Source organism: Pseudoalteromonas ruthenica (genome assembly GCF_008808095.1).
In the GTDB taxonomy this organism is placed as follows: domain Bacteria; phylum Pseudomonadota; class Gammaproteobacteria; order Enterobacterales; family Alteromonadaceae; genus Pseudoalteromonas; species Pseudoalteromonas ruthenica.
The window spans coordinates 230,685-346,027 of sequence record NZ_CP023397.1 but is presented as its reverse complement, the minus strand read 5'-3'; the positions used below and the strand labels follow the sequence as shown (position 1 = coordinate 346,027).

Annotated in this window: 80 protein-coding genes and 2 pseudogenes (2 of these 82 cut by a window edge); 47 read left to right on the top strand and 35 right to left on the bottom strand. The window is 46.4% G+C overall.

What is annotated here, in order from left to right:
- The 5 genes in view from PRUTH_RS16740 to PRUTH_RS16720 are tightly spaced (at most 31 nt apart) and all read left to right on the top strand, a layout consistent with a single transcriptional unit that may run on beyond the window.
- Positions 1 to 181, top strand: partial view of a lysine N(6)-hydroxylase/L-ornithine N(5)-oxygenase family protein gene (locus PRUTH_RS16740; protein WP_151173953.1) — the 3' portion only. Its footprint begins 1,112 nt before the window's first position; only the last 181 of its 1,293 coding nucleotides appear in the window; its start codon lies beyond the left edge, outside the window; the stop codon is at positions 179 to 181.
- Entirely contained in the window at positions 178 to 1,383 is a 1,206-nt protein-coding gene (locus PRUTH_RS16735; RefSeq protein WP_151173952.1) for an MFS transporter, read from the top strand. The genes PRUTH_RS16740 and PRUTH_RS16735 overlap by 4 nt, the downstream gene beginning before the upstream one ends.
- Before the next feature lie 13 nt (positions 1,384 to 1,396).
- The gene (locus tag PRUTH_RS16730) at positions 1,397 to 2,485 is read left to right on the top strand and encodes a heparan-alpha-glucosaminide N-acetyltransferase domain-containing protein (protein ID WP_170269005.1); all 1,089 of its coding nucleotides are present in this window, start codon (positions 1,397 to 1,399) and stop codon (positions 2,483 to 2,485) included.
- A 31-nt stretch (positions 2,486 to 2,516) separates the two neighbouring features.
- A complete protein-coding gene (locus tag PRUTH_RS16725) occupies positions 2,517 to 4,913 on the top strand; it encodes a GNAT family N-acetyltransferase (RefSeq protein WP_151173950.1) in 2,397 nt (798 codons plus the stop codon).
- The gene (locus tag PRUTH_RS16720) at positions 4,861 to 5,604 is read left to right on the top strand and encodes a (2Fe-2S)-binding protein (protein ID WP_170269003.1); all 744 of its coding nucleotides are present in this window, start codon (positions 4,861 to 4,863) and stop codon (positions 5,602 to 5,604) included. Before PRUTH_RS16725 ends, PRUTH_RS16720 begins: the two co-directional genes overlap by 53 nt.
- Before the next feature lie 41 nt (positions 5,605 to 5,645).
- Here PRUTH_RS16720 and PRUTH_RS16715 read toward each other — a convergent pair whose 3' ends face one another.
- The 4 genes from PRUTH_RS16715 to PRUTH_RS16700 form a co-directional block, all read right to left on the bottom strand.
- The gene (locus PRUTH_RS16715) at positions 5,646 to 8,552 is read right to left on the bottom strand and encodes a TonB-dependent receptor domain-containing protein (protein WP_045978890.1); all 2,907 of its coding nucleotides are present in this window, start codon (positions 8,550 to 8,552) and stop codon (positions 5,646 to 5,648) included.
- Between the two features lie 753 nt (positions 8,553 to 9,305).
- The gene (locus PRUTH_RS16710) at positions 9,306 to 12,176 is read right to left on the bottom strand and encodes a TonB-dependent receptor domain-containing protein (protein ID WP_151173948.1); all 2,871 of its coding nucleotides are present in this window, start codon (positions 12,174 to 12,176) and stop codon (positions 9,306 to 9,308) included.
- Between the two features lie 467 nt (positions 12,177 to 12,643).
- Positions 12,644 to 15,562, bottom strand: a complete 2,919-nt coding sequence (locus PRUTH_RS16705) for a TonB-dependent receptor domain-containing protein (protein ID WP_045978888.1) — start codon at positions 15,560 to 15,562, stop codon at positions 12,644 to 12,646.
- A 333-nt stretch (positions 15,563 to 15,895) separates the two neighbouring features.
- Positions 15,896 to 18,400: a S8 family serine peptidase gene (locus tag PRUTH_RS16700; protein WP_151173947.1), complete on the bottom strand. Its 2,505-nt coding sequence runs from the start codon at positions 18,398 to 18,400 to the stop codon at positions 15,896 to 15,898.
- A gap of 823 nt (positions 18,401 to 19,223) precedes the next feature.
- Between PRUTH_RS16700 and PRUTH_RS16695 the strand changes: the two genes are divergently transcribed.
- From PRUTH_RS16695 to PRUTH_RS16680, 4 genes are read left to right on the top strand one after another with little or no spacing between them, the layout of a single operon-like run.
- Positions 19,224 to 20,732, top strand: coding sequence for a curlin (locus PRUTH_RS16695; protein ID WP_045979035.1), 1,509 nt, complete (start codon positions 19,224 to 19,226; stop codon positions 20,730 to 20,732).
- 39 nt (positions 20,733 to 20,771) lie between these two features.
- Positions 20,772 to 21,158 carry a CsgE family curli-type amyloid fiber assembly protein gene (locus tag PRUTH_RS16690; RefSeq protein ID WP_151174281.1) on the top strand — a complete coding sequence of 129 codons (387 nt, stop codon included), beginning with the start codon at positions 20,772 to 20,774 and terminating at the stop codon, positions 21,156 to 21,158.
- Positions 21,152 to 21,574 carry a curli assembly protein CsgF gene (locus PRUTH_RS16685; RefSeq protein WP_022945045.1) on the top strand — a complete coding sequence of 141 codons (423 nt, stop codon included), beginning with the start codon at positions 21,152 to 21,154 and terminating at the stop codon, positions 21,572 to 21,574. Before PRUTH_RS16690 ends, PRUTH_RS16685 begins: the two co-directional genes overlap by 7 nt.
- Positions 21,574 to 22,350: a CsgG/HfaB family protein gene (locus PRUTH_RS16680; RefSeq protein ID WP_045978885.1), complete on the top strand. Its 777-nt coding sequence runs from the start codon at positions 21,574 to 21,576 to the stop codon at positions 22,348 to 22,350. Before PRUTH_RS16685 ends, PRUTH_RS16680 begins: the two co-directional genes overlap by 1 nt.
- 91 nt (positions 22,351 to 22,441) lie before the next feature.
- Here PRUTH_RS16680 and PRUTH_RS16675 read toward each other — a convergent pair whose 3' ends face one another.
- The gene (locus PRUTH_RS16675) at positions 22,442 to 23,134 is read right to left on the bottom strand and encodes a helix-turn-helix transcriptional regulator (protein ID WP_022945043.1); all 693 of its coding nucleotides are present in this window, start codon (positions 23,132 to 23,134) and stop codon (positions 22,442 to 22,444) included.
- A 281-nt stretch (positions 23,135 to 23,415) separates the two neighbouring features.
- Positions 23,416 to 23,958 (bottom strand): flavodoxin family protein, encoded by a 543-nt coding sequence (locus PRUTH_RS16670; protein ID WP_151173946.1) that lies wholly within the window; start codon positions 23,956 to 23,958, stop codon positions 23,416 to 23,418.
- Positions 23,959 to 24,028: 70 nt separating this feature from the next.
- Between PRUTH_RS16670 and soxR the strand changes: the two genes are divergently transcribed.
- The 4 genes from soxR (at position 24,029) to PRUTH_RS16650 (ending at position 27,657) form a co-directional block, all read left to right on the top strand.
- Positions 24,029 to 24,484, top strand: a complete 456-nt coding sequence (gene soxR / locus PRUTH_RS16665) for a redox-sensitive transcriptional activator SoxR (RefSeq protein WP_022945041.1) — start codon at positions 24,029 to 24,031, stop codon at positions 24,482 to 24,484.
- A 210-nt stretch (positions 24,485 to 24,694) separates the two neighbouring features.
- Entirely contained in the window at positions 24,695 to 25,891 is a 1,197-nt protein-coding gene (locus tag PRUTH_RS16660; protein ID WP_053909627.1) for an Nramp family divalent metal transporter, read from the top strand.
- Between the two features lie 82 nt (positions 25,892 to 25,973).
- Entirely contained in the window at positions 25,974 to 26,582 is a 609-nt protein-coding gene (locus tag PRUTH_RS16655) for a hypothetical protein (protein WP_022945039.1), read from the top strand.
- The gene (locus tag PRUTH_RS16650) at positions 26,575 to 27,657 is read left to right on the top strand and encodes a rhomboid family intramembrane serine protease (protein WP_138548410.1); all 1,083 of its coding nucleotides are present in this window, start codon (positions 26,575 to 26,577) and stop codon (positions 27,655 to 27,657) included. Before PRUTH_RS16655 ends, PRUTH_RS16650 begins: the two co-directional genes overlap by 8 nt.
- Positions 27,658 to 27,719: 62 nt before the next feature.
- On the opposite strand, the gene PRUTH_RS16645 is transcribed toward PRUTH_RS16650, so the two are convergent.
- On the bottom strand, positions 27,720 to 28,103 hold the full coding sequence (locus tag PRUTH_RS16645) for a hypothetical protein (protein ID WP_022945037.1): 384 nt from the start codon (positions 28,101 to 28,103) through the stop codon (positions 27,720 to 27,722).
- Between the two features lie 126 nt (positions 28,104 to 28,229).
- Between PRUTH_RS16645 and PRUTH_RS16640 the strand changes: the two genes are divergently transcribed.
- The gene (locus PRUTH_RS16640; protein WP_151173945.1) at positions 28,230 to 28,982 is read left to right on the top strand and encodes a substrate-binding periplasmic protein; all 753 of its coding nucleotides are present in this window, start codon (positions 28,230 to 28,232) and stop codon (positions 28,980 to 28,982) included.
- An 18-nt stretch (positions 28,983 to 29,000) separates the two neighbouring features.
- Here the strand turns inward: PRUTH_RS16640 and PRUTH_RS16635 are convergent, their stop codons facing one another.
- Positions 29,001 to 30,803, bottom strand: a complete 1,803-nt coding sequence (locus PRUTH_RS16635) for a pre-peptidase C-terminal domain-containing protein (RefSeq protein ID WP_151173944.1) — start codon at positions 30,801 to 30,803, stop codon at positions 29,001 to 29,003.
- A 268-nt stretch (positions 30,804 to 31,071) separates the two neighbouring features.
- Here PRUTH_RS16635 and PRUTH_RS16630 point away from each other — a divergent pair, with 268 nt between their 5' ends.
- Entirely contained in the window at positions 31,072 to 31,587 is a 516-nt protein-coding gene (locus PRUTH_RS16630) for a hypothetical protein (RefSeq protein WP_151173943.1), read from the top strand.
- Positions 31,588 to 31,607: 20 nt separating this feature from the next.
- The gene (locus tag PRUTH_RS16625) at positions 31,608 to 32,654 is read left to right on the top strand and encodes an HDOD domain-containing protein (RefSeq protein WP_151173942.1); all 1,047 of its coding nucleotides are present in this window, start codon (positions 31,608 to 31,610) and stop codon (positions 32,652 to 32,654) included.
- A 16-nt stretch (positions 32,655 to 32,670) separates the two neighbouring features.
- On the opposite strand, the gene PRUTH_RS16620 is transcribed toward PRUTH_RS16625, so the two are convergent.
- Positions 32,671 to 34,053 (bottom strand): NAD-dependent succinate-semialdehyde dehydrogenase, encoded by a 1,383-nt coding sequence (locus PRUTH_RS16620; protein WP_151173941.1) that lies wholly within the window; start codon positions 34,051 to 34,053, stop codon positions 32,671 to 32,673.
- 239 nt (positions 34,054 to 34,292) lie between these two features.
- Between PRUTH_RS16620 and PRUTH_RS16615 the strand changes: the two genes are divergently transcribed.
- Positions 34,293 to 35,369, top strand: coding sequence for a TonB family protein (locus PRUTH_RS16615; protein WP_151173940.1), 1,077 nt, complete (start codon positions 34,293 to 34,295; stop codon positions 35,367 to 35,369).
- A 192-nt stretch (positions 35,370 to 35,561) separates the two neighbouring features.
- A complete protein-coding gene (locus PRUTH_RS16610) occupies positions 35,562 to 35,924 on the top strand; it encodes a hypothetical protein (protein WP_151173939.1) in 363 nt (120 codons plus the stop codon).
- 156 nt (positions 35,925 to 36,080) lie between these two features.
- On the opposite strand, the gene PRUTH_RS16605 is transcribed toward PRUTH_RS16610, so the two are convergent.
- Positions 36,081 to 36,536: a hypothetical protein gene (locus PRUTH_RS16605; RefSeq protein ID WP_151173938.1), complete on the bottom strand. Its 456-nt coding sequence runs from the start codon at positions 36,534 to 36,536 to the stop codon at positions 36,081 to 36,083.
- Entirely contained in the window at positions 36,536 to 37,396 is an 861-nt protein-coding gene (locus PRUTH_RS16600; RefSeq protein WP_151173937.1) for a hypothetical protein, read from the bottom strand. Before PRUTH_RS16600 ends, PRUTH_RS16605 begins: the two co-directional genes overlap by 1 nt.
- 295 nt (positions 37,397 to 37,691) lie before the next feature.
- On the opposite strand from PRUTH_RS16600, the gene PRUTH_RS16595 reads away from it, so the two are divergent.
- Complete coding sequence (locus PRUTH_RS16595; protein ID WP_151173936.1) at positions 37,692 to 38,189, top strand: hypothetical protein; 498 nt, start codon at positions 37,692 to 37,694, stop codon at positions 38,187 to 38,189.
- Here PRUTH_RS16595 and PRUTH_RS16590 read toward each other — a convergent pair.
- Complete coding sequence (locus PRUTH_RS16590; RefSeq protein ID WP_151173935.1) at positions 38,172 to 39,374, bottom strand: anhydro-N-acetylmuramic acid kinase; 1,203 nt, start codon at positions 39,372 to 39,374, stop codon at positions 38,172 to 38,174. The two genes, PRUTH_RS16595 and PRUTH_RS16590, sit on opposite strands and share 18 nt — an antisense overlap.
- A gap of 213 nt (positions 39,375 to 39,587) precedes the next feature.
- Here PRUTH_RS16590 and PRUTH_RS16585 point away from each other — a divergent pair, with 213 nt between their 5' ends.
- The gene (locus PRUTH_RS16585; protein ID WP_045980615.1) at positions 39,588 to 40,889 is read left to right on the top strand and encodes an NAD(P)/FAD-dependent oxidoreductase; all 1,302 of its coding nucleotides are present in this window, start codon (positions 39,588 to 39,590) and stop codon (positions 40,887 to 40,889) included.
- 10 nt (positions 40,890 to 40,899) lie between these two features.
- Here PRUTH_RS16585 and PRUTH_RS16580 read toward each other — a convergent pair whose 3' ends face one another.
- From PRUTH_RS16580 to PRUTH_RS16560, 5 genes are all read right to left on the bottom strand, one after another.
- Complete coding sequence (locus PRUTH_RS16580; protein WP_170268999.1) at positions 40,900 to 41,658, bottom strand: substrate-binding periplasmic protein; 759 nt, start codon at positions 41,656 to 41,658, stop codon at positions 40,900 to 40,902.
- A 101-nt stretch (positions 41,659 to 41,759) separates the two neighbouring features.
- Positions 41,760 to 44,375 carry a glycosyl hydrolase family 18 protein gene (locus tag PRUTH_RS16575; RefSeq protein ID WP_053909608.1) on the bottom strand — a complete coding sequence of 872 codons (2,616 nt, stop codon included), beginning with the start codon at positions 44,373 to 44,375 and terminating at the stop codon, positions 41,760 to 41,762.
- Positions 44,376 to 44,486: 111 nt separating this feature from the next.
- Entirely contained in the window at positions 44,487 to 46,139 is a 1,653-nt protein-coding gene (locus PRUTH_RS16570; RefSeq protein WP_503473420.1) for a lytic polysaccharide monooxygenase, read from the bottom strand.
- 28 nt (positions 46,140 to 46,167) lie between these two features.
- Positions 46,168 to 49,341, bottom strand: coding sequence for a glycosyl hydrolase family 18 protein (locus PRUTH_RS16565; RefSeq protein ID WP_151173933.1), 3,174 nt, complete (start codon positions 49,339 to 49,341; stop codon positions 46,168 to 46,170).
- Positions 49,342 to 49,995: 654 nt separating this feature from the next.
- Positions 49,996 to 51,471 carry a methyl-accepting chemotaxis protein gene (locus tag PRUTH_RS16560; RefSeq protein ID WP_306669456.1) on the bottom strand — a complete coding sequence of 492 codons (1,476 nt, stop codon included), beginning with the start codon at positions 51,469 to 51,471 and terminating at the stop codon, positions 49,996 to 49,998.
- Between the two features lie 438 nt (positions 51,472 to 51,909).
- Here PRUTH_RS16560 and PRUTH_RS16555 point away from each other — a divergent pair, with 438 nt between their 5' ends.
- From PRUTH_RS16555 to pelG, 7 genes are read left to right on the top strand one after another with little or no spacing between them, the layout of a single operon-like run.
- Positions 51,910 to 54,663 carry a bifunctional glycoside hydrolase/polysaccharide deacetylase family protein gene (locus PRUTH_RS16555; RefSeq protein WP_170268997.1) on the top strand — a complete coding sequence of 918 codons (2,754 nt, stop codon included), beginning with the start codon at positions 51,910 to 51,912 and terminating at the stop codon, positions 54,661 to 54,663.
- 2 nt (positions 54,664 to 54,665) lie between these two features.
- Positions 54,666 to 58,160, top strand: coding sequence for a tetratricopeptide repeat protein (locus tag PRUTH_RS16550; RefSeq protein ID WP_151173931.1), 3,495 nt, complete (start codon positions 54,666 to 54,668; stop codon positions 58,158 to 58,160).
- Between the two features lie 12 nt (positions 58,161 to 58,172).
- Positions 58,173 to 58,685 carry a hypothetical protein gene (locus tag PRUTH_RS16545; protein WP_151173930.1) on the top strand — a complete coding sequence of 171 codons (513 nt, stop codon included), beginning with the start codon at positions 58,173 to 58,175 and terminating at the stop codon, positions 58,683 to 58,685.
- Between the two features lie 7 nt (positions 58,686 to 58,692).
- Complete coding sequence (locus tag PRUTH_RS16540; RefSeq protein ID WP_151173929.1) at positions 58,693 to 60,060, top strand: PelD GGDEF domain-containing protein; 1,368 nt, start codon at positions 58,693 to 58,695, stop codon at positions 60,058 to 60,060.
- On the top strand, positions 60,023 to 61,003 hold the full coding sequence (locus PRUTH_RS16535) for a hypothetical protein (RefSeq protein ID WP_138548389.1): 981 nt from the start codon (positions 60,023 to 60,025) through the stop codon (positions 61,001 to 61,003). The genes PRUTH_RS16540 and PRUTH_RS16535 overlap by 38 nt, the downstream gene beginning before the upstream one ends.
- A complete protein-coding gene (gene pelF / locus PRUTH_RS16530; protein ID WP_151173928.1) occupies positions 60,990 to 62,495 on the top strand; it encodes a GT4 family glycosyltransferase PelF in 1,506 nt (501 codons plus the stop codon). The genes PRUTH_RS16535 and pelF overlap by 14 nt, the downstream gene beginning before the upstream one ends.
- Entirely contained in the window at positions 62,483 to 63,850 is a 1,368-nt protein-coding gene (gene pelG / locus PRUTH_RS16525) for an exopolysaccharide Pel transporter PelG (RefSeq protein ID WP_151173927.1), read from the top strand. Before pelF ends, pelG begins: the two co-directional genes overlap by 13 nt.
- A 12-nt stretch (positions 63,851 to 63,862) precedes the next feature.
- On the opposite strand, the pseudogene PRUTH_RS16520 reads toward pelG, so the two are convergent.
- Positions 63,863 to 64,643 (bottom strand): annotated as a pseudogene (locus PRUTH_RS16520) (endo alpha-1,4 polygalactosaminidase).
- Positions 64,644 to 64,876: 233 nt separating this feature from the next.
- Here PRUTH_RS16520 and glsB point away from each other — a divergent pair.
- Positions 64,877 to 65,797, top strand: a complete 921-nt coding sequence (gene glsB / locus PRUTH_RS16515; protein ID WP_045980603.1) for a glutaminase B — start codon at positions 64,877 to 64,879, stop codon at positions 65,795 to 65,797.
- On the opposite strand, the gene PRUTH_RS16510 is transcribed toward glsB, so the two are convergent.
- The gene (locus tag PRUTH_RS16510) at positions 65,794 to 67,728 is read right to left on the bottom strand and encodes a methyl-accepting chemotaxis protein (RefSeq protein WP_151173926.1); all 1,935 of its coding nucleotides are present in this window, start codon (positions 67,726 to 67,728) and stop codon (positions 65,794 to 65,796) included. The genes glsB and PRUTH_RS16510 overlap by 4 nt on opposite strands.
- A gap of 125 nt (positions 67,729 to 67,853) precedes the next feature.
- Positions 67,854 to 70,016, bottom strand: a complete 2,163-nt coding sequence (locus tag PRUTH_RS16505; RefSeq protein WP_151173925.1) for a putative bifunctional diguanylate cyclase/phosphodiesterase — start codon at positions 70,014 to 70,016, stop codon at positions 67,854 to 67,856.
- Positions 70,017 to 70,312: 296 nt separating this feature from the next.
- Between PRUTH_RS16505 and PRUTH_RS16500 the strand changes: the two genes are divergently transcribed.
- Positions 70,313 to 70,513 carry a hypothetical protein gene (locus PRUTH_RS16500; protein WP_045980600.1) on the top strand — a complete coding sequence of 67 codons (201 nt, stop codon included), beginning with the start codon at positions 70,313 to 70,315 and terminating at the stop codon, positions 70,511 to 70,513.
- Between the two features lie 2 nt (positions 70,514 to 70,515).
- Here the strand turns inward: PRUTH_RS16500 and PRUTH_RS16495 are convergent, their stop codons facing one another.
- Positions 70,516 to 72,060, bottom strand: a complete 1,545-nt coding sequence (locus PRUTH_RS16495) for a sensor domain-containing diguanylate cyclase (RefSeq protein ID WP_151173924.1) — start codon at positions 72,058 to 72,060, stop codon at positions 70,516 to 70,518.
- 198 nt (positions 72,061 to 72,258) lie between these two features.
- Here PRUTH_RS16495 and PRUTH_RS16490 point away from each other — a divergent pair, with 198 nt between their 5' ends.
- The 3 genes from PRUTH_RS16490 (at position 72,259) to PRUTH_RS16480 (ending at position 75,659) form a co-directional block, all read left to right on the top strand.
- The gene (locus PRUTH_RS16490; RefSeq protein WP_026111298.1) at positions 72,259 to 72,654 is read left to right on the top strand and encodes a hypothetical protein; all 396 of its coding nucleotides are present in this window, start codon (positions 72,259 to 72,261) and stop codon (positions 72,652 to 72,654) included.
- Positions 72,655 to 72,782: 128 nt separating this feature from the next.
- A complete protein-coding gene (locus PRUTH_RS19220) occupies positions 72,783 to 74,951 on the top strand; it encodes a nuclease-related domain-containing protein (RefSeq protein ID WP_151173923.1) in 2,169 nt (722 codons plus the stop codon).
- Positions 74,952 to 75,146: 195 nt separating this feature from the next.
- Positions 75,147 to 75,659: a GAF domain-containing protein gene (locus tag PRUTH_RS16480; protein WP_151173922.1), complete on the top strand. Its 513-nt coding sequence runs from the start codon at positions 75,147 to 75,149 to the stop codon at positions 75,657 to 75,659.
- A 47-nt stretch (positions 75,660 to 75,706) separates the two neighbouring features.
- Here PRUTH_RS16480 and PRUTH_RS16475 read toward each other — a convergent pair whose 3' ends face one another.
- Together PRUTH_RS16475 and PRUTH_RS16470 are read right to left on the bottom strand one after the other, a co-directional pair.
- Positions 75,707 to 76,624 (bottom strand): histone deacetylase family protein, encoded by a 918-nt coding sequence (locus tag PRUTH_RS16475; protein WP_151173921.1) that lies wholly within the window; start codon positions 76,622 to 76,624, stop codon positions 75,707 to 75,709.
- Positions 76,625 to 77,089, bottom strand: coding sequence for a hypothetical protein (locus PRUTH_RS16470; protein ID WP_257221105.1), 465 nt, complete (start codon positions 77,087 to 77,089; stop codon positions 76,625 to 76,627).
- A gap of 155 nt (positions 77,090 to 77,244) precedes the next feature.
- On the opposite strand from PRUTH_RS16470, the gene dgt reads away from it, so the two are divergent.
- The 6 genes from dgt to dndE all read left to right on the top strand — a co-directional run bounded on the left by dgt (position 77,245) and on the right by dndE (position 86,102).
- The gene (dgt, locus tag PRUTH_RS16465; protein ID WP_151173920.1) at positions 77,245 to 78,699 is read left to right on the top strand and encodes a dGTPase; all 1,455 of its coding nucleotides are present in this window, start codon (positions 77,245 to 77,247) and stop codon (positions 78,697 to 78,699) included.
- Positions 78,700 to 78,964: 265 nt separating this feature from the next.
- Entirely contained in the window at positions 78,965 to 80,956 is a 1,992-nt protein-coding gene (locus PRUTH_RS16460; RefSeq protein ID WP_257221104.1) for a DNA phosphorothioation-associated putative methyltransferase, read from the top strand.
- A gap of 100 nt (positions 80,957 to 81,056) precedes the next feature.
- Positions 81,057 to 82,142 (top strand): DNA sulfur modification protein DndB, encoded by a 1,086-nt coding sequence (dndB, locus tag PRUTH_RS16455; RefSeq protein ID WP_045980187.1) that lies wholly within the window; start codon positions 81,057 to 81,059, stop codon positions 82,140 to 82,142.
- Positions 82,139 to 83,764: a DNA phosphorothioation system sulfurtransferase DndC gene (locus PRUTH_RS16450; RefSeq protein WP_151173918.1), complete on the top strand. Its 1,626-nt coding sequence runs from the start codon at positions 82,139 to 82,141 to the stop codon at positions 83,762 to 83,764. Before dndB ends, PRUTH_RS16450 begins: the two co-directional genes overlap by 4 nt.
- Positions 83,761 to 85,752 (top strand): DNA sulfur modification protein DndD, encoded by a 1,992-nt coding sequence (gene dndD / locus PRUTH_RS16445; protein WP_151173917.1) that lies wholly within the window; start codon positions 83,761 to 83,763, stop codon positions 85,750 to 85,752. The genes PRUTH_RS16450 and dndD overlap by 4 nt, the downstream gene beginning before the upstream one ends.
- The gene (gene dndE, locus PRUTH_RS16440; protein WP_151173916.1) at positions 85,752 to 86,102 is read left to right on the top strand and encodes a DNA sulfur modification protein DndE; all 351 of its coding nucleotides are present in this window, start codon (positions 85,752 to 85,754) and stop codon (positions 86,100 to 86,102) included. The genes dndD and dndE overlap by 1 nt, the downstream gene beginning before the upstream one ends.
- Positions 86,103 to 86,294: 192 nt before the next feature.
- On the opposite strand, the gene PRUTH_RS16435 is transcribed toward dndE, so the two are convergent.
- From PRUTH_RS16435 to PRUTH_RS16395, 10 genes and pseudogenes are all read right to left on the bottom strand, one after another.
- Positions 86,295 to 88,364, bottom strand: a complete 2,070-nt coding sequence (locus PRUTH_RS16435) for a DEAD/DEAH box helicase family protein (protein ID WP_151173915.1) — start codon at positions 88,362 to 88,364, stop codon at positions 86,295 to 86,297.
- Complete coding sequence (locus PRUTH_RS16430; RefSeq protein ID WP_170268995.1) at positions 88,364 to 91,147, bottom strand: sigma factor-like helix-turn-helix DNA-binding protein; 2,784 nt, start codon at positions 91,145 to 91,147, stop codon at positions 88,364 to 88,366. The genes PRUTH_RS16435 and PRUTH_RS16430 overlap by 1 nt, the downstream gene beginning before the upstream one ends.
- Before the next feature lie 8 nt (positions 91,148 to 91,155).
- The gene (locus tag PRUTH_RS16425; protein ID WP_151173914.1) at positions 91,156 to 91,596 is read right to left on the bottom strand and encodes a DNA phosphorothioation-associated protein 4; all 441 of its coding nucleotides are present in this window, start codon (positions 91,594 to 91,596) and stop codon (positions 91,156 to 91,158) included.
- Positions 91,586 to 93,628, bottom strand: coding sequence for an AAA family ATPase (locus PRUTH_RS16420; protein WP_151173913.1), 2,043 nt, complete (start codon positions 93,626 to 93,628; stop codon positions 91,586 to 91,588). Before PRUTH_RS16420 ends, PRUTH_RS16425 begins: the two co-directional genes overlap by 11 nt.
- Positions 93,625 to 93,792 carry a hypothetical protein gene (locus tag PRUTH_RS19175; protein ID WP_170268994.1) on the bottom strand — a complete coding sequence of 56 codons (168 nt, stop codon included), beginning with the start codon at positions 93,790 to 93,792 and terminating at the stop codon, positions 93,625 to 93,627. The genes PRUTH_RS16420 and PRUTH_RS19175 overlap by 4 nt, the downstream gene beginning before the upstream one ends.
- A gap of 47 nt (positions 93,793 to 93,839) precedes the next feature.
- Positions 93,840 to 94,723 (bottom strand): annotated as a pseudogene (locus PRUTH_RS19400) (phosphorothioated DNA-binding restriction endonuclease).
- Complete coding sequence (gene dptH, locus PRUTH_RS16410; protein WP_151173912.1) at positions 94,713 to 99,776, bottom strand: DNA phosphorothioation-dependent restriction protein DptH; 5,064 nt, start codon at positions 99,774 to 99,776, stop codon at positions 94,713 to 94,715. Before dptH ends, PRUTH_RS19400 begins: the two are co-directional and overlap by 11 nt.
- Positions 99,757 to 101,055 carry a DNA phosphorothioation-dependent restriction protein DptG gene (gene dptG / locus PRUTH_RS16405; RefSeq protein ID WP_138509211.1) on the bottom strand — a complete coding sequence of 433 codons (1,299 nt, stop codon included), beginning with the start codon at positions 101,053 to 101,055 and terminating at the stop codon, positions 99,757 to 99,759. Before dptG ends, dptH begins: the two co-directional genes overlap by 20 nt.
- Before the next feature lie 3 nt (positions 101,056 to 101,058).
- Positions 101,059 to 102,651, bottom strand: coding sequence for a DNA phosphorothioation-dependent restriction protein DptF (gene dptF, locus PRUTH_RS16400; protein WP_151173911.1), 1,593 nt, complete (start codon positions 102,649 to 102,651; stop codon positions 101,059 to 101,061).
- A 266-nt stretch (positions 102,652 to 102,917) separates the two neighbouring features.
- On the bottom strand, positions 102,918 to 103,280 hold the full coding sequence (locus PRUTH_RS16395) for a hypothetical protein (RefSeq protein WP_151173910.1): 363 nt from the start codon (positions 103,278 to 103,280) through the stop codon (positions 102,918 to 102,920).
- Positions 103,281 to 103,529: 249 nt separating this feature from the next.
- Between PRUTH_RS16395 and PRUTH_RS16390 the strand changes: the two genes are divergently transcribed.
- From PRUTH_RS16390 to PRUTH_RS16360, 7 genes are all read left to right on the top strand, one after another.
- Positions 103,530 to 105,479, top strand: a complete 1,950-nt coding sequence (locus PRUTH_RS16390) for a GGDEF domain-containing protein (RefSeq protein ID WP_151173909.1) — start codon at positions 103,530 to 103,532, stop codon at positions 105,477 to 105,479.
- A gap of 81 nt (positions 105,480 to 105,560) precedes the next feature.
- On the top strand, positions 105,561 to 106,019 hold the full coding sequence (nudB, locus tag PRUTH_RS16385; protein WP_151173908.1) for a dihydroneopterin triphosphate diphosphatase: 459 nt from the start codon (positions 105,561 to 105,563) through the stop codon (positions 106,017 to 106,019).
- A 69-nt stretch (positions 106,020 to 106,088) separates the two neighbouring features.
- The gene (locus PRUTH_RS16380; protein WP_022946431.1) at positions 106,089 to 106,646 is read left to right on the top strand and encodes a hypothetical protein; all 558 of its coding nucleotides are present in this window, start codon (positions 106,089 to 106,091) and stop codon (positions 106,644 to 106,646) included.
- 1 nt (position 106,647) lies between these two features.
- Positions 106,648 to 107,748, top strand: coding sequence for a beta-ketoacyl-ACP synthase III (locus tag PRUTH_RS16375; protein WP_151173907.1), 1,101 nt, complete (start codon positions 106,648 to 106,650; stop codon positions 107,746 to 107,748).
- Between the two features lie 2 nt (positions 107,749 to 107,750).
- Positions 107,751 to 108,431: an iron-containing redox enzyme family protein gene (locus PRUTH_RS16370; RefSeq protein WP_151173906.1), complete on the top strand. Its 681-nt coding sequence runs from the start codon at positions 107,751 to 107,753 to the stop codon at positions 108,429 to 108,431.
- A complete protein-coding gene (locus PRUTH_RS16365; RefSeq protein ID WP_151173905.1) occupies positions 108,424 to 109,266 on the top strand; it encodes a DUF6999 family protein in 843 nt (280 codons plus the stop codon). The genes PRUTH_RS16370 and PRUTH_RS16365 overlap by 8 nt, the downstream gene beginning before the upstream one ends.
- Before the next feature lie 26 nt (positions 109,267 to 109,292).
- A complete protein-coding gene (locus tag PRUTH_RS16360; RefSeq protein WP_151173904.1) occupies positions 109,293 to 111,221 on the top strand; it encodes a hypothetical protein in 1,929 nt (642 codons plus the stop codon).
- 40 nt (positions 111,222 to 111,261) lie between these two features.
- Here the strand turns inward: PRUTH_RS16360 and curA are convergent, their stop codons facing one another.
- Entirely contained in the window at positions 111,262 to 112,290 is a 1,029-nt protein-coding gene (gene curA, locus PRUTH_RS16355) for an NADPH-dependent curcumin/dihydrocurcumin reductase (RefSeq protein WP_151173903.1), read from the bottom strand.
- A 150-nt stretch (positions 112,291 to 112,440) separates the two neighbouring features.
- Between curA and PRUTH_RS16350 the strand changes: the two genes are divergently transcribed.
- Complete coding sequence (locus tag PRUTH_RS16350; protein ID WP_022946428.1) at positions 112,441 to 112,800, top strand: MerC domain-containing protein; 360 nt, start codon at positions 112,441 to 112,443, stop codon at positions 112,798 to 112,800.
- Between the two features lie 50 nt (positions 112,801 to 112,850).
- Here PRUTH_RS16350 and PRUTH_RS16345 read toward each other — a convergent pair whose 3' ends face one another.
- Entirely contained in the window at positions 112,851 to 115,112 is a 2,262-nt protein-coding gene (locus PRUTH_RS16345) for a TonB-dependent receptor (RefSeq protein ID WP_151173902.1), read from the bottom strand.
- 131 nt (positions 115,113 to 115,243) lie between these two features.
- Here PRUTH_RS16345 and PRUTH_RS16340 point away from each other — a divergent pair, with 131 nt between their 5' ends.
- On the top strand, positions 115,244 to 115,343 hold the beginning of the coding sequence (locus tag PRUTH_RS16340; protein ID WP_151173901.1) for a histone deacetylase family protein. The gene runs 809 nt beyond the window's last position; 100 of the gene's 909 nt are visible here — the first part of the coding sequence; it begins with the start codon at positions 115,244 to 115,246; its stop codon lies beyond the right edge, outside the window.

The window sequence follows — 115,343 nt, the reverse complement described above, 5'->3', positions numbered from 1 at the left end:
AAATGCTGAGCTCCATACCCATGGTTTTGTCACCCCAGATTTAGGGATGGCCTGTTATCGTAACAGCTGCATCCTTCGTGGCATTCTCAAGCGCGAGCCCTACAAGATTGAACAGCGTATCGCTTTTCAAGAGTTTGGCGTCCCAGCCAGTGTTCAGCAACCACAAAAGAGTCCAGTATGAAGCAACAAGCGCTGAAATCGACGCTTATACTGCTTACGGTGATCTCAGTGGTGTGCGACACCATGATTCTGCCGTTTTATCCGCAGTTTTTTGCCACTGAGTTCAACGTCAGCTCCAGCTTGCACGTAGGCAGCTACCTTGCCACTTGCTGTATCACCGTGATGTGCGCCTTCCCGCTCTGGGCTAAGGTGGCACGTCGCGTTCATGAACTGCACTTGTGGGTGGTGACCCAGATCATTGCCGGAGGATTAGGAGTGGCGTGTTATTTTGCCACCGATCTCCTCGCATTCTGGCTACTTTCGCAAACGATGTTGGTGTTTAAGGCTAGCTATTTACTTATCTACCCCTTTGTTCTCAGCCTTGAAGAGAAGGAAAAGCACCTAGGCATCGTCGGCCTGTTCAGTGTGCTGATGCATTTCGGTGGCATTGGCGGGGCGTTACTGGGTGGTCTGGTCTTACACAGCTTTGACCCTCGGGCGCTGTATCTCATTATGGCGGCTGGCGATGCTGTACAAGTGCTGCTGTGCCTGTACTTAATTCGTGTTTTAGCGGTCACTTGGCATCAACGAGCGCTTGGTGAAAGTACCACTGAGCGGGCACGCATCCCCCGGTTTGTGCTCGTCCTTGGGCTGGTATCCATGGGAGTCTACTTCAGTGCTTTTTTAGCGCGTCCGTTTTTCACTCTCTTTTGGCAGCAACTAAGCGGGTTCAATAACGATATCCTCGCCGGCTTTATTTTCGCCATCCCGGCTTGGGTGGCGCTGGTATGCCTGTACCGTAATCATCGTCGCCCGCGCTCACAAGCGCACCATGGCAAAGACATCGCCTGGGCTATGCTGCTTGCCAGCATCGGGTTACTACTGCATGGCGCACAGGCATGGCCGGTGATGATCTTTGGCCGAGTGCTACTCGGTATCGGCTTATTTGTGGTCACGGTACGCCTTGAGGTGGTGCTTTTTGCCCTGAGCGAGCCTCGCTTTTATGGCAGCGACTTTGCCAAGGTGCACTTTATGCAAAACATAGGGCTGATCAGCGCCTCGTTTCTCGTCGGTTCGCTTGTGAGTGACGGCAATTACACACTGCCCTTTTTCGTTGCCAGTGCCGGCTTTGTGCTCACGTTGATGGTGTTTTATGGGCTTTATATGCGCCCGGAAGCACAGCAATTTAATCGCATTTCGCAAACCAGCACACCCAGTCATTAATAAGGAAACAATCATGAATACTCACCGTCTAACTGCCGTCGACTTTGTTCGCGGGTTTAGTGTACTCATCATGGTCTGCGTACATACGCTGTGGATGTACGGTTCCAGTTATACCCAGGGGCAATCGTTACTAGGGGAGATTATCCATTTACTTGGCAAAGGCACCGCTGCGTTCCTTATTGCTATGGGGATTTCCTTATTGCTTTCTCGGCATCATAGTCCGCGAGCCTTGGCAAAACGGGGCGTAACTATACTCGCGCTGGGCTATGGTATGAATGCACTGAAGTTTGTGCTCCCCATCGCCCTTGGGGTATTACCTGAGAGCTTTATCAATGCGTATGGCTGGCAATCGCCGTTACAACTCCCGCACTACCTGTACTTGCTTGGCACCGGCGACATTCTGCAAATGGCTGGGCTCTCGCTACTGTTGTTAAGTCTTGTGGTGCACCCAAAGCGCAGCCCATGGCTTTATATTGCCTTAGCCTTGCTGGTTGCTTTTGTGACGCCGCTGATACGCGGCTGGCAAATCGGTATGACTGGGCTGGATTACCTGGGTGACCTTTTTGTCGGCGCGCAGTTTAACGTCTACTTCCCGGTATTTCCTTGGCTGGCGTGTGTGCTTTTTGGTCTTGCACTATCAGCGCGGCTACGCCAAGGCCGCCCTCTTGAGCGCAGCGCCCTACATCTTGGTCTGCCGTTGCTAATCGTCGGCGGCGCGCTGTGCCTATGGGATAAAGACACTCATTTTAATGACTTTTTCCATCTTGGCCCCGGTGGTGCCTTGTATTTAAGCGGACTGAATTTAGTCGCACTCGCGGCTATCGACAAGCTGTTGCGCTTGAGCCAAAACTGGCCTGTGCAACAACGGATTATGACGGTGCTGAGCTACTGCTCCCGCCATGTAACCAGCTTGTACATTACGCAATGGGTACTGGTGTGTTGGGGCATGGCGTGGGTTGGCTTTAAAACCCTCTCGCCTTGGCAATGCGCCGCGGTGATGCCGGTGATGTTACTGCTCACTTTCGCGATTCATCGTCTTTTATTTGTACGTCAGAGGCAGCCTGCCACCACGCAGCCCCACACTCATAAAGTTATTGACTGAACTACTTTATCAACCAGATTGAGAACGAATTATGACGAAAAATACTGTATACACGCACTCTCATCCACTGTTAGGCACGCTTACCTTTCGTGCTCTGGATCTTGAACACGACCTACCCCTGTTGGTGCAATGGTTGCATCATCCGCAAGCCCATTTTTGGGGCGCAACGCAGCAATCTGCCGAAGAAATTAATGACTCCTATCAAGCACTCAATAACGACCCAGCGCAGCATGCTTTTATCGTCGAAATCAACGATAAACCCAGCGCGCTTATCGAGGTATATCAACCGCAGTTACTAAACCTTGAGCAGCACTTAAATCTACAAAGCGGTGACTTGGGCATGCATTTGCTTTTGGCACCGGCGCACTTGCCCGTGCACGGCTTTAGTCTGGGGGTGATGACGTCGGTCTTACACTTTATGTTTACTGAGCTTGATTGCGAGCGCGTGGTGGTTGAGCCGGATGCCGGTAACCACAAAATTCATACCCTTAATTTAAAAGCGGGGTTCAGCCATCACAAGGTGATCCAGCTAGGTGATAAAACGGCGCTGCTAGGCACTTTAACGCGCGCGCATTTTAATTATCTCAAGCAGTTGCCTGAACGCTTTGATAGCTCAAGGCAAAGCCCAGAAAAACAGCGCATAACACCGAGCCTGAGTGGCCGACACTTGGATGATGAGTCATGGCAATACGCCAATCGTTTGCTGATCGCGAAAATGCTGAGCGAATTTTACCATGAGCGCATCTTCACCTACGACCAAGATGCAGCGGGTTATGTGCTCAGCACCCTCGGCGGACACAGTTATCACTTCCAAGCCCACGCCATGGCGCTCAACCATTTGCAGGTTGACCCGCAAAGCATTACCAAAGTGCACCTTGGACAACACCGGGCCCTAGACGCCATCGCCTTTGTGCTAGAGTGCAATGATAAATTAGGTATTGCCCAAGCCATGCTGGGTACCTATTTGGAGGAGCTTGCCAGTACCCTCAGTGGCTTCGCATTTAAGTATCGCAATAACAGCCTCAGCAGTGCCCAACTAGCACAGGCTGATTTTCAGGTGATTGAAACACAGATGACTCAAGGCCACCCCAGCTTTATCGCCAATAATGGCCGCATCGGCTTTAATGCTCAGGACTTTCATCAGTACACGCCTGAGGCGGCCAGCGCATTTAATATTGTTTGGCTTGCATGTCATAAACACTACACTACCTTTAAGAGCACCGCCGATTATAGCTATGAAGTCTTAATAGCGCAGGAGCTCGATATCGCCGAGCGACAACGCTTCGATGCCCAGCTAGGCGAGCAAGGGCTAAACCCTGACGACTATTACTTATTCCCCATGCACCCATGGCAGTGGTTCAATAAACTGGTGCATGTTTACAGCTACCACGTAGCGCAAAAACAAATAGTATGCTTGGGCTACAGCCAAGATAAATACTTACCACAACAATCCATTCGCACCCTGTATAACATCACAAAACCGCATAAATGCTATGTGAAAACAGCCTTATCGATTCTCAATATGGGCTTTATGCGCGGTCTTTCCAGCGCGTATATGAAAGTAACCCCTGCCATCAACCAATGGTTATTTGATTTAGTTGCCGGTGATGATTATCTGCGCCAGTGCGGCTTTATACCGCTTCGAGAGGTGGCAACTCTGGGCTTTGACGAGCAGTATTACACCCACCCGGCGCTCGGTGATAACCCCTATAAAAAAATGATGGCGGCACTGTGGCGAGAAAATCCACGCCATTATATGGATGACGACGAAAGCTTAGCGACCATGGCTAGCTTACTGCATATTGACACCCAAGGTCAGAGCTTTATCGGCGCCAAGATTGCAGCGTCTGGGCTCTCGCCACAGCGCTGGTTAGCGCATTACCTGCAGGCCTATATGACGCCTCTGTTGCACTGCTTTTATCAATACGATCTGGTGTTTATGCCCCACGGCGAAAACCTGATTTTACGCTTTAAAGATCATATCCCCGTCGGGGTGTTCATTAAGGATATCGGTGAAGAGATTGCACTATTGAATAGTGACATGGCCATCGCCGACGAAATCAGCCGGATCAAGATTGAGGTACCTGAAGAGGTGGCGGTTCTGTCTATTCTTACCGATGTGTTTGACTGCTTCTTCCGTTATTTGGCGGCGATTATGGTCGATGCCGAGTTGATTAGCGAAACAACATTTTGGCGCTGCGTGGCAAAGAGCATTCATGCTTACCAACAGGCTCACCCCGAGCTGCAAGACAAGTTTGCCAAACATGATTTATTTGCGCCCTCGTTCCCGCTGTCTTGCTTAAACCGCTTACAACTGCGCAATAACCAACAGATGGTGGATATCGCCGACCCCGCCAGCAGCATGCAATATGCCGGTGACTTGCGCAATCCGCTTGCCGATTATGCCGATGTCAGCGAACGTGCATAACAAAGCCATTGAGCAGCAATTACGCCAACAGTGCTCGCTGTTGGCGTTTGCCGAGCCGCGCCCGGGTGACATCTGGTTTGCGAATAACCACCTTGAGCGGCAGCCGTGGCAGGCGTTGTTGAGCCGGCTAAACGCTCGCGCCGAGAAGCTGAGCTCAGCGTATATCAGCGTTAATAGCTTTTTGCAGCTTAGCTGGCAACCGCTTTACCTGAGTGTTGCCTGTGTCGAAGGGTTGCACTGCGTACCTCAATTAGGCGTAATGCAACAGCAGCTGCACGCCAGTGGCAGTATTTATGGTCTCAGCGCAGTGACCTATCAATATGTTGATAAGTGCATAGATAAGCAAGTATTAAGAAAGCAGTGCCATGCTCAGCTGTTAACACTAAGCCAAGGTTGGCAACAGCACATCGCAGGGTATGCGGGGTTAAGTCCAGGGTTAGCCCAACGACTGTTAAGTGACACGTTAACTTCGGCACTGCTACATGCTGGCGGGTACGGCAATGAAGCGTACCTGCACCAAGCGCATCAAGGTTGGCAACAGCTTTTTTATCCGCGCTTTCGGCAAACCATTCACTACTCACAGGGTCAATATCACAGCTCACGTATGACGTGTTGCCTTCACTATCAACTCAAGGCACAAGAGGCTTGTCAGAACTGCCCTATCAAGTGCAAAGCACAGCAAAGCGCATAAAAAAAGCCCCTAGATAGGGGCTTTAGCAGGGTAGAATAATATTAGAAAGTAACGTTCACGTTAGCGAAGAAACGACGACCTACGACATCGTAAATTGCCTCATCACCGCCGCTTGCTTGAATGTAAGCCGGTGGTAACTTATCAGTTAGGTTACGTAGACCCAAATCAACGCGGGTGTTATCTGTTAGCTGATAACGCGCTGATAGATCATGTGTGATCATGCTGCCAACATAAGATGGTGAGATATCTTCCTCAATGTCTCCCTCAGGTGACACATCGAAGCGAGCCGAACGGTCGGTGTAACGAGTTGTCCACGTCAGGTTCAAATCCTGCCAGCTATACTGGACAGTGAAGCGACCTTGCCATTGTGGATCACCTACTTCGCCGTCCTCTACGTCCACGGTATCAGGACGATTTTGGAATTCGAACTCTTCAAGTTCAAGTAAGTGGTTAACAAACAAGTTAAAGGTTAGCTCACCATCTACATCAAAAGCAGCAAGGTCGGTGCGGTAATCGAAGTCTGCCTCGATACCACTGGTTTTAATTGCTGCGGCATTTAAATAGCCCGAACGGATAAGTTCAATGTCGTTGGTTTCAGGGTTACGGTCAACCTGAGCACAGAAGTTACTATCTGGTGCGCCTGCTGCATCAACACAGTTTTCTGCCACCGTCTCTGCTGAGATAAATTGAATTGCATCTTCAATCTCGATGTCGTAGTAGTCGACCGTCATTGAGAAGTTATCAGCAAAGCTTGGTGTCCAAACGATACCTGTGGTTAGAGACGTTGATTGCTCTGGTTTCAAATCAATGTTACCACCACTTAGAATATCAACACTCACTGCGTCCTGCGATACAAAGCCATCAGGAATGCCTAATGCAGCACAGTTCGCGGCACGATTCGGGTTATCGTTAATGTTCGCTGCATCACAAGGGTCTGAGATATTTTGGAAACCAGGAGAAACTGGGTCAAAGGCCTCGGTGATGTTTGGCGCACGTTCTGCTTCGCCATACGTACCGCGAATGCGAAGATCATCAATTGGTTGATACAGTAGACCTACTTTCCAAGAACCGCTTGAACCCGTGTGCGAGTAATCAGCTGAGCGATATGCTGCATCTAATGTCAGCTCTTTCGCGAAAGATAGACCCGAAAGAAGTGGTAAGCTTACTTCAATAAACCCTTCGGTAACATCGTACTCACCGTATGCATCAGGTGTGGCAGCGGTGGTAAGGAAACCAGCCTTAGCAAATTCATCGGTAATTGTCTGCGATGTCTCCTCACGGTATTCGAAGCCAGTTGCGATACCGATTGGCCCACCTTGCAACTCGAAGAACTCTGCAGAGTCAAAAGAGATGTATCCACCAATCACTTCTTGGGTAATCTTATCAGTACGTGTTACATCAGCACTCACCCAGTCTTTTGCAGCTTGCGACGCTTGGTTGAAGCCAAATGGGTTGTAAGGAGCACAAGCACCACCATTTACACTTGCAGGGTCGCTGTAGTCATCACCTTGCGCCGATGCCACTTGGCTGCGACAGGCTGCTTCGCCAGTAGCCGGATCAATGACTGAATCAAGCGCGGCAACGAAGTTATCTGGAATAAGATCGTTTAAGGTATTACGCACATTGTCGGTGCGCCCGAATACATAGTAAGTGTCGTATGAGAAATCAGTTTCACTTAAAGTGAATAGACCTTCGAAGCCACCAACAAAACGGAAAAGCTCTCGCTTATTCGACGCGCTACGGTTACCAAGCTCACCAAAGAATTTTGAAAAGCCAATTGTTTCATACCCTTGAGAAAGAAGGTCTTGACGTAAGGTTTCGTCTAAATAAGGGTTATCTTGAACATTTACAGACACGTTACCGAAGCGGAAAGAGGGCTGGAATTGCTGTTTGATATCAGAGCGAACAAATTTAAAGTCACTGTAGAAGGCATGATTATCAGTGAAATCAAAGCTAAATGATGAAGCTACGGTTGTTTTATCTAAATCAGGATAAACATTCTCATAATCTTGTGTCTTGAAGCAGTATTGACACCCATCAGGGAAGCTACCAAATGCACCGTTTGAAGAGTACACACGTTCAGGCATTTGTACCGGTACGCCATTCTCGTCGAAAGTCCAGTTAACATCTGCAGAAATAACACCATGCTCACTAATAAGCTCTGACATTACGTTAGGCACTGTTAAACGGTCAGGGATGCCGTCTGTCTCTCCGGTATCTTCTGGGTTAGCAACGCTACCATAATGCTGGACTTGGCGAATATCATTTGCCATTACTTCAGCGATACGGTCCTTACCTGCGAAAAAGGTAACGTTACCACGGCCGTCAAACACTTCAGCACCACCAGTAACACTGAAAGAGTGGTTTTTAGTACCCACACCCTCAGTAGAGTTACCTACGGAACCATTAAATTCAAAGCCTTCATAATCGTCACGAAGGATGATGTTTACAACGCCAGAGACGGCGTCTGAACCATAAATCGCAGAAGCACCACCGGTGATCACTTCCACACGCTCGATCAGTGCTGAAGGGATAGTGTTAAGGTCCACCTGTGCACTACCTGGCGCACCTGCCACGTGGCGCTTGCCATTTACTAACACCAACGTCCGTGAAGCGCCCAAACGACGCAAGTCCGCAGACGTAACACCCGCAAATTCGTTACTATCATTGTTACCAATGAGCGTGTCTGTCGAACCAATTGCAGGTAGCTCTGCAAGTACACTACCTAAATCTGGCACACCTGCTTGAGCGATATCTTTAGCGCCAATCGTAACAATAGGTGCTGGTTGAGAAAGCTTAGGCTTAACAATTCGAGACCCCGTAACTTGGATTTTTTCTACTTCTTGTACGCGATCAGAGTCTGCTGCAAATGATGCATTTGTGTGAGCGACTGCGCCAATGACTACGGCCGATTTGACCGCCAGCGCAAGCTTGCTAAATGAAGTCATAATTATTCCCTGTAAACTGAAAGTTGTTTATTTTTCTAAGAATGAAACCCATATAAAGGACTGGGTTCAGGAACAATTAGTATCACAAAAAAAAACAATTGGAAGCCTAAAGAGACAAATTTTTAACTTAAATAACAACGAGTTGTAACAACAAAGATGCAAACTAGTGTAATTTATTTTAAATTTATGTTTAGTTTTTTAACCTTTAATATTGTGCCATTGTCATTTAAGGGACATAAAGAAGGCTCAACTTATCGAAAACACTCCCAATAAATAGGTGCGGCGGAATTTCCACTGCTAAGGACAGCACACACAAACAAGCAACAATTGCAATTAATGAAACAAAAAATCAAAGGGCAACATAAAATGCGCTATTAACAAAAAACTCTAATGCTGATTGTTAAAAGGAGTGATTATAATAGCGAGGCTCCCTAAACATTCTTCAAGGACTCCCAGCACAGCTTGCACCATGATTTTAATCGAGGCTTTCACTGACCTATGAGCTCTTTGTCTTGAATGCTATTTAAACAACATGCTCCAGCTCAATTTGCAGCTGTCCACTTGTGGCTTGGGATCAGGTAACAACAAAACAGGGAAAAACAAAAGAATAAGAATAGAAAGGTGACTTGTAAAAACCGTTTAAATGTAAAAGATAAAAACTGACTCCACCTTTATCAAGCGTTAAATGAAAGGTGATGATAGAAAAAGGCTCCTAGATTGAAATCTAGGAGCCAAGTTTTTTATCAATTTACATTAGAACTTATAGTTAAAGCCCACAGTTAAAGTGCGACCGTCTAGATCGTAGAACTCACCATCATCATACAGTACAGGGTTACGAGGTGGAGTGCGATCGAATACATTTAACACACCACCACGCACTTCTAGATTGTCCAACACTTGATAACGCGCCGTTAGATCCCACTCTGTGTAAGAAGGTACATCGTTATAGTCGTTATCTTCTGATGTCCACTCTCTATCAAGCACCGTGGCGTGACGATAGTTTGCCGCAAGGGCAACGGTTAGATCTTCCCAGTAGTAGTTAGTCATGAAACGAGCTTTCCAGCGAGGACGATGATATTCGCCTTGGTAACTACGCTCATCTTCAGCTTTACCAGTGTTGTTTTGAGTACGCTCGTCCAAGTAGGTAGATACTAATCGGAAGTTAAACTGACCAAAACTTGTATCTAAGCCATAGTTAATTTCAACATCGGTACCAGCGATAAAGCTCGTTGCCGCATTAACTGGCTTTTGATAGAAGTTATCGATTTCTAGGGTTTCTGGGTTACGCTCAATCAAATCGCAGTAAGGATTATCTAAGCTTTCAAACTCATAACAACCATTAACCACAGTAAGCGCTTCTGGTGATACGATCATTTCTTCGATATCGAATTCCCAGTAGTCCACTGTAATAGATAGATCTTCAACAAATTCAGGAGTATATATAAAGCCAATAGTCCAGTCGTTTGCTGTTTCGTTATCTAATTCGGTGTTACCTACGACAAAGCCTGGGTGGTTAGTTGACTTCCATAGGTTAGATGGAGCCCAACCCTCAGGGATCCCCGCTGCACGGCAGTTACGTTCAATGTTCTCGCGATATTCACCGGCGTTGTCAATTTCACCCTGTTCACAAGGGTCGTCAAAAGATGCGAATGTCTGCGCGGCAGGTTGATAAAGCTCAGAAATACTCGGTGCGCGAACAGATTTTGAACGGTTAATACGAAAACGCAGTTCATCGTTCAGTACATAGTTAAAACCAACCTTCCACGCGTTATCAGTCCCTGTTGAAGAGTAATCCATGTAGCGGTAAGCCAATTCAAAATACACTTCATCAGCAAAGAATGTATCAACAACAACAGGAACCGAGAATTCGGCCGCAAGCTCTGTTACGTCAAACTCACCTTTAAGCGCATCTGATTGGTTGTTGAAAATAAGCCCCTCGCGCATTGCAGGATCAGGCAAAGTAGATGATTTTTCTTCGCGATACTCGGCCGAGAAAGCCGCAGCAAGTGGGCCTGCAGGAAGTTCAAACATGTAGCCAGAAACCGTACCCGCAATCACAGTTTGGTCAATTGAGGCTCTGCGTGTAGCATCGGTTCCAACATAATCTAACGCTTCTTGTGACGCTAAGCCTTTACCCCAAATATTCAATGGAGAACAGCCTGCTTTGGCACCGATCACTTCACCGTCTGCATTACGCTCAGCACACACAATATTGCCATCAATTTCTACTGCATCAATAGCGTCTCTAAAGCGTTGTTCGAATAGCTCACCATACCAAGTCGTGTCTGACTGAACATGGCCTTTGGTAATATATGCGTCATAGCTCCAATCGTCATTGATGATGCCTTCAAAGCTTAGCGCACCACGAATAAGGCTACGTTTCTGGTCGTACTGACGGTGACCGAACAAATCAGCTAGGTAGTAAGCATTGAACGTGTCCATACCTTGATCAGCAAAAAACTGCTTTGTTTGGTCATCGAAAAATGCATTATCTGTACTATTGCCACCTAGGTAGAAGAAAGCTGGCGATGACTCACCATATGCTGACGTATTTGAATATGTCATTTCAAACGCCATAGAGTGATCTTCAGCCAAATCGTAATTTACATTGATGGACGCATTTAGACGTTCCAGTGGCGTACGAACATACTTGTGCTCTAGGAAGCTATAGCCATCACCTTCGCCAGTATAATATTGAGTATTACGGCTACCTGGTGTTGAGCTTGCGGGAAGAAAACCTTCCGCTGCGAACGGACGGATTGAGCCATCATCGCCAAAGGCGTAGTGGCCACCATCGTTAGCAAAGAAGTCACCATTCTTACTGTAGATAAATAATGATGTAGAACCTTCACGATCTAAAGTAGTACGCCCTGGAATGCCATCTTCGTTATCGACATTATCTGGGTGATCTAAGCTGATTACACCATTACGAATGAAATCACGCTGGTCACCTCGTAATTGTTCGTTTTTGGTGTAAGTAATGTTAGCAATAAAGCTACTATTCTCACCTTCGTCACCGAAAGTAAGTGATGTGTAATATGATTCGCCGCCGTCTTGCGTAGGTTGAGAAGTAGAGGCGTCGATTTCCAATCCATCGAATGACTTTTTAGTAATAATGTTTACAACACCCGCGACTGCATCGGAACCATATACTGCAGAAGCACCACCTGTTGAAATCTCAACACGGGCTATCATAGAAGTTGCAATGTTGTTCAAATCAACAGCACTGCTGCCAGGCGCACCGGCAACAAAGCGTCGACCATTAACAAGTACCAATGTACGCTCAGTGCCTAAGCCGCGTAAGTCGGTATTGTTTAAGCCATTTGCAAACACACTGTTGTTAGTTGTTTCTGGGGACAGACCTACTGTTGAGTTAGGCATTTCAGATAAAAGGTCAGCGACATTGGTAATACCAGCGTCAACCAAATTATCACCGCTAATAACCGTAACCGGAGTTGGTGATAGCTCGCCAATACGTTTAATTTTTGAGCCTGTTACTTGAATACGTTCTACTTCTTGGTTTTGGCCGCCCTCTTCCGCTGCCCATGAAGCACCCGTGTGCGCTACTGCGCCTAAAACCACAGCCGATTTTACAGCAATGGCTAACTTGCTAAATGAAGTCATAGTTATCCCTGTTAAAAATGAAGTTCGTTATTTTCATGTGACTATAACCCCTATAAAGGGCCTAGCCTGAAAACATTTTGTAACACAAAGGAATAAAAATAAAAGCTTTTCTAGACAAAAAATTTAACTTAATTAACAGTAGGTTACACTACCATTAATTTACTTTTGTTTTATTTTATTTAATTTTTTGTAAAAAAAATAATAATAAGAATCCAGATTTAAAAATGATTGATTGCAAAAAATATGTACAGAAGAGAATAAAAACGAGCAAAAGCTGGGCTAATGACATCAAACCCAAAAGGCTCAAGTTGCAAATTAGAAAACAATATAAAAACGGATACTCATAGAACAAATTAACATCTACAGAGGTTCGCTACAATTACCTTTAATTGCAAAAAAACACCCTATTGCTATTTTGGGCACAAAAAAAGCCCCTACGAAGGGGCTTTGTTAATTTTAACTTTACCTTAAAAGGTTACATTAACATTTGCGAAGAAGCGGCGACCTACTACATCGTAGATGGCTTCGTTACCACCACTTGCCTGGATATAAGCAGGAGGTAGTTTGTCAGTAAGGTTACGAAGACCCAAGTCTACGCGCATGTTATCTGTTAACTGGTATCGAGCAGATAGATCGTGAGTAACAATACTGCCTACGTATGCAGGAGAAATATCCTCTTCAATATCCCCTTCTGGTGATACATCAAAGCGCGCTGAACGGTCAGTGTAACGTGTCGTCCACGTAAGGTTCAGATCCTGCCAAGTGTACTGAACAGTGAAACGACCTTGCCATTCAGGGTCACCCACTTCACCATTTTCGACATTCACTTTATCAGGACGATTCTGGAACTCGAAATCTTCTAGTTCAATCAAGTGGTTAATGAACAGGTTAAAGGTAAGCTCACCGTCAATATCAAAGTCAGCTAAGTCAGTACGATAGTCAAAGTCGGCGTCAATACCACGTGTAGTGATAGCTGCCGCATTTAGATAACCCGAGCGAACTAGCTCAATGTCGAACGTTTCTGGATCTCGGTCTACTTGGCTACAGAACGCCTCATCGATACCGCCAGCCGCATCAACACAGTTGTCTGCGATACTTTGTGTTGCGATGAATGAAATCGCATCTTCAATCTCAATGTCATAGTAGTCTAAGGTCATTGAGAAGTTTTCAGCAAAGCTTGGGGTCCATACTAAACCACCAGTAAATGAAGTTGACTTCTCTGGTTTAAGGTCCGGATTACCACCACTTAGCGTATCCACACTCACGTTATCGTTAGCTTGGAAGTCAGCTGGAATACCCAGCGCAGCACAGTTTGCACGACGGTTCGGGTTATCATCAATGTTATCCGCATCACATGGATCGGATACGCGACCGAAGCCTGGAGATTGTGGATCGAACGCCTCTGCAATGTTCGGAGCACGCTCTGCTTCGCCGATAGTACCGCGAATACGTAAGTCATCGAAAGGTTGATACATTAGACCGACCTTCCACGAGCTGCTTGAGCCAGTGTGTGAGTAGTCTGCAGTACGATATGCCGCGTCTACTGTCAGTTCTTCAGCGAACGACATACCTGCAAGGATCGGGAAGCTCAATTCGATGAAACCTTCACTTACATCGTACTCACCGTATGAATCCGGTGTTGCCGCTGTGGTTAAGAATCCTGCTTTAGAGAACTCATCAGTAATGGTTTCTGACGTTTCTTCGCGGTATTCGAAACCGGTTGCAATGCCGATTGGACCACCTTGTAGCTCGAATAGTTCTGCACTATCAAACGCAACGTAACCACCAACAACTTCTTGAGTAATTTTGTCAGTACGCGTTACATCAGCACTTACCCAATCTTTAGCAGCTTGTGACGCTTGGTTGAAACCAAATGGATTGTATGGCGCACAGTCACCACCATTCACACTTGCTGGATCAGTATAACCTTCACCTTGCGCAGAAGGCACTTGGCTACGACATGCCACTTCACCTGTAGCAGGGTCAATTACCGCGTCCAGAGCAGCAACAAAATTATCAGGAATAAGATCGTTCAAGGTATTACGAACGTTGTCTGTGCGACCAAACACATAATAAGTGTCATAAGTGAAGTCTGTTTCACTTAACGTGAAGTACCCTTCAAAACCACCTACGAAGCGGAATAGCTCACGCTTGTTAGCAGCGCTACGGTTACCAAGCTCGCCAAAGAATTTCGAGAATGTTGCAACTTCAGTACCTTGAGAAAGCAAGTCTTGACGCAACGTTTCATCTAGGTACGGGTTATCTTGAACATTGATAGCCACGTTACCAAAACGGAATGAAGGCTGGAACTGCTGCTTGATATCTGAGCGAACAAATTTAAAGTCACTGTAGAAAGAGTGGTTGTCACTCAAATCAAAGTTGAAAGTTGAGCCAACAGTTGTTTTGTCTAAATCAGGATAAACATTTTCATAATCTTGAGTCTTAAAGCAATATTGGCATCCATCAGGGAAACTACCAAAAGCAAAGCTATTGGTGAATTCGCGCTCAGGCATAAGCTCTGGCACACCATTATTATCAAATGTCCAAATTGAACCAGCGGCTCCAAATGGGTTGATAACACCGTTCTCACTGATACGCTCTGACATTACATTAGGTACGGTTAGCTGATCTGGAATACCATCTTCTTCGCCAGTATTCTCTGGGTTTTGAATCGTACCATAGTGATTAACTTGACGAATATCATTTGCCATTACTTCACGAATACGATCTTTACCTGCGAAGAAAGTAACGTTGCCGCGGCCATCAAACACTTCTGCACCGCCAACGATGCTGTAAGAGTGGTTTTTAGTACCAACACCTTCTGTAGAATTACCTACAGAACCATTAAACTCGAAACCTTCGAAGTCATCACGAAGGATAACGTTTACAACACCAGAAACTGCGTCAGAACCATAGATAGCTGATGCGCCACCGGTGATAACCTCAACGCGTTCGATTAGCGCCGCAGGAATAGTATTTAAGTCCACCTGAGCACTACCAGGTGCACCGGCAACATGGCGTTTGCCATTTACCAAAGTTAGAGTACGAGCAGCACCTAGGCGACGCAAGTCAGCAGAGGTTACACCAGCTAGTGCGTTGCTGTCGTTGTTACCAATCAGAGTGTCTGTCGAACCTATCGCCGGAAGCTCTGCTAGAACACTACCTAGGTCAGGTACACCTGCTTGAGCGATGTCTTTTGCGCCGATCGTCACGATAGGGGCAGGTTGAGATAGTTTAGGTTTTACAATACGAGAACCTGTAACTTGAATTTTTTCGACTTCTTTGACTCGGTCAGACTCTTCCGCAGCAATCGCGGTGCCCGAAGCAACAGTGCCAAGCAACAAAGAATATTGAATAGCTTTGCTAATTGAAGATTTGTTGAACATTGTTAATTCCCTGAATTTATTGTTATAAAGCGAACCATGACAAGCACTATGTTTAAATCATGTAACTCACAACATACTTTTTACATATAATTCTCAACTTTTACAATAAAAAACAGCACTATTTTCGTGCACCATTAATAATTATGTAAATAAATCTTTACCTGGTTTAATTTTTGTTCTGGTTATGTCAATTTGTATGACTTATTACCTCATCTCGGGTAACTGCAACACATGCATTCACCTAGCGACGACATAGTCGTCAATAAAAAAACCCCAAACTAACTGAGTTCGGGGTTTTATCATTGCGTCAGTGCTTTGCACTGCTGTTTATAGTTACTCGAAAGTCACTGTCACTTCATTCGAACAAATATCGCCTTCTTGACAGATTTGATAGGTGTAAGAAGTTTGGTCTGCGCGGCGTTCAAAGTCACGATAGCCACCGGTATTGGCAGTGCTTTCTAAGAACTCGCCATTACGGTACACATCCACTTGCTCAGCGCTGCTGCCTTGCCATGCCAATTCAACGCGCATAAAGCCTAAGCGTGTTTTATTAGCACGTACCACTTCGAGTTGCACATCATCTGCGCTTAAAGTGACTTCTTGAGTTAAAGTATCACTGTTACCTTCACTGTCGGTCACAGTCAGGCTTACACTGTACGTGCCATAATCCGCGTAGGTATACATAGGGCTAGCATCAGAGCTGCTGGCACCGTCACCAAAATCCCACATCCAGCTAACAATATCGCCGTTCACATCAGAACTTGCATCTGTAAACTGCACGCTTAGGTCATTAACGTCATAGCTAAAGCCTGCCTGCGGCGGCTGCGCCGTTACTTCGCCAATGCCTGTAAGGTTAAGGGTCCAAGCGTTTAATGTCCCCGTGTCAGCACCTACATTATCAGATACGGTTAGCGTCCAATCACCGGTGGCCACTTCACCATTAAAGGCCTCTGAGTTGAAGGTTTCGTTAATGTCATCCGCACTACCGCCACTGCGATTATGGAGCGTAGCTACCGTGCCGGATGGCGAAGTAAGCGTGACAATCAAATCGCCAATCCAAGTGTGGCTGATATCTACGAAGGCATTGGTATCAAACACCGTGACGTCATCTGCAACAGTGATCACTGACGTGATACCTGTTGCGTCATTATCAGGAATGTCCACAGCAGTGGTGTTTTCATAGCTAAACTCAGTTAACCCCTGAGGTAATACGTATAGCTCAACTGACTTTTGCTGTGCTAAATCACCCGAGGTTGCATCAATGGTAAAGCTGTACTCACCCCATTGCGTTTGTGCCGTCGTTGGCACGCTCAGCGTTACCACATCACCTGGCTGTGCAGTGTTGCTCGACAAGCTTGCGCCATCAATGCCTGCAACAAGCGCAAGGTCGATTGTTCCTTGCCACTCGGCCACCGAACTAAAGCTCAGCTCATAGGTCGCAGTGTCACCGGCAACAATCTCTTGATTACGGGGCGCAGCCGACATTCTAAAGCCTGGCTCAGGGTCAGCATCAATCACCGCTTGGTTCACATTTAAACGTGTACCCGCAACGGTCATTCCATCTAAGTCAGCATTCGCATCGCCACTGCTCATTAGCAATTGCTTCACTTCTACTGCACTCAAGCTCGGATTCACCGACAGCACTAACGCTGCAGCGCCTGCAACATGAGGCGTGGCCATTGAGGTGCCAGAGTAGGACGCATAACCGCCCCCCGGCACAGTAGATAGGATAGCGCTGCCTGGAGCACCCATATCAACACTTGTTAAGCCCCATTGTGAGAACCCTGACATCGCATCGGTGTGCGTTGTACTGGCAATAGAAAGCACTGATTCATGCTCATAGCTCGATGGGTAGTGAGGGTTAACATCGTTATCAACCGCGTCATTACCTGCGGCGGCAACGAAAAGAATGTCGGCATTCTCGCTCGCCGTAATGGCATCTGCAAGCGCTTGGCTAAAGCCGCCGCCACCCCAACTGTTGTTGGTAACACGAATGTTGTGACCGTCATTTTTCAGGGCCACGAAATAATCGATACACTCAATCGCATCCGATGTTGAACCCGTGCCTGCTGCACTGAGGAACTTACAACCTGCGATGGATACTTCGTGGTTTACACCGACAACGCCCTCAGCATTATTACCGGATGCGCCGATGGTGCCAGAGACGTGCGAGCCATGACCTTGGTCATCCATAGGGTCACCATCACCAGTGATGGCATTAATACCGTGAACATCATCGATATAGCCGTTGCCATCGTTATCCACACCGTCACCAGCAACTTCACCTGGGTTCACCCACATGTTCATGGCAAGATCAGGGTGTGAGTAATCAACACCAGTATCGATAACACCGACAATTACATCTGCGGAGCCGGTGGTAATATCCCATGCTTCAACAGCATCAATATCTGCATCCTCTGTACCACCAGTTTGCCCAAGGTTATGCAGGCCCCATAACTCATCAAAACGGCTGTCATCAGGCACGCCTAATGCTTTTACTTGGTAATCTGGCTCGGCATATTCCACACCAGGGTGCTTATTAAGAGCCGCCAAGGCTTGTTTGGCGCTGACGCCATCGAGTTTAAAATTGGCAAGACGACCACCAAGCACATGCTTGTAGCGATCATCAACTTCATCAGCATTCAAATCGCTGATTTTTGCTTTGACTAAAGACCGTGCTTGAGCACGCACTGCGGCAGAAGTGCCTTGTTTGAATACCACAAGGATGCTGTCGTCATTGTCAGTGGCAGCTGTATCTTTAATGTGAACGCCCGCGTGAGCGCTTAATGAAAGTACCGGAACGAGCGCTAAAGTCAGCGCAGATAGTTTGGTTTTCATAGATCTATTCCATAGAAGTTGTCTGTGTGGCCCGAAGGTACACAGAAGTAAGTATCTCTTCTCCAAAAGAGCACATACGCAGTCAATGTGTGGCAACCTCTTTGTTGTAGCGACTGTTTTAGGAACACGCAAAGCAAAAATGAACAGAAAGTTAAAAACCACTCTTTTTTGTTAAATTTAATCCAAAAAGGTTGAGTCTCTCATGCTTTTTTTTGATCCCACTTCGAGCAATTTCAACTCATTTTTTCTCATGCTTTTTTGGTAGCAGCCGCTAATCTCCACCATAAAGAGCTACAAAAATAAACACAACACACTGATTTTAATAAACAAATAACCAACCATAAAAATTGCTAATTTATCTGCTTTCAAAGTGAACTTAGAGTGAATACCTCGGTAGGAAAATGAGTATTACTAATATTGATACCTTGCAGCACCAATCCATGCATTGTGCATGCAACTATCAATGACCCAGGAGGGAATATGGCTCGTTGCAATTACTCAACAAAGCATTGGAAGCAAGTTTTTCCCATGCATACTCGTAATTGCAACTTAGTGACGAGTTTTATTTCTCTCCCAACGCTTACCGAACTCTTAGGCTTCTCCGTATTCCAGCGCCCGGCTACTTATTTACAGCTAAGGCAAAGGAATGACGCCATACGCACCAGTGACCGTTGGCTTTTACTACTGCCAACACCTTTTAGGACAACAACGCTGCGCTCGTTCACACGCTTTTTTGATTAACCCAGCTCAGGTCGGCAACCCTGAGATGAGCCTTTTCATTTGTAACGTCGTCGCAGTAATAACAAACAACAAGGAGATAAGCGTGAAGCTTTCTAAATCTATTTTAACCTGCGCCATCGCGATGGCCCTATCAACAGGTGCTTACGCACAAAGCGAAGACAAACCTGGGTCAACATCTGCACTTGCTAACGTAGAACGTGCAGCCGCCGTTGGCAATGAGCTCACAATTTCACAAACATCTGTCCAGGGTTTAGGTAACAGCGCCAGCTCTTTGCAGCAAGGCGACGCCAACCTTACTGAGATCACTACGGTAGGTGATGGTAACCAAACAGATGCCATGCAAATAGGTAACGGCAATGTGGTGTTGGTGACCACACAAGGCGACAACAACCAGCAATCTTACAACCAAGATGGCGAAGCGAATGGCGCATTAAGCGAAGTGACTGGCAGTGACAACCAAATCGCGGTTGAGCAAAATGGCACTGGTTTCTTAGGCATCAACAATGAGGCCATCAACGTGATTGGCGGCGATGCAAACCAAATTAATGTTGTTCAGGGCGATGGCGGACACTGGTTCTACAACCTGGATATGCAGGGCAATGCCAACGTGGTTAATGCACAGCAAGCTGGATTATGGAACGAAGCGCAATTTACGTCGGTTCAAGGTGATGCCAACGACCTGAGCGTAGAGCAGGATGGTTTTTGGAACCAACTATCCGTCACTTCTATTAATGGCAGCATGAACGAATTTGCCAGTGAACAGCTAGGCGATACCAACGTCATCAGCATTGGCGATATTTTCGGAGATGAGAACGAACTCGCTGTTGAGCAGGAAGGCGCGAATAACAGCACTGATATCGTCTCTATCGAGGGCAATGAAAATGCTCTGTCAATTGATCAAGAAGGCAGCGCGAATACTTTTGAGTCGGCTCTATTCTCTGGTGATGGAAACGAGCTAAACGTTATGCAAATGGGTGATAATAACGCGGCATCAGCTGAGGTATTAGGCGATGAGAACGATTTCAGCGCAACCCAAAATGGCAGTGGCAACGAAGTATATCTTGGCGTGCTAGGTAACAACAATGAGTTTGATGCCATGCAAATCGGCAACGATAACGCCACGCATGTTGTTAACTTCAACGGTAATGACAACGACGTAGCAGTTGCCCAATCTGGTGACATGAACACCGCTGTTATTGAATCATCTTACCCAGATCCAAGCATTGCCAGCAACGATAATGATATCGCTATTACTCAAAGTGGCATGGGCAATGAAGCTGTATTGACCATGGGCTCAGTGATGGAAAGCTCAAGCAACCAAGTCGACTTGGTACAAAGTGGTGAGCTCAATGCTATCGACCTCATGGTAGAAGGCAGTGGCCACAGCATTGATATCGCCCAAGAAGGCGGCATGAACATGGTTGCCGGCATGGGACAAGGTGCGTTCGCAGTCGCAGGTGAAGGTAATACTGTGTCTATCAGTCAACTTGGTGAGGGTAACTTGGTTGAAGGCTCGGTTATGGGCACTGGTAACACCGTTGCTGTCACTCAAGTCGGTGACTATAACTCTGCAACTGTTGTACAACAGTAAAGCTCTAATGGGAGGGGTAACCCTCCCTTTCAGCCGATGATGAAGTATTTTCTCAGCATCTTGATTGTGCTCCTTGCCCTGACTCACACGTCAAGCAAAGCACAAGAAGTGGAAATTGACGGCCTCGTACTCGATCGCAGTATTAGCCGCTTTGGCCACCAATTTTACTTTAATTTCTCACAGTTATGGCGCGATCTGCCGGATACCAGCGGCACCAACGTGGTGATCAAAGAAACAGTGCTCCCTCGTGCTGGCACCCGCCTTGAAGTACTCATGAATAATGAATTGGTATACGTCACTTTTATGGGCCGACGTGGTGGGCCACTTAAAGAGCGCGTCGAGAGCGCGATGTTCGCGATTATGGACGCCATGGCGCGCGCCAGATTTAAACAACACTCCCCTGATCTAGCAGCAAGTGGATGGTAAAAATGAAAACAATAATTTATGCACTTTTGCTTTGTGCGTCACTGCCACTGATGGCCACTGAGCTTGTATACAAACCTATTAACCCATCATTTGGCGGAAACCCGTTAAATGCCAATATGTTGCTCTCTAAAGCACAAGCCCAAAATAAGCACCGGGCCCCTATCAGTGAAAAAACCTATGGTGAAAAGTTTCAAGAATCGTTGGAGCGTACGTACCTCAACCGCATGGTTCGTGAAATTACCGATATCGCCTTCGGTGACGATGTTGAAGACAGTATTTTTAACCAAGACTCCATCTTTATGAGTGGCGACTATCAAATCCAGATTATCACCAGCACCCCTGATAGTATCACCGTGCAAATAACCAATACCCTGGATGGCACTGTCACCGTAATCGAAGTACCGAGGTTTGGCTAATGAAACGTATATGTGCATTTTTACTATTGGCTTTGCTTAGCGGCTGTTCCGCTATCACCTCGACTGTGCCCCCAGATGAGCAAATTGCTGAGCAATTGGCGCTCACAGAGACCTTTGCCGAACTGAAAGCGCTACCTAATCCCAGAGGCGCGATTCCCGTCTCAGTTTATTCATTTCGCGACCAAACGGGGCAATATAAGCCGCAAGAGAACGTCAGCTCGTTTTCTACCGCCGTAACCCAAGGTGCGAACTCTATTCTTATGCAAGCGCTGCATGAAACCGACTGGTTTGTGCCCGTGGAGCGTGAAGGATTACAAAATTTGCTTACAGAGCGAAAAATCGTGCGAGCGGCGATGAGTGATAAGGGCGACAATGCCCCAGAGCTGCCACCTTTGACCACCGCCAAAATCATTCTTGAGGGCGGGATCATCAGTTACGACAGTAACGTAAAAACCGGAGGCTTAGGTGCAGAATACTTTGGTATCGGCGCCTCAGAGCTGTACCGTGAGGATGTTATCTCTATTTACATGCGTGCGGTCGATGTGCGCACCGGGCAGGTATTGCTGTCGGTTGCCACCAGCAAAAAAGTACTCTCACAAGAGATGCGTGCTGGCTTTTTCCGCTATGTGAGTTACAAGCGCTTGTTGGAAGCCGAAGCAGGCTTCAGTGATAACGAACCCATGCATATTTGTGTCACGCAAGCGATTGAAAAAGCACTGACGTTACTCATAAAAGACGGCATTAACAAAGGGGTATGGTCGGCGCGAGCCAGTTGATCACCTCTGCACTGACACAATAAAGGCGCCTCGTTTGGCGCCTTTATTTTTGCTCAATGGTAACCTTGCGTTCAATAGCATGCTGAGCAGGTTATTGACGCTGTTCCATGACGCGAGATGCCACCGGAATATAGCGCTGTGCCCAATTGGCCAATTCAATACGATTACGCGAGTTGGTCTTACGAAAAGCACTGTATATATGCGTTTTCACTGTGTGGTTACTGATGTTCAAAGCGCAGGCGATATCATCATTTTTAGCCCCCTTAGCCAACAATGAAATCACCGACTTTTCCCGTGCGGTTAACACACTTAAGTCGATATCGCTGTGGCGTTGCGCCGATAGTGCATCAGTGGCGGGGAGCTGTTGAATTAGATCGCCAAAGGCATTGGAGATAGCCTTGCGGCAAAACCATAGCTCGCCGCCGAGGACGCGGCGCACGCCTTTAAACATATGCTCAGGACTGTCATCGTTGTAAAGCGCGCCTTTGAGATTCGCCAGCAGCGCTGTGCGTTCGTTGAGCGCGTGACGCTGAGCGTTAAACACCGCAACACTGTGCTGGCGCGCTAACTGAATGATCTCCTCGCTGAGCATTTCTTGGCAATCACAATACGCAGCATCCACTAAAAATAGTGCAATGTGTTCGCGCTCACCCACCTCAGGCAGGCGGGTATCGACCTTAACGGTTGTTGCGAGCGTTTCCAATACTTTGAGTAACAACAAGAAATCGTCGCTTTGAGTATTTGCATTATCTTTTGTTAAGACAAACAACTGCTTGTTATTCATTACTTCTTCCTCTGAAGCACCCAAACACTGGGGGGAGCATTGAGTGTACCTATTTAAGCTTTACTATCAAGACTAACCCCGCACAAAATAAACATCTTGTTTACATAACAACAATAGAGCTAAGCCTCTAACAACGCCTTTATTGCATCATAAGAGTGCAAAAATGCACTCTGTGAACTAATAAATTTAATGGCATTTAGAGATAGTAACCACTTGCAGACATTCATTTTATATTCAGCTAATTTTGCGCTTGAACGAATAATTGCAAAATAATCACTAATTTATCTAATAAGGCCTGCTTGAGTGTTCAACAAGGCATACAACTTGCGCCACCACATTTGTCTTTTAGGGTATTGCACGGCCACAGATTCAGGGTCTGCAGCGCCAGCATGATAGTGAGTGACAAATTGCATCCCTAGGTAGGTGGCAGTATGGATGAAAGGGTCCACAAACGCTTGCGGCGCCCGCTCGGTATAACTAGTGGAGAGCAAGGATGCTTGCTTAGTGCGCAGTTGTCGTAACTGGCTACGCAATTGGGGCTGATCCATGTATTCCGTGAGTCTATCAAAAAACGCCTTCATCTGCGGTGTGGTGCTATACCAATAGACGGGCGATGCAAATACCCAATGGTCAAACTCCAGTAATCGCGTGATTAACGCGCGGAAATCATCGCTTTGTTCGCGAATATCATACCGATACGGATTAATCTGATAGGCGTCTAAATCAATGAATTGCGCACCTAGGTGTCGCGCGAGAGTGTCGGCAGCTTGGCGGGTGTTACCTTGGCTTCTAGCACTTGAAAAAATAATAACATGTTGGTTCATAATTGCTTTCCTGCATTTGTATGTTTAACCTAAGGCTAAAAGCTCAAGTTAAGTTTAGGTCAACAACAAAATGACATTGGAAGCAAATTTATCTGTCGGCACTGTCGCCAAACGTGCTGGGGTCGCCGTATCGGCGCTGCATTTTTACGAGAAAAAAGGACTTATTCGCAGTTGGCGAAACCAAGGAAATCAACGCCGCTACAAGCGAGATGTACTAAGGCGCATTGCGGTTATCAAGGCCGCACAAAAAATGGGGATCACCCTAGAGGAGGTAAAAGAAACACTCAGTACCCTGCCCGAAAAACGCACCCCAAATAAAGAAGACTGGGCCAACATGTCACGCCAATGGCAGCGCCAACTCGATGAAAAAATTGCCTACATGCAACGAGTACGCGCCTATGTTGATGGCTGTATTGGATGCGGCTGCCTGTCAATGCAACGCTGCCCTATTTATAACCCTGAAGATAAGCTCGCCAATGTCGATGGTGGAGCCGTGTTATTGGATCACCCTGAGCTGGGAGACTAGCGCCAACAAGACACAGGCTGTTTATTATCGAGCGCAGACAATCACTCAGTGAGCTATGAGGGGAGTCACTTTGGGCCGCCGCAGATGTTAAATTTCTGTGGTTAAATGTATAAATTCACTTGTTTATTGCATAGAGTAACGTCTTACTCTTTCAAATTTGGATATGAACTGGTAGCGTACGCGCCTTTTTTTAACCTCGACAGGTGATATATGAAGTTAGGACCTGGACTACTGGTTGCCGCCGCCTTCATTGGCCCAGGCACCATTACCACCGCCAGCGTAGCCGGTGCAAACTTTGGCTTTGCTTTGCTATGGGCCTTGGTGTTTTCAGTGCTGGCAACTATTTTATTGCAATCACTGGCCGCGCGTTTAGGCGTGGTCACCGGCCTAGATTTAGCCCAAGCACTGCGCGCGCATATTGAAACCCCTGTGTTTCGTTGGCTTGCCGCATTTTTGGTGATCAGTGCCATTGGCATTGGCAGTGCCGCCTATGAGGCAGGTAACCTCAGCGGTGCCAGTCTCGGTTTACAAGGGCTATTTCCCTCCGCTTCAGCGCAGCTGTGGACGCCCTTGATTGCTATTATCAGCGCCGCACTGTTATACAGCGGCAAATATAAGTTGATAGAGGGCGCACTGATCTTTTTAGTGTTGCTGATGAGTTTAGTTTTTTTAGCGACTCTGGTCATCGCCAGCCCCGATCTCAGTGCCATGTTTGCAGGTTTTAAGCCTAGCTTCCCTGAAGGATCACTGACCACCGTATTGGCGTTAATTGGCACCACCATCGTACCGTATAACTTATTTCTTCACTCTGGGGTGGTCGCACGGGCCAGCCAAGGTGAGCAAGATAAACAACAGGCCATTCGCAGTAGCAACTGGGATACCGGTTTATCAATTGGTCTTGGGGGATTGATCACCTTAGCTATCGTGTCCACCGCAAGCGTAGCCTTTTTTGGTCAGGGCAATAGTCAGCTCAGTGCCGCCAACCTGGCCTCGCAATTAACGCCTTTACTGGGTGACAGCGCCCATTACTTTTTTGCACTCGGACTGTTCGCCGCTGGGTTAACCAGCGCCATAACGGCGCCTCTGGCGGGTGCCTACGCGGTGTGTGGCATGCTCGGGTTACAAGGAGATACCAACAGCCCTCGCTTCAAGCAAGTGGCGTTGGTGATATTAGTGTTTGGTGCTGTTGTGGCCAGTCTTGGTTTAGACCCAGTGGCGGTGATTATTTTCGCGCAAGCCACCAATGCACTGTTATTACCCATTATCTGCATTTACCTGCTGTGGCTAATGAATCAAAATAAGGTCATGGGCAGATTTAAAAACTCACTGCTGATTAATGTGCTGGCGATGCCGCTGCTGATACTGATCATTACGTTGAGCGGATACAAACTGCTTACGCTCATATAATGCCTATTAAGTGAGCGCAAGGCGCTTGCCTCTGTGCTCACTTTCCCCTACCATCTCGGCTCATTTTACCAAGGAGTCGGTTATGGCAACATCCCCACCACAGGACAAAAAAATCCCCAAAGTGCTGCAACAAGTCGACAACAAAGAGCTACGCAGTACCGGTTTTTGGCTCAACCAAGTATTTTTGGTGCTATCCACCATTTTTGGTGTCTACCTCGCCGCACAAAGCGGTTTAGAGCAGGCAATTAAATTCGATACCTACTCTAAAATGGAAGATAACTACTATCTACGCACGTCTCTGTACGATGAGTTGCTCGACAACCAACGTAAAATTCAAGCGTATGCCGAGCTACTGGCTAAGAGCCCGCCTACATCTGAGCTTGAGTTCAATAAGCCCACTTTAGATAAATATGTGTGGCACACCATGCAATACTCACCCACGACTTTGGAAACCCCAAGTGCCATTCTCTCCGCTGCGCGGCGTTTTTATAGTCAAAGTGAGTTTTATATTGAACGCGCGCTAAAGCGCAAGGTGTCAGCGCGTCACGCCAGTGAGAAGCTAGGCAAACTTGCAACCGACCTAGAGCAAAATACGCTCCCCTATTTAAAGCGCAGTGCCCAGGCACTGAAACAAGAATTAGCTGATAACGACGTGCAAATTGGCAGTCTCAAGGAGTTAGAGCATGAATAAACGCTGTCCCCATTGTGTTGATGAATACCTAGAAGTGACCGAGTATCAAGGTGAAGAAATTGATGTGTGTTTAGAATGTGGTGGCCTTTGGTTTGAAAAAAATGAAGTCAATCGCATGTTGAACGAGGTCAACGACGGTCCTGTGGGTGAGAAATATGAACACAATTTTGGTGAACATTTAGGTATATCTGAGCGCGACTGCCCCGATTGCTCAACATTGATGGAGCGCTACCACTTATTAGAGCACTACCACAGCGAAATCGATGTATGCCGTCATTGCGATGGCAGCTGGATCGAAAAAGAGCAGTTAGAAAGTGTCGAAAATAGCCCACAGCTAAAAGCGGCACTTGGCGAGCTCAACCAGAAGGTGTCATGGAAAACCTACTTATTTCAATTTCTAACGCAAATGCCAGTAGAGTACAACATCAAACCACATCGTACCCCGTGGGTAACTCGCGCTTTGGTGGCGTTGAACGTGTTGATATTTGCCGCTTACTTTTTTGTTCCCAGCCATTTTGAGTTCGTACTTGAATATTTTGCCATGCGCCCAGTGGATGTGCTCGCCGGGGAAGAGCCTTGGACCTTGCTCACCTGTGTGTTTTTACACGGCTCTATTATGCACCTGGTAGGCAATATGTACTTTTTATACATCATTGGCGATAACCTCGAAGATGCACTTGGCCACTGGCGCTTCTTAGGCTACTACCTGCTTTGCGGGGTGCTCGCCTCCGTTGCCAGCCTCATGCTCTCAAGTAATGGTGCAATTCCCAGTGTCGGTGCCAGTGGTGCCATTGCTGGTTTATTTGGCATGTATTTAATGTGGTTCCGCTACGCCAGCTTGACCTTTATGTTCATTATTTACCAGAAGAAGCTCTCTGCTATGTGGTTCTTCATTATTTGGCTGGGCATTAACTTATTCGGTTTATTTAGCCTGCCCGATGGTGTTGATTATGGCGCACATATTGGCGGCTTTATCGTCGGTCTACTCATTGGCTATGCGCTTAAAACCAAAGTAATGAGCGACAGGCCTATGATTGCACTACTAAATAAGCCAGCCGCCCAGCTTAAACGCTAATACCGGGTTTCACCAGGTGAGTAGCGTGCATATATGCCTTGCTGCTCACCATCACCTACCTCTTATTCATGATGGCGGCGCTCGATGGCCTCTAACTCGCTTTGCGGTTCGCTAGGCGCACTGGATTGCATGGGCGCAACTAAATCACACTCAGTAATAGTGTCAGACAGTTTCTTACACTCTTTATTGCTTTTACTCGGCGTTGGTTTTTGCAATGCACCGAGGACCGCCGAGTCAATCGCCAAGCCAAGTTTAGCGAAGCTAAAGCCGTCATTATCTGTTGGCGTGTAACTGGATTTACCCGGGTCGCCTTGGGTGCTGGCGGTATAGTGCTTTTCTGCGCGCTGCTGCATATTTGGCTGCGCATAGCCATCGACTAAAATGCCCACCACCGTACAACCATTTAAAATACTCAGTGCGGTCAGTGCGATAAATAATTTAAGCATGCTACGTACCCTTTCATGCCTTCGTGTGCTCGTTCTATCACTTTAACGGTAAACATTAACGCAAACTGTAAGAAAATGTACCCCTTATTTTTTGCACCTTGGCGGCGGTGGATTAAGCTTAAAGCTATGCACACATTATATGCTGTAAGCGCCATTGTACTGCTCATGATGCAGTTGTGGTCATCATCAAGCTGGGGCTCACCGGCACCACTGCGAATTTGCTTTGAAAGGTGGTGGCCCTACAGCTATGTCGACGAATCGATGCAAGCAAAAGGCATTGAAGTGGATTTAATTCGCTATGCACTGTCACACTCAGGCACTGACGTCATCTTTACTGAGCTGCCCTACAAACGCTGTGTTGAAGCCGTTAGCCAAGGTAAGCTTGATTTCACCTTGCATGTGGATGAAACCGATGGCTTGGCAATGCTCGACCAATCGTTCGTTAACTGGGAGCTGACGTTAGCGGTGGCCATCAATCGCCAAGAGAGCTTTTACCAGCGGGCTGTGCAGCGCTCCCCCATTATTCTCATTGCTGAGGAGTACCCATACCCTGATGAAGTCTATAGTGCACTAAAAGCACTCAATGCTGATATTGTTACTCGCTCCTACTACGAGTCAACAGATGCGCAAGCTAAATCATTTTTCGCAACCCTGAGCGATAGTCGCGTCGATGCCATTGTGGTGGATAGAACCTGGGCTGCGAAAATTATTCACGATTTCGATTTGCCCGTTGCGCTTTTACACAACCTGCATATTGAGCCTCAATACATCGGCTACCATCCTAATAACGAAAAAAAGGCGTTGCGCTTGCAACACCTTTTGTCATCTATTCCTGAGAGCGTCAAAAAAGAAATTGAACGCCGCTATCAGCAACCCTAGGCTGGTTTTGTTAGCCTGTTATTGCACAGAAATATTCAAGGTTACACCGGAGTAATTGCTGTAAGCACGAAGACCTACATGCCAAGTGCCAGCTGCTGCGGCCTCTGAACACGACTCGTTATTGCCTGAACGAAACGGGCGACAATCATAGCTAGAGGTCGTTGGCTGCGCGCCTTGACGAACATACAAATCGACATCACCGCTGCCACCGGAGGTACTTACATCAACCGTGCTCGCGCCCGCAGGCACATCAACAGTAAAATATTGCCACTGACCTTGGCTGCCTGAGAGGTTTGACTCAGTGATCTCAATCGGTAAATCGCTGCCACTTTGCTCATAGCTTGCCACTAAGGTTGCGCCACTATAGGCGTTGTAACCATGCACCATAATTGAGTAAGTGCCTGCGCGCGTATCTGTACAGCTCTCGTTATTCCCGTTTTCATAAGGGCGGCAATCATAGTTATTCTGCGATGCCGTTGCGCCGTATTTTACATACAAGTCTAAGTCACCTGAGCCACCTGAGCTGGTAATGCTGATATTGCTGGCACCGGCTGGTACTTCAAAGGTGTATAGCGTTTCACTGCCATTAGCACCGCTGATGCTAATAGGCTGACCATTTTCAAGCTCATTTGGAGGCGGTGGTGGTGTGCCGCCACTGCGGAAATTAGCAATCGTTGGACTGGTAATATTCAAAACACGCGTGTTGTCGCTGCGCGTGGTTGTGCCCATCGCCGTGCCGTTGTAGCTCTTGTTTGGATTTGACCAATAATTGATACGAGTACAACCACTGTTACAGTTATACGCCATCACCGTACGCCATTGCGAGCTTGGGTCTTGGTAGCCGTGACCGTAGGCATAAGGCGAATTAGTGGGATCGTTTTCAGGGTTGTGACGCGCCGCTTGGAGGTGGCCAATTTCATGACCGAAAGAGTAATAGCCGGTAGCACAATCATAATCAACCATGGCAAAAGCACTGCTGGCGCTGGCACCAATGGCATCAGCTTGACCACAATAGCCATTTACATCGTTCACTAATACCACCACATCGGCACCATACTGGTCACGCAAACCGTGCACCTCATCCATGTAGCCATCGTTGGTCCCGGCCAAACGGTTTAAATCGGTGCCTGAGCTACTCGCTTCGGTGTAGTTGACCTGTGCTTTATGGGCAAGACTGACGGTGGCATTCACACCTGAATTTTGATAACCCTGATTGGTTTCATTGATAGCAAGGTCTATCAAGGCATCAATGTCGCCAGAGAGCTGAGCAGCCTTGGCAGTGTAAACCACCAGTAGGTCGATTTGCGTATCGGCAACGGCCTGCGGTTGCGCGAAAATACTAGGGTTATTATTGACGCTAACCTGCTTTGCAAGTGGGCCTTCAGGCATAACGTGTCCTGGTTGGTGCTCTGGTGGCATTTGCTCAGGCTTGAGTGTACGCAGCTGATGACCATGAGCGCCAACAGGCTTAAGCTTTAGCACGTCACCGTTGGTTTTAACCGTACCAGAGATGCCTTTTGCAGTTTGCACTAATGTGACCGAGTCACCATTGTCATTTTCACCTTGCCAAATAAGGTTACCGCTGGCGCTAAGGCTAGCGTTTTTGCGGGTAAAGTGTACCTGCGCACCATCAACAGGCAAAGACAAGGAGGCAGTATTGCTGGTTAATTGGAACTGCGCGCCACTGAGCTGTGACATATTTGCTTGTGCAGCGTTAACGCTGTTAGCCATTTGCTGCGATGACACTTCAAACAGTGGACCTTGAGCAAATACAGCGGTACTGCTAAGCAGCGCGCTGGCGATAAGGGTGGGTTTAAACATGGGATATCCTAGTTGTTTCTTTTATGGGAAACAGCAAAATAAAACAACACCAATCTGTTTTCAATTATTTTACATTTAAACCACCAAAACTTTGTAAACGCTTGTAAATATGAGATATTAAAGAATCAAAAGCAACAAACAAAAAGAACCAACTATTAACCCAAGGTTAATAATTAGCAAAAATGATCTCTTTGTTCTTTTTTCTTGAGCTTATCGAGGCTGTGTCTCAAGCTTACCTAAAGCCATACTCCACCATTAAGGAATTACTATGAAACCTTTGTTAGCAGCGCTCGTGCTGCTATTACCGACTCTCGCGCTTGCAAAGAGCTCATTGTCACCTCAATTGAGTGTTTTCGAACCCTACTTAGGCACTTGGCAGGCACAGTTTCAACCCGCTCCCACTCAAGAGCAGGTCACAGATGTAAGCCAATGGCAGCGTGCCCTCAATGGCACTGCTATTCGCACTTTACACAGCATCAATGACGGCGATTATGGTGGTGAATCACTGATTTTTTGGGACCAAAGTAGGCAAAAACTGGTGTTTTATTATTTCACTACCGCCTCTTTTTACACTCAAGGCTGGCTTGAAGTGGGCGATGACGGCAGCTTCACCGCTTATGAGGAAGTAACCGGCAGTGCTCAAGGGATCACCCAAGTAAAGTCCACGAGCCAATTCGTGGATGGCAAAATAGTAGTCAGTACACAATACTTACAAAACGAGCAATGGACATCACCGCAAATCCGCACCTACACTCGCTCAGATAAAGCGGTCGTTTTTAAGTAGATTTTCACAAAGAGGTATTCATGTTTCGTAAGCTTCTAAGAGCTTTGTTGCCATCGTTTGTGCCCGCTGAGGTTGACGCTAATTATGCGTTTTTTGATAAAACACCGGAAAATGAGCCCTTACCGTTCGCCGATAAAGCCCCTGTCGACGACCAAGCAATGCCTTACGAAAACGACTTAGAGGGCGCCTATCTCGATTACTTATTTGGTTGTGATGCTCGGCCAATGCAGCAGAGCGACAGCCTCAGTCACTTCATTTACCATCAACTGAGCCTGTTAATGCATGAACCTGAGCAGCTGCTGTCACATCTACCCGTTATGCCGGCCTCCATCAGTCAGGTGCTTAAAGAGCTGGATAACCCTGATTTCGACGTGCAGCGATTACTCGCTGTGGTAGAGCGGGAGCCTGCGATGGCAGCGGATCTTATCAAGCTAGCGAACAGCCCTCGTTACCGCCGCCGCGAACAAGAAATCACCGAGCTTAAAGCCGCTTTTATGAGTATGGGGGCCAATGGCCTGCTTGAGGGCGTGGTGCAATCTTATATTAAGCGCTTTACGCCGCGCCCGAGTATTTATTACCGCCAGTTTGGCGAAAAAATATGGCAGCACGCGTTGCAAACGGCTGACTTTGCCAAGTTAGCAGCTGCCGATAGCGAAACCGACCCTGGCGCCGCATATTTTACCGCACTGCTTTACAACCTCGGCACCATGATTATTTTTGAGCTTATGATAGAGGCCTTTAATGTTGTTGACCCCGACGTCACTCCTAGCAGCGCAGCCTTTAAACGCCTAATTAGAGAATACAGTCACGATTTAACCTTAACCTTGGCAAATTATTGGCAGTTGCCGCAACTGATTGTAAAAGGGTTGCACCACAGTAGGTTGCACCGCATTAGGTTGGAGCACAGTCGGGCTCAACTCTCGCCTTTAGCGCAATTGTGTGAGCAAGCGGACATAGCCAGTAAACTGTGTTGCTTACAAAACCAGCAGCAGGCGAAGCAGCTCAGCGACCACCTCACCCACCCTGTACTTAAACAGCGAGTCGACACCCATTTATCGGGTGTTTGAACTGGGCAACAAACACTTAGTTGGGCTGCGCTATCATAATCGATTTAACATTAACGAATTCACGCATGCCAAAGCCGCCGTGCTCGCGACCATAACCGCTGTCTTTAACGCCGCCAAAAGGCAGGTTAGGCTGTGCTAACGAATAGCCGTTAATGTTGACCATACCGGTATCGAACTCGGTTTTTGCCAATGCCACGGCTTTTTCTGTGTCCTCACTGAAAATACCACCACCTAAGCCATAACGCGAGTCGTTGGCCAGTTGCATGGCATGTTCATCGTCGTTGGCACGAATGAACGACGCCACCGGGCCAAATAACTCATCATCGTAGGCGGGCATGCCCGATTTAACGTCTTCCAATACGGTGATCGGGTAGAAGAACCCCTCACCTTGTGGCACATCACCACCGAGAATACACTTTGCACCGGCTTCAATGGATTGCTGCACTTGCTGGTGCAATTGGTCGCGCAAGTCATCTCGCGCCATCGGCCCAAGATCGGTGCTGGACTCTTTTGGGTCGCCCATTCTCAGCTCTTTGGCCGCTTTAACAAAAGCATCGCGAAATTCATCGTACACCGCGTCAGCGATAATGAAACGTTTGGCGGCAACACAAGTTTCACCGTTGTTGACCACACGGCCTTGAATACAACACGACACCGCATGCGCAATATCAGCATCGCTGAGCACCACAAATGCGTCGTTACTGCCAAGCTCTAGTACTGACTTTTTCGATACCGACGCGGCCTGCTCCGCCACTTTCTTACCGGTTTCATCACTGCCCGTAAAGGTTACACCGCGTACTTTATCGTGCGCAATAAGTTTACTGGCGGTAGCGCCATCGATAAGCAGTGATTGATAACAGCCCTCAGGGAACCCTGCTTCAAGAAACAGCGCTTCAATTTTCTTCGACATACCAAACACATTGCTGGCATGCTTCAACACCGTAGTATTGCCCGCCATAATATTCGAGACGCTATAACGGATCACTTGATACAGTGGGAAGTTCCAGGGCTGGATCCCTAAAATCACACCTATGGGCTGATAAGTCACCAAGGCGTGCCCATCTTCAAAGAAACGGTGTTCATCTTCTAATTCTTTGGCACCATGCTTGGCGGTGTAGCGGCAAATTTGCGCGCACAACGCCACTTCTTGTTTACCTTGGTCGGTGACTTTACCCATTTCCTCGGTCATTAAGGTCACCAACGCGCTCTCATTTTGTTCGATCAGGTCGGCGAGTTTGTTCAGTTTCTCAGCGCGCTCTGAAAAAGACGTTTTGCGCCATTGGCCAAACGCGTCATGGGCAGCATCGACTGCCTGCTCTGCTTGAAACTGTGATAATAAGGTGTACTCAGCTAATGGGTTACCATTACTTGGATTTACGGTTGTTACCGTCTTTGCCATAACCTTCTCCTTTAAATTTAATCGTCGAGCTTATGGGAGCAAAAACAGCACCAACTATTTAAGCCTTTAAAAATCAACAAATTAAGCTGAAGCAGTAAAAATAAATGGCTCTGTACCAGCAAGCACTACACACACTCAGTGAAGATTTTTCAAAAGCGCGCTTAAGCAATGCTGAGCCTATCTTTTGTTGCACTAAAAATAGGGTCAGATAAAATAGCCTCAAAACAAAGGAGTGTAAGATGTTAAAAAAATCTCTCAATATCGGCCTATTGGCTTTACTAGGCTCACCTTGGATGAGTGCCGCCGCACCCACACCTGATTTCGATGCCGCCTATGACGCCTTTGAGCAAGCACTGCACACTGGCGAGAATGTGCAGCAACATGCACAAACCGCCTATGAGGTTGGCCTGAACACCTTTGGTGAAACATCGCCAGCTGTTGCTAAGTTAGCCATTAACTACGCCAACGCGATGGCCCCTTCACACACTAATGCGCAGCAACGCGCGACCCTTTATAAACAGGCGTTGACGATATTAGAGCAGCAGCCTAACTCAGACCCGCTAAGCCTTATCGACCCGTTAATGGGCATCGCCAAAAGCGCGGATAAGGCACACACCGTTGAGAAGGCCATCGAACGTGCGATAGATATTGCAAAGCAGCAACAAAAAGCTAAATTGGTCGCCGATTTAAAAGTAGACGGTGCCGAAATTTACTTTCGCCGCTTGGACTTTGATAAAGGCCGTGCGGCGGTAGTCTACCTCAATGAAGCCGAAGCATACTATCAAGCGCATATCGCCGATGACACGGTCGAAATGATTAATGTCACCATGCTGTTAGGTGCGGTAGACAAAGCCCGAGGGCGTCGACATACGGCCATTGAACGTTTTAACAAAGTGGTCAATATTTTTGATGATAACTTTAGTTTTGACCACCCTGCTGAGCTACAAGCTCACTCGCAGCTCGTCGCGCTGTATGAGCAAGGAGGTGAATCCGAGCAAGCCACTAAGCATTGTGTTGCCATCGCAAAAATGCGTCCGTGGACGAAGAATCAAGAGCAAACCCCATTGTATCGCACTCCTCCGCGCTACCCCGCTATCGCCGTGCGCCAACGCCGCGAAGGCTGGGTACAAATGGAGTTCACCGTGAACGAGAGCGGCTTCGTTGAAGATGTCAGTGTATTGGACTCCGATGGCAGTGCGGCATTTGAAAGAGCGGCTGTTAATGCCGTAAAACAATGGCGATACGCACCAAAGTTTGAAAATAATCAAGCTGTTAAAGCAAAAACCTCGGTCCAGCTTGATTTCAAAATAGGCTAATCACTCGGCCCTTGGAACATCAGGGCCTCCTACTTTTTACTTAATTTAGAAACAAATGTTAATTTGGTGTTTATTTTTTGTTTGTTCTCTTATAGGGTAATTCCACTGCCTTAATCAAAAAAGGCAATATCGATGGCTTACAGGAGTATAAGCAGTTGTAGAGCCCGTGGAATGATTCAAATGGAGAGAACAATGAAAACACTTATTGCATCAGCCGCTCTACTGATTGGTGGACTATTTAGCGCACAAGCAAGCGCCGACAGCATGGAATGTTATGTCGACACTCAGGCATACGATCAATTTACACCTAACCGTTGTTTCGCACTGGTTTATGGTGCGACAACAAGCACCGCAGTTTTTCGCGTGGTAGGGAACGGTTCACAAATCGACAGTGTTATTTGGTCTAATGCGGCCTCATCGTGCGGCACCTCGGGCACGTCGTGCTCTTTTGAAATTCGTGCTTTCCGCCCATATACAGCCGAAGCAACCATTCTTTACAGTAACGGCTCGTGGAGCAAAGTTTCAGCTACGGCGTCATTTGAAGACGGCCGATAGTTAACAGCAACCGTCACACGGTTGCAGGTACCTCGTTCATTGAATGGACACTTCGTGAATGTGCAAAAGCCGACTCGTTCGGCTTTTTTTTATGGTTCACACAGCAAAAAACGCTGTCAGTTGACACCCACTGCGTTTATGATGATGTGCTTGGGGTTAGGTGTTTTTTAGCTGCTGCTCTATTAGGTAAGCAACCACCTCATCCAGGCTTTGTTTTTTTAAGCGCTTAGCAATGTTTTTATCTTGATTATCGGTTGGCTCACCGGCTACAGGCTCGTATGCTCCTGCCTTTAATACCCCGGCACCGACGTCATATTCATCTCGCCAGGTGCACGCAAACGCTTTAGCATTCAGCGCTGTGGCAAGAGCGCCCATGGCTACTAGCTGCTCATTAGGCTCAGGCATGTTTAAAAAATCATACTGAATTTGCAGGCCTTGAGATATTTTCTCGTACGGCATTGATAACTCTTCACACAATGCAAATAATGTCTGCTCGTGTTCTGGCACCTCGTCCTCAAAATCAGGGCGTGTTTCAAAGTCGATATAAAAACAAAACCGTGCTAAGTCCGCTTCATTAGCGAAGCTTGCAACAACCACTACGACATTTTCCATTAGTCAGCCCCCTCCTTGGCGGCTTTAATATAGGGGGCAAGTAAAGCATGCACTGAATCAGGCAAGTCTGCTTCATTGAATAAACGAGTAAACTCTTGCGCTGTTTCCACAACACATTTCGGATATTTGTCCGGACAATCAGTGAACTTATCAAGATAAGTAAACAGGCTCACTAAATTCCTCTTCATCAGTTTTGACTTAAATTCTGAATGCTTTATATATTTTAGCGCACTAATACAATAAGAAAGGCGATACCTATAAATATAGTTCGGGTTTGGAGCAGCCATATATTTATCGAAAAATAACGTCAGCCTATTAATAGCTAGAGCAAATTCTTCACTGCATTCCTCACTAAGCCTCTCCAAATCTTCATGTTTTACACAAGACTTATACCAAGATTCCTCTTCTACCGAATGAGGTAATAATAGCTCGGCTAATAATTGCTCTTTACCTTGAAAAAAACTGGTTTCATTACCATCCATGGCGCTTTTATGAGCTTCAAAATCATTATCGCAAAGTTCTAATACACGGTTAGCCCCAGTGTCATATTGCATAATGGAACCATCTTGATATTGGACGGTTGACCTAAAATTATGCAATTCTCTAATAATAGATTCTTTATCGAATGATGGGTATAGCCATATAGCAACCATACCCATATAGGATATTTTTCGTTGAATATCCCCATCGTTATCCACCGTTCTCAGGGGTTCTTTATCTGGCCCGTAAAGGAAATACTCTTTTATTAACTTAATATCTTGCGGCGAATAAAAACCCATTTCCTTTAGTGACTTTTTCACTTCTTTCCACTGTGCTTTACGCTTTGTAAGCCATTCTTTATCGTCTGGGTACCAACTCATAATCTTCCTTGTTTTTTAATTATATTTTTGCGGAAATAACAATGGATCGAGCGTAAGTCATTGACCTAGCACATATTGCTGGCTGAGAAGGGGTCATTCCATTGAGTGACAGCTCACTTAGCTGTCTTCCCTTTGCATGTTAATACGCGATAAACATATCGCAAAGAGCAATAAAAACAAAGAGCCTGCTCTTATCAAGCGGTGTAGAAAAAATCGCCATCACTTTCCACTAAGTCATAAAACTGTCATTTAACTGCGGCATAATTGTGCGCAAATTATCAATATTAAGCAGGATATGGCGCAGTATCGCTCCCCTCTCGCTGTGTTCGCATTGCGATGCGAAGGGTTATTATCAGATTTCGAAACTTTGGCTGCCCGGCCAACCACTCTGGGCGGTGTGGGTGTGCCTGTGCAATTGCTGTGTCGATTGCCCAGCAGTGCGCAGCAAGGCGATGCGCTGCAGGCCAGTATCACCTTTGCACAGCAACGTGATGCCCAACTTTTGGCGCATCAGTCATTGCATTACAAAGATATCGACAGCGGTATGGTGGCATTAACCCTCTGCGCGCATAGCACGATGCAGGGTGAGTGTGAGTATGAACATGCACAGTTGCAACTTACGCTGCATGGCCTGCACAACACCGTAAAAGAAAGCGCGCAATACACCGTGCATATTCATCCGCAAGCGCAGTTAAGCTCGCCACCAATGGTGAATTGCACCGGCCTGCGCCAACGCCTCGGCCAGTATTGTCAACGCCTATGGCGCAGCACGGCGTCAGTCGGGAAAGCTTAATTTACCCATAGAGATTTGCGGCATCCCCTCTATGGCCGCTGCTTTCGCTGGCTGACCGACAAGGGTTTCATTGGCGAGTAAGGCAAACAACACCGCCTCTTTGGCGTCGGGGTTCATGCCCAGCTGTGTCAGGGAATCTAGCTGCACCTGTTCACCGCTGAAATAGGCAATGCGCGCCATTAGCAAAGGGTTGTGCACACCGCCACCACTGGCATAGACATGCAGTGGGCCGTGGGATTTCGCCAACCGTGCTAACTGCGTTCCTACTTGATAAGCCGCAAACTCACATAAGGTTGCCAGCACATCTTCATGAGCTAGGTGCGTTTCTCCGAGTGCAGCTTGGCACTGTGCTAAATAGGCAAGGTTAAACACTTCCGGCCCTGTGGTTTTGGGCATGGCGACGTGCAAAAAAGGGTGCTTTGAGAGCTTCGCTAAAAGAGGCTCATGCACCTGCCCCTGCCGCGCCAGGGTGCTATTTTCATCGAATTGTCGTGGCGCAAAGTAGCGCTGCACATAGGCATCGAGCATGGTATTGCCAGGGCCAAGATCAGCACATAGCGTGTCGCTCAGCTCCCCGGCCTTGGGCAGCAAAGTAATATTGGCAATGCCTCCTAAATTTAACAACACCCGATGCTCATCGGTGCTAGCAAAGTATAGGTAATCGCCATACGCGGCCAAAGGCGCGCCTTCGCCGCCTGCGGCGATATGCTTTTGGCGAAAATCACTGATAGTCAAAATACCGCTGGTGCAGGCAACATGGCAGCCATCGCCAATTTGTAAGGTGGCATTAGGGTAACCATCCAAACCATGCTGAGCTTTAGGGCAGTGGTACACGGTTTGCCCGTGACTGGCAATGGCATCGACCTCATCCGCATTGACCTGCCACTGTGCTAAACATTGCTTGACCAACTGGCCGTGCAAGCGCCCCACCCACGCATTTAATAAGGTGAGGTGTTGTAAATCGATATCGCGCTTGGCGAACACTTGACGCAGCCGCTGCGAATACTCTTTCGGGTAGGCACAGGTGGTGAAGTGCTCAACCTCAATACGGGTATCACGACCCGCTCCGCTGACCCGGCACAATGCCACATCCAACCCATCCATTGATGTGCCACTCATCAGGCCGACAATCGTACGCTGCGGCTTGGCACTGAGCTCATATAGGGCATGAATGTGTGGATGCATAGGGGCTCCATGGAATAATTTATGAAAACAAAATAGCCTGTTTATTATCATCATTCAATCTTTACGCTGCGGATGACATTGCCGCGCGATAGGCGTAAGCTATGAATCGGAAATCCTCAAAAACAAGCGGTTAGCCCCTGGGTTAATGATACCCAAGTGCATTTAAGCGGTACTGGGCGTGCATTTGGGTATGCAATTTTTGAGGAATAAACCATGAACCAAGACTCTGTGGAGCGTATAATTGTTATTGGCGGTGGTGCTGGCGGACTCGAGCTGGCAACCGGTCTAGGAAAGTCTCTAGGCAAAAAAGGCCGCGCTGAAATTGTACTCATTGATAGAAATCGCACCCATATATGGAAGCCGCTGCTGCACGAAGTCGCGACGGGCTCTCTTGACGCCAGTTTAGATGGCGTGGTGTACTCCGCCCATGCCGCCAAGCACCATTTTCAATTCCAGCTTGGCACCTTCTGCGGCCTAGACCGCGATAGTAAACACATTACCTTAGCCCCGCTTCGCGACGAGCGCGGCAACGCTATTCTCCCCGAGCGTACTCTCAGCTACGACAAGCTGGTAATTGCCATTGGCAGTGTCAGTAACGATTTTAATACCCCTGGGGCGCAAGAGCATTGCTTCTTTTTGGACTCGGTCAAAGGCGCGGAGCACTTTCAACATACCTTATTAGACAGTTTTACCCGTTTACAGCAAGGCGAAAGCGATAAAAGTGCGCTTAATGTGGCGATTATCGGCGCTGGCGCAACCGGTGTAGAACTCTCCGCCGAGCTTTACCATGTTACCAACTTGCTCAAAGCCTATGGTCTTAATAAAGTCTCCAAAGAACGTTTAAAAATTCATTTATTGGAAGCAAGCCCACGCATCTTACCGGCTCTGCCAGATAAAATCGCAATTAAAGCCAGCAAAGAGCTGCAAAAAATTGGCGTACAGTTGCACCTTGGACAAATGGTAAAAGGCATCGACGAACACGGTATTGATGTCGGCGATGAACGTTTGGATTGCGATATAAAGGTATGGGCCGCCGGTGTAAAAGCGCCCGACTTCTTACGCGACTTAAATACTTTTGAGCTTAATAAAAACAACCAAATTTTGGTTAATCAGTACTTACAGGTGCGCGGCGATGACACGCTTTTTGTGATTGGCGATAGTTGCGCCTTTGAGCAGCCAGATGGCAGTTTTGTGCCGCCGCGAGCACAGTCTGCGCACCAAATGGCCAGCAATGTACTTGCTAATATTAAACGTCAATATAAAGGTCAGGCGCTGCGTCCATTTCACTATAAAGACCATGGTTCACTGGTCAATTTAGCGCGCTTTAGCGCGGTCGGGAACCTCATGGGTAATTTAAATAGCAATGTGTTTATCGAAGGTAAACTGGCGAGATGGATGTACATGAGCTTGTATCGCATGCATCAACAAGCAGTGCATGGCACATTAAAAATGATGGCCTTATGGATAAGTGAAAAAATAACGCGAGTGGTACGACCGAAGATGAAGTTGCACTGAGGCATCAAGTTTAGGGGTGCGCGGCACCAAGCTGGTTTTGCAATAACACCGTGATAGCCTGTTGCTGCGCTTCAATGGCTTGGTTGAGCTCGCGCATAAAGCCTGTGTTACTCAGCTGATGGCTAATCAGAAAATGAATGGGTTGTGCCGAGACTACCTTGGGGTGCAGCATCAGTTGCGCGCCGCCATACTCGCTCAATAGATGCTTGGCGACTTGCTCATCCTCTATGGTGACATCAGCACGGCCCGCTTTAAGCATTAAGTAACGCTTCACCGGCTCACTCACGGTTTGAATTTGCTGTTGATAACGGCTTTGTTGCACCAGCGTTTCCACTTCTTCACCATAATAAGCGCCAGGCGTATACACCAGCGTTAGGCCACTTTGCAGCATAGCCTGTAAATCGGCCAAAGCAGATGCTTGCACTCGCTCGCTCACAACCAAACGCACGATTTCTTGCCGATAAGGTGCGCTAAATTGGCCGATATCTTGGCGATAAGCGGCGAAACTCACCCCACTAAGCAAGTCAATTCGCCCAGCGCGCAGCTCGTTCATAGACCGCCCGGCACTGGGCAAACGCACGTAGTCAAAACAACGACCCATACTTTCAAGCAATAAAGTAATGATGGTCATATCTAAGCCGCTGATATGGTCATTCTCAATCGAAATATAAGGTGGCCACTCGCTGTTTACGCCAACTCGAATAGGATTTGTGCACTGGCCAAACGCGGTGCTAGAGAAAAGTAAAATAATAAGCAGAAATTTGCCCACGCACATCTCTGTGGAAACAACCTTAAGTATCCTTGAGTATGGTGGCGAACATGAAAAAGGGCAACTTTCGTTGCCCTTGGTCTCTCAAGTAGGAATCTTATTTATAGCTGGTTCCACACAGCGGCAACGCCAGGCTCTTCACCTTTTGTCCACCACTTAGCTTCAAAACGTGCACCGTTATAAGACACAACATCACCGGTGTTGTAGATAGACGAGGCACTCCAAACTAGGTCGCCGTTACCGTCTGTGGGTGCTGATACTGGCTCCCAAGGACCACCCAAGTCAGGTTGGTCGCCTTGAGTCCACCATTTAGCACGGTACTCAACACCGCCATAGATCACGGTATCACCACCGGTATACACAGCTTGTGCATCCCAGGTGTCACCCGGAGTGGTCGCGCCTGAATCGGTCACCGTAACAACAAAGCTCTGGCTGCTGCTGGCTTGGCCATCACTGACTGTCACCGTGACGGTATAGCTAGTATCCGCATCCACAGGGTCCGCACTCAGTGTCGCACTGGCACCGCTACCAGAAAGCGTCAACCCGGCTGGTACGTCCCAGCTGTAGGTTAAAGCGTCATTGTCAGCATCGCTGGCAACCACGTTAACGGCTAGGCTTGCGCCCTCTTCCATACTGGCATCAGCGATAGCATCAACCACAGGTGCTGTGTTGCTGCCGCTGCCATCCGCTACAACATTAACACTAACCACTTTACTGACCGTGTCTTTGCCATCAGAAACCGAAACAGTCGCACTGTACTGCGTGTCTTGGCTTACTTGCGGCGCATTGATCACTAAGGTCGCTGAGTTTGCACCGCTCACACTGAGCGCGCTATCAGCCTGCCAGCTAAAGCTGAGAGGGTCATTATCACCATCAGTGGCTGAGGCAGTAACTGACACTGAGCCACCACTTTGTACTGTGACACTGCTGTCTACACTGAGCACAGGGCGTTGGTTAGCCGGCGGTACATCACCTAAACCTTCATGCATAGCATTAAGAATATCGCCATTATCGGCATCAATTTCCCATGCGAACAAACCACCGAGGTTATGCTGTTGCACGTATTGACCTTTGGCCATGACTGTTTGCGGGGTGTCTAAAGTGATCAGCTTACCGCTGCTGCGGTTCCACACATAAGCCGCTTGTGCTTGCGCATCATAACCCGCTTCAAAACCATTAATACCTTGGAAGTTAGCACCGAGCATATTGGCTTTTACGCCTTTATAATCAATGACTCCATCTTCCCATACACCTTGTGCTGTGGTGCCTTTAAGCGGCCCATTACCAGATGCGGTCATCGGGTTGCCTGCAGTACTCGCGTTTTCAGGATACACGCCTTCCCAACCACGACCATACATAGCCACACCCGCCACTATTTTTTGCGATGGCACGTTTTGCGCTAGCAACAGCTGAATGGCGTTATCCATGGTGTAAGCCGGGCCTTTATAAGGCTGGCCGTTTTCATCAGTGCCGGAGCCGTCACATTGACCCGGGCGGAAGTGTTCGCCACAATAAACGGCTGTTTGGTGTCCGGTCACATTGCTCCAAGCCCCATAGAAGTCATAGGTCATGGCAAAGATGTAATCCATGTACTGCGCTGCGGTAGCATAGTCAACATCTTCAATCTTGTCGTAACCAGCACCGATGGCTGAAGTCAGCTCATACTGGCGGCCTGTTTCCGCTTCCAGCTCATCGAGCATGACGCGTAACTCACGCATCAACGCAATGTAAGTAGCGCCATCGGTGGTTGGGTCGCCAAGGTTCGGGTTAGCACCATCGCCCCCTGGGAATTCCCAATCAATATCAACCCCGTCATAGAACTTCCATGTTTTAAGGAACTCTTTCATCGACGCTACGAAGGTATCGCGGTTGGCTTTATCGGTAAAATAGTAGAACGGATCAGAGAGTGTCCATCCCCCCACTGAAGGCACGATTTTCAGATCTGGATAACGCTGCTTCAGCGCCATTAACTGTGCATAAGTACCACGAATAGGGTCATCTGCACTGACACCCGGTAGGGCTTTTTGCACTGCCGCCCACGGATCGTGAATAACCACTTCAAAGTCTTGTGAACCCTGACAAGCGGTATCAAGCGCACGCTTTGGCCCGCCAGTCAGTGAGTCATTCGGGCCACAAATCGGAATAAAGCCGTATAAAATGTGGCTAAGGTTTTGTGCTGGCATGTTAGTGACATCATAGTCACGACCATAAATGCCCCACTCTACAAAGTAGGCCCCTGTAACCATGCCTTGCTTTAAGCCATAGTCTTTGTTGTTAGGATCATAATCCATCGGTAACGGTGCTAGATGCGCGCCATCGGTATCGGCAATGACGATGGGCTTGCCATCACTGCGCGCACACACGGTGCCTTCACACAATTCAACATACAAGGTATGACGGCCAGCCTTGTCATACGGGAAAGTGATCACGCCACTTTTAGTGCCCGCAGGCAGAGCGCCAGAGTTTACAACTTGGTCATCAAAATACACTTTATAGTTGTCACCGCCATCACCACTCCAGGCATTCCACTCGATGTTGATGTTGACTTGGTCTTGGCGACGTACCAAGGATTTATAGCCACCTGTGCCTTCTAAATCTACTTCAACAAAGGAGTACTCTTGTGGCTCCCAGTTTAAGCTCGGTGTCGAAGGCGCGGCAACGGCGACACCCGATGCCATGGCCAGCGTAATCGCTGCGGTTAATTGAGTTAATTTCATATCTTTCTCTTCTTGTTGTCTTATTAAAGGCTAAGCACGACGCATAGGTACTTGCCCGACTAGCGGCAATTTAGGCGCCTCCGTGTGTCCATCATCGCCATTGTTTACTGCTTAAAGTGCTTGCCAAACGGAGGCCTGACCCGGGATATCCCCTTGAGTCCACCACTTAGCTTGGTATTGTTGCCCTTGATAGAGCACCGTCGCGCCACTTTCATAAGCGCGCTGACTATCCCATTGTGCGCTGCCAGCATCTTTACTCAGCGTTTGCCATGCCGAGGATTGATCAGGTTGTTCACCTTGATTCCACCACTTCGCCTCATAGTCGCTGGCGTTGTAGCTCACCTTGTCGCCCGCTACATAAGTAGCACTGGCCTGCCACGCAGGGTAACTTGGGTCAGGGTTAGTGCTGGTATCGGTAACGGTGACAACAAAGCTTTGGCTGGTACTGAGTTCACCATCTGAGACAGTGACTGTAATGGTGTACGGGGTATCGGTATCGACATTGGCAGCGGTGATCGTTAGGTTGGCACCCTCACTGCTCATAGTCAGTGGTGCTGGCACATCCCAGCTATAATTCAGAGTACTTTGCTCATCGTCAAAAGCATGCACATGAACGACACTGGATTGTCCTTCAGCCAAGGTAATGTCATCAGGCTTAACCACAGTGGGCGCACTATTACCTGGTGCTTGTTGCACACTTAAGCTATAGCTGTAGTTGGCATTGGTGGTGTATACCTGATTTACCAGCGGGTCGCCGCTTTGATAGACCACTTGACCTTGCTGGTCTTGCAAACCAATTTGCATATATTGGCTGTAGTCGAGATTAAGCATAACCGCGAGGTCTTGCTGCCAGCTTGCTTGGTTATCGGCGCTGACGGCAAACATTTGGTTAACTAGCTCTTGACCGCTCTCGTCAAATAGCCGCACCCAAATAGAATCACCCACCGCCGGTGTTTGACCTTGTTGCAAGTAGTAACCAATGCTTTGCCACTGGCTGGGATCACTAGGCCCGCCATCACGCACTATGGTGATGTCACTACAGTTGTAAAACCCCTCTCCAGCTGCGTCATCACGCTGCCAGCGTGTGTACAAGATGGCATCACCTTGGCGCTCAGCGGGAATAGCGACATTCATTTCATAGTAGCGATGACCCTCAGCGTCCTTGATAAAGTCGATATTGCCCACTTCTTGCACCAGCTCTAGATCGCTCCAGGCAAGTGTTTGCGTGGCGCCATCAAACCCGGGTTTGCTTAGGTAAAACTTCCAAAAGCTGGGGTTATGTGGAGTGGTCGCACGAAAGCGCACCTTAATCTCGCCATTAGCATTGGGGGTCACGTCACTGCGTTGCCAATGCGCTGAAGGTAAATTCATACCGCGCTTGTTGGTGTCTCCAGCGGCGCACAAGGTGCCATCGGGAACGCTGGCCTCAACCGCTGCTTGGTTGTAGTAATCAGCGGTGTTAACGGCAAATTCATGTTCTTGAATAAACTGAAAGTGCCCTGATTCCAAATAGGCTGCGCGACACGCCAAGTTAGGAATGTTGGAACCATCTTCTGGCCACCAATAACCGCCCTGAGCCTGACAAATAGCTTGGCGGGCCTTCGGGCTATCCATATAACCATGGGCATAAGCTTGGCTGGCGCTGAGCGCAGCACCAACGGCTAGCGCTGACACAGCCAGTGATAATAATTTCGCTTGTGGTGTTCTCATATCAATGTCCTCGTTGACAAAAGAGACCCGAGGCAGCCCTTGCAGGGAGGGCATGGGGCCGCCTCAAGTCTAAGATGGCGAGTTACAGGCTACAGACCTGATCCCAATCGGCGCTGCTACCCGGCTCAGCAGATGTCCACCACTTCGCCTTATAGACAGCATTACCGTTGACCATTAAGTCGCCACCCGCAGCATGGCTAGGGTTGCCGGCGTAGTCACTTTGTGGCCAGTTAGGATAAACGGGGATATCGGCAATCGCGGTGCCTTCACACGTACCATCGCCGCTGCCATTGCCACCGCCAGTGTCGCCGCCGCCTGTTCCAGGCTGGGCATCAGGAAGGTGCGGGTATTGCGATTTAAAGGCATAGGTTTTGCCATTTTTCTCGATAGTAAAGTTTGCAGGACCGGTAATAGGCATGTAATACATTACCTGCGCATTCACCGTGTCACCTGGAGCAAAGGCTTTCTCTTGTCCGCCCCATTCGTTTGTCAACGTGATTGAGAAACGGTGGAACTCATTCTCAAAACCACCGATATTGTTACCTGCTGCATTCGAGCCATTGACGTCGACCGCCATGCCCAATTTCTCTTGTGCGTTCCAGTTAGACTTGAAAATGGCAGAGGTCGCCACTGGCACATCGAAAGAAATCTTGGCACCACTTAAATCAATGTTTGAGTTGTTAGTGAAAGCAAAGGTTGGAGCAATCGGGTAGTTGTCATCACCGACTGGGAAGTCCTTGGCTTCAAAGCTCACATCAACCGCTTCTGTTGGCACTACAAAATTAGTATTGCCTTGGTCAATGCTGTACGGCACGCCGCTTTGATTAAACTGATTATAAGCAAGGGTAGTGAGCGTTGAGCCCATGAAGTACTCGCCCTTGGCCTGGTCATAATCATAGTCACCCGCCAATTCCCAGAACATAATGCCACCAATGCCTTGGTCGATAACGTATTGCACTTTAGTGGCCATTGATTCCTCGTCTTCCATAGACAAGAACACATTCTTATCGGCATTCCATAACCATGGCGCAACGGCCACGTTGTCATAATGACGCGTGTAGGTGCCAATCAGCTGATCGTCTGGATCGGTTTGTGGCGTTAGGCCATAGGTTGCGCCATAGCTTGGGTAAATGCCGTTTTCTAAGTTCTTGGCATGCCAAAGAGGGTTAGAGCCTGCTGGCATTTCTTCGCCATTGGCATCTTTATCGTGCCAAAGGTTATCAATGCCAATGGCACCGTTACCGCATTTGTTTTGCTCGCCAACGCCCGTGCCTGCTGGACACTCGCTTTGGTTCGGCAGCGCCGCCTGGCCCCACAATCCATTGGTGCCACCTTGTACGTCTTTAAAACCACGGGTGTAATAAGGAATACCAATATTGATACGCCCTGCCGCTAGCGCGCCACGGAAATAGCGTACCGCCCAATCGGTGTTCAAATAGCCAATGCCTTCGAACTCCTTGGTGCTGTATACATTCCATTGCGCCAACTCCGAGTCTTCACCGGTGTCGTACAATGCCGCATTGTGCCCGACATGAGAGTTCCACGCGCCGTGCAAGTCGTAAGACATAATGTTGACATAATCGAGGTATTTAGTGACCTGGAAGGTCTCCATACCCCGCAGTAGGTAGCCCGATGACGGTGAAGCAATCGTGAGCATATAGTGCTGACCATCTTGTTCACCCGCTTTATCAAGCTCTTCACGTAGCACCTTCATCAATTCTTTGTAAGATGCATTGAGACTAGCGCGCAAAGGGTTGGAGATAGCAAAGTCATCTGGGTGACCAGAGTCCTTCATTGACGATGGGTATTCGTAGTCAATATCCACACCATCGAAATCGTAGGTACGAATAAATTCAACCGCACTTTGTGCGAACGCGGCAATACCTGCGTGATTAATTGAGCCATCAGCATTGGTGGTCATGGTGTAGAAGCCACCGCTATTGACGCGATTGCCATTTTCGTCAAAATAGCCGCCAGTTTCAGCCCAGCCACCAACAGAGATCAGCGTCTTCACGTCTGGGTATTGTTTCTTGTACTTATTAAGTAGGTTGAAGTGACCTTTGTACGGCAGGCTTGGGTCCATTTCAGCGCCCGGTTCACCTGGCCATTCCATGTTGGTTGCTGGGTTGCCTGGGGCACTGGGGTTACCAATGGACAACTTATTGTTGGCATCAACGTGTGCGAAGGCATAGTTAATATGGGTAATTTTATCCCATGGAATATCGTCAACTAAATAACTAGGTTGCTCATTGGCGCCATTACGCCAACTGGTAAAGTAACCAATGATACGACGTGGGTGATCTGGGCCCATTAGCTCACGGCCGTCTTGATCATAAATAGTACAATACGGCGTGTTCACTCCCGGCGTTTGGTATAAACCTGCTGGGCGACAAGCGTCAACGCCAGTTCCTGGCTCAGACACATCTACCACATTGATCACTTGAGTGGCCGTCCCCGTGGCCCCTTGATCGTCAGTCACATTGAGTACGAATTCAAATTGCCCCGTTGCTGGAGCCTGCCAAGTGTAAGCTTCACTGGCGTTTGCTGAACTCAGCACTTGGGTGCCATTCTCACTGAATGTCAGCGCGGTGATTTGGCCATCGCTGTCTGCGCCGCTGAGGGTAAAGTTCAAGCTATCTCCCACCATCACTTGCGTGGGCAGATTAGCAATTTGAATGCTTGCGCTTGGTGCTTCATTCACGGGGGTGCCGCCGCTTACGCTAACAGCATTAGCAAGAGCTGTAGATAGCGCGCCCTGATCGTCTGTAGCCACAGCGCTTATGGTCGCGTCGCCGGCTACAGCTTGCCACGTAGTGCTAAAGGGCGCGGTGGCATCAATCGCGATAGATTGATTATTAACGAAGAATTCTACCTGGCTAACTTGACCATCACTATCACTGGCTGATGCCTCGATGATAACGCTGTCATTTTCAGCAAATTGACTGCCTGCAGCGGGGCTCAACGAGGTGACCTCTGGCGCCTGGTTGACAGCGCTGTCACAAACACCCAAAAGAGTCCAGTCTTGCCATTGTCCAGAATTCTCCACAGGGTTCGTTTGCGTCCACCAGTTCGCCTCATAGGCACTGTTTTGGGCCTGGACTTGGCTTCCGCCAACGTAAGCGTCACCACTTTGCCATTGGGCTAAATTGCTGCAATCAACAGCAAAAGCACTGGCGCTGCTCATACCTAAGCTGGCAAAACACATCGCCAGGGCGCTGCGTTTAAAGCCGCTTTCGCGCATACTTTGTTTACTCATTTTGTTCTCCACGACGTAAGGTTTGTTGCGTTATTTTTATAACAATATATTTACAATGCTTTTAAAACTTATCACACCTATCCGGCTCTTCAAGCAATAGTCGACCACTTTTTAGACGTTTTAGTTCTAGAAGAACCGTTTGTTTATTCGAATAAATTGCTAAAAACTGGGGTAAGCATGCCACTTTATTCATTCAGTTTTTTGTAAGTTTGTACCTCAAAGCCGCGTGGAGTCTAGCAATCACAAAATGAACAAAAGATTAACCTTTGGTAAACAATTAGAGTTATATTGGGTACATATTTATTTCGTCTAGTTTATAACCAAAACAGTTTTTTAATAGCTTTGATGATAGAAAATGCAAAGAGTTATGCTATTTAGAAATATGACATTAACGTCAACGTTAATATCCCTGCACATGTTGGTGGTTTTTACTTGCCGTTCACAAGCACTGGGAAAAGGGTTGACGGGGGAGTTAAGAGTGACACGTGTGCAAGCAGGTTCACCGCCATAAGCGTTACTCAGGCGGTGATAGGCCTAGTCAGCACGCTCAGCGCGCTGACAGTTTAGGTATTAATCATGTGAGCGAGAGAAGCGCACCACCAGCTCACAGAGTTCATCTGATACAGTTGTTAAGCGAGTAATAGCTTGTTGCGCTTAATCCGAGCTTTGCTGACTATCATCAGCCAGGCCGGCAATACTGACCACTTGCTGGTTAATATCCTCAGCCACATGAGCCTGCTCTTCAACAGCCGCAGCCATTTGATTCGCCATGTCGTTAATATTGGCCACCGCCTGAGCAATACCACTGAGTTTTTCGGTGCTTAGTTGCACTTCATCAAGGCCTTGTTGCGACTCTTTACGCCCTTGCTCAGCAATAGTGACCGCCTGCTCACTGCGGCTATTGAGCTCGCTAATGATCCCCTGGATCTCCCCGGTCGATTTCTGTGTGCGTTGTGCAAGTTGCCTTACCTCATCAGCTACCACCGCAAAGCCTCGGCCTTGCTCACCAGCACGCGCCGCTTCAATCGCCGCATTGAGTGCCAATAGGTTGGTTTGCTCAGCAATTTGTTCAATCATTTGCGCCGCTTGCGCAATCAAGGCTGACTGCTCTGAGACCCCTTGTACCGAGTCACCTATTTGCTGCACCGTGTGCCCTAAGGTTTCAATAGATTGACGAGTCTTATCTGCCACTGCGGCTCCTTCTGAGGCCAAATCATTGGCCTCGCTGGCTTGCTCAGAGGTCAGCTGTACATTTTGTGATACTTCGCCAATGGTGGCCGTCATTTCGTTCATTGCCGTGGCGACTTGCTCGGTTTGCTGATGCTGAGCGTCTATTTTCTCTCTCGCATCGACCGACATGGAATAGCTGCTGCTGGCATCTGCAGCAACACGGTTCGCGGCATTATCGATACGCGTTAAGATGGTATTTAAATGCGCCCTGTCTGATTTCACCGCTACGCTTAAACGCCCCAAAGGGCCACCATGATCGCAGTAGCTTTGCACCGCGAGTGGGTCGCAGAAGCGATCGCCTATGAGTGTGTCTAGGCGTTTTTTCAAACGCACCCGAGAAAAGGTATTAAATCCGGCAAACACTAATACACTCACTAAGGCCACCGCCTCGGCGGCGACAGTGTTGCCACTTAGGAAGATAATAAAAGCGACTGCGAGGGCAAGACCCAAGGCATAAAATTCAGTATTGTTAGGCAGCGTGAACGTGCTTTTATTGTCTCTGATGCGCGCGTAAAGTGCCTCAGCGCGGGCAACATCCTCACGTTGTGGGCTGGTGCGTACCGATTCATACCCTACCACTTTACCTTGTTCGGTAATGGGCGAAACATGAGCATCAACCCAGTAGTAGTCACCATTCTTACAGCGGTTTTTTACTAGCCCCATCCACGCTTTACCTTGCTTTAGGTAACCCCACATTGTTTTAAACGCCGCAGGTGGCATATCGGGATGGCGGACAATATTGTGAGGTTGGCCAACCAATTCGTCGCGGCTAAAGCCACTGATATCGACAAACGCTTGGTTACAATCAAGGATAGTGCCGTTTAAATCAGTGACGGAAATGAGCTTTTGCTCGGGAGGAAAACGCTTTTCACTAGCGGTGATGGGTTGGTTATTTCTCATTAATGATTCCCTGTTACGACGCCCGTGCCATGCTGCACGTATAAAACTCTATATTAACAAAAACTTATACTTCATAGATAGCATTTGCTTGGCAAAAAAATAGCAGCTGCGATACTAAACAGTGATGGTGTTGTAAGCTGCTGTAATTTATTACTTAGTTCAGTCTAGTTAAGCTCTGCGCGAAATTGCAAAGAATTCGCTGGGTACAGAGCCGTTGTCGGTCAGTTTTGCATAAACAATACATCTTATCGGTAAGTTGTTTACCTTTGTTCACCCTAGGTAAATTATTGCGTAGACGCATTACCCAGGAATGTGACATAATAGCGACAAACTCACCCTAAAGAATTAGTTTCAACAGCAGCAGTTTGTAGCAACCTATTAAAGGGCTTACCCAGCCGCACATCGTCACTTGGTTTAAGTTAATTGGCAGTATTACTATTGACTAAATGTAAATTTGTTTTCACTGTGGTTGTTGCTCTGGTTGTCTCGGGTTTAATAGCGCAGCCTACAAGAGCAGTTGCATCCACCCACTACGAACAGTCAATCGCTTTTTATTACGGCGAAGTTGACTCCGTGCGCGAGCTTATAAGCTATCAGCGGGTTGTGGTGTCACCGGAGCAGCTGTCAAAACGCCAGTTACAGCAATTAAAAAATGCCAATACGCAAGTGTATGCATATCTCAGTGTGGGGGAATACCTAGGCGCAGATACCCGGCTTTTAGACGCCGCAAGCATGGGCCGTAACAGCGCCTGGCAAGCCGAAATTATGGATGCGGCATCACCTGTGTGGCGTCAACATCTGCAACAGCAAACTGAGCGCTATCAGCGTCAAGGATTCAGCGGTGTTTTTCTCGATACCTTAGATAGTTATCAACTTGCACTGCCTCGCGAACAGCATGCCTCGCAACAACAAGCGCTTGTCTCGCTCGTCGATAATATCGCCACATCACTGCCGGTGATGCTCAATCGCGGCTTTGAATTGGTCGACAAGCTGGCCCAGCCGCCGCAAGCGGTGGTCGCCGAATCACTGATGTACGGCTTTGATATAACCAAGAATGACTATACTCGCCAAAGCGATAGCGATATCCAGTGGCTTCGCGCCAAGCTTGAGCACATTGAGGGCTTGGGCATTGAGGCCATTGTGATTGACTACCTGCCAGCGGGTGTAGAAGCCAGAGTCGCGGCAGCAAAAGAAATCGCTGCTTTAGGCTTCACCCCCTATGTCAGCGACGGCTTATTACAGCAGTTTGGGGTCTCTTTGCACTACCCTGTTCGTCGGCGAGTACTGGGGGTCTATGACTCGAGCGTAGTGCTAAAAAAACAGTCTGCGTGTCATAAATATTTAGCCACCTTAATTGAGTATCAAGGCTATGTTCCCCAATGCGTTGATATTCGTGATGGTCGCCTTTCACAACTTGACTTGAATCGGTTCGCCGGCGTCGCGTTTTGGCTCCCCCAAGCCAGTTATCAGCATTTAGATGCTCAACAGCTGCTACTGCGCAGTATTTCTCAGCGGCCAACAGTCATTATCGGTGAGCTTCCCGATGATGAAGCCTTGCTAGCGCGTTTAGGGATACGTGAAAACGGCAGTTACATCGGCGCGCTTGAAAGTAGCGGAGCCAAGCTCACCTACCCCATGCCCCATGCTGCGCCCAAACAATTTCCTCGATATCAGTTAACTGATTCACGCACACCGGCGTTAGTGAGCATTAATGATAGCCAAGGCAATACGGGCGTGGGCGTAGCGCGTATGCCCTGGGGTGGGCTGTTTCTTGAACCTCTGACGGTCCAAGAGTTAATAGGCGATCGCAACCGTTGGCCACTAGAGCCATTTGCGCACCTAATGCCACTGTTTTCTCTTGCTGCTATTCCGGTGCCCGATGTCACCACAGAATCCGGGCTGCGCATCGTTACCGCGCACATCGATGGCGATGGTTTCCCCTCAGTCGCTTGGCTTCCTGGGCGCCCCTATGCTGGCGCATCAATACTCAATAATGTGCTGAAAAAATCGCCCCTCCCCCATACGGTTTCAGTGGTTGAAGCGGAAGTTGCTCCTCATGGCTTATACCCTGACATTGCCAATGAGCTAGAGGAAATAGCGCGGCAAACCTTCGCGCTTGATAACGTTGAAATTGCTTCGCACACCTTTAGCCACCCTTTCTTTTGGGACGACCGTATTGATGCGAAAGAAAAGCTCTATGGTGATTCCTTACCGGTCCCCAATTACACCCTTGATTATGACCGTGAAGTGTTTGGCAGTGTGCGTTATATCAACGAGCATCTAGCCCCTAAACATAAGCAAGTGGAGGTGTTCTTGTGGTCTGGCATGGCCGACCCAACCGCCGATGTCATTGCTAAAACCAGGCAACTCGATTTATACAACGTCAATGGCGGCAACACCTATGTACTCAACGACAACTACTCTATTGCCCAAGTATACCCACACCTAAACTGGTATAAAGACGGCATTCAAGTCTACGCTGCGGTGATGAACGAAAACCTCTACACAGAGCTGTGGACTGAAAACTACCGAGGCTTTGCCCGTGCTAGTGAAACCTTTGAATTACTCGGTGCGCCACGACGCTTAAAGCCTGTGAGCATTTACTACCATATGTATTCCGGGGTTTATCCTGCTTCTTTAGGCGCATTAGATCACCTCTATGATTGGGTAGAGAAGCACGAATTAACACCACTGTACTTAAGCGAATACGCCCACCGTGCGCGCACGCTTTATGAAACTGGGGTGGCTCGCGCCATTGATGATGATAACTGGCATATTACCAGTACCGGCGTAAAATCGTTGCGTATCGCTAGCAATCAACTGCCAGATGGTGACAGTGAAGGCATCGCGGGGGTCACCCCAGGCCCGGATGGCAACTACATCACCTTAGTACAGCCACGCTCAACTTTATCGCTTAGCCAAGGCGATACGGCGGCGTTTTCTAACCGTGCCTATTTAGCTAAAGCCAACGCGGTGATTGAGCACTGGCAATGGCAAGGAGAGAGGTTACGCTTTACGGTGCTGGCTCATCGTGATTTGCAACTAACGTTAGATAATGTCGTTTCATGCCAAGTAAACAAGCTCAGCGACCCCGCGCTTACACTTGATAAAGCAGCTAATCAATGGACAATTCGCAGCTCTAAGCGTGGACGCTACCATGTTGAGCTCCATTGCCCGGGGCAGGGTCAATAACGATGAACCCGCCAGCGCGTATTCACACCAAGGGCGACCCTCGCGGCGACAAGCGTATCGTGTTGATGAGTCGTCGTGCGCTGATCACCCTTGCAACGGTAACGTTGGCGCTGTTGTGGATACTGCAACCCAATCGCGCTCTGCTGATTGACATGCTTGAAGACGCGCAAGACCCCACTGTGGCCATCGCCTTCTTGAACGTGCTTAAAAGCAACCAAGTACCGAGTTTAAAACTGGATTTAACCCTCGCAAAGCAGCATTTCAAGCTCGATCAATATCATCAAAGCTTGGCCCAGCTAACACCGCTAACTAAATTTGCCGACTCCGCTTTACTTGCGCAAGCGCAAACGCTCTACGCCGACAGCCTACTGCGACTGATACAGCGCCAAGACCCAACGGCGCGCAGACAATTAATCGATTATTTAAACGCCCTAGTGCCAGAGCTCAACTCATCACAACGCCAACACTTTGCCAGCTATGCCTTGCAAATAGGCGAGCCTCGCCTTGCTTATCAGTTGCTAAGTCAACAACAAGGTGAACATCAGGCTTTATTGTCTTTAGCGTTGCAGGCGGGGCTTAAAGAGCGGGCTATTTTTCACAGCCAAGCCTTGTACGAGCAACAACCCTCAGATGCGCACTTTGAGCAGTTACTTGGGTTATATAGCGCCCAACAACACTGGCAACAAGGTGAGGCGCTTATTCGCCGCCATCAGCATCAGTGTGACAACACCTGTTTGCAGTTGAGTATTAATTTTTTACGGGCCGCCAACAAGCCAACGTTAGCAGCCCAAATAAGTGCGAGTAAGGCCAAACAAAGTACTGATCCCGCTGATTGGCGCCAGGCCAGTGAACGCTTTGCTGAGGTGGGTGATATTGAACAAGCCGCAGTGTGGCTTGCTAAAGTTTTGAGTGTTGCACCTACTTTAGCCGATAAGCGCCAACTTCATGATTACTATCTTTGGCTGGGCGATACCGCCAGTGCGCTGGTACTTGCAAAGCAAATTATTGCCACGCAACCTGACAAAGCCCTTCTGTGGCAAGGTGTCAGTGAAGCTTTAGCAGAGAGTGACCTATTTGCTTTGAGCGACTTTTACTATCAGCTAGCACTCAAAGACGAGCTCGATGATAGCACCCTTAAACAATGGGTCGACTTCAGTGACAAAGCCCTAGGCGCACAAACGACCCTCACGCATTTGCAAACGCTGCATCAGCGCTTTCCAGCTCGAGAGTTTTATTGGTTCCAACTCGCGCGTTTTTATAATTTTGTCGGCGCACCAAAGCAAGCCACGGCCTTGTGGGCAACTTTGCCGCTTGAGCCGACATACGACTACATCAACTTGAATTACTTTGCGCAAAGCTTTGTCGCGATTGGCGAGGTAGATAAGGCACTGATGCTACTTTATCGATACAGCGATGAAGAAGCCTTAGATGTAGAGCAGCTTACCAACTTACAAGAGCTGGCGACCTATATCGCAAACAGGCCATTACAACAGCGTTTTCAGCGTGCTCGTGTGCATCGAGGCGATACCAGTTTGGACCCCTACTTACTGATTGCCACCCACAATAAGCTAGACCAACAAAGCCTAGATACCTTGTGGCTTTATTATGCGCAAACAAAAAGCATTGTGGTGCTCAATCATCTCCTAGAATATGGCCTCAGCGAGCAAAATGCAGCACTGATAAAACGTGCCAGCGACGCCTTAACAGCCGATCACAGTGGCGATAAACGCTTATCCGTGCAGCTATTGCGCGTGCGTTTAGCCATGTATAAAAAACACCATACTCGCGCCAAAGAGCTGCTAAGTACATTACTCACCCAGTACCCGCATAACCCGAACGTGCAACAAAGTGCATTGTGGCTGGCGATAGACAGTCAAGACACCCCATGGCTGCGTGAGTTGTACTGGTATTTAGCACCACACAACCAGCAAACTGCGTCCATGTATCAAGCGTTAGCTTATGCGGCGCAGCAACTGGGCGAATATACTCATGCTGATAGCTGGTATCGCAAGTTAGATAACGCCAAGTTAAGCACCGCCGCTGATAAATTAGCCTGGGCTTCGCTGTTGCAAAACCAAGGTGCTTTAGCGCAGGCTCAACGCTTGCGCGTGCAAGTGCTCACACAATTAAGTGCTGAGCTTCGCGCCCTCCAGGACGGCGAAATTAGCTACGTATCATTGCTGCGCACCTTAGTATCGCCCGCCTATGCCAGCGCACAGCTCAATTGGCATCTGCACCAAGGCAACGGTGGCGCTGATATCAATGCCTTGTTTAGCGACCCAACGCTTGGAGCCTTACAAAAGATAGCCTTGTTACAAGCCCATCAAGTCATCGCTTCCGAGCAGTTCAATGACAGCATTTTATTGTCTTTAGCGCTGGCACAGCGCAACCACTCGCAAGCGCGTACTTTGGCTTACCAATCAACAACACTGACCGCCACTGAGCGGGCCACAGCACTCTCGCTATTAGGTGATAATTTTGCCGCATGGCAACTGGGCCAACAAGCCCTTAATGGTGGTGTCGCCAAACAAGATTTAGCACCATTGCAACGCTTTTTAGCAGCCCAACACGACCGCCATGCTCATGGTGTGCGTTTTGAACATAGTCTGCTTGATACGTGGCAGCTAAGCACAGAGCAGCTTAGCTATTATCGTCCTTTAGGCGATGGTCATATGGCGCTCTCTTATCAACATGATAGCGGCGACCCCGCCTCAACCCTAATCGATCATTACCAAGACCAGAGTGTGAATCTAGATTGGCGGATACGCGCTCGACCGAGTTGGCAAGACCTGCACTTTGGTATTGCCATTAGCGAGCGCGATACCAACACGGTATTTGGTCAGCATGCAAGCGCAACGTGGCAATCAGATAGACGTCTAAGCCACACCTTGAGTGTGCGTCACAGCATGCCCTCGCAGCAAAGTGAAAATCTCTACATGTTCGGCAATGAGGATAGGCTCGCCTATCAACTGAGCTGGCAGCCAACGCGCTACGAGCAAGTAAATATAAATATTTCGCGGGCGCTATTTCATTCCGATTTTGGTGAGCCTATCGGTCAACAATGGCAAAGCAGCGTGCGTCTGAGTGAGCAATTCAACTTTACTCCAAGTTGGCAGGTGTTTGCGCAATATGACCACCAGGAGAATACCTTGGACGAGCGGCCATTACAGCGATTAACAGCACACTTGCAGCGCCCAGAGCCAGTTAGAGCTGTGGATTTTCTAACCCCTAAATACCGACGTTTAGCGTTGGGCCAATCGTTGCTGCGTGGTGAAGTCTCACAGCCTGGACGAAACACCCCAGGTATGCGCTATTGGCTTGATACTGCCGTGGGTTATAACTTTATTGAGCAACGCGTCGATTATTCGGCTAACGTAGGGCTGGGTGTGCAAGCATTTGGCAATGATGAATTTTTCATAAAGGGTGTGTGGCAAAGTGCCGACCAAAATGGCCGTGAGAGCTTAACACTCAACGTGGGATACTTTATCGACTTTTGATGTGAGGATAAAATGATGAAAACAATAATGGCATTGGCTTTGGCCTTCATACTCAGTGGTTGCGCAACGCACTATGCCGGTGAAAGCCCGACGCTCAGCGCCAATCAACAGGTTTATATTATGCCCTTGGCAAATCAGTCAAATATGCCCATGGCGCAGGCTCAGGCCGAGCAACTGCTGGCATCTGCACTTGCTGAGCAAGGGTTGAAGGTAACACTCTACCCCAAGCAACAAGTGGGTGATTTACAGGCGAGCCTTGAGCCTGCCCAGCGTAATCAAGAGGCACAGCGGTGGCTGAGTGAACAACAGCCGGGCTATGTGATGTCTGGTTCAGTACAAGAATGGCAATATAAGTATGGCTTGGATGGTGAGCCAGCTGTGGGGCTGACACTGACCCTTGCAGATAGCAGTGGCAATGAACTTTGGCGTGGTTCCACATCAAAAACAGGATGGGGCCGTGAGTCGCTCTCGCAGGTCGCACTTGAGGCCATCGATACCCTGATTGATGAATTAGACTGGGATTAGTCGCGCTATGCCTCACAGTAAACGTCGTGGCCTCAATGCCGTTATCAGGCGCCTGCTTTTTGGCAGTGACCACCAGCCTATCGCCTGGTTTGAACTGGTCTTTATCACCTTTATTGCCCTGAGCATCTGGGTGTATCAAGCCAGCCTCGCTCATGAACACGCCACTGATTACTTTTATTGGCCGATGTTGGGGCCCCTTGTCATCGCCCTGCGCTACGGGTTTGGTCGCGGAATGATGAGCTTCGTGCTGTTACTTGTGAGTGTCGGTGTGGTCGATAATTTTATCGCCACCGAAGTATCAATTAGCCTATCTGTGTCTGTGGGCACAGCAGTGGTGACCATGTTGGTGGGCGAATTTCGCGATCACTGGCATGATATCAACCAGCGCTTTGAGCTAAACCACCGCTATATGGAACAAAAGCTAAAAAGCTTTACGCAAAATTACCATTTATTGAAGATATCCCACGACCAGCTTGAGCAGCGCGCCGCCGGTAAACAAATGAGCCTACGTACTGGCATTCAACTACTCCAACAAGCGGCCTCCGGCCATGCGGAAAATCGCCTTGCCAACTTGGCCCAAAAGAGCCTCCAAGTATTTGCTGATGTGATTACCATGTATCAAGCAGGCTTATACGAAATACGTGACGGCAAGCTGGTGCCCGGCGCCCTGGCCACCATTGGCAGTGAACACGCCCTTATCGCAGATGATTTAATGCTGCAAGATGTGTACACCTCCAAGGCTGTACTTTCTCCGGCGAACTTTATCGACAGCGATGAGTATAATCTCAATTATCAGTTGGTGATCCCCCTGGTTGATGTCAGCGGCGAGCTACAAGGGGTGGTGCTTGCAGAGAAGGTCAAGTTTGTGTCCCTCACGCAAAGTAATATTGCCCTGATTGCATTACTGGCCGGTTATATTGCCAACTTTATGTCACACCAGTTGTTCGCACCCATTCTCAAACCCGAACAACGCCAACTGTTCCGCCAGTATTTGGAAAACCAACTGTGGTATAAGCGCCATTACGGTGCAGATAGCGCCATGGTGGTGTTTTACGACAACAGTGAAGGGCAACATCTCGATTTAGAACATGTTACCGATTTTCGCCGTGGTGCCGATATTTACTGGTCTTGCGAGCGAGAAGATGGCCGCCAAGCATTGTGCGTGCTGTTACCGATGACCACAGTGATGGAAGCAGAGCAATTTGTGCAGCGGATCCGCAGTATCCTTGCCAATAATGCTCCCATTGCCGAAGGCGATTTAGACGTATTTGGTCCGCTGTTGGTATTTGAGCAATACCAGCAGGTAAATACCTTGCTCGAAGACTTAGGAGCGTTCGATGAAGATTTGGCTGATTCTTCAAACGATTCTCTTTGAGTCGGCAAGCCTTTACCTACTCGGCGAGCAAGACCTTAGCCTGCTCGGCTGGTTAAGTTATGCTGCCAGCCACGGCGCCGCTGCGGGAACCTTCACCTTAGTGTGTTGGCTGGCGCTGCCGCGACGTTATAAACAACCCGTTATCGGTGCTATTACCTTTATTTTTGTCATTGCGTTTAGTATGCCCATGGTCGGTATGCTGGGGTTGGCGACGATTTTTATCGTCGCCTTGTATTTTCCGAAGAAAAAGCAGCCAGCACTATGGGAGCGCTCCGAAAGCTTGGAATTACCTCTGCACCCAGAGCAATTAGAACAAAGCCAATTTGGTGCCGCCGCACTGAAAGATATTTTGTTGTTTAATCCCTCCGATGAGCGTCGCCTGATTGCGGTCAATGCCTGTCGCTTTTTACCAGAGCGCGTGGCGGTGCCACTGCTTAAGTTAGCGCTGACTGATAAGGTCGATGACGTGCGTTTACTTGCCTACGCCGCCATCGAAAAAATAGAATTTGGTATCAACCGCAACATTGACGCATTGAAAAACAAACTAAGCGAAGGCGCACAAGCCTCATTGCACTTTCAAATTGCTGAGCTGTATTGGGAGCTATGCTACCTTGGCATCGCTGAAGGGCCGCTGCGCAATCACTACTTAGAGCAAGCGAAAAGTTACCTACTGCAAGCCGAAGCCCTCACCCCTTCACCGCGCAGTGAGTTACAACTCGGCCGGGTGCTGCTGGAATTACAAGAATATGATTTAGCCACGCAGTATCTAGAAAAAGCGCGTCATCGCGGCCTGTTATTAAAACAAGTGGCGCCCTATTTAGCCGAGGCCGCTTTTGCTCAGGGCGATTACGATCATGCCGCTTTATTAGTCAGTCACCTGCCCACCGAACCCGGTGACGCGCTAAATGAATTAAGGGAGTTTTGGCGTCGTGAAGCGTATTGATGTGTGTTTATTGTTAGAGGGCACGTACCCTTACGTGCGCGGCGGTGTATCAAGCTGGGTGCATCAGCTGATCAGTGGCCTTAGCCACCTTAACTTTTACCTTGTATTTATAGGCGGGAGCCGCTCTTTTTATCAACAGCAACATTACACCTTGCCCGACAATGTGGTCGGCATGGAGACCCATTACTTGATGGATAAAGACGGCTTGCTGGCACCGCGCGCTCGACGCGGGAAAAAATCCGCCTTCAGCCTTTGGCAAAATGTCATCTCACGTTTTAAAAACCCAGAGCAAACCTTAGATGGTGAGCATTTACAAGGCTTGTTGGCTAACTTGGGTAAAAAGCATGGCCTAAGTTATGATGACTTTTTATACAGCGAGCGCTCTTGGGATGTGATTGTTGATTTGTATTTCCAACACGCGCAAAACCAATCGTTTGTGGATTACTTTTGGACCTTTCGCAACATTTACAGCCCCCTATTCACCTTAGTCAAAGTGGCTGAAAACCTGCCCCCTGCGCGGCTATTTCACAGTATTTCGACCGGTTATGCGGGGTTTCTCGGCGCCTTGGCAAAACAAAAACAGCAGGTGCCTTATTTATTAACCGAGCACGGCATTTATACCAAAGAGCGCAAAATCGATCTCACTCAAGCAAGCTGGATCAAAGACCGCCACAGTGCACTGGACACCAGTATCCATAAAAAAATGGAGCAAACACGGCAAACCTGGATAGATTTTTTTGAGCAATTAGGGCGTACCGCCTACGACCAAGCAGATAGCATTGTCGCTTTGTATGAAGGCAATAGACAGCGGCAAATAAAAGACGGCGCACCGGCCGATAAAACCGGGGTAATTGTCAACGGTATCAGTATGGAGCGCTTCAGTGAGGCTTACGCCAAGCGACCGCAACAGGCGCCTAAAGTCGCGGGGTTAATTGGTCGCGTGGTGCCCATTAAGGATATTAAAACGTTTATTCGTGCTATTCGTGTGGCCCTTAATAGCGAACCAGAACTACAAGGGTGGATCATTGGTCCCACCGAGGAAGATCCAAGCTATGTTCGCGAGTGCGAACTGCTGGTTAATAGCTTGGGGCTGCAAGACAACGTGCTGTTCTTGGGCATGCAAAATGTTGCCGAAATTCTTCCCAAACTTGGCGTGTGTATGCTCACCTCCATCAGTGAGGCGCAACCCCTGGTGCTACTTGAAGCCATGGCCGCAGGTATCCCTTGTGTGGCCTCAGAAGTTGGCTCATGCCGCGAAATTCTTGAAGGTATGAACGAACACGACCAACAACTTGGACGCTGTGGCTATGTAACAAATATAGCCGACCCCAACCAAGCCAGTGAGGCCTTGCTGGCGCTATTGGAAGATGACCAGCGCTGGCGACAAATGGGTGATAACGGTTATCGCCGAGTGCAAGCATATTATCAAGAACATACGATGTATGAGCGCTACCAAGCACTGTATGAGGAGCATTTGACATGGCAGGAATAGGCTTTGAGCTACGCCGAATATTAAAGAAAAACACCCTGCTCTCTTACCTCGAAGCATACGGCTTGGCGGCAGTTGTGGGCTCAGGGCCCTGGGTGCTATCCATTTTAGCGCTGATGATCATCGGTATGATAAGCATCGGTCGAGTGTTCCCTAACATTCTGATCATACAGTACCTAGTGCTAGTCACTTACATGATGGCTGGCTCCCTGATCCTCAGTGGTATGTTCCAACTGCTACTCACACGGTTTATCTCCGACCGGCTATTTGAAGGCAAAGATCACAAGGTAACGCCAAATTTATTAGGCTGCATGTTAATTGTTTCGGCGCTTGGCACAGCCATTGGTATTGCGGTACTGGCCAATACATCGTTAGATGCAGCAGTGAAAATGGCGTTGTTATGCGGCTTTGTGGTGCTGTGCAACCTGTGGTTAATCATCGTATTCCTAAGCGGTATGAAGCAGTATTATCGGATTGTCGCCACCTTAGCGATTGGCTACACCCTGATGGTGCTGGCTTCATGGTTACTGCCACCTTACGGTATTTTGGGGCTATTGATGATCTTTGCCGCGTGTCAGGGGCTGATCACCTTTGTTTTACTCTTTTTTATTTTACGCAATTACAGCGCCGGTTCGCTTATCGCCTTTCAGTTTTTAAATCGCAAGCAAGCTTTTTACTCGCTCGCCTTATGTGGGTTGCTTTATAACTTGGGGGTGTGGGTAGATAAGTTTGTATTTTGGCTACACCCCGAGGTGTCTTTTGCCGTTATCGATATGTTCCGCGCCTCATATATTTATGATTTGCCAATTTTTATCGCATACCTCGCCATTATTCCTGGCATGGCGGTGTTTATGCTGCACATGGAGACCGACTTTGCCGCCTCGAACGAGCGGTTTTACCAAACGGTGCGCGAAGGCGGCACCTTGGAGTCGGTGTACTTACTTAAAGACCAAATGGTATTGCACTGCAAAGACAGCTTATATCAAATTTTTAAAGTGCAAGGGATCACCCTCGCATTGCTGCTGTTGTGGAGTGAAGAAATTCTCACACTGCTGAAAATAGACCTCGCGTATCTACACTTGCTGTATGTCGATTTAGTCGGCGTGTCTTTGCAAGTTATTCTAATGGCCATACTCAACGTTATGTTTTATTTAGATAAACGTTATCAGGCCACGGCCCTAGTGACGGTGATGACCCTCGCTAACTTGATGCTCACCGAGCTCTCCATTCAGCTTGGGCCTGAGGTCTATGGCTACGGCTTTGCTTTAGCCATGCTGATCAGCACCGTCTTGGGATTAGTGATGCTAAATCGTCAGTTTAACCGCCTCGAATATGAGACCTTTATGCTGCAACGCTAATAAGTAAAGCGCTCATTGCTCGCGACAGCTAAAGCGATACGCGTCATTCAATGCCGTGGGCAGCACCAAGGTGGAAAAGCCCAGCGGCTCGGTTTGTGCACAGACTCGTTGCAGTTCACCGCTGCCGACCTCAGCCACCGACAAATATTCCACATGAAAAACCGCCTTTTTAGCATCAACAAAAGGGGCTAGGCGTGCACACTCATTAAAGCGAAAGCACGATTCATTAACCGCAAAATCAAAGTAAGGCTCCAAGGTTTGCGCCAGGCCAACATTGTTTTTGAGACCCACATACAAGCCGAGCGAGCGCGCATATTCAGCGATAAACTGGCTGCAATTAATGCTGTTCTCACGAGTGAGTGCAAAGCCGGTGTCATTAATGTGACCATCAACATTATCCGGCTCCACCGCATCACACCCTTTGGCAGCGGCCAAATCCATGCGCGCGCATGATAGCGCGGACATTGCTACTGCGCGTGTCCAACCAACGTTCGTTAGCAAAGTTCGCCAAGGTATTGCCAAGCTCGGAGTCTAAAAACTCGCCGGCATCCTCACGGTAAGATTCATAACTTCCGGCTGAAAAATAACAGATGACGAAGCGCCCTTGCTGTTGGAGGCTGGCAATGGTCTCGGCAGCGGTATTAAACAAATCAATGTCATAAGCGAATACATCGTACTCGCTATTGAGCGCCCCCAATAATTGCCATTGCCATGTACTACCTTGCGGTGGATAGGGCGGCGGCCCTTCAGGCGCTTGTGAGTCGGAACTTGACCCACCGCAGCCCACCAACATACTCATACTTAGCAGCAATGCACTACTTAACCGTCTTATCATTGATGACTCTCTTTTCTCTGCTTAGCAGTCCATTGCGCTGTTATTGTTTATTAATTGTGTGCCTCATGAGCCCATACCTTGAGGCCAAAGCAATTGGTTATCTAAAAGCGGCCATCATTTGGGGCAATGCTACGCTTTCGTATAGGTGTTATATTCCGTATCATTGGGTTTTAGTCAAGTGAAAGAAGCGGATGAATATTCAACAGGTTATTGACGACATTAACGCCGATGTACGTTCACGATTGTCGCAGTTCGAGGGCGCGGTGGCCAGTTATATTCCGGCTTTGGCTGAGGTCGATAGTGAGCAGTTTGCGATGGCGGTGCATACCGTGGATGGGCAAACCTTCAGTACCGGCGATGTGGAAGTGCCTTTTACCATTCAATCGGTCTCCAAAGTACTCACTCTCACTTTAGCATTGCAACGCTATGGCAACTCGTTGTGGCACCGCGTCGGCAAAGAGCCTTCAGGCACCGCGTTTAACTCGCTTACCCAGCTTGAATTTGAACAAGGCATTCCGCGCAACCCGTTTATTAACGCCGGCGCGATTGTTACCTGCGATGCACTTTACTCCCGCTTAAGCGCGCCCACTCACCATATGTTAGAAACGGTGCGTTGGCTCAGCGGTAATCCTCGGGTGTGTATCAACCAAACAGTATCCCGCTCAGAGTTTCAACACCGCCATCGTAACGCTGCCATGGCGCACTTAATGACCTCGTTTGGCAATTTTGAAAATGATGTGGAAGAAGTGCTCAAGGTTTATTTTGGCTTTTGCGCCATCGAAATGAACTGCCAAGAACTGGCGCGCACCTTTGGCTATCTCGCTAATCGTGGTGTCGACATCGCCTCAGGCGAGCGCATTCTGACCAGCAAACAAAACTCGCAATTGAACTCGCTGCTCTTTACCAGTGGCCTTTATGACGCCGCTGGCGATTTTGCATATCGCGTCGGCATGCCCGGTAAATCTGGAGTAGGCGGCGCCATTGTTGCCGTTGTCCCAGGGCAGTTTGCAGTCTCGGTGTGGTCACCCAAACTCAATGCCTTTGGCAACTCCAGCGCCGGTCTTTATGCGCTGGAGCAATTCGCCGACAGACTTTCGCTGCATCTGTTCTAAACCTTAAATTGACTCACTAAATCGCGCAGGTGCTGCGCCCGCGCTAATAAACTTTGCGTTGCGCTTTGCTGCTGCTCGGCATAAGAGTGAATACTGCCAGCACTGTCTGATATTTCATGGGCCGACTGGTTGATGTGCTCAACCACGGTGCCCTGCTCTTCGGTGGCGGCGGCAACCTGATGATTGCCCTGACTGATTTCCTCAAACTTTTGCTGAATCGCGCGCAGCGACGCCACCGCCGTTTGCGTGTGTTCAGTGACTTGGCGGCTACTTTCTGTGCCTCGTGCGATGGCCTCTTGTGATTGCGTCGAAGTGCTTTGCAAGCGCGCCACTTGATCGCGGATCTCCGAGGTAGACTTTTGCGTACGCTGCGCCAGTGAACGCACCTCATCCGCAACCACAGCAAAACCACGCCCTTGCTCACCGGCGCGAGCAGCTTCGATAGCGGCGTTCAGGGCTAATAAATTCGTTTGTTCGGAAATGGCATTGATCACTTCCACCACCGAGTTAATTTCTGCCGCCTGATTAGCAAACTCACCCACGCTGCTATCCACATTATTGAGAATATCGTTGAGCTCTTGCATGGTTTGCGCGGTGAGCGTCATATTGTCGTTGGTGGTGGTCGTTTCACGCACCGCTTCTTCGGTATCACTGGCGGTACGATGGGCAATATCGGATACCTCGGTAATCGTTTGCCCCATTTCGGTGATCGCTGTCGCGACCTGATCCGTCTGTGAGCGCTGGCTTTCTGTGGCGCTGAAGGTTTTATCGGAAAAATCAGCCAGCTCAGCAATGCCCTCGCGCATCGCTTGTTCGGTGACACTGATTTCATCCACCAGCTCTGCGACTTTAGTAATAATGGCGTTAAAGCCCTTGGCCAGATGCCCCAACTCATTATCAACGCTATCATCAAGGCGCGTACTTAAATCACCTCCTTGCCCAGACATGGCAAGGAGGTCATCACCCACGGTGCGAATGCGGCTGCTTAGCCAGTTGGCAAAATACATGGTTAGCACCAAGAACACCACTGCAAGTACCACACTGGCAAGCACCGAAGTCCAAATAACCGAGTTAATCGCACCGGAGATCTCATGCTCTGGCAACACCGCGACCAGCTTCAACTCGGTGCCTTCAATGGGCATCACCGCACCATAGACAGCTTCATCATCGAGCTCAGTTTCATTGAGTACAAAACCGCCGCCATTGCTAGTAAGAGCCGAGCTCATTGGTGCTAACTGGTTAACATCGGCCACCGTTTTGCCAATAAAGCGGCTGTTTTCATGAGCAATAATGCGCTGGGTGTCATCGACCAAAAACAGATACCCTTGCTCGCCGACTTTACGTGAGGTCACCATATTGGCAATTTTCGACACATCATAACCCAGTCCCGCAACCCCTGCGCGCTGGCCATCAATACTCACTAAGGTATTAACGTATAAAGTCAGTTGCCCACCTTGTTCACTGGCATCCAGCGCCAACTGCTGCTGGGCACTGCTGGAAATGAAATCAAAGAACCAGCTATCCCGTGATTCACTGCGCGATACCTGCTTAAACAGCCCGCTCTCGGTGTAATAATTCAGGCTTTCTCGGCTCACCCAAAATACCGATGTAGCACCGGATTTTTGCTGTAAGTCGCGAAAGTAATCAAGCACCAGTCCATGCTGAGCACTCCCTTGCTCGCCATCACGCACCCATTGATGCAACATCGCGTTTTGCGACAGCGTTTTTGAAACCGTAATGGGATACATTAGCTCGGCTCTAATTTCATTCGCTACTCGCCCAACAGTATCTGGTAATAACTGCGTTTCAGTTTGCCGATAATAAAGGCTGGAAAACTGCCCAGTATTAATGAGTGCGGTCACTAACGTAACCACAAACAGGGCGACAAACACAAAACCAATGAAAATGGTTTTGAGGGTGAGGTTCTGCATGGTGTAGCTCCTAAAACATCGGTCTTATTCACTATGGCACAAGATTGTTAAATTGCGATTAAAACGCTGCTAATCGCTTCATTTTAAACACTTTTTGAACCTATATTGGAAAATTAATTGGGTCGCTATTCATTCCCATTATGCTTGGCTAACAGCACCATTGCCTCTTTTAAAGGAACTGCAGGGGAGTAATAATAACCTTGGCTAAAGTGACAACCATACTCACGCAATTGTTGCTGTTGCTGCTGTGTTTCCACGCCTTCGGCAATCACTTCCATATCCAGCTCTGAGGCAATACGAATAACGCTGGCAATCACCACTTGGTGCTTGTGTTCGCTGAGCATTTGCTGGGTAAAGCTCTTATCGATTTTAATATAATCAGCATGTAGGTCGATAAGGTGACTCAATGATGAATACCCTGTACAAAAGTCATCCAAGGCCACCATAACTCCTTTGCTGCGTAATTCATTAAGCACCCCTTCGGCTTGCTTTCGGGCATGAATGGCCACCGATTCGGTCACCTCAATGGTCAAACAGCTGGGCTTTAAATTATAGTCAGCCAAGGTATCGAGCACTGTGTCAACGGGATGCAATACATGGTTAAATTCTGAGGCTGAACGATTCACTGCCATGCTGATGTCGTTGTAGCCTTGACTATGGATCCATGCCAAATCGGCCAGCGCTTTGCGCAGCACAAACTGGCCCAAAATGGCCACAAGGCCAAACTCCTCAGCGATGGCAATAAACTCATCGGGACGGATCACCCCAAGCTCTTCATCGCGCCAGCGTGCTAGGGCTTCAAACTTAACAATACGCCCGCTTTGGTTATCGATAACCGGTTGGTAGGCCACATCTAGGCCATCAAAGCGCAGTAGCTTATGGAGTTTGTCGCGCAGTTTAAGTTTACGCAGGTAAATGGCTTCAATCTCTTGGCTGTGTACGGCAATGCTGTGAGACTGAGCGCGCTTAACACTCAACATGGCATGATTGGCGTTGCGAACGAGCACCGTGGCGCTATCGGTATCGCTATGCATGTGAGCAATGCCAATACTGCAACTTAGTTCAATGCTTAAATCACCCAAGCGTATGGGCTGGTGGATTCGCTCCAACACTTTCTCGGCACAGCGGTGCGCGTGCCCAGGTTTGGCATCGGCAATTAAAATAGTGAATTCGTCACCGCCATAGCGGCTGATCACATCATGATTACGCACACAATTTTGCAGCCGCAACGCCACCGCAATCAGTACCTTATCGCCAATTTCTGGACCATATAAATCGTTGATATCTTTAAAACGATCGAGGTTTAAAAACAGCACTGACGCGTGCTGCTCCTGAGCGCGAAACAACGAAATATGTTGCTCCACTTTCTCTAAGAAACTGCGACGATTTAAAAGCCCAGTTAAGGGTTCTTGACTGGCGTAAAACCGTAGTTGGCGCTCACTTTCTTTCCATTCACTAATGTCACGAAACAAACCAATATAATGGGTAATTTGCCCATTAGCACCACGGTTAACAGTGATCGACAGCTCTTCTGGGTAAATTTCACCATTTTTACGACGATTATAAATCTCGCCTCGCCAATGGCCCATCTGCTCGAGCTGCCGCCACATTTCATGATAGAACTCTGGGCTATGCTGACCTGAGGAAAGCACTGCGGGTGAACGCCCTTTTAGTTCACTTTCACGATAACCGGTATACAACTCAAAGGCAGGGTTAACCCGTAGGATACGGTTATTGTTATCGGTGATCATGATGGCTTCTTTGCTTTGCTCAAACACGATATTACGCAGTGATAGCTCAGCTAACAGCTTATCCTTTCGCGCCAAATCGGCATCATGGCGGGCTTGAGCAGCTACGATAAATGCCAAGTCCTTAAACCACTGCTCATCAACTTGGTCAAACGTTCGCTGTTGTTCAAATAGCGCCACCAAAATACCAATGGGTTGGCGTGATACATCGCGTAGCGTCACACCGATGTAGGCTTCAATCCCCAGCTCCGCAAGCATGGTATCATCGGGAAATAAATCAGCCACATTATCGCCAAAAGCGCACACATCGACGCTCTGTAATGCATCGGCGCACGGAGAGCCAGCCAGAGGATATTGGAAATTTGCGCGTACGGCACCGTCTTGATGGTAGGCCACAGTCTGTACTTCTGTCGCGTTGGCGCATAACTTACCAACAAAGCAATGGGCTGCGCCAAAAGCTTCATCAATCATACTCAGTGCCAGCTCATAGGCTTGCTCGCTGCAGCTACATTGGTAAAGCGCGTTAAAAGACGATGTCATATGATTCTTGTAATTTTGTATACCATTTCATAAGAAGCTTAGCACAGTATCAGGAACAGGCTTTGAGGGAAATTCTGGTTATTGGTTAGCTGGCGAATGTATGATTCAAATCAATAAATTACAAGAGTTTAATTGTTACTTTCCAACAGTTTAACAGCTGTGATCGGCGCGCCAGCTAGCCGGTGGTGAAACTTTGCTCATTGCATCTTGAATTACGTTGCTAAGTTACAAAGTGAAGGATGATCAGCGCCCAGAAGTTGATATACTATCGGCAGTTTCTAAAACGGTAGGTGTGCATGACTAAACAGGCGAATAAACGCAAAAATACTTTACTGAGCATTTGTGTGTTTTGTTGCATTGTGCTGAGCCTAAGCTGGTTGTTTATTAATGACTCGGCGCTACTACTGGTGATCACACTGCTGATGATTTTGCTGTTAGTATGGGGCATTGCGCAGCGCCTATTGTCGCTTTGGGATAAACAGCAACCACGCAAATAACCCTAACCCAGCAACTCCACTTCACAGCGGTTGCGGCCTCGTTGTTTCGCCCGATACAGCGCATTATCAGCGGCTTTGAGTACCGCATCCACCGAGCAACCAGGCTGCCACAAACTCACGCCTAGAGACACCGTCACTTGGGGTACTGGTGTAAAATCATGAGCCTGGATAGTCACTCGCAAGCGCTCTGCCAGCTCTAACGCAATGTCTTTACCTATGCCAGGGAGAATAAGTAGGAACTCTTCGCCGCCACTGCGACACACGCCATCGTATTCTCGACAACTGCTCTGCAATAGCTGCCCTAACCCTTGTATAACGTCATCACCCACATCGTGGCCATAGTTATCATTGACACGCTTAAAGTGGTCAATATCCAAGGTGATCACCGTAAAGGCTTGTTCATCAGCAACCATAGATTGAATAAACACTTCCATATAACGCCGGTTGCCAATGCCGGTAAGCGGATCGGTTAAGCTTGCTTTATTCAGGTCGTTAATACGCTGGTGCTGTTCATTACTGTAAGTTCTCAGTGCGTTGCGTAGTATTTTCGCTTCAAAAAACCAGGTTGGCACATCATCATATTCTTTACTTGAATCGGCCACGCGTTGCGCTAGCTGTCGCAGCGGAGCACTGATTAAATTCGCCAAATACCAAATCACCAACAAGGTGATCACTGTCACCGGTGCAGCTTTGGCAAGCACATTCATAATGGTATTGCCGACACTCTCAACGACTTGGTCGCGCTCAGTCCCCACTAACACCACCCAATTCGCTGTGCGCACAGGTGCATAGCCCACTAACATAGCGCCAACACCTTCGCTGCCACTTTGCATTTGCGCATTAGCAAACGCATGCCACAATGGCGAAGCGGGCGTTATTTTAGCGCCCACGCGCTGGCGTTGAGAATGATAAATAACACTGCCATTTTCACTGAGCACTATAATATTGGCTTTATCGTTGTGAAAATGCTGCCCGAGTAGCCGCGAGAGAATATTGTCGCCATGCAAATAAATAGTGCCAGCAATATAGCCTTGATATTGCTCATCGGCGCTAAAAATGGGGTGTGAGGGGCTCACAATTAAATTACTAGCCGGCGATACAAACGGTTGAGGAATGGTGGGTGCTTGTGCGCGCAAAGATTGTTTGGCACTGTCGCTTTGTAATCTCACACCTTTAACACCTAAGGTTAACGGCGCAGTGCTGGTGATCACGCCTTGCTCGTTCACCACCACCACGGAATTAAAAGACGCGGTTTGCTCTAATAAGCGCAGCGTTTCTTGCTGCTGTGACTTTGGGGTGTTGTTATCGGCTAATTGCGCAGCGCTATAGCGCAACTGCATTTGTAAAGAGTTGAGGAATTGTTCGGTAATATCAGAGAGCTTACTGGCATAAGCCTGATTGGATGCCAGGGTATGGGCCACCATTTGCTGGCCGTGTACTCGGTAGTTAATAATGAACTGATTACCCAAGGTAACCATCACACACAACACTGCAAACCCGAGAATAACTTGGCGTAAGTCAATCACACCAAAACGGGAAAACTTCATATACACAGCCCAACTACAAGCACTACCTACTACTTTATGAGTATAACAATAGCACTAATCATCAAGCTTGTGCTACATCAAATGATCTTCCTACTGCGATGCCCCGTACTGCTCGGTAGAGAATGATGTATCACCTTAGGTGCAATCGTTTAACTACGGTTGTCGAACAACAATGCTATTGCTGACACGGCTGTAACTATGAATCAACCAAGCGCACATTTAGATTTAGCCGAACTCACTGAGCTGGAACTGTTTACCTTATGGCTTTGTCTGCATGCAGACAAAAGCAAAGAACAGGTTTTGGCACAATTACAACCCATGCTTGGCAGCGCTTTTTTATCGCCGCAAACCATGGCGCAGCGTTGGCGTGAGGATGTTTACAGGCAACTTATGCACAAAGGCATGGCCACAGAGCAGCGCCCGGCAAAGCCTGGGTTTGCGGATTATCTATTTTGCCTGTTATCAAAAGTGCCTGATGTAGAAACGCATTATGCCAAAGAGCTGGCGCTATTGGAGTCCATTATTCAGCACCCTGAGAAGTATCAAAACAATCCAACCATCATTCAGCATTGGTTGGAATCCCCTATTCACTGACCTGAAAAAGGCGAAAAATTCATCAACTATTCAGTATGATTGCGAATCGCGCTTTTTGGCTATAGCTAAATGTGGCCACAAGCTTTAGACTACGTGTAGATAACACCTTGTTTACCCATGTTTATAAAATGAGATTCGCGTATTTCGTCTTATTCCTAACCTTGAGCCTTGCGAGCACTCAAAGCAGTGCCCGCGAGTATAACAGTGCCATGTGTATTCTTTTGAAGCAGCAAATGGCGCAGTTTGATCATTCTCGCACGCACCCAAGTTATCGCAGTGCCAAACGAGATTACGATGCCAATTGTAAGAATATAGAAAAGCGCACACCGCAAGCGAAAGCGACCTCAAAGCCCGAAAATGACCAATCTCAGCCTCAGGAAGTAGCCAGTAAACCTAAGAAGGTGCTAAAAGAGCAAAGACCTGAGGCCGAACCAACAGTAACCACCTCTGAGCCGCAGCTTACTATTGTCGAGCAGCGTGCCGCCGAAGAGGCTGCAAAACAAGCGAAGGCAGAGAAAACAAAAGCCACCGCGCCAAAAACAGCTCCGGTGACAGCGAAAAAGGTGGCTCCAGCCCCAGTACAAAGCCAACCCTCAGAGCCCAGTTCACCCTTCGTTGGCTTGATTTTCCCTGCATTAATAGCCTTGGTGCTTATTGCCATGCTAATTACGTTGCTGATTTTTATTCGCAGCAACCGCAGCAGCCAAGGTAAAGCTGTGAAGCCGAAAAAGACAGCGGCTATCAAAGCCATTCCTGTGCCGAAGCTACCTAAGAAACAGGTTAATTACAAAAAGATGTGGCAAAAGGTCACCGGTAAGCAGCCTGACACGCTCGACCCACAAGTTTATAAACGCTTTTCTTCGGTCCCTGTACTGGTGGGTCCAAAAGCCAAATCGTCAGCCATCGAGCAGTTATATATTAGCCCGTACGGCGTGTTTATCGTGGCGCGACCAAACCAAGAAGGCGATATTTTTGGCGGCGAGCACGCTCAAGAATGGACCGCCCGAAACGGCGATGAAGAAATCAAGTTTGATAACCCGATCACCGAGCTCAAGGCTCAGGCTGGCGCGCTAGCTAAAGTACTGGACATACAAGAGCAACAGGTTAACTTACTGGTACTGTTTAGTAACAACGCTTTATTCAAATCTGATTTGCCTGCGTTGGTGATGCAGCGTGAAGACTTGGTAGACTACATTCTTAGCTACAGTGTTGAAAGCTTCGACGCCCAACAATGTTCTAACCTAGTCGACAAGGTGAAGCAATTGCTTGCGCAAGGAAGCAACGCCGCGCTAGGCGCGTCTTCAACCAAGCCGTTAATCGAGACGCCCGTGCAGCCACCAAAATCTGAGCCGCGCACGGAGCCTAAGCCTCAACCAAGCGCTGCACAAGAAGATACACCTCGCCCAGAGGTGCCCGCAGAGAACGTGGCGCCGATGCCCAAACCTGCCGCAGAGCCTCGCCACAGCGATCCGGAAGGAGCAAGCAAGAGCGCAGAAATTCACCCGTTCAAACGCAAAGACGACGCACCCAACTCGGACGATACAGCGCACCCTATTAAGGACTCGGCACCCGCGCCGACTCCCGAACCGACACCTGCAACGGAGCAACAAGAGCAAACTCCAGAGCCGAGCAGTGACAGCAGTAGCAAAGACTGGTCGAATATGAGTGATGAGGAGTTTATGGCGTTTTTAGAGGCCGCCAATAAACGTGCAGGTGGCGAGTCCGACCCAAGTTCCGATGAGCAAGCATCATCTACTTCTGCCATAGAGTCGCCTGCATCAAGCTCGCCGCAGAGCCACGAGGGTTCCTGCCAAGGGGATGACCCATTTGACGACTTTGATCCGTCACAACCCTTGTTAGAGACCCCTGAGCCAGAGCTAGAGCCTGAGCCAGAGCTAGAGCCAGAGCCAGAGCCAGAGCCAGAGCCAGAGCCAGAGCCACCAATTATTGAGCCCCAAAGCACAGCCACACAAGGGCAAACATCATCAAGCGATGAAGAGTTGGCGCTAGATATTGACGATGGTAACAGTCAAAGCCTTGATGACGCGCTTGCGGAGTTAGAATCTGCGCTTTCAGAGCAAGACCAGCAAAGTGAAGAAGCTCTCTCTGATGACTCGGAGCCAGAAAAAACCAGTGCTGAAGACGGAGACGAGAACAAAGACAAAGACAAAGACAAAGACAAAGACAAAAAGTCGAACCCTTTTGCTAATCTTTCGCTAGACCCTGACTTCAAGCCAAGCGAAGAAAAAGTGGATATTGGCGCCGGCCCGCTCGATGACGAGAAACCAAAACGTTAGTGCCTGCGTATTATTCACTGGTGCGCGTGGTATTGAGCGAATGTGCAAAAATAGTCAGGCTACAACGCCGTGTGGTGCCTATACTAAATAATTGTCAGTGACTCACACTGGCGCAGTAAAGTTCCAGTTACGCATCTAGCGTGCGGAGCAAGATAGGGCATAGTCACAACGTTTTTGTTGTGAGGAGAGTGGTAAATGGTTGATTTATTTCAACTTAACTTGGCTTTAACTAACCCAGGTTTAAGCCACATAGAAAAGCTGCAAAAGATAGTTCATACTGCAGCAGAGCATGTTCCCCAAGCCGATGTAGTAAGCCTGTGGGTGGCCAATGAAAACACCTCAAGTATTGTGTGCATCGCTAAATTTGATAAACACACCGGCGCCTATTCTGACGGCGGGGTTATTGGCCAAGATACAGCCCAGGCTTATTTTTCTGCGCTATTCAGCCATGATTTCCTTGCCATTGAGGATGTGCGTCACCACCCGTTTACCAAACACATGGTCGCAGGCTACTTTGAGCCATGTGGCTTTTACTCTTTGCTTGATTACGTGCTGCACGATAACTTCGAGCCAAGAGGGATGCTTTGCTGTGAAAGCCGCACGCAAGTGCCGCAATGGCAGGACCAAGAAAAAGCAGCATTGAAGCGCATTGCCAATATGAGCTCGCTGTTTTTCGATTTGCCCACGTACCAACGTGCCGTGGGCTAGGTTGAGTGCACACTAGTTTCTGAATAAAGAGATACGTTTGCGATATTTTACAACGATGCGCACGCCCTGATGGCTGCACTCACGGCTTTTGCGCTTTGTTTGGAGTACCCACCCCCTCCAGTTACAACTGCTGGGATTTTATGCTTTTGCAAGTGCTCTAAAATCATTTTTTCCCGGGCAGCAACATCTTCAACACTGAGTCCTAATCCCCCCAGCTTATCTTCTGCAAGTACATCTGTCCCCGCCACAATAAATGCCAGCGCATAATCACTGTCGGTAATCTCTAGGGCACTCGACAGCCTTGCTAAATATTCCTCCCCCAAAGTGCCACTGGTTAGAGGAACTGGAAAATCCACTTGTTCCCGCGTGAAACCAGATAAGGGATAAATGTCTTCGTTATAAACATCGAGCAAATGCACATTAGTCTGCTCACGGAAGCTAAACGCGTTCCCGTTTCCATGATGGGCATCAACATCAATAATAAGCACCTTGTCATCAGTGCTTAGTCGACCATTTTTGATTAACTGTTGGTGGGCTATAGCAATATCATTATAAATACAAAAGCCTTGCATAAACTGATAGCTGGCATGATGGAAACCACCGGACAAATTCCACATTACCCCACCCGATTCTAACGCTTGCTCGGCACCGAGAAGTGTTCCGGCTACCGCCAATCGCATAGGCTTAAGTATTTTTTTGTGTAGGTAATTGAAGCTAATAAACGGAATTTTAGGAACTTCTAAAGCACGAAAAACAAACTCTTTATTTCGAACTTTTAATCGCATTAATTCATTCAAGTACTCATCAATCGTCTCCTCCGAAACCATAGAGTTGGGACTTATAACACTTAACCCTAAGTCATTAACCATCGACAAGACCTGAGAGAACTTTTCTCCTTCAAAGGGGTGCAAGTACTGCAATAAGCCTAATCTATAATTGTAGTCTTTATCGTAAATTAACTGCATTTAAGCTACCTTGTCACTTGCAAGCTCGCTAGCATATCGCAGAATTTCATGGGGAGTCCAGATGCCTCGTCCAAGAGTACCCGCCAGTCGTCCATACCCTTGCGCCGAGGGCTTAAATGAAGGCTCTTTGCCACAAGCGACCTTCAAGCAATCCGCTACTAAATGCGAGCAATTGAAACGTGCGAGTTGGTATTGAGGTACTTCTTGCTGGAGTTGCAGAACATATTTAGCTAAAGATTGAGTGTCCACGTTGTGAAGAGTAATGGTATGTGGTTTTCGCCCGCCTTCACTGCGGATGTCCTCATCTATTGCATCCATAAAGTGACCCGGCTGTCTTCGTTTCACCTTCAAGTCCTTTTTCCCAGCCCCTTCTGCTGGCCAAAAACTAACATAGGTTGTACCAAATGAAAGTGAAGCATGGCCCACCATTTCTCCGTGTGGTAACCAAACATGTACCTTTAACATATAAAATCCTTTTTAAATTCCTTTTGAAGGTACAATATTATAGATTGTGGCTCTTGCTATCAATTAGTGCCGCAGGTTAGAAATATAAAACAACATATGTCAATGTGATATCAGAAAGCATACTATAGAAATCAATTGACTACTGAGGCGGACGTATGGATTTTACTACAAAAATAAACACCGCACGCCAAGTGAACCCGCTGAAAACTTTGCATACCAGCTTAGAGAGCGATCGCGGCCGCATCATCAACTCCTCCGGCATACGTCGGTTGCAGCAAAAGACTCAGGTATTTCCATTAGAGCGCAATGCTGCCGTGCGCTCGCGCCTCACCCACTCCCTTGAGGTACAGCAAAACGGCCGCTTTATTGTGCAAAAACTGTTTTCTAAGCTCAATGCACAAGAGCGTGCACACTATGGCCTCACCGACATGGAGCGGCCCTTTGAGACCTTGGTGGAAATGGCTTGTTTGATGCACGATATAGGTAATCCGGCCTTTGGCCATTTTGGTGAGGCCGCCATCAACCACTGGTTTAGCCGCTACCTGCAGCAACGCTTTGGCCCGTTGCCGACGCTTGCGCAAACACACCCGCTAAAGCACGAACTACTGCTTGATTTACAAAGCTTCGAAGGCAACGCACAAGCGATCCGCGCAGTTCACTCGCTGTTAGCGCTGAACTTAAGTTACAGCCAAATAGCGGCCATTCTTAAATACACTCGCCCCGGCACTATGGCGAAAGACGCGCGGCCTGAAGATAAAAGCTACCTTATGAAAAAAGTCGGCTTTTACCACAGCGAGGCCGCGTTCATCGCTCAATTGGGTGATGCCTTAGAAATGGATAATGGCTGTCGTCACCCCGCCAGCTACATTATGGAAGCCGCCGACGACATCGCTTATTGCTTAGCCGATATGGAAGACGCGGTAGAAAAAGGCATACTCTCGGTGGAAAAATTGGTGCACTACTTAGATGACGCTTATCGCCAAAGGCTGGGAGCACTGGATACCGCAGAGCAAGGTTACAGCGACCTGGTGGCCAAAGCCTGCGAGTTTGCCCGACAAAAAGCAGATGAGGCCGAGTTCAACTACAACAACACCTTTTTCATATATCTGCGTGTAAAACTCTTACACCCGTTGGTTGAGCATGCGGCAACGCGCTTTAAAGACAACATAGAGCAGGTGTACGCCGGCACCCTCAACGCCTCATTAATCGAAGATGGCAGCCACCACCAAGCCATTACCGATGCTTTGAAAACAGTCGCTCGTGAACGCGTATTTTGTCATCCCGAAGTTGAAAAGCTCGAGCTACAAGGCTATAAAATCATCTCTGGTCTGCTCGATGAATACCAAGTGCTACTCGATTTAGAGCACGAGCAATTCACCCAAGTACTTAGCCACCATAAAGACTTTTTAATTGCCACACGCATGGTGAAGAAACTCTCGGGGAAATACCTCAACGTTTATGAAAAAGCCGTTGCCGCACTGGATAAAAACGCCGAACACTTTCACCTGTACGAGTTTTACCACCGCTGTCGGCTCATTCAAGACCACATCAGCGGCATGACCGACCAATTCGCCTACGACGAGTACCGTACCTTAAAGGTGGTGGAATAAAAATGAGTGACCGAAAAAACGAACAATGGCTTAGCAGCAAAGAGGCTCAAAAAGCTTTAAAAATCAGTGCCTGTGAGCTAATGCACCGCAGGGAAAGAGGTGAGTTTACATTCGAAAAACGCGGCAACGCCTATTTTTATCGGTTACCTACACGTATATCTCATAAATAGTCTCAGCGTTCACACTGACCTTTAACTTATCCGGGGTTGAAATGGAATTTCATCACTATAAAAGCCTTTTAAAAGACCTAGGAATTGGGAAAAGGTTGCCGACGGCAATCTACCTACATCGCAGTGCTTTGCAAAGCGCATTACCTAACGAATTACTCGCTTTTATCGAACTGACCGCTGACAGTGTCGCTACAGCACACCAGTGGAATGTTATAAAGCTATTTAAGCGTGACTTTAAGTTATCTTTTCTTCACTATCCTGATTTTGATACCTATGCCTACCCTGCTCTAGCGCAGAGCTTAACCATTGATTTGCTTGATGGACATAGCCACTGCACTCAATACCAAGATTCTGATAATCCACCTATATTACATCGTAAAGAGACGTTTGTCGGCGATTTATACCCAAAATATGCGGAGTTCTGCGCTATTACCGAGGAGGGATTAAAAGCAGGTTTATATGAAAACACGCGTCGCATTGGATTTAAAAAACAGTGGCTGAAACTTATTAAAGAAAAAGGCTATCAGTTAGACGAGCAAGGCCGCTTGCATCTTTATCAAGAAGCACATAGCGTAGCGCCTCAAGCCTCTTGCACAATAAATGATATTCAACGGCATTTAACCGCCATTACCAGGGATAGGCTATCAGCTCCCTTTCAAAAGTTAGCGAAGTACGGATACCTTGATGGCGATTACTCTATTTTAGATTACGGTTGTGGCCTAGGTGATGATGCAACCGAGCTTGAAGCGCACGGCTTAAATATAAACGCATGGGATCCAGTACACCGACCCGGAGGCAACAAGGTAAACAGCGATATTGTTAACTTGGGTTTTGTACTAAATGTAATTGAAGATGAAAGCGAGCGCGCAGAAACGCTTAAACAAGCCTTTACCCATGCGCATAAGCTATTGTTGGTTTCGGTTATGCTGGCTAATGAGGCTAAACAGGAGCATTTTAAGCCATACAGAGACGGAGTAATAACGCACCGAAATACCTTTCAAAAGTACTTCAGCCAAGCGCAAATAAGGCATTATATAGAGCAAGTTTTAAACGTTAAGACTACCCCTTTTGGCCAAGGTATTATTGCAGTATTTAAGTGCTCTCAGCTGGAAGAAGCGCACCATTTAGAGTTGCAGTTTAAAAACTATAATTGGCGCCATGTTACCCACAGGCCAAAACCTAAAACGCTACCACAACGTCAACAACAATCCTTGTACGAAAAGCATCAAGAATTGCTCGATAATTTTTGGCACCATTGCCTACACCTTGGGCGTATACCTGCTAACGATGAGTTTGAACAAAGTAATGTATTGCGACGAGCTTTAAGCAGCCACAACAAAGCTTTTTCACTTTTACAAAACTACTATGACCAAACTGAGTTTGCGCAAGCACAAAAAAAGCGTCGTAATGACTTATTGGTCTACCTCGCACTAAGCCAATTTGGCAAGCGTAAGCCAAAAAGCCATATGCCAGCACGTTTATTACGTGATTTAAAAGCCCATTTTACTGGCTATCAGCAGGCTCTTGAGGAGGCAACTGCGTTATTATTTTCTATTTCTTCGCCACAAAATATCGGTGATGCCTGCTATGCAGCTTTCGCACAGCTAGAAATTGGCGAGCTATTTGACAACCACTCTTACATATTACCAAGCCATAAGCTGAATCAGCTACCTGCCATTTTGCGCGTTTACATCGGCTGTGCCGCACAACTTTATGGCGATATCGATGATGTTGATCTAGTAAAAATACATATGCGTTCGGGCAAGGTAACCTTGTTAAAATACGACGATTTTAATAAAAAGTTGCCGCTCCTAACCCAACGTATAAAAGTAAAGCTTGTTGAGCAGGATATTGATTACTTCTTTTATGGAGACGAGTACCCGCTGCAGCCATTGTATTCCAAGCTGCCTTACCTAACACCTAATTCAAAAGAGCATAAAGCGCAGCTGCGCTTCGATGCGAAACTCGCTGATATGTTAAAAGGAGTGCCCAAAGAGCAGTGGCCAGACTGGAATGTGCTGCAAAAAGTATTTGCTTACTGGGGTGTGAAATTACAAGGTTCAAGGTTTGTGAAAATTAAAGATTAAGTGCCCCTATTTTATTTCACGCGAACAACAAAAAAGACTGGAGTTATTACGTAATTACCGTAATAATATTACGTAATTTGCAATAATAGAGTTCATCAACATGAGTGATCTCGATAATAACTACAGTTATAGCTTTCCAGCTGTGCGTGGACAGCAAGCTGGTAAGCCCTTCTATATAGCTACCTGCCCTCTACGATTAATCCCTAGAATCTTTGTTTATGATGAGGAAGAAGTGCCTGTAGAGCTTCGCGCACAACGTACTTTAAATAAAAATCGTATTCCGGAGATGGCCAAATACCTGGTCGATTCACCAAAAGATTATGTTTTTTCGGCTATTACCGCCTCAGTAGGTGCCGAGGTGAGCTTTGTCGCTGCCGACTCCAGCAGTAATTTGGGTATGCTCAAAGTGCCCATGGATGCTCAAATACTAATTAATGATGGTCAACATCGTCGAGCGGCCATCGAAGAGGCGATTAAAGAGCGCCCCGAGCTATGCCAGGATAATATCGCCGTTTTATTCTTTGTTGATGAAGGTTTAAAGCGAAGCCAGCAAATGTTTGCTGATTTAAATAAATATGCAGTAAGACCGAGCGCTTCATTATCCACTCTCTATGATCATCGAGATCAAGCAGCGGAATTAGCACGATACTTGGCCCTCGAATGTGAGCCATTCATCGGCTTCACCGAATTTGAGCGTTCTACAATAGCCTCAAAAAGTAGTAAGTTATTTACACTGAGCGGTATTAAACAAGCTAATAAAGCACTGTTTGGTAAAGGCACCAAAGAAGGGTTTAGTGAAACAGAAAGGAAAGTTGCCGTCTCGTTTTGGCGTAAACTCAATCAATATATGCCGGAGTGGCTGCAAGTACAAAACAAACAGCTTTCAGCAGCTGAGCTTCGTCAAGAATACATCTGCGCACATGGTATCGGCCTGCAAGCACTAGCCATAGTGGGGCATGACTTATTGAAACTCAGTGAGTCGCACCAAAGTAAATGTTACAATCAGCTGCAGACAATAGACTGGCGTAAAGCGAATCCTGCTTGGAAAAACCGTGCAATGAATCACGGCAGACTCTCCAAAGCGGTATCAAACATATTTTTGACAGCCATAGAAATAAAAAAACAAATAGGCTTAACGCCCTCAGCTGAAGAGCTGGCTAAAGAAAAAGAATTGCTGAACACATGACATTATTAAACCAGTTCGATTTAGATGATTACATCGACTTTATCGAAGAAGAGAAATTTTCAGGACGCCAACTAAGTGAATTTGTCGCCGACACACAACGTGTGTATATGGCCGATAAACGCCCATGGGTAATAGGTTACAGTGGTGGTAAAGACTCATCAGCAGTCATGACCTTAGTCTATTTCGCATTGCTTGGTCTAAAGCCAGAAGATCGCCATAAGCCGGTGTTTGTTGTGGCATCAGACACCCTGGTAGAGACTCCTATGGTCGTCGACCATGTAAATAAGTCTCTTAAACTTATAGAAGAGGGTGCAAAACGCGAAGGCTTACCGATCACATCGCACAAAGTTGTACCTAAATCTAACAATACCTTCTGGGCTAACTTGCTAGGCAAAGGCTATCCCGCGCCAACTCGTAATTTCCGTTGGTGTACAGAGCGCATGAAAATAGACCCTGTAAGCACGTTTATCAAAGAGCGCGTTAGCGAATATGATGAAGTCATTGTGGTGCTTGGGTCTCGCTCGCAAGAGAGTGCCTCACGTGCTCAAGTGATAAAAAAGCACAAAATTGATGGTTCAGATTTAGCTGTGCATACCACACTCGCCAACGCTTTCATTTATACGCCTATCGATACCTGGAGCGTTGATGATGTATGGAAAATACTACGCCTTTGCCACCTTCAAACTCAAGAAGGCCCGTATGGCACGCGTAACAAGTGGTTCGATAAGTACGACCTAGAGTGGGAAGCGCCATGGGGTGGCAAGAACCTAACATTATGGAATTTATATAAGGATTCATCAGGCCAAGGCGAGTGTCCGCTGGTCATAGACGAAACCACACCGTCATGTGGCAACTCACGCTTTGGGTGTTGGACATGTACTGTAGTCACCAAAGATAGAGCAATGGAAAGCCTAATCCAGAACGGTGAACAATGGATGGAGCCGCTACTCAAGTTTAGAAATATTCTTTCTCGCAGCACATCGCCAAAGTTAAAAAAGAAATACCGGAACCATATTCGCCGTGACGGCCGCTTAGCGTTTAAAACTCTTAAAGAAGATAAAGAGCGTGTACTTACAGACGACTACACTACGGGCCCGTATCTTTTAGAGTACCGAAAGCTAGCAATGCGCATGTTGCTAACAATGCAAAAACGCTTTAATGACCAAGGCCATAATATGGAGCTCATTACCGTGCCCGAGCTTCATGCGGTGAGGCATGAGTGGTTAAACGACCCGAACGAACCCGACTGGGAAGACTCTTTGCCAAACATCGTAAGAGAGGTGCTCGGCATTGAACTAGACTGGACCATTGATGATGCCAACCAGTTCAGTCTAACAGAAGGCGAGCTGATAAATAAGCTTGCGCCACAATATGGTGTTTCTGCACATATGATCAGAAAGCTGATTGATGTGGAGCGTGAGATGAGTGGCCTCGCCCGCCGTACCGGTATTTTTGGCCGTATCGGTCGCCTGATCCAGCAAGACTGGGAAAGTGCCGAAGCAATCATCGCCTCCAACTTAGAGATCAGGCAAAGCCAAATGCGCCAAAGTAATGAAGTTAAGGCCCTAGAGGACGAACTCAAACAGCTTAATAAGCTATTGAACATGGAGGGGATATCATGATATTCAAAACACTCACCCTAAATAACTTCCGTGTTTTTAATGGCGAAACCACCATTGAGTTGACGCCCCGTAAACAAGGGGTGTTTGAACGCCCTATTATTTTGTTTGGTGGCTTAAATGGTGCTGGCAAAACCTCAATTTTAACGGCCATTCGCTTGGCATTATTAGGCAGACGAGCCTTAGGCACGGTGATCACCAAAAAAGATTACCAAGCGTATTTAAATGAGCAAACCAATAACGCTGCAACAAAAGAAGACCCAAATGCCGAGGCCGCTATCAAGCTCAGCTTCACTCATACCCATCAAGGTGAGCATAAGCTATACGAAATCACTCGTACGTGGCAGGCCGAGAGCGAAGAAAAGCTAACGCTTAAAGTGAATGGTGTGGTAGATGAAGCACTAACAAACGACCAAGTTCAAGCGTTCTTGCATGAGTTAGTTCCCCCTGGAATTGGTGACCTATTTTTCTTCGATGGTGAGAAAATCGCAGAGCTTGCTGAGGATGACACCGGCACCTACCTTAAAGAGGCGGTGCAAAAGCTACTGGGTATCGACATCATTAATCGCTTAAATACCGATTTAGATATCTACCTCAAAGGCTTAGGCGCAGAAGCAGCAGACAAAGATACCCGTAAAAAAATCCAGGCTGCCGAAGATGAAAAACGCACCATTACCCGTGATGTTGAGGCAACCCGGGTAAAAATCGACGAACTTGGCAGTATTCTTACTGATATTAAGAGTAAAATCGCTAATAAAGAAGCTGAAATACAATCCCAAGGTGGCGCGTGGGCTGAAACCAAAGAGCAAGAGCAAGCAAAAATTAACGACTTGTACGAGCTAGAAAAAGAGCTCACTAGCAAAATTCGTCATGAGCTCAGCGGTACTTTGCCGATGGCGCTTGCACCTAATGCCATGCAAGGGTTAATTGATCAGCTCAGTGAAGATCAAAAGATTAAGCAAGCGAAGGCTTTTGGCAGCGAGCTTAACCAAGCGCTGCCTGCACTACAGGATAAAATTGCAGCTGACTTTGATGAACAATCTAGCGATATTATGGCCACCATCAATAGCTACTTTGGCCAACTAACCGCCGAATATGGCATGGCTAGCCCAGAGCTTGATATTTCTGACTCAGAGTTTGCTTTAATCCAAGCACAATTTAAAGAAGGCCAACAGTCGCAGCGTTTACTGAAAGAGCTATCGACAGCACTTGAGCAAGTACAAGATAAACTTAGTTCACTGTCTATTAATATTGAGCGTGCACCGGATGCCGCCGATTTAAAAGAGCTGTACGAAGGCCTGCGTGCACTGGAAAAAGAACGTGATACCGTGAGCAAAGAATATATCAGCGAGCTGCTTAAGGCTAAAACGCTTAAAACCAAAGAGCTAGAGTTAGCCAAGCGCTTAGAAAAATTCTATGCCAAGCTCAAAAATAACCACTCAGCCGATAAAGCCGTACATCGCGTACAGCAAAGCCAATATGTGCTGGATGACTTTAAAACCGCGTTAACCAAGCTTAGGGTTACTCAATTAGAAGAGCTTTTTGTAACCGCATACCGAAAGCTTGCCCGCAAAGAAGATCTTAAACTATCGGCTAAAATTGACCCGCAAAACTTTGATGTAAACTTGGTAGACGCCCAAGGCGCGGTGATTAATCGCAAATCGATGTCGGCGGGTGAAAAGCAAATCTTTGCCTTTGCTATTCTTGAAGCCCTCGGTAAGCTCTCTGGAAAAGTACTGCCTGTGGTTGTGGATACTCCACTCGGAAGGCTCGATTCTAAGCACCGCGATAAGTTAATTAAACACTACTTCCCAGAAGCCAGTGAGCAGGTGATACTGCTTTCAACCGACACCGAAGTAGACCAAGACTTTTACAATGCCATTGAGCACCAAGTGTCACACGCGTTTGAAATCGAATTTAACCAGGCAACCAGCTGCTCAACCTTGCGGGAAGGGTACTTTTGGGCTGAGTTAGCAAAGGAGGCAGTATAATGCTCCCACAGACCATGTGGCTTAAAAAGTCAGTTGAAGATCAGCTACACAACTTAAAAGCCAAAACTGGGGTGACTCCCAATATTGCGGCCCGCATTGCCTTTTTCCGCTCTGTAGAGAAAGGCTTTATGTTTGATAAAGAAAGTGACTATAAACTCTCTGGTAGCCTAAAACTTGATAAACACACTTGGCTGGGTAAGACCCAGAAAGTGACTGAATTGCTCCTAAAACAGCGCTACCCTGAGTACTCTGATAAAGAATTACAAACCGCTTGGGCAGCGCATGTTGAGGATGGGGTATCTGCTTTAAGAAATCAAAGTGAGCTTAGAACATTAATTAACGCACTCTAGAATAGATTAGTCATAACAAAAAATTTAACCACCTCACAGGTGAGTATGTGACTTTTAAGTTGTACCAGCTCAGATTTTGTCTGGCAGTTACCCGTTTCGAGCTGTCACTACCAGTTTAATTTGGGCTAGGTGTTGCGAGTCGTTCTTCGCATGTTGCATACAACTCCCTTTATGACTTGTAGCCGCACTGATTTAAATATCAAATTTCTTCCTAATGCTGGAAAAAAGCTCTAAGGTATCCCCATAATTCATAGCTAGCTGAGCAAACTCTTCGATTCTAGCCAACTCTCTTCTAAATAAATTCTTAAATATTTTTAAATCTTCCGGTGAGAAGCCATCCATATCAAAATTTGGAGGAACTGCAATATAGTCATGTATATAAGCGAACTCTTTATTTGGGGATTTTCTTAATACCCTGCCTCTTCTTTGAATATATTCTCTAGGATTTGTTGAAGAAGCTAATATATGGGCATGTTGGGTTGATGGAACATCTACACCTTCATCTAAGCACTTAATCGCAACAATGACGTCGGTTTCCCCTTTATCAAAGTTGTCTAATAAGGCACTTCTCTCGTCTAAGTCCGTTTCTGCTGTAAACTTATTACATGGAACACCATAGGTTGTGCCTAATTCTTTTACCACGTATTCAACAGCTCTTAGATCTCCCTCACTAGTATCACCTACATAAATTAGAGTGTGCTTTTTTAAACCAACGTCTCGTACTTGCTGAAAAAAAATTTTGTATTTATTTTCCATTGAGTTAATTAATCTAGCTCGTTTTAAAAGAAGAGTTTTAGCTAATTCTGAAACTTTCACCTCTCCATTTTTTCCGAAATTAATCAACCTTGAAATTTGACGTGAAAGTTCTTTATAGTCTTCCCATTCTTCATCTGTAAATTCGATGAGTGTTGGGCAATAAAAGTATTTCGTTAAACATTTATTATTTATTGCGTCCTCAAGAGTAAAGTTTATAACCTCATCTCCGAAGTATTTATATAGTGCATCTGTGCCTTCTTCGTCATTATGTCTATGGGGAGTTGCGGATAATCCAAGCCTATAATGACTAGTATTTGGTAGCCTTTTTAATCCTTCAGATGAACCTAAGTTATGCATCTCATCTGCAACCAATAAGGACGGCATTTTGCTGAAATACGTATCAAACCGCCTAAATGAATTAGAGGTAAAGGTGGCATTAGTGCATATAGCTAAGGTGACGCCAGAATGCTGAATAATTGAAGAAGTTAAACTTTGTACAAGTTGCCCTTCCCACTTTGTAACTCCACCAAAACATCTAATTGGGCTAAATCCAAATGCTTCTGCTTCTGTACACCATTGCTTTGCGAGGTGGGTATAAGGAACAACGATTAAAACGAATAAAGTGCTATTTTTACTGTTTGTGTGTGCTGCGAGTTTCGTCACGGCGGAGAGAGCGGTCACCGTTTTTCCCGCTCCTGTAGCCATACAAAATATACCTCTCCCATTCGCCTTAAACCATCTGTTTACAGCGTCTGTTTGATAGCTTCTCAGCTCCCCATTATCGTCTAGAAAATGCTTGGGAATTGAATACTTCATCTTTAAGCGGTAGGGCCTGGGGTTCAACTGAGTAAACTCTATGTAAGGTGCTAACGACGCATCCGAAGGCGTATATACTTTTAGGTTGCTATCTTTTCCCTCCCACATTTCATCAAAGTCAACTTCTATATCTTTGAGTCTGGCTTCAGATTCTTCACTGGAATAAGAGGTAAAGATATCAATTCGTTCCCAATTTCCTTTTGAAGCTCCAGTTAAGTTGTACGATCCTGAAAAGGCAACTTTATTACCATTTTCGTCTTCAAAAACCCCCATTTTGGCGTGCATGATACCGTCTAGATTATTGCATGGTATTGCTATTTTAAAATTTAGAATTCCATCAGCAATTAACCAGCTAATAGCAGCTAAAGTATCATCTTTTAAAGACGAATATAGCTCTTGAAAACTCTGCTTAAAAATTCGTTCTCTATATGAGTCACTATTACTTCCTGAGATTAGGGCTTCATAGTCGGATTTAGAAAGTTGTGGAGATATAAGCCAGTATGCTTTACCTCCATTCGAAGCTAAGTTGGCGATTCCTTCTGCTACATCCTTTATCCACTTCGATGAAAAGTAACCTACAGCAACCTTGTAAGATAATGAATTGCTTAAAAGAGGTTCAAAAAGCGAATCGTTAGGGTTTTCTTTAGTCGTTTTAATTGAATAAGGCAGTTTTAGTTTTTTAAAACTCATTAAAACCCTAACTCCTTAATTATTGCTGAAGAGTTTAATCCTTCGTCTTCCTGATCGTCTTGTAGCGTCAATTCTCTATGGATTTCTCTAATGCGACTTTGAATTTCTGATAGGTTTGAAATTGCGTGGAAAGATGGAGTCCAAGAGCTTAATTCAATAGGACTAGTTATTTTCAAAAAGTCATCGGAAACTTCAATGTTAACTGAATTCTTTCTTAGGTAGTCTAATAGAGTTTCGTACTCTAACTTTTTGTGGAACTTTTCTATTTTTTCCAATATAAAATGAATTGTTCTATTCTTTTTCTGTAAATAAAACAAGCTAATATATTCAGCACAGGCTAAGTCTAAGATACTTATATGCTTACCAATTAAGCCATATAAACCACGTTCTAACCTTACAATATGGTTACTTCGCGCAAGCTCTGTAACTATAGTTTGGTCGTGATAATCTCCTATTTGATTCGCTTGAATTTGCATGTCTTTTACAGACAAAGGCCCACACTTCAACAAAGAGTTAGTTAAAATTTCTCCGAATGCGATCAAATCACTTTCTGAGAAGTTACTGCTTAGGCCAATTTTCAGTCCATATCGATGACAATAAAACCTCTTATCGTCTTGTAATATGCCATATATGGCATATCGGGACACTTTATCTATAGCAACACGACTAGATAATATCTTATGCAAGTCGGCCGCTGAAATATATTTCTTTTCAAGGTTTGAGCTAAGATGACTAAAAGATAAATCACGAATCCTTTTAACGACATCACCTTTAAAAGGTAAAATATCATATGTTCCGTACGTCCCACGATCCATTATCAAAAACTGCTCTGAGTCCATAATAATATTAGCCACAGTCCGCATATCTCTGGGGTCACGGACTTCATCACTATACTTAGAATAGACCTCTTCCATTTTCATCGGATATCCGTGAAAGTTAACAACGCTAGCACAAATATCTTCTATAGACTTTTCTATAGATAACGTCTGCTTATTAGATTTAAAAAAAGTAATTGCTTCTTCGCTTAAAAAAGGCGCTAAACTTTTTATTTCAGCATTAGTTGTATGAGTTAATGATAGAACTTCACAAATATGTTTAAACCAAGCTGAATTTTCTATTTTGCTTTCGTAATACTCAAAGAAGTTCTCTAAAACGAAGAAATCATTACGACGTGTGCTAACTGCACTTAAGGCACTTTGATAGCCATCCTTTATTCTTAATAGGTTTTTAACCCAGCTAGGAAATGATTCAAATAGGTCTTCAACTTGATTTTTATGAATGATTCCAGATTTTATTGCTAATGACTTCTTTAAATATTCACTTTGCCTGGACAAAAACATTTCAAGTAAAAGCCAGCAATACGCTGTTTTTGATAGGAGTAATTTGCTTGTTGTGGCTTTTTCAATTTGCCTAATTCTTTCTCTGGTTACTCCGTAAATCTCACCTAACTCCTCAAGAGTCAATTTTTCTGTGGCTAATAATCGTCCTACAATACAACCAACTCCTCTTTCATTTTTAAAAACTGCCTCTGGTATGAGCTTTCTCAACGCTTGGTAGTCTGAAATGTCGCAGTTACGGATTGTGTCTAGTTGAGCTAGATATATGGCCTCGATCTGTTTATATGTCGAATCTTGTATGCACACACCATTTAACAGGTCTGACAATTCCAATTTGATTTCTTCAGCAGAGTTTAGCTTGTATATGTCTTCTAAAGCTTCTCTAAAAGTATTAACAGTGATCTCTTCAGAATTTATATTTATAAATTTTGAATCACTCAAAATTAGGTCTTTAAGGACTAAATATTGGCAATAAGCCAAATTCGGAGCACTATTAAAGGCGTTAGAAATTATTTCTTCTATAAGTTTAGGTAAACGCAGATCCGAGGGGTAGAGTCTAAAAAGAGAGGCTAAAAACCTATCATCCTTCACAGGCTTTAGGTTTAATAAGTCCTGGGTAAAGCAACCTGAAATAAAAGATGAACCATCATTTTCAATGCCTGAAGTAATGTGCTCGTCTATTAAGTTTCTTATTTCTTCTTCCGACTTTCTTCCGCAATGAGCAAACTTGTATTTGAAACTACCGCTTAGGTCTGACTTAAATAACGTGTTATGGGCTTCTACGGCATTTTTAATGATATTTGACGTTCTTACCGAGCAAGTAGCTTTTTTTTGTTCTATGAGGTTTAGTAGTTTGGGCATCAAATCCATGTCATCATCAAGTTCATCGTATGTTTGATGATTTCCAATAAGATCCTGTTTTAAGTCATATTCTGAAATTAATGCCCTGATTTCTTTTTCTGACTTTTCACCACAGTTAGCAAACTTTGTTCTAATGTTTTGGGTAAGCTCGTCACTATAAAGCGTAGTTTGGTTGGCAAATGCTATTTTAATGATGTTTGCCGTTCTGACAGAGCATGACACTAAGTTAGAGTCTAATAGTTCCTTGAGTTTAGGAATAAGATCTTCCCTTATGGATTCAGGATTATGGCTCTGAACGCAGGTATTTTGTTTTTGATTATTATTGGTAGCTGATTCTTGAGGAGTGCATACATCATCCACATTTAATTCCTGAATGCAAAACTCAATTGCATCCGTGGGATTATTTTTCTCAAAATTCTGGAATTCCTCTTCCGTAACAAAGTAGCCTTCATTTTTACGGAATGTAAAAGGAAACAGTGAGAGTGCTTCTTGAAAAGGAATATTGTAAACAATACGTCCGTTTACTTCGTTACCTCTTCTATCTACATGAATAATTGCTGGAGAAAATTTAAATGTTTTTCTCATACTTCCGCCTACAGTGTTAAAGAGGATATATCATCGATAACGCTGCTATCAGCTTCTTCATCAGCTAGTAGCTCGACGAAAGAGTCTAGAATGCTCTTTCCTCTATCTAAAACTTCTTCACTAATAATTTTTAACCCTGCTGCCGCATATTCTTCAAAGATTAGGACTTTTCTATCGTGATTGTCATCTGACAAAAAATGTACTTCGCACTCATCTGGCTCTGTTATAGCAATACTGTTCATTACCGCTATATCAAATTCACCATTAAACACATGAATTGGAATCGGCTCTGACGATTTAGAAAATTGCTCTCTTATTTGTCCTCTAGATTTAGCTAAACATGCTGCAAAAACTAAAATATCTTTGTACGAGGAAAATACCTTTTCTTCATCTTTAAGTAGCTTAAGTAACGAGTCATATTTTTCTGGCTTTCTTACTCTATCGGTCATAGTATCCCTCGCTAATTTCAGTCCTTTCAAAGGTCTCGCTTCTTTTTAAAAACTCTGTTTCTTCTCCCTCTAGTTTAGGAGAGTAATAAATCAGACTGTTGTGCAAGTTTACGGCCCCTGAAAACTCATTTTCCACAGATCCTTTCCATTGTGAAGAAGATACAAATACGATTATTTGCTCAGCTAACTCCGGTACGTACTTAGCTATAAGCGTTCTGTAATCATCATCTAAAGAACCGAAGGGAGAGTCCATTACGATAGGAAAAATTCCACCTTGGGCCAGGCCATTAGACTTTTCTTCATTTTCTTTAGCCAAGCTAACAATACACGATATAAAAGCCAAACTAGTTATTTGGCTCTCGCCAGTAGACTTTTCAGTTACAACTTGTTTACCTCTGCCAGAGATATCTTTAAATATTTGCAATGCATAGTTGTCGTCAATTTCGGCCCAATAGTTTTTTCTGATTATGCTTTGAAATACTTCATTAACACGTTCAGACAATTTAGTTTTTATGCTATCGGATAATGACTCTAAGAGTTTACCTAATACTATTGAACTTTCTTCTGCTATGTCGAACCTCTTTTTAACAACAGACTTTACTTGTTCACTATCAGCTAATTTTTTTCTCGATTTTTCAGCTCCCTTTAGCTCCTCATCAAGCTTCTTAATTTCACTCTTAACTTCACCAATAGATTCAATAGTTTTATATTTTTGTAGATCTAGTCCTTTTCTTCGCTCTTCCAGATGCGCTGCTTGTTCAATAACTCCGACATCATTCGAAATAGTATCCAATTCACCTATTAATTTATGTCTTTCAGCATCTAAGTTTTTCCTTTTTACTTGCAGTGTCTTAATAGCATCAAATAGAGATTTTCTTTGCGGCTCTATGTGTTGCAGACTTCCTGAAAGCTCTATAAATGCATCCTCCATAGACTTTGAAGAAGCTTTTGATTTATATCGTCTAAGCATTGATGATGCTTCAGTTCCTTCTGAAATATCAGTTCCGCAAATGCAATATCCATCTTCTAGTAAGTCATCAATAAATTGCTCTCTTATCCTATAAGGCAATTCACCTTTTTCTCTCTTCTCGTCTAGAACATCTTTTACAGACTGTGCAGTCTTATCAAAAAAGCCTAAAAAGCCTTTCTTTGATATTTCGAGGCTAAGAGACGCTTTGTTGTCTTCAAGTTCTTTTCTTATTGTTGTAATTCTTTCTTCTATTTCATCTCGCCTTTTTTGCAGCAGTGCAGATTCTTTAATTTCTTCTAGGCGGTTTCCTATTTCCTTTATTGATTTTTGTAACTGCAAATGTGTTTTTTCCAAGTTTTCCAGCTCAACATTTTTGCTGCTCAGCTTTGCAATTAGGCTCTCTTCTATTTCCATTGCCTTAGCCAACTCAGATTCACTTGCATGAGATTTCATTTCTTTTCTAAAAGAATTAATCACATATTCATCAAGATGCTTTTTGCCTCTCTCAATTATTTGAAGTCCCATAATTGATTTTATCGCATGTTTAATATCTCCTGACGAAGATGAGCTAGCCAATTTTTCTATCCTTTCACCATTGAAGAAAAAGTAACTGTGAAGTGATTTAGGTAAAATCTGATTTATATGCGTTTCAGGATTATTAGATGCTTTCTTTTCGCCAGAGTCTTTATCAATCCACTCCAAAGTAAAAAATGAACTACCTAATTTTTCAATGTTGTCATCTTCATACTTTTTATGCAGTTGCTTTCGTTTAGCAGTATAAAGGGTGTTCTCATGAATAAATTTAACAGAAACTTCACACGGTACTTCGTCACCAGGACTAGCTTCTGCTATTGACTGCTCATTAAGTAAATTTTCCGTCCCTGAGTCAAAGTCTACTTCACCGTAAAAGCACCACTTAAAAGCATTTAGAATTGAAGTTTTACCAGCACCATTTTCACCGTGAATTACAGTAATGTTCTTTTGAGGGTCTATAGAGAATTGCAATGCATTTACGCTGTTAAATTGCCTATAGTTAGTAAGCGTAAGTGTTTTTAGTTTCATTTGGCCTTACCTTCTATACACTTTTGAATTTGTGAAGCAATCCGCCTTTCCTTTTCTTCTATTGTGTTTTGATAGTGCCTGTAGCCTTTTTCTATTTTAATGATTTCCATTATTACTTCTCTAACCTCAGGAGAGGCAGAATCAAGAATTTCCTCAGGTGACATATAGTTCTCCTTTTTTAACTATTATTACACTAACTGGTAAAACCTACTCAAGCTTTGGCTTGTTTGAAAACATTATCTCTATGCCATTCAAAATAAGACCCTAACGGTAAAAATTTAGACTGACGAGGCAATTGAATTTGTTTACTATCAAAACCCCAGAACAATTTTTCAACCACTCCACTTCCATTTAAAGCATTTGATACTTTAACCATCATTTCTGGTGTAATTGTGATAACCCCCTTATCTAAAGCTTTATGATGAATAGAGCAAAGAGCTAACCCATTATTTACTGAGCATGGCCCATAAAATTGTTTCCATTTTATATGTGCAGCTTCTATTGCAAATAAGTCATCATTCAACCGAGCATCAAAACCACAAATTGCACATTTGCCGTTATAGGCATTTAGCACCTCACGCCTAAAATTGGGATCGCGTTTTTGAACTTGCTTAAAAGTAAACTCTAAACCAAGTTGAGTTGTAATTTCAGGCACAATACTTTCAGGAAAACTCTCGGAAAGTATTGTTTCTAACAGCTCTGTAGCTAGTTGCGTATCGTTTTTTAGTAGCTGATAAAAATCTCATCGCTAAAGCCACCTGTTACTTGGTGCTTTATTAACTCGGATTTTTTAGCGTCAGTATTACTACTTCTTGGGATACACTCTTCTGCGTTGTCTATACGCCATATACCATCATTGACCAAACGCCAAAAAGGATATTCAGGATGATAGGCCTTTCGAGAAGGGCCAAAACGCTTTAGCAAAAGGTAAACGTCTCTATCAACCTCACCTTCATAGCTAAACATTTGACCGTGCCCTTGAATATATTTAGCGAGTGCATAAGCCATCATTAATGGTTTATTAGGCGCACGCTGATCAGCACGGCTCCAACGCTTAACGCCTAATATTGCTGCACGTAATTCATTAGGCGTCACTCAATAACTCCCAAAACGCTTTATCTTTAATACGCTTAATTTGCTTTTCACCGTTGATATAAAGGCTGGTATGCTTTTCTAGCTCGCGGATATTTTTCATCAGTAGCTCTTGCTCTGACTTATCATCCACATTGAAAATACCTTTAATATCTTGGTTTTTAATTTGTGCCACACGGTGCACAATCCAGCTTAAAATGTACGCTGAATAGTCGTTTTCACCGGTTTTAAAATGCGTAATATCTTGGGTTGATAAAATCACACCCACACCATATTCACGCCCTTCTTTTAGAATTTTTCGCAGGCTTGGAAAGTTTTGCGACATAAAGTTGTCTGCTTCATCCACCAGCACCAGTTTAGTCACTTGCCTAAAGTCGCCTTGCACTTCGGGCTTACCTTGCTTTTGCATTTGTGAATAGAATAAGTCGAGTGTGAGTGCTACCACTAAGTTTTGAACTTCACTCGGGTAACCAGCCAGTTCTACAACTGTAATGCCGTCTACTAGGTCATAAAGTGACATGCACTTGGTGTTGTCATCCTCAAATACTTCAAGTTCGCACACGCTTTCGAGCGCAGCGTATAAGGAGTCTTCAGCTGGGTCGCTGTCGAGGAATAACGACCATAAATCGGCCATGGTCGGCGCAGCTTTGCTCCACGTAGATTGATCCGCTTTGTGGATCCCTGCCATGTCATACGCTTCGCTAATTAGCTTTCTTAGTCTAAGTTGCTGTTTCGTGCCTAAGTTAAACGCTCTACCCATGGTTTCTGAAAAGCCTCGCGCCGTGTGCACTGGTAACATGGGTGTATCGCCAAATAAACTCAGCGGGTTATAGGGAAGTTTATGAAGGTTAAACTTTTTGCCCTTGGTGGTATTTAGGAACTTCTCGTCAACGTAGTCAGACTTATAATCGAAAATAAGAATACCAATTGGTTTACCATCCACATTTTGGTGTTGATTACGGTAAAGCTGCGTTACCACTGACTTAGTACACTGAGTTTTACCCGTGCCCATGGTGCCAATAATACCTGAGTTGGTATTCATAAACTTGGCGGTATTAGTGGGCTCCCAATGCACTTGCGAGTTATCTTTAATTTCATGACCAACCAATACTTTTAGTGGCTCATCAACTGCCGCCTCAGGTGCCACAATTGGAGCCTTAACCTCCGCTACATTTTGTAGCTCAGTCTGTTGAACCTCGTAATCATCAGCCGTAGATTCTGTGGCCGCAACTTCTGGCTCTAGTGACTCGCTTTGGTCATTAATTACCGAGGATGTGTCTCCACGGAGAATATATTCTTCGGGGATATGACAAAGCGAGCTGCTAGTAATATTTTCAAATAGCGACTGCAACTCCGTGCTGATGAACTTATTTAAGTTGGCGCTTGGGAGCTTTATTTGCAGTATGTCATCTTCAACAACAAACTCTTCTTTGGCGTAGTCGGCATTTTCAAAAAAGGCCATCATAAAACCTTGGGGGTACTGGGCTAAATCGGCTACTTGGTAATCCCCTTGCAGCCACCACGCGCGGTTTGCTTTAAGCTCATCAAAATAGCCAGGTGCGTAGACTTTGTATAACTCGAACTTATCCACTTGCATTAAAATCTGTCGCACAAAAAGGCCACGATATAAATGCCCAGCTAAATCGTTACGGCCAAACAAGTTTTCGACTAAGTAGCGCTTGAGCTCTTTGGCTTGTTTCACCCCTTTACCATGACTGCGCTTTTGGCCAATTTTGACTTCGAGTGGCAATAAGTACATTTTGCCCTCTTTGAAACCAACAAATAGCACGTCATCGGAAATCGCACCACTCTTAAACCCCTGAGCAAAACGAGAGAATTCGCTTTCACTCATTTTAAAGCCCACATTACCTGCTACTCGTAGCATTTCAGCCACACTCATGGGTACCCAAGTAATATCGCTTTGGTGTAACAGGCAATTCACGTATTTATAGGCTCCAATAATGCTTTTCTTTTCCTTACGCTCATTGTCGTTGCACGTGATCATTTTCAGCAGCCATTCGCCGTTAAAGGCATTAAACTCGTCAATTAACCCTTTTACGCCCTGAGATAACACTTGGTCGTATAAGTCACGACGCTTGGTTACGGTAATGGCATCATAGTTTGCTGAGTTAGAAAAGTTATCTGAGTAGTGGATCAGTACTGCGTCTTTTTGTGCTTTAAAAAAGTCTAACGTCACTTTAGGGTCAATGATCACCGTCCATACTGAGTTATCGTATACATGTTCCAACAACTGCGAGAGTTCACCAGCTACTTTGAGCGCTAGTCCGTTATTGGTTTCGTACTTTTGGCTGCTCCATGCTGCTTTAGCTAGGTTGTTAAAGTGGCCGCTAAGCTTAAGGCTAGGCTTATCGTCGCTGGCAATACCGTTTAAGCCATAAGTGGTAAAATAGGTATTTTGCTCGTTGTACGCCGTTTCACCAGCAAGCAAACCATGACAAGCAACACCCGTTTTTTCAGTTTGCACATCAACAGGAATTGGCTCTACTTTGGTGTCGTTGCGAACAAAGCTAATGTGAGCATAATTAAAGCTTTCTAAATCATCACCCAACTTAAATTTGCTGTACGTAATGCGGTTTTTAAGCATGTCTGCAACCGCATCGGCTTTGTCTTTTTCACTTCCTAATTGTGCAATCTCTTTAAGCTCGTCATAGCTTGGGGCGTCGGCAAACTCGTCAAAATAAGTGCGTTGTAGCTTCTTATCGTAAAGATTGACATGAATACGATTGGCTTGATCAGGTGAATACTTTTTCAAGTAGTCTACTAGGCCTAAGAATAGAGCCGTATTATCGCCATTGTTGATCGAATTGATGTAGAGCGTTTCTTTTGCACCTTGGTTAAAAAGCACATCAAAGGCTTTGGTGAACTCATTGGCTTTTTGACGAACTAGAGGCCTAACATAATCAAGGTTTGCCTCCTTGTTGGTCACCAGCTCGCACCACATTCTATTTTCAGCTAGCGCTTGGTTATAAGCAAAGCCTTGCGTTGCATGCCATACAAAAGGCAGTAAACCTTCGATATTCAGCCTTTTCAGGGTGGCGCTTGGTAATGTGCCAAAACTTGCATCGTCTTCACTACTTGCCGCTGTTACTAACTGAGCAAAGTAAGCTAACGTCAATGGGTGATAGGGCGTGATGTATTCACGATCATTAAACTGCGCAATACCAATATTTGCTAATAAGTTGGCTTGTGGACTCAGCAAAGATTTTGTCTCGAGTTTTTCCACTTCAGATAAGTAGCAAGCCACGACCTCTTCAACTATGTTGAGTAGTTTAGGCCCCCAAGAGCTGGTACTAAGCAGAGTCTTGCGCAGCTCTAAATAATCAAAGAGCTTTGTGTATGCTTGATGTAGCTCTGGGTAGTGTAGAGCCAAATCATCGAGCTTCACCTCTGGTCGCATACCCACTTGGCTTGCGAGCAGGCGCTGATCTTGAAGTTGCCCTTCCCAATTTAGTACATGCTTGCGCTGGCCTTTTGGTGTTAAATCTTTACCGTCGCGTACCACCTTCTCTTTAGCCCTGTTATACAACCCGTTAAATTCGTCATTGTATAAACGGTTATATAAGTTGGTATCGAGCACCATGGGTAAACTTAAGGTTTCAGACGAAACTGCCCCATCAACTTCAAAGTTTAAAATATGCTCGCCACTTTGAATGGCAAAGGTAAGCATATCGGTCTCATTAGCGAATTGAGCAAAGTCGATTTCTGATATCGTGGAGGTTTGGAATATTTGATTTGATTGAGTTACTGTCGCAGCTTTACCGGACTGAGCAACCTGCACTTTTCCCGCATTGGTCTGCAATGTAATTAAATCTTTCCTTGGTGATAGCAAGAAGATATCAGCCAAGTCATCAAGATAAAAAGCGCCTTCAGGTACTAATAAAATGCGATATTTAAAGCGCTCTTGCGGCTTTTCCCGCTTAAAGTCGATACTGAAAAACAATGGCGTGTTATTAAAACTACCAATAGCTTCTGCGATACTTCGCTTATTGGAGCGGTTGTTCACGTCGAGCGTAATTGGCTCTTTAGTGTGCTGTAATTTAAGCTCATTTCTTTGCAGCGTTCCACCAACAAAACTTGCTTCAAGTTTGAACTCTCTTTGTTCAGCGGGGACTTCAATGATCAGATGACGCTCTTTTTTACTTTCGCGAGCAATAAAGTTCAAGCCACCCAAGGACTCTTTTTCAAATGCTAATAAGTTTTCTTTATTCGCACGTTGCTCTTGTTGAATTTGACCAAACTCAAGTTCTTTCCACTTTTCTCGATCCGTGAAATAGTCATTAACGAACTTTTCGCTTAGTTCAAGATCGCCGAGTTTTTCAACTAATTCTTGGGGATAACGCTCGACGATATCATGGATATTTTCAAACAGTTGGTGATTACGTGACAAGCGTTTATCTATCTGAGCTGTATCGTCCCAGTCGACAATTGTAGTGTCGCGGAACATACCAAGCTCATCAAACTGAATGACTCCATCTTCCAATGCGTCAAATAACTCCGCGAAGCCAAACATGGTCGCACCGTCTTGCATGATGAGCTTAAAACGGTGATTAAGTAAACATTGAGAGACCTTATCACGGCCTTGAATCTCGTCTATCAATTCGCTGAGCGACTCTTTTATAGTTAGTGGGTGCCATATTTCACCACGCGCACCCAAGTCTTTTGCTGAATTAATCAAGGTATCTAGGTAGGAGTTGTGAACAACTACAAGCGCACAGTCTTTAAAGTTACCCTCTTGAGATGAAACAAGATCCCGTAAGTGTGAAATAAAGTTTTCACTGTATCCATCATCCTGTTCACTATGCACAATAGGAATAAGCTTTGCGTTTTCAAAAGAAATCGCATCGAATGTTTCATTAACCTCCGGGGTATTGATAGAGACCGAGCAGTTGGTTGCTTTATTTAGGGCGCGATAGAGCCTCTGACTGTTGGCATCATCGGGAGAGCGAAACTGTAATCGACTCTCCCCATCTAAATTTGTTTTTGCCCATTTACAGAAGTGCTCAACTAAAAAATCTTCATATCGTTTTTTTGACATACACTGCATCCCCGCTGTCACTCATTCGCTCTACATTACCCATACGCTCAAACAGTTCGATTAAACACTCTTCACTGCTTTTATCGAAGAATACGCCTCTCTTTTGAAATTCAATTAATAACTCATGTAACCTTAAGCGCTCTCTTTCGCCTATGGCGAGGTTCGTCAGAAGTAGTAGGTAATCCTGGTTTAGGACTAAAAACGATCCCGCCGGCCCTCTGCTTTGCTCAAATGGTTTTATGAAGGTTTCCCGGGTGCCATTTACAAACTTATTGAAAGCCGCTTCTCGAGAAGTCCCTTTTTTAAATTGCTCTCTAAACAAGTTCGACAACATGGTTATTGCGCTTTGCACGTCACAGGCTGGTTGCAATTTACTGGTGAGCTTACGGTCTTCGTAAAAGTCTTGGGCATATTGGTTTAGCTTGTCGATATCTGCCTCAGTAAGCTCCTGCACTAATTGCCAAAGAGGTACAACGATGCCTTTGCTATCTTGCAAGCTTTCATTGAGTGATAACAAAGGAAATAGCGAATAACTCGATTCAACAACCTGTTTATGTCCATGTAACTTCAGCTTAGTGCGCTCTTTGCTGGCTTTTTCGCTATCAAGAATAAAAAAGCATGGCTTGATACTGGGTTCGTTTGCCCAGCCTTTGATATTGAGCGACAGCTGGGCTGTATATAAGAAACCATATAACTTCAGTAAAGACTTAATGCTGAGTTGAAATTGTTCTGGATAACCTACTAAAAAATTTAAGTCGTTTTGAAATTGCTTTGCAATTTGGGGCACATAGGCAGCATGTTGTTTGCGAGTTTTTTTGTTAGATTTGGTAACCAATGGCGAGTCAAAGATCTGTTTTATTTCTCGCTCTAAAAAGTTTAGATGGGTTATTGGTTTTTCAGTTAGCGCTAACTCACCCATTAGGTTCACAAACATGGTGTTAAGTCGTTCATCTCCAGCGCTACTAGCCTCACTATCCAAAACTTTTAATGCTTGCATCTCTGGAGCGATCTTCAATACTTGACCACTATCAAAATACATTTTTTCTATTATAGGCCAGAATGATTCGCCATCTAATTTTGGTTCAATCTGGGCTTTACACAGTGCTTGAAAATCCTCTATCGCTTTTATTTGATCTGCAAGTTCTAGGCTATGTAGCGTTTTTATAAAAAATCCGACAACACTGTCCCAGTCATACTTATTATTCGAGTTATTAGTTGTCACCGGAAAAAAGCTAGCTGCACTGTTATTTTTTGGCTTTAAATCATCTATCAATGGCATCAGTTATCCCTCATTCACCACAATTTCGTCATCATCAAGCTCCAGTTCATACTTTTTCCCGCCACCAGTGATAATCAACTCATCGGCAGACTTAGCCGCTTGAACTACTTCATTTGCCAATTCATCAAGTAGGATAACTGAATCTTTGTCATGTTTATTTGGGCGATAACCGTTATTGATATTTATCAAAAGAGACAATAGGTTAATATTGATTGGCAGGCAAAATTGCTTGTCTTTTAGCTTTAATCTAGCGTTGAAAAACGCGTTACTAGTGGTGCTGTTGTTAGCTATTGCCTTAGCGTCCATCGCTAAATCGGCAGGCGCTGCTACTTGATAATCACCAAAGTCTGAAAGTAAAAAGTACCTTTTACCTAGCCTAGGTGCGTTTCTGTTGATATAGCTACGAACAGCCGAAATCAAGATATCTCGATAGAAGGATTTGAGCTCACTTTTTTGCTCAGCTGTACCCAGGTACTGTTTGTGTAATCTGAATACACTTATATATTTTTCTACCAAGCTTTCGTTAAAATCAGGATTAAATTGAAGATGGAAGTTATTCGCGAAGTCTGAATGCCTAAGCACGTAAAAAAGGCGCAAATACTGAGCCGCGCTAGATATTTTTGTTATTCCGAAATCGCTAGAAACTTCTTTAAAAGCCGTAAACTCAGGGTTTGGCAAATTGAGGTCTAAACATAAGATAAAACGATCAATTTGTTTGGTTCTCAGGTGTGCCGGATCAAACCCCTCAATCTTATTTGCAAGCTCGTTGCCTCCGCCCGCAAACAAATTATCAAATAAATAACCTTTACCAAGTAACAGTTCGTGAATAAAATCCAGTAGAGCTCTAGCTGTTAGAAACTGGTCTCGCATAAGACGAGCTTTAAACAGCAGGTCAACAATCACCTTTTGCACTGAAGGCAAGCTCAAAAGCTCATAATTTGTAACTAACCTTTTTGATTGAGCACTACCGTATTCTTTCTCTTTTTCAACGAGCTGACGAATAATGTTGTCATCTTGCTGAGTGATCCTAGCAAGTAAGCTAGTTGCAAACTCAGAGCTATAATCATGTTCACGAATTTCAAACTTTGGATAATCTTCAAAACTTACAAAGTAAATGCCACTGTCGTTCGGAGCTTGTTTGTCATTTAGATATGTTTTTAGGGCTTGTCGAATCCTTTCATTACTCCCTTCTTCAGCATAATTCCCCATCATGCCTGTGTTTATGCCAACTACCAAAGGGCTATTTTCTGCCTCGAATTCGCCAAAAACTTTATCTAAGGTTTGGATTGCAGTTCCGTGAGGATCGAAACTGTGAGTAGCATCTAAATGAAACTTAACTCGGCTACCGTATTTTTGCTTCGCTTTTGTTAGTAGCTCTGACTTGCCATCCCCACTACTTCCACACAAGAAAAGCATTTTTTTGTCGTTTGCACCAAATGAAGAAATTACCTCATCAACTCTCCTTTCGATTGGCATCTCGATGTAAAGATATGATTTGATTTCATCCAGCAGGGTTTGCTTGTCTTGGCTTCTCTCGGTTGACACTGCGTAGGGAGATGATTTTGACAGAACACTAAGTGCTTCTTTTAACCGCATACGAATACCTTTGTGAAGCGGTTAACAGGTTAACTAACCGCTCCTTGGTTTATAACTCTTTGAACAACAATAATGTTTGTATTCACAAAGTCAATCTGAACACGTTATGAATCAGACTATTTGACGATATAACAGGGTGGATACCAAAAGGCTCAAAAATGGAAAGATTAATGAAAAGGTTCGTTCGATGGCATTACAGGATATAACAATAGGGTTTTAGAGGAAGTCAAAACGCCCTTTACAGGGCGCTTCTGTCGCCCAGTTTTTTAATGTCTCCGGCTGATAATCTCGACTATTTCTAGGCTGTTCTCTAATAGCCGGAACACATCACCGTGCATATCCACAATTACGTGGCCATGGCGGTCGCGCCTCAGAACTTTGCCATGACGGTATACGTCATAATCAATATGTCGGCCTATACGCCAGTAGTCATCGTCGTATCTATGGCTGTAATGATCACAGTGATGATGGCGCTCATAGCGCTCTTTGTGTTTGTGCTTATGTTTTTTGCCGTGGTGCATTTTCTTCGCATGGCCTGGGGGCGTGAAGTGTTCAGGCTTAGCCATTGCCTCACTCATAGGAAGGGCACCGGCCAGTAACGTAGTTAAGCATAAAGCTGTCAGTCGCATAACAACCTCCTTAATTGGTCTGTTGACCATTTCGCAATAACTTTACTGTAAATGTACGCCAATGAACCCAAGCTAAACGTATTGGGGGCAAAAATATTGCGGTTTTCTCATTTTTTAATCTAGTAACGCACTAAAAATAAATAGCTTTTAATAATTAGCCTATACTTTTGTATGAGCTATCGAAATAAATACACTCTAAAGTATCGGTACCTTAAATAGGTCATTGTTTTGGCTGAGGAAGGAGGCACTTTGCAGACACAGTCGCACACATCACTGCTTATTTTCGACTCGCAAGGAGTTTGCAGCGCTGCGCACCCCGCTCAGCTTGAGCGCTATGTAGGTCTGCATTTTGATGATTTTTCATTTTTTAATAAACAAGATGTGTGTGTGTTCACCACGTTTTGCAAGCAGGCCCCTTACATTACCCTGCAAGTTGAGCTTGAACAGCGTACTTTTATTGCTAAAGCGCAGTGGTGTCAGGGTAATCAGAGTAGTTTAGTGGTCTCATTAAGCGAACATTTTGAGGGTTATCGACAGCGCTCCAATGCTGAGCGTTTGGAGGCCTTAATCGAGGGCACTCAAGCCGGCACGTGGGAGTGGAATATGCAAACCGGTGAGGTTGTGTTAAATGAGCGCTGGGCCAATATTATTGGTTATACCTTGGATGAGCTTTCACCCATTTCAATTGATACTTGGCTGCTCTACGCCCATCCTGAGGACTTACACGCATCAGATGCTGCCTTTGACCGCCATTTCAGCGGTGAAGACCCTGTTTATCAATGTGATGTGCGCATGAAGCACAAGCAGGGTCATTGGGTTTGGGTTCGAGATTGCGGCAAAGTGGTGACCCGCACCGCAGATGACAAACCCGAGTGGATCTCTGGCACTCATATCGATATAACCCAACGTGTGCATGACTTGGAGCAGCTCACGCAAGTAAGAAACGAGCTTAAAACCATCATCGACAGTGTCCCTGCCGCTATTTACAAAGCCCCCTTTGATGAGCCTTGTTGTTTTAGTTTTATTTCTTCGCAGATAAGCCACATTACCGGCTATAACCGCATAAATTTCGTACAAAGCCCGCACTGGTGGCGCGAACATATTCATCCTGAGGATTTAGATGCACAGGACACACAAACCCGCCACTGGCGCAAAGAAGGGGCACAAGGGGTGTTTAAATCCGACTTTCGGTTTCGCCACAAAGACGGCTATTATATTTGGCTTACTGAGTACAGCCAACGCATGCAAACCACGGCGAATAATGGCCAGGATTATTTAGTGGGCTCGCTCACCGATAAAAGCGAAAATGTCAGCCTCTCGAATCGACTGGATGCGTTTGCACAAGTGCTTCCGGGAATGATTTATCAATTTGCGCTAACGGCTGAACGCTCTTGGCACTTCCCTTACATAAGCGAGGGATGTACGCGCATCTTTGAAGTCGCACCCGAAGCAGTGCAACAGGACCCCGCCTCGTTGCTTACCAAAATCGCCCACGACGATCGTCAGCGGGTGGTACGTTCTATTTTAAATTCCGCGCAAAGCCTGGATGACTGGGAGTGCGAGTTTAAAGTGGAGCTTGAAGACAATGAAGAGAAATGGTTATTTGCCCATGCTATTCCCAAGCACCAGCTCGATGGCACAGTGTTATGGTCTGGCATGGTGATTGATATTACCGATCGTAAAAGCTTGGAGCTCACTTTACTGCGCGAATCAACAACCGACCCACTCACCGGACTGTATAATCGCCGTCATTTCAATGAACAATTGCAGCAGCAACTAGCTCGCGCAGAGCGAGATGGTACCCATGTATCGCTAATGATCATCGACTTTGATTTATTCAAACAGATTAATGACCAATATGGCCACCATGCCGGTGACATTGTGCTCAAAGAGGCCACCATGCAGATCAGCGCCATTTTACGTAAGTACGATATTTTTGCTCGCATTGGCGGTGAAGAGTTCAGTGTCATTTTACCCAATACATCCTTGGCACAAGCACGCCATGTGGCAGAAAAAGTACGCCGCCAGGTGGAGCATTGCCATATTCAAGTGCACGAACACAGCATTTCGGTGACCACCACGATAGGTGTTGCCTCTACTGAGCAAACCACCGCCCACCCCGGGGCACTTTTAAAGCAAGCAGACAATTGTTTGTATCAGGGCAAGCATCAGGGTCGTAATTGCGTTGTGAGCGACTAGGCGTTGGTCTACGTATCAGCACCATAGACAACACTTAAATCTTAATGCACCCTGTGCTTTTAATTGCAGTTATCAACGAATATGAGCCTACGCCAACCTTACTCTGTACTCGTGGTTATCTACACCCTCGAGGGCGAATTTCTGTTACTACAACGCGCTGATGACCCTGAATTTTGGCAATCGGTTACCGGCGGTATTGATGAGGGTGAGCTCCCCTGTGCTACCGCAGCTCGCGAAGTGTTCGAAGAAACCGGCATTGATATTAGCCAACAGCAACTCAGGCTGGTGGATGAACAGCGCTGCCACCGTTACGCTATCCGCGAACAATGGCGCTATCGCTATCAACCGGGGGCAACGGTGAATACCGAGTATGTATTCTCATTGTGCTTGCCCAAGCGTTATCCAATCCAACTGGCCGCCGACGAGCACCTTAGTTACCTGTGGCTTGATGCCAATCAAGCCTGCGACAAAGCCTGGTCTGCCAGTAACGCGCAAGAGATCCGCACACTCGCGTTAGCGCTTGCACATAACAGCCGTTAAACACGAATATTTGTTCCGCCTTTATCTGCTGTGGTAATCTTTGCTTCCTAACAAGGAAGTGTGAACGCTATGGATACTGCACAGATACTGATCAACCTCTTACTCTTCGTTTTTTTGCCGCTGTGGGGCATTGCCGGCTTCATTGACTGGTGTTGTCACCGCGCAACCGATATCGAACACACCTCTGGGTTAAAAGAGTCATTAATGCACTCGGTGATGGGCATCCAAGTGGGTATCCCTATTCTGATGTGTTTGCTATATCGCGTAAATGTCTTGGTGCTGCTGATATGCTTTGCCGCTTGGCTGCTGCACGAGGTGGTGGCCCATTGGGATGTCTCGTACGCGACCGGTAAGCGCCACATCAGCATATGGGAGATGCATGCACACAGTTACCTGGCGACCTTGCCGCTTTATATGTTGGCGCTCATCGCAGTAGTTAATTGGCCGGTGGTGGTCGATTTAGTCACCCTCAATTGGCAAGGCCAAATGCAGCTTACCCCGATGGAATACCCTCATGGTGGCTCTTGGTTCTTACCCGCTTACTTAACCTTTATGGCGGTGCTGTGTGTGTTCCCTTATTTAGAAGAAAATATTCGCTGCTTGCGCAGCAGTTTGAAAGGACTTTAACGTGAGCGTTTATATCACCAGCACGGGTTTCCACTTGCCGGGCCCGGCCATTAATAATGACCAAATTGAGCCGCTTCTGGGTTATGTGCACGGCAAAGCAAGCCGCCTAAAAAAGCGCATTTTACAATCCAATGGTATTAAAACACGCCATTACGCCATTGATAGCGATCACAACACCACGATTTCTAACGCCGAAATGGCCGCTAAAGCGGGTGCCGACTGCCTTGCGCAAAGCTACCTAGATAAACATCAACTTGGCTTATTGTGCGCAGCCACCAGCCAAGGTGATTTGGTGTTGCCCGGGTTTGCCTCTATGGTGCAAGCCGAAATGGCACTCAGTGATGTAGAAATCCACTCCAGTCACGGCATTTGCTCGAGCAGCTTAATGGCATTAAAGAATGCCTATTTACAACTGTTGGCTGGCGAGCACGAATCGGCCATGGTGGTCGCCAGTGAGCTCACCTCGCGGCTGTTCAAAGCCAGTCGTTATGAGGCGGCAGACGCGCAGCTAGATTTTAACGCCGAGTTTTTACGCTGGATGCTCTCCGATGGCGCGGGCGCCCTCATGCTCGAGCGCCAACCCCGTGGCACCTGCTTTAAAATAGAGTGGATCCGCAGTTTTTCGCACGCCGATGCCTATCCCGTGTGTATGTCGGTGGGTACGGCGGATAAAAGCACTAAGCCATGGCAGGATTACCCGAGCTATCGCGATGCCGAGGCCGCAGGGGCTATCTTATTACGCCAAGATGTGCGCTTACTCGATAACATCGTCAAACTGGGCGTGGATGGCTTTTTACGGCTATTAGACCAAGGCCGTGTCCAGGTTGACGAGATAGACCATTTGCTGTGTCACTACTCATCCGACTATTTTCGCCAGCCCATCTTCGACATGCTTAAGCGCGCTGGCTGTCATATTCCCGAGCATAAGTGGTACACCAACTTGTATGAACGCGGCAACACCGGCTGCGCCTCTATTTTTATTATGCTCGATGAATTTCGCCGCACTCAGCAGTATAGCGTAGGCGATACCATTATCTGTATGGTGCCGGAAAGCGGCCGCTTTAATAACGCCTACATGAAATTAACCGTGGTACAGGAGTAAACATGGAACACTATGTATTAAGTGAGCACGGCCAACAGTGCCTGCAAGGGCTAATGCGCATTTGGTTCGACTTTGAGCGCCAACTTGGGCGTGTCGACATAATTGCGCGCCTACAGCGTGGTCAGTTTACTGTGCACGACTACCAAAAATTACTCCTAAATTTACGCCAGCAGGTGGTTGAGGGAGCCCGTTGGATCACTCGCACCGCTTCAAGCTTTGATAGGGACTATGCCGATGTGCGCGCCGTGGTCATTGGCCATGCCCAAGAAGAGCACCGCGATTACGAGGTTTTAGAGCAAGATTACCTTGCCACCGGCGGCCAACTTGACGATATTCTCAATGCCCCTCGCAACGCCGGTAGCGAAGCCTTGCATGCGTTTTTAATGTATCGCGGCTCGCAGCCCAACCCGGTGGATATGATAGGCGCGATGTGGATCATTGAAGGCCTAGGCCACAAGATGGCCAGCGATTGGGCAAAGCAAATAGAACAATGTGTCGCGTTAGAGGGTGAATACACTCGCTTTATGCGCTACCACGGCGAAAATGACGATGCCCATTTAGAAAAGCTTTATCAATTAATCGACCGGGTATGTCAAAACGAGTCTCAAGTGCAAGCTATTTTACGCACCGCCAAGGTTGTCGCCCGCCTTTATGCCCTGCAATTGGAGGAAGTCGATGGCTAATAATAGCGCCAATAAGCACCACTCAGCGCTGTTGCAAGCGCTGGCCGTTGATAATTCCATCCCCATTGAGCAGGCGGCTGTGGATTTATGGCTTAAAGACTTAAACAACCCGCTGCGCTGGTTAGTGCGCCCGCTTTTTCAAGGGCTTTTCGCTATATTGCTGCATTTGGTGTGGTTATTTAAACGCTTACCGCTGCCCCAATTTAGTGCCCATGGACTACTACAAAAGCTGATTTGCTGGTTTTGTCGCCACTTTGTAAGTGTGGAGGCTAATTTGCTGATTTTGCGCCACTACGCCACCGAGTCTAACATCTTGAATTTTATTATCGCCAATAGTGATAAAGCCGATGTTGAGCCAGTGCCGCTGTACCCAAAAACCATTGATGATATGCGCCATGCCAGCTTTGTTGAACATGATCAGTGCTTGTTTAAAGCCTTTGCTCAGCTCGGGCATTGGCAACCGCTATCAAAGCCTAAAACTGAGCTTGATTGGCGCCATTGGCAAATGGTTAATATGGATGATTTTCAGGTGGAAAAGCGCTGGAGCCAGTTTTTAGACTTTGAAAGTGCTCATGCACTGTTTATGTGCCTGTTTTGTTTACTGCTCAAACGCGACGAATACCGCGACGCCATTAATGGCTTTAACCTAGACCAATCTATGGCTATTCGCATTGGCCAAATGATTGGCGAACCTAATCTCACCGAAATGGCTTACAACAAACATCCTTTGTATTTAGTTGGGCCATGGAACCTCAGCCAACGCTTTTTAATGCATGGCTTTTTTACCGAGTATATGTACGCACGCTTGGAACAGCTGCGCGACTCATCTTGCTAATATCAACAAGGATTTAAATAATAAACATGAAACATTCGCTTCTTTGTAGTGCTATTGCACTGTCTCTTTTTGGCTGCGGTGGCAGCTCTTCTGATTCAGAAAATACTCCTTCACAGCCACAAAACACAGCCCCATCGCTCAGTGGTGTTGCCAACAACACGGTTAAAGCTTTGCAAAGCACCACGGTCACGCTAGAGATGAGCGACAACGAAAGTGATGCGCTCACCTTTACCATTGAAGACAAACCACAATGGGTCACTGTGGACCTTAGCGAGAATACCGCCACGTTAACGTTGGCACCGGATTTTTTTGATATTGGCAGTCACGAATTAGCACTGAACGTTTCCGACGGTGAGCTTAGCCAAGCCTATTCTTTAACCGTTGAAGTAGATGACAACCCCGAGCAGTGGCGTGATGATATCAGTCTGAGTCGCGCTGAACTGCGTGGTGCTTGGTCAAACAGCACTAATGACTTTAATATTGTGTTTAATGGCTATGATGCTGGCGCGCTAATTATTGATGACACTATGAAGCAGTTTGACTATGAGTTAAACAATAGTGCGACCGCTGTGAACTTAGCTGTTGACCCCGCTTTGTGTGGCCCATACTGCGAGCGTGAGCAACAAGCTGCAACGCTGCGCGCCGTCGCTGAGTCTGACTCGCAACTGCGTATCCATGTCGAGGGGCTAGAGCAAAACTACACTGTTAATATGGCCAAACGCTCGGCTCCTTCTGTAGAGAAGGCTTATTCCACTGATGAATTGGTCCTTGGTTCGTCTTCCTTGGGTCAGCTAGAGATCAATACCGAAAGCAACTTAGAGGCAAAATTTTATCTGCCTAATCAGTATTATAAATCGGCAGGTATAGTTGGTACATATGATGGTGAAATTTTAGATGTTAACGAAGTTATTATAAATGGCCCGCTTTCTTATTACAGTGACAAAGCAGACGTAATATTCTCACAGCATTTTTATAAAAAAACTTCTGGCGGCATTAAGGAAATCACCTTAGGCCGTAATGTCAATTATGTAGAGCCTCTATTCATTGATGATAATTTCATCGTCTATGACATTGTGCACAGTGGAGAAGTATTATCTTCACTTGATGGGCATAGTGTGGATGATTTCGATGGGTTGGCGCCCCTACTGACGGATTATGCTTCATTAAGTGCCCAGTACCGGTTAAACCAAGTTGCTCCTCCTGCTTTATCTTTTGGAGATAAATATATTGGCCGCCTCGTGGGCGAACATATTATTAATGACACTGTGTTTTTGAAGGCTGTTGAAGTAATCTTCGATACTGCCACAGAGCTCACTATCCCTTTTACTGTTCCACATGCAGAAGAACCATATGAACTCCCCGTTACCTATGAAATAGGGCCAAATCAACTCACTTTGAACTATCAAGAAAGCGAAGTCGAAGTCGCCTTCTTTCAAAATCATAAGGGCGATACCCTGATAGCATCTGATATGAGCCAAAGTCCAAAGTGGGTAACCCCATTTATAGCAATACAAGAGCAACAGCCGCTTTCAGTGCAAAGCTTCGCCGGAGTGTATGAGCATATTACTGATGCATACTATAAAAGTGATGTTTATTATTCTGTCTTCCACAGTGACGGTACTTTAGGATACAGGCTGCTAGCCGATGGCCCTCTCGATGAAGTTGAATTGAGTGAGGAGACAACACACTTTTGGGGAGTTCACGATAGCCGAGTGGTTTTCATAGAGTACGACTCTTGCTCGCAGGCAACGAACTTTGCCGAGTGTTTAAGCTTAGTAAAAAGAGCTGACGCTGATAACCTCTTTACTTATGTACAAAGCCTCACACCCTTATCAACAGGGGCCGAGAGTACCATTTTTAATTATTCATCATACTATGGTGGTTGGACGAATAGTGAATCTGACTCAGTTTCCAACACCGCTGTAAACTCACTACGACAACTAAAAAAGCATTAGCGTTTTAACGCCGAGGCAAGCGCCTCGGCTCGCTTTGCCGTTATTCAGGGTTGTTTATTTTAACCACCATTTTGCCAAAGTTACGCCCTGCTAGGACGTCATTGAGGCCTTCAGGTGCATTTTCTAGCCCTTCAATTAGGTGTTCCTTATACTTAATTTTTCCCTCTTGCACCCATTTTTGCATGTCGGTGGCAAACTCTTCATAGCGGTGAGCGTAATCATCAAAAATGATAAACCCTTTCATGGTCATACGTTTAGTAAGGATTTTCCCCATCAGCAATGATAAGCGGTCAGGCCCCGGCGGTAATTCGGTGGCATTGTATTGCGACACAAGGCCACACACAGGAATACGCGCACCGGTATTTAATAACGGCAATACGGCGTCAAACACTTTGCCACCAACATTTTCGTAATACACATCAATACCGCTGTCGCAAACCTTGGCTAATTGCTCAGCAAAGTCATCGGATTTGTGGTCGATGCAGGCGTCAAAGCCGAGTTCATCTTTAACATAACTGCATTTTTGCGCGCCACCGGCGATACCAATAACCTTTGCCCCTTTTAGCTTGGCGATTTGCCCGACATTAGCACCTACCGCGCCACTGGCCGCAGCAACCACAACGGTTTCCCCCGCTTGTGGCTTGCCAATATCAAGTAGCCCCATGTAAGCGGTAAATCCTGGCATGCCCAAAACACCTAAAGCATAAGACGGGTTTTGTGGCTGGGAGCCTAGGTTAATAACGCCTTCACCATTGCTGATGGCGTAATCTTGCCAGCCATTCATTGATAGTACCCAGTCCCCTGCTTTAAATCCTTCAATATGAGATTCAACAACCTGGGAGACCGTACCACCGACCATCACCTCATCGATAGCCACAGGATCGGCATAAGACTCGGCGTCGCTCATGCGCCCGCGCATATAGGGATCAAGAGATAAATAAATCGTGCGCAGCAGCATTTCCCCTTGCTTCGCTCTCGGGGCGTCCACCTCTTGCAGGCGGAAGTTATCTGCTACGGGCTCACCTTCAGGGCGAGAGTTCAATACGATCTGGCGGTTTGATAATGACATAGTCACTCCTTTTTTGAATAGCCGTTCAAATTTAAATTGGGACACGCCGATGAATTTCAATAGCTGAGCGTCGATTTATTTTGAAGATGCGAAGATATCAATACAGCAGAAAATATTATAATATAACACTTGAAATTTAAGGGAGGACCTATGAAAGATAAATTAGCTATTTTTTTCAGTGCTTTTTGCCTAGTCCATTGCATTGTATTGCCCGCAGGCTTTTTGATATCGACATCTATTTTAGGGCAGTTTTTGTTCTCAGAGCGCATTCATCAAGGACTTTTCCTCGTTATTGCAGCCTTGGCGCTGTGGGCTCTTCCTCAGGGGTTGCGTCAACATCATCAACCACTGCCGTTACTGCTCGCGTTGATTGGCTTGTCGCTGCTTGGCACCGCGTTATTTGTGCCAAGCTTAGAGGTGCTTTTCTCCGTTGTCGGCAGTTTATTGCTGATGGCTGCGCATCTACGCAATTTTTGGTTGTTAAAAAAAGCCAAGCCACTGTGTGTATAGTGCTTATCTGACAGTATGTACGAGGGGCTTAAACGCCCCCCGACGATGAGTTAGAAGCGCGCTCGCAATCCAAGGGCTATGCTGCGACCTGGCAATGGAGCAATAAAGCGTAAGTAACTTTGGTGCGCACGGGCATCTTCATCAGTGATGTTATCGATATTGACAAATAATTCCCCGCTATCTCCTAACCAAGATTGCACAACACTGGCATCAAAACCTAACAAGGCATAGCTTGATGAAGGCCTTTCATGCTTACCGACATTTTGTTGTTTGTCATGATGTGTGTAATTTACAGTAAATCGCAAGCCATCATACTGCCAACCTAGCTTTAGGCCCGTTCTATTCGCTGGAGTTTTAGGTATGCTGTCTCCTTCCATAGTGCGCCGCCAATATTCATCTTCTTGTGCTTTATCTGGGTTTAGGAAGTTATCTAGTTCAAAAGGATCGTAGCTGCCATCAAACTGATAGCGAGGCGTATTTTTTACACTGTCTGTGAAAGCAGATAGCGTTATTACGCCCCAGTCTGTAAAGGTATATGAATAATCTAAAGTAATTTCATAGCCTTGATTATCGGTATCAGCCTGACGCCACTCTTGAACATACACACCCCCTCTGTTTACGCCAGTATTTCCTAGATAAGTGAAGTCGGTGTATTCATTATCAAACCATGTCGCCGCCAATTGTAGGTCACCCAAGGTAACGCGCGTCCCCCATTCTAACGCTCGGTTTTGTTCGACATTTAAATGCGTATTGCCTTGCTCTTCAATTAATAAAGCCAAATGGGGGTTACTTGCGTAGAGCTCATTAATTGCAGGTGCACGCTGCGCATCAGTGTAGCTAGCATGCAAGGACCACATAGGCACGGGATGATAATTCATGCTTACACTGTAGTTTTGCAAGTGAAACTCACGTTCCTGCACGTTTGCTCCTTGGCCACGCCCGGGCACATAACTCCCTTCAAGATTCGGCTTATATTGAATATGGTCATACCTTGCGCCAAACTGCAATTGCAATGCTTGCAAGTGCAGGTTTTGAAGTAAATACAGCGCCTCTCGTTTGCCCTCGATCTCAGGCAAATAATTATCGCTCCCCTCGCCTCGGTGTTCACTGCGCTCTATTTGTAACCCTATCGAGGCCGGTGCTTGGTCTTGCCATGTAAAGCCAATTCGTGGGTTGAGTTGCAAAGCATCTACTTCGAACAGGTTAACGGAGGTGCCAGCTAACGTCTCGTCATCTCTTTGTTGAGAATAAAAGCCATTAATTTCAAGGTAGTCTAGGTAGCTTTGGGTATTGAAGTGTTGACTGTAGCGGCCATCAATACGATGAAAAGAAGAGTAAATGCGAATATCCGCTGCTTGACCTACTTTTGGGGCCGTCGCAGACCCTAGATGCATAAACCCAGGGATCCCTCGGTTAGCTTTACCAAAGCTGTATGCAAACCCGAGCTCTTGATGCTCTGAAAATAGCTGGCTTCCGCCAATTGAGCCAGAGGTTTGATAGCTACTAGAGTTGCTAACTTTCCCTTGGTCATTGAGGCCATAGTGACTAATTATCTGCTCATCAATGGGGGTAATATCAACCCATTTTTCACCATTAAACTGCCACTGCGGCGACGCTAATTTAACCTGACAGTGGTCGGCTAGGCGCACATCGGTCACTAACTCTGACCAGCTTGCACACACCGGTGCCTTGGCGCTGTCTGGCACTTTGTAATCACCTCGTTGACGCACAAGGATATTGGCATTAAAGGCGAATCCTTGTTGCTGCCCTTGAGTTTGCGCTAGCAATGAGCTGGCACTATTGTAGCCACTTTGCAATTCGACTTTTTCTTGCGCTTGCCAAGCGCTTAGTTGTTTAGGAATACGGCTATCATCAACATCGACAACGCCTGCCATCGCCTCACCGCCAAAAGGGATCACCGCAGTGGCGCCTTTAATCACACGGATATTGTCGGCAAAGAAAGGCTCAATCGGCACGAGTTGATCCGCACTGATAGAAGACATATCACGCACAGCCATCGCATTGGTCGCTAAGGCCACACGTTGAGCGCCGAACCCCCTGAGTTGTGGACGACTAGCAGAGGGGCCAAAGTGGCTTGCGCTCACACCTGGCAGTGTATCAAGGGTGTCGCCGAGTGTAGGCGCTTTTAACTCGTTTAATTGGGCACCATTGAGTTCAATATTTGCGCCAATCAATTCGCTGCTTGCAGAAGGAAGTTGATGCTGCCCACTGACTTCAATGTGCTCAATGGCAACACTAACATTGTGGCTGCTGGCTAACGCTAAGGAGATAAGAGAAAGTGAAAGATTCATGATTTACTATAAAAGTTATGATACAACATAACATTATCATCACAATGATAGTTCCTTTTCAAGGAAATTAGACAAACTCTAGGTTCTTTCGTTACGCTTAACTTCTCGTTATCGCTAAGTCTGTTTGCTGTATGGCCTTGAATCCGCATTTACCTTTGGTTTATCACCCCAATTACTCGTTTAGCTTTGACCCCAATCATCGCTTTGTGATGAGCAAGTTTGCGCGCCTGT

Excerpts from the sequence above, each read along its gene's own strand:
- PRUTH_RS16360 (WP_151173904.1), top strand. The coding sequence starts at position 109,293 with ATGAAACATTCGCTTCTTTGTAGTGCTATTGCACTGTCTCTTTTTGGC.
- dptH (WP_151173912.1), bottom strand. The coding sequence starts at position 99,776 with ATGTCAAAAAAACGATATGAAGATTTTTTAGTTGAGCACTTCTGTAAA.
- PRUTH_RS16490 (WP_026111298.1), top strand. The coding sequence starts at position 72,259 with ATGAATCAACCAAGCGCACATTTAGATTTAGCCGAACTCACTGAGCTG.
- PRUTH_RS16345 (WP_151173902.1), bottom strand. The coding sequence starts at position 115,112 with ATGAATCTTTCACTTTCTCTTATCTCCTTAGCGTTAGCCAGCAGCCAC.
- PRUTH_RS16370 (WP_151173906.1), top strand. The coding sequence starts at position 107,751 with ATGGAACACTATGTATTAAGTGAGCACGGCCAACAGTGCCTGCAAGGG.
- PRUTH_RS16625 (WP_151173942.1), top strand. The coding sequence starts at position 31,608 with ATGTTTCGTAAGCTTCTAAGAGCTTTGTTGCCATCGTTTGTGCCCGCT.
- PRUTH_RS16480 (WP_151173922.1), top strand. The coding sequence starts at position 75,147 with ATGGTTGATTTATTTCAACTTAACTTGGCTTTAACTAACCCAGGTTTA.
- dndE (WP_151173916.1), top strand. The coding sequence starts at position 85,752 with ATGCTCCCACAGACCATGTGGCTTAAAAAGTCAGTTGAAGATCAGCTA.
- PRUTH_RS16595 (WP_151173936.1), top strand. The coding sequence starts at position 37,692 with ATGGCGCAGTATCGCTCCCCTCTCGCTGTGTTCGCATTGCGATGCGAA.
- dgt (WP_151173920.1), top strand. The coding sequence starts at position 77,245 with ATGGATTTTACTACAAAAATAAACACCGCACGCCAAGTGAACCCGCTG.
- PRUTH_RS16395 (WP_151173910.1), bottom strand. The coding sequence starts at position 103,280 with ATGCGACTGACAGCTTTATGCTTAACTACGTTACTGGCCGGTGCCCTT.
- PRUTH_RS16560 (WP_306669456.1), bottom strand. The coding sequence starts at position 51,471 with ATGAGAAATAACCAACCCATCACCGCTAGTGAAAAGCGTTTTCCTCCC.
- glsB (WP_045980603.1), top strand. The coding sequence starts at position 64,877 with ATGAATATTCAACAGGTTATTGACGACATTAACGCCGATGTACGTTCA.
- soxR (WP_022945041.1), top strand. The coding sequence starts at position 24,029 with ATGACATTGGAAGCAAATTTATCTGTCGGCACTGTCGCCAAACGTGCT.
- PRUTH_RS16380 (WP_022946431.1), top strand. The coding sequence starts at position 106,089 with ATGGATACTGCACAGATACTGATCAACCTCTTACTCTTCGTTTTTTTG.
- PRUTH_RS16710 (WP_151173948.1), bottom strand. The coding sequence starts at position 12,176 with ATGACTTCATTTAGCAAGTTAGCCATTGCTGTAAAATCGGCTGTGGTT.
- PRUTH_RS16730 (WP_170269005.1), top strand. The coding sequence starts at position 1,397 with ATGAATACTCACCGTCTAACTGCCGTCGACTTTGTTCGCGGGTTTAGT.
- pelG (WP_151173927.1), top strand. The coding sequence starts at position 62,483 with ATGGCAGGAATAGGCTTTGAGCTACGCCGAATATTAAAGAAAAACACC.
- PRUTH_RS16510 (WP_151173926.1), bottom strand. The coding sequence starts at position 67,728 with ATGCAGAACCTCACCCTCAAAACCATTTTCATTGGTTTTGTGTTTGTC.
- PRUTH_RS16450 (WP_151173918.1), top strand. The coding sequence starts at position 82,139 with ATGACATTATTAAACCAGTTCGATTTAGATGATTACATCGACTTTATC.
- PRUTH_RS16590 (WP_151173935.1), bottom strand. The coding sequence starts at position 39,374 with ATGCATCCACACATTCATGCCCTATATGAGCTCAGTGCCAAGCCGCAG.
- PRUTH_RS16705 (WP_045978888.1), bottom strand. The coding sequence starts at position 15,562 with ATGTTCAACAAATCTTCAATTAGCAAAGCTATTCAATATTCTTTGTTG.
- PRUTH_RS16615 (WP_151173940.1), top strand. The coding sequence starts at position 34,293 with ATGTTAAAAAAATCTCTCAATATCGGCCTATTGGCTTTACTAGGCTCA.
- PRUTH_RS16575 (WP_053909608.1), bottom strand. The coding sequence starts at position 44,375 with ATGAAATTAACTCAATTAACCGCAGCGATTACGCTGGCCATGGCATCG.
- PRUTH_RS16470 (WP_257221105.1), bottom strand. The coding sequence starts at position 77,089 with ATGTTAAAGGTACATGTTTGGTTACCACACGGAGAAATGGTGGGCCAT.
- PRUTH_RS16650 (WP_138548410.1), top strand. The coding sequence starts at position 26,575 with ATGAATAAACGCTGTCCCCATTGTGTTGATGAATACCTAGAAGTGACC.
- PRUTH_RS16505 (WP_151173925.1), bottom strand. The coding sequence starts at position 70,016 with ATGACATCGTCTTTTAACGCGCTTTACCAATGTAGCTGCAGCGAGCAA.
- PRUTH_RS16610 (WP_151173939.1), top strand. The coding sequence starts at position 35,562 with ATGAAAACACTTATTGCATCAGCCGCTCTACTGATTGGTGGACTATTT.
- PRUTH_RS19175 (WP_170268994.1), bottom strand. The coding sequence starts at position 93,792 with ATGTCACCTGAGGAAATTCTTGATTCTGCCTCTCCTGAGGTTAGAGAA.
- PRUTH_RS16630 (WP_151173943.1), top strand. The coding sequence starts at position 31,072 with ATGAAACCTTTGTTAGCAGCGCTCGTGCTGCTATTACCGACTCTCGCG.
- PRUTH_RS16435 (WP_151173915.1), bottom strand. The coding sequence starts at position 88,364 with ATGAGTTTTAAAAAACTAAAACTGCCTTATTCAATTAAAACGACTAAA.
- PRUTH_RS16535 (WP_138548389.1), top strand. The coding sequence starts at position 60,023 with ATGAAGATTTGGCTGATTCTTCAAACGATTCTCTTTGAGTCGGCAAGC.
- curA (WP_151173903.1), bottom strand. The coding sequence starts at position 112,290 with ATGTCATTATCAAACCGCCAGATCGTATTGAACTCTCGCCCTGAAGGT.
- PRUTH_RS16640 (WP_151173945.1), top strand. The coding sequence starts at position 28,230 with ATGCACACATTATATGCTGTAAGCGCCATTGTACTGCTCATGATGCAG.
- PRUTH_RS16670 (WP_151173946.1), bottom strand. The coding sequence starts at position 23,958 with ATGAACCAACATGTTATTATTTTTTCAAGTGCTAGAAGCCAAGGTAAC.
- PRUTH_RS16600 (WP_151173937.1), bottom strand. The coding sequence starts at position 37,396 with ATGAGTTGGTACCCAGACGATAAAGAATGGCTTACAAAGCGTAAAGCA.
- PRUTH_RS16680 (WP_045978885.1), top strand. The coding sequence starts at position 21,574 with ATGAAACGTATATGTGCATTTTTACTATTGGCTTTGCTTAGCGGCTGT.
- PRUTH_RS16685 (WP_022945045.1), top strand. The coding sequence starts at position 21,152 with ATGGTAAAAATGAAAACAATAATTTATGCACTTTTGCTTTGTGCGTCA.
- PRUTH_RS16655 (WP_022945039.1), top strand. The coding sequence starts at position 25,974 with ATGGCAACATCCCCACCACAGGACAAAAAAATCCCCAAAGTGCTGCAA.
- PRUTH_RS16660 (WP_053909627.1), top strand. The coding sequence starts at position 24,695 with ATGAAGTTAGGACCTGGACTACTGGTTGCCGCCGCCTTCATTGGCCCA.
- PRUTH_RS16605 (WP_151173938.1), bottom strand. The coding sequence starts at position 36,536 with ATGGAAAATGTCGTAGTGGTTGTTGCAAGCTTCGCTAATGAAGCGGAC.
- PRUTH_RS16645 (WP_022945037.1), bottom strand. The coding sequence starts at position 28,103 with ATGCTTAAATTATTTATCGCACTGACCGCACTGAGTATTTTAAATGGT.
- dptF (WP_151173911.1), bottom strand. The coding sequence starts at position 102,651 with ATGCGGTTAAAAGAAGCACTTAGTGTTCTGTCAAAATCATCTCCCTAC.
- PRUTH_RS16725 (WP_151173950.1), top strand. The coding sequence starts at position 2,517 with ATGACGAAAAATACTGTATACACGCACTCTCATCCACTGTTAGGCACG.
- PRUTH_RS19220 (WP_151173923.1), top strand. The coding sequence starts at position 72,783 with ATGAGATTCGCGTATTTCGTCTTATTCCTAACCTTGAGCCTTGCGAGC.
- PRUTH_RS16675 (WP_022945043.1), bottom strand. The coding sequence starts at position 23,134 with ATGAATAACAAGCAGTTGTTTGTCTTAACAAAAGATAATGCAAATACT.
- dndB (WP_045980187.1), top strand. The coding sequence starts at position 81,057 with ATGAGTGATCTCGATAATAACTACAGTTATAGCTTTCCAGCTGTGCGT.
- PRUTH_RS16735 (WP_151173952.1), top strand. The coding sequence starts at position 178 with ATGAAGCAACAAGCGCTGAAATCGACGCTTATACTGCTTACGGTGATC.
- dndD (WP_151173917.1), top strand. The coding sequence starts at position 83,761 with ATGATATTCAAAACACTCACCCTAAATAACTTCCGTGTTTTTAATGGC.
- PRUTH_RS16585 (WP_045980615.1), top strand. The coding sequence starts at position 39,588 with ATGAACCAAGACTCTGTGGAGCGTATAATTGTTATTGGCGGTGGTGCT.
- PRUTH_RS16430 (WP_170268995.1), bottom strand. The coding sequence starts at position 91,147 with ATGAGAAAAACATTTAAATTTTCTCCAGCAATTATTCATGTAGATAGA.
- PRUTH_RS16635 (WP_151173944.1), bottom strand. The coding sequence starts at position 30,803 with ATGTTTAAACCCACCCTTATCGCCAGCGCGCTGCTTAGCAGTACCGCT.
- PRUTH_RS16570 (WP_503473420.1), bottom strand. The coding sequence starts at position 46,139 with ATGCCCTCCCTGCAAGGGCTGCCTCGGGTCTCTTTTGTCAACGAGGAC.
- PRUTH_RS16690 (WP_151174281.1), top strand. The coding sequence starts at position 20,772 with ATGAAGTATTTTCTCAGCATCTTGATTGTGCTCCTTGCCCTGACTCAC.
- PRUTH_RS16620 (WP_151173941.1), bottom strand. The coding sequence starts at position 34,053 with ATGGCAAAGACGGTAACAACCGTAAATCCAAGTAATGGTAACCCATTA.
- PRUTH_RS16365 (WP_151173905.1), top strand. The coding sequence starts at position 108,424 with ATGGCTAATAATAGCGCCAATAAGCACCACTCAGCGCTGTTGCAAGCG.
- PRUTH_RS16495 (WP_151173924.1), bottom strand. The coding sequence starts at position 72,060 with ATGAAGTTTTCCCGTTTTGGTGTGATTGACTTACGCCAAGTTATTCTC.
- PRUTH_RS16475 (WP_151173921.1), bottom strand. The coding sequence starts at position 76,624 with ATGCAGTTAATTTACGATAAAGACTACAATTATAGATTAGGCTTATTG.
- nudB (WP_151173908.1), top strand. The coding sequence starts at position 105,561 with ATGAGCCTACGCCAACCTTACTCTGTACTCGTGGTTATCTACACCCTC.
- PRUTH_RS16420 (WP_151173913.1), bottom strand. The coding sequence starts at position 93,628 with ATGAAACTAAAAACACTTACGCTTACTAACTATAGGCAATTTAACAGC.
- PRUTH_RS16565 (WP_151173933.1), bottom strand. The coding sequence starts at position 49,341 with ATGAGTAAACAAAGTATGCGCGAAAGCGGCTTTAAACGCAGCGCCCTG.
- PRUTH_RS16540 (WP_151173929.1), top strand. The coding sequence starts at position 58,693 with ATGCCTCACAGTAAACGTCGTGGCCTCAATGCCGTTATCAGGCGCCTG.
- PRUTH_RS16550 (WP_151173931.1), top strand. The coding sequence starts at position 54,666 with ATGAACCCGCCAGCGCGTATTCACACCAAGGGCGACCCTCGCGGCGAC.
- PRUTH_RS16700 (WP_151173947.1), bottom strand. The coding sequence starts at position 18,400 with ATGAAAACCAAACTATCTGCGCTGACTTTAGCGCTCGTTCCGGTACTT.
- PRUTH_RS16715 (WP_045978890.1), bottom strand. The coding sequence starts at position 8,552 with ATGACTTCATTTAGCAAGCTTGCGCTGGCGGTCAAATCGGCCGTAGTC.
- PRUTH_RS16545 (WP_151173930.1), top strand. The coding sequence starts at position 58,173 with ATGATGAAAACAATAATGGCATTGGCTTTGGCCTTCATACTCAGTGGT.
- PRUTH_RS16350 (WP_022946428.1), top strand. The coding sequence starts at position 112,441 with ATGAAAGATAAATTAGCTATTTTTTTCAGTGCTTTTTGCCTAGTCCAT.
- dptG (WP_138509211.1), bottom strand. The coding sequence starts at position 101,055 with ATGCCATTGATAGATGATTTAAAGCCAAAAAATAACAGTGCAGCTAGC.
- PRUTH_RS16500 (WP_045980600.1), top strand. The coding sequence starts at position 70,313 with ATGACTAAACAGGCGAATAAACGCAAAAATACTTTACTGAGCATTTGT.
- PRUTH_RS16425 (WP_151173914.1), bottom strand. The coding sequence starts at position 91,596 with ATGACCGATAGAGTAAGAAAGCCAGAAAAATATGACTCGTTACTTAAG.